The organism is Enterobacter sp. NFIX58, from assembly GCF_900110475.1.
Lineage (GTDB): Bacteria > Pseudomonadota > Gammaproteobacteria > Enterobacterales > Enterobacteriaceae > Enterobacter > Enterobacter quasiroggenkampii.
On record NZ_FODW01000003.1, the window covers coordinates 288,358 to 403,700 of the forward strand.

The window sequence follows — 115,343 nt, forward strand, 5'->3', positions numbered from 1 at the left end:
TCAGAATACCGAATACGCCGCGCGCGATTATCCGAAAGCCGACGAACTGGTCCTGCTGGCGCCGCTGAAAGCGGAACTGCCACCGCAGGTTTTCACCACCGTGTTTCAGCCGCCCGCATCGAAGGGTGATGGTTACGACCGCGACAACCTGCTGAAGGCCAGCAAGCTGCTGGATGAGGCGGGCTGGCACCTGAAAAATCAAAAACGTGTGGATGCCAAAACGGGCAAGCCGCTCAGCTTTGAGCTGCTGCTCTCGTCCGGAGGCAACGATCAGTGGGTGCTGCCGTTTAAGCACAACCTTGAGCGGCTGGGCGTGACCATGAACATTCGCCAGGTGGATAACGCGCAGATCACCAGCCGCATGCGCAGCCGTGATTACGACATGATGCAGCGCCTGTGGCCCGCCCAACCGTGGCCCAGCTCGGACCTGCAAATCTCCTGGGCCTCCAGCTACATCGACTCCTCGTACAATGCGCCGGGGGTAAAAAGCCCGGCGATTGATGCGCTGATTGCGAAAATCGTGGCGGCGCAGGGGGATAAAGACAAGCTTCTGCCGCTCGGGCGCGCCCTCGACAGGGTCTTAACCTGGAACTACTACATGCTGCCGATGTGGTATATGGGCGAAGATCGCCTTGCGCGCTGGGATAAGTTCTCCGTGCCAGCCGTGCGCCCTGTCTACTCCCTGGGCTTTGATACCTGGTGGTATGACGTTAACAAAGCCGCCAGACTTCCCGCTGAGCGGCGATAAGGAATTATCATGGGTGCCTATCTTCTCCGCCGTCTGCTGCTGGTCATCCCCACCCTGTGGGCCATCATCACGATTAACTTTTTTATCGTGCAAATCGCCCCCGGTGGGCCGGTCGATCAGGCCATTGCCGCCATTGAATTTGGCAACAGCGGCGGCATGCCCGGCGGCGGCGGTGAAGGGATGGGTGCCAGCCATGCGCGAACCGGCGTAGGGAATATCAGTGAAAGCCACTACCGCGGGGGACGCGGTCTGGATCCGGAAGTGATCGCCGAGATCACCCACCGCTACGGCTTTGACAAACCGATTCACGAGCGCTATTTCAAAATGCTCTGGGATTACATCCGCTTTGATTTTGGCGATAGCCTGTTTCGCAGTGCGTCAGTGCTGACGCTGATCAAGCAAAGCCTGCCGGTTTCGATCACGCTGGGGCTGTGGGGTACGCTTATCATCTATCTGGTCTCTATTCCGCTCGGGATCCGCAAAGCGGTGTACAACGGCAGCCGGTTCGATATCTGGAGCAGCACGTTCATCATTATCGGCTATGCCATCCCGGCGTTTCTGTTTGCCGTCCTGCTGATCGTCTTTTTTGCCGGGGGAAGCTATTTCGACCTCTTCCCGCTGCGAGGGCTCGTCTCCGCCGATTTCAGCTCCCTGCCCTGGTACCAGAAAATTACCGACTATCTCTGGCATATCACACTGCCGGTTCTGGCAACGGTCATTGGCGGGTTTGCGGCCCTGACCATGTTGACCAAAAACGCCTTTCTCGATGAAATTCGTAAACAGTACGTCGTCACGGCCCGCGCCAAAGGCGTGAGCGAGAAGCAGATCATGTGGAAACACGTGTTCCGCAACGCCATGCTGCTGGTGATCGCCGGGTTTCCGGCCACGTTCATCAGTATGTTTTTTACCGGCTCGCTGCTGATAGAGGTGATGTTCTCGCTCAACGGCCTGGGGCTGCTGGGCTATGAGGCCACCGTGTCGCGCGATTATCCGGTAATGTTTGGCACACTCTATATATTTACCCTGATTGGCCTGCTGCTGAATATCATCAGCGATATCAGCTATACGCTGGTCGATCCCCGAATCGATTTTGAGGGCCGATGATGCCGCGTTTAAGCCCCGTCAATCAGGCCCGCTGGGCCCGCTTTCGCCACAACCGCCGCGGCTACTGGTCGCTGTGGATTTTTGCCGTGCTGTTTGTCTTAAGCCTGTTTTCAGAACTGATCGCCAACGACAAACCGCTGCTGGTGCATTTTAACGATCGCTGGTACGTGCCGGTCATCGCCAATTACAGCGAAAGCGACTTTGGCGGCCCGTTTGCGACACCGGCGGAGTATCAGGATCCGTGGCTTCGCCAGCAGATTGAGCAGCACGGCTGGGCGCTCTGGGCGCCGGTACGTTTTGGCGCAAACAGCATTAACTTCGCCACCACGACCCCCTTCCCTTCCCCGCCCTCCGCGCAAAACTGGCTGGGAACAGATGCTAACGGCGGCGACGTGCTGGCACGCATCCTGTACGGTACACGAATCTCGCTTCTCTTTGGACTGATGCTGACGCTCTTCTCAAGCGTGATGGGCGTCGTGGCGGGCGCCGTTCAGGGTTACTACGGCGGGAAGATTGACCTGTGGTGTCAGCGGATTATTGAAGTCTGGTCAGGCATGCCGACGCTGTTTCTGATCATCCTGCTTTCCAGCGTCGTACAGCCCAACTTCTGGTGGCTATTAGGCATCACCGTCCTGTTCGGCTGGATGGCGCTGGTCGGTGTGGTAAGGGCCGAGTTTCTGCGCACCCGTAATTTCGACTATATTCGCGCCGCGCAGGCGCTTGGCGTGAGCGATCGCGGGATCATTTTCCGCCATATGTTGCCCAACGCCGTGGTGGCAACGCTCACCTTCCTGCCGTTTATTCTGTGTAGCTCCATCACCACCCTCACCTCACTGGATTTTCTCGGTTTCGGGTTACCGTTGGGTTCCCCATCGCTTGGCGAACTGCTGCTGCAGGGCAAGAACAACCTGCAGGCGCCGTGGTTAGGCATCGCCGCCTTTCTTTCCGTGGCCGTGCTGCTGTCGCTGCTGATTTTTATTGGCGAAGCCGTGCGCGATGCCTTTGATCCGAACAAGGCGGTATAAGATGACCCAGCCCCTGCTCAGTATTGATAACCTGTCGATTGCCTTTTCCAAACAGGACGAGACGCGCACCGTGGTCAGCGACCTGACGCTGCAGATCCAGCGCGGTGAAACGCTGGCCCTGGTAGGTGAATCGGGTTCAGGCAAGAGCGTTTCGGCGCTCTCCATCCTGCGGCTGCTGCCCTCTCCGCCGGTGAGCTACCCGCAAGGGGATATTCTCTTTCACGGCCGTTCGCTACTGCACGCCGACGAACAGACCCTGCGCGGCATTCGCGGCAACAAAATCGCGATGATTTTCCAGGAGCCGATGGTGTCGCTTAACCCGCTGCACAGACTGGAAAAACAGCTCTATGAAGTGCTCTCCCTGCACCGCGGGATGCGCAAAGAGGCCGCGCGGGGAGAAATTCTGGATTGTCTTGAACGCACAGGCATACGCAATGCGCCCAAACGACTGAATGATTTTCCGCATCAGCTCTCCGGCGGCGAACGCCAGCGCGTGATGATCGCCATGGCCCTGCTCACGCGCCCCGAACTGCTGATAGCCGACGAGCCCACAACGGCGCTGGACGTGACGGTACAGGCCCAAATACTGACGCTGCTGCGGGAACTGCGTGACGAGCTGAACATGAGCCTGCTGTTTATCACGCACAACCTGAGCATTGTCAGAAAGCTGGCCGACAGCGTGGCGGTGATGCAGAACGGGCGCTGTGTTGAACAGAATACGGCGTCAACGCTGCTGAGCGCACCGCAGCACCCCTATACGCAGCGGTTGCTCGACAGCGAACCCTCCGGCGACCCGGTTCCTCTCGATGCGGACAGCACGCCGCTGCTGCGCGTTGAGGATCTGTCCGTCTCGTTCCCGATCCGCAAAGGTATTCTGCGACGCATTGTCGATCGCAACCCGGTGCTGAAAAACCTCCGCTTCTCGCTGCGCCCGGGGGAATCCCTGGGGCTGGTGGGCGAATCCGGCTCGGGTAAAAGCACCACCGGTCTGGCGCTGCTGCGCTTAATTGCCTCCCAGGGCGAGATCCTGTTTGACGATATGCCGCTGCACCGCTGGAACCGCCGCCAGATGCTGCCCGTGCGTCCCCGCATGCAGGTGGTGTTTCAGGATCCCAACTCCTCGCTTAACCCACGGCTCAGCGTGTTACAGATTATCGAAGAGGGTCTGCGCGTCCATCAGCCCGGCCTGAGCGCTCAGCAACGCGAGCAGGAGGTCATGCGGGTCATGGCCGAAGTGGGTCTCGATCCCGAGACGCGCCACCGCTATCCGGCTGAATTCTCCGGTGGGCAGCGCCAGCGTATCGCCATTGCCCGCGCGCTGATCCTGAAACCGGAGCTGATTATTCTGGATGAACCCACGTCGTCGCTGGACAGGACCGTTCAGGCGCAGATCCTGGCGCTGCTGAAAGGGTTACAGGAAAAGCACCGGCTGGCCTATATCTTTATCAGCCATGATTTACAGGTGGTGCGGGCGCTATGCCATCAGGTGATTGTGTTGCGTCAGGGAGAGGTGGTCGAGCAGGGTGATTGCCAGCGCGTATTTAGCGCGCCAACGCAGCGCTACACGCGCCAGCTGTTATCGTCAGACTAGCGCTCAGAACGGGTACTGGCCGGAGAAAGGCTCGGCAATGGCAACGCCAAAATTTTTCAGACGGCAGGTGGCAGCAAACTCGTCCTGGCTTTTCACAAACAGGCACGGCTCACCTTCGCACTCCAGCACGGAGCTGTCCACTTCGATATCCGTCAGGGCCTGACTGAGACGCTCCATCACCCGCCAGGCATTTTCGTCACTCGGGCTTAACAGCTTGAGCGCCACCAGGCAGTTTTCACAGCCCGCGACGTTTTGCGGAATCGGTTCAACTTTCGAACCAGCAAAACCCGCCGACCAGCGATAGCTCTGGGGCAAGCGATGGACAATAGAAAGTTGTAATGTATTCACGTTCGTTCCCCGGAAGCAAAATTTACTTCACAATTTATTTACATTTATAGTAACACATCATCGTCAGCCTGCACTATTCAGCACTTTTTTATCGGTATTCAGGCTCGCGTCGGCGCTATATGTACCCGTTTCTGCGATCTAACTCAACCTTTTTGAATACAATGATGTGACTTTTTACACAAATAGATTTTACATAAAATAAACAAACACAGCATAAACGAACGGGGTTTGGTTGATATGCATCAACAAAAAAGGCCCTGCCGGGCCTTCTCTGTGTTTTAGTGGACCGCTTTTCGCGGTCGGCTGGCGTAAAGATAGAAGAGTATCGAGCTGGTTGCGCAAAAAGCCATCGCCCACAGCATGGGCCATGCCGTCGTAAAGGTGGCCATCGAAAGCAACGCGCCGACGATAGCGCCGATGCCGAAGCGGAATGTCCCGGCCAGGGAAGATGCGGTTCCTGCCATGTGCGGGAACTCATCCAGAATCACCGCCATCGCATTGGATGACACCATCGACACGCAGCCGACAAAGGCCGCCACGCCGACCACCAGCGCCCAGAAGCCCACACCCAGAAACGCGCTCACCACCAGCCAGATCGCCATCACAAACTGGATCCACAGCCCGGCGCGGAACATGTTCAGCGCCCCCACCCGTCGGACAAAGCGGCTGTTAATGATGGTCATAATGAACAGGAAGACGATGTTAAGCGCAAAGTAATAGCCGAAGTGCTGCGGCGAAACGTGGTTCAGCTCGATGTAGACAAACGGCCCGGCGCTCAGGAAGGAGAACATTCCGGCGAAGCTGAACCCGCTCGCCAGCATATAGCTGAGCACGCGCTTGTGGCGAAACAGCGAGGCAAAGTTACCAATTGTGGTTCGGATGTGAAACTTCTGGCGGCGCTCGACGGGAAGCGTTTCATCAATAAAGAAGAAGATCATTGCGGAGGCCAGCAGCGCGGCCAGGGCCAGGATCCAGAAAATCACATGCCAGCTGAACCACACCAGCACCGCACCACCGGCCATCGGGGCCACCAGCGGCGCAATCGTCGTCACCAGCATGACAAACGACATCATGCGGGAGAACTCTTCTTTCGGGTAGATATCGCGCATCAGGGCGTTAATCACCACGCTTGCCGCTGCCGCCGCCAGACCGTGGAAGAAACGCATGATAATCAGATGATCGATGGTCTGTGCCAGCGCGCAGGCAACCGCTGCGGCCGCAAAGACCAGCGTCCCGCCCAGAATGACCGGCTTGCGTCCAAGGCTGTCGGCCATCGGGCCATAAAACAGCTGGCCGAGGGCAAAGCCGAGAATATAGGTGCTGAGCGTCATCTGCGCGCTGCCCGCCGGAACGCCAAACTGCGCGGAAATGACCGGCAGCGCGGGCAGGTACATATCAATAGACAGCGGCATCAGCATGGCCAGCAGGCCAAGAATGAAGACGATTTTGAACGACGAGTGTGGCCTGGTGGTCACAGAGTTCTCCTGAAATTAGTGCGAAGGCAGACCGACGCTGGCGATCTCTTCTTCCGTTAACGGGCGATATTCGCCAGGCGCCAGGTCGGGATCGAGTTCAATCGCACCAATCCGTTCGCGATGCAGGCCAACAACGTGGTTCCCCACCGCGGCAAACATACGTTTCACCTGATGATAGCGCCCTTCGCTGATGGTCAGGCGGACCTCGGTCGGGGTGATGACTTCGAGCACCGCCGGTTTGGTCAGATCTTTTTCATTATGCAGCTGAACGCCTTTCGCGAAGTGCTCTGCCGTGTCATCCGACACCGGTGACTCCAGCGTCACGAGATAGGTTTTCTCGCAGTGGTGGCGTGGAGAGGTGATGCGGTGCGACCACTGACCGTCGTCGGTCATCAGCACCAGCCCGGTGGTGTCGATATCGAGTCGACCTGCGGCGTGCAGCTTGTGCGCCACCGGCTCGTCGAGGAAATAGAGCACCGTCGGGTGATCCGGATCGTCCGTTGAGCAGACGTAGCCTTCCGGCTTATTGAGCATGAAGTAGCGCGGACCGTGCTGCTGGGTCAGCGGATTGCCGTCATACTCCACCTGATGGTCAGGTTGCAGTTTGAACGCGCTGTCTCTCACAATGTCTCCATCCACGGTAACGCGGCTGGCGCGAATTTCGCGCCCGGCAATAGCGCGGCTTACGCCGAGTTGCTGAGCGATAAACTTATCAAGTCGCATGAAATCTTTTTAGCCTTAATGGTGCAGGAAGTCGGACAACAGGTCCGAAAAAAGAAGCAGTCTGGAACGGTTCAGTATAATGGTCTGGTTGCGCCACTCAAGGGAAAAAGTTTCGTGGCATACTATATGCGGAATAACGAAACCGAGACCCCATGACTTTTACACTTCGTCCCTATCAGCAGGAAGCCGTTGACGCCACCCTCGCCTGGTTCCGCAAACATCGCGAGCCGGCGGCGATTGTGCTCCCGACCGGTGCAGGCAAAAGCCTGGTCATTGCCGAACTGGCGCGTCTGGCCCGCGGCCGCGTGCTGGTGCTGGCGCACGTTAAAGAGCTCGTCGCGCAAAACCATGCCAAGTATTGTGCGCTTGGACTGGAAGCCGACATTTTCGCCGCCGGGCTAAAGCGTAAAGAGAGCCACGGCAAAGTGGTGTTTGGCAGCGTGCAGTCGGTGGCCCGCAATCTGGATCTGTTTCGCAGCGAATTTTCGCTGCTGATTGTCGACGAATGTCACCGCATCAGCGATGACGACGACAGCCAGTATCAGCAAATCCTGTCCCACCTGAAAGAGGTGAATCCTCACCTGCGCCTGCTGGGCCTGACGGCGACCCCGTTTCGTCTGGGGAAAGGCTGGATCTATCGCTACCATTATCACGGCATGGTGCGCGGCGATGACAAGGCCCTGTTTAGCGACTGCATCTACGAGCTTCCGCTGCGCTACATGATTAAACATGGCTACCTGACGCCGCCTGAACGGCTGGATATGCCGGTGGTGCAGTACGACTTCAGCCGCCTGCAGGCGCAGAGCAACGGGTTATTCAGCGAAGCGGATCTTAACCAGGAGCTGAAAAAGCAAAAGCGCATTACGCCGCATATCATCAGCCAGATTGAGGAGTTCGCCGCGACGCGCAAAGGGGTGATGATCTTTGCCGCCACCGTTGAGCACGCACGCGAAATCACCGGGTTACTGCCCCCCGGCGACGCGGCGCTCATCACCGGTGAGACGCCCGGCCCGGAGCGCGATCGCCTGATTGAGGCCTTTAAAGCCCAGCAGTTCCGCTATCTGGTTAACGTGTCGGTGTTGACCACCGGCTTTGACGCCCCGCACGTCGACCTGATCGCTATTTTGCGTCCGACCGAATCGGTCAGTCTGTATCAGCAAATTGTTGGCCGCGGCCTGCGCCTGGCGCCGGGGAAAACCGACTGCCTGATTCTGGATTATGCCGGTAACCCGCACGATCTCTATACGCCTGAGGTCGGCGCGCCAAAAGGGAAAAGTGACAACGTGCCCGTGCAGGTCTTTTGCCCTGCCTGCGGGTTTGCCAACACCTTCTGGGGCAAAACCACCGCCGACGGCACGCTGATCGAACATTTTGGCCGCCGCTGTCAGGGCTGGTTTGAAGATGATGATGGGCATCGCGAGCAGTGCGATTTTCGTTTCCGCTTTAAAAACTGCCCGCAGTGCAACGCCGAAAATGACATTGCCGCTCGCCGCTGTCGGGAGTGCGACACGGTGCTGGTTGACCCGGACGACATGCTGAAAGCGGCATTAAAGCTGAAAGATGCGCTGGTGCTGCGCTGTTCCGGCATGGCGTTGCAGCCCGGCGCCGATGAAAAAGGCGAATGGCTGAAAATCACCTATTACGATGAAGACGGGGCGGACGTCAGCGAGCGCTTCCGGCTTCAGACGCCTGCCCAGCGAACGGCCTTCGAACAGCTGTTTATCCGCCCGCACATCCGCACTCCGGGCGTGCCCCTGCGCTGGATCACCGTGGCCGATATCGTGCGCCAGCAGGTGCTATTGCGCCATCCGGATTTTGTGGTCGCCCGCAAAAAAGGCCAGTTCTGGCAGGTGCGCGAAAAACTCTTCGACTACGAAGGTCGCTTCCGTCGCGCCAACGAATTGCGCGGGTAGCGGGACTTTTCATTGATGTGAGGGGCATTTGAGTATAAAATGCCGCCCGCTTCACATCCGTGAGGCAGAACACTCACCTGCTGCTGGGTCGCCTGTAGTAGGGTTTTAAATACAGAGAGAAATCAATGTTTACTATCGAAGCAGAAGTACGTAACGTGCAGGGTAAGGGTGCGAGCCGCCGCCTGCGTACCGCTAACAAGTTCCCGGCTATCGTTTACGGTGGCGAAGCTGCTCCAGTTGCAATCGAACTGGATCACGACAAACTGTGGAACCTGCAGACCAAAGCTGAATTCTACAGCGAAGTTCTGACCATCGTTGTTGGCGGTAAAGAAGAAAAAGTGAAAGTTCAGGCTGTTCAGCGTCACGCGTTCAAGCCAAAACTGACTCACATCGACTTCGTTCGCGCGTAATCGCAAACCTGTCGAAAAAAACCCCGCTTCTGCGGGGTTTTTTGTGCCTGCTATTTACCGCCCGAGGTGCGGCGCTGAAGCTGATCGCGCAGATTCGGCGGCGTCCCCTTAATGGTCAGCGTATCGGTGGCCGGATCCCAGAAGATACGTTCTCCCAGCAGCATCGCATCAAAGTTGATGGTTAACCCGCCGCCGCTGCCGGCAAACTTGGTTAACTGACGCAGCGTGCTGCGATCCGCCGGGAAGCTCTCTTCAAGCTCATAGCCCTTCTCTGCGGTAAATTCCTGGAAGCTGACTTCGCTGACGCCCGCCAACTCTTTTGACAGCGACTCCAGCTCAATCTCTTCCCCAGCCTGCAGCTGTTCGTTGCAGTAGCTGTAAACCTGCTGGCGCACCGTCTGGCGCTCAGATTTATCAAGCTGCGCTTCGGCTGTGAAATCGTCAACCGCCTGGAGCAGCCCTTTGTTCTGCGCTTTGGCGTTAAGCCCTTCGCTGGCACCGAGGAAGTCCATGAAGAAATCCGCCACTTTGCGGCCCACGCGTCCCTTCAGGAAAGTCAGGTAGCGGGTCGATTCCGGGTTGGTTTCCCACTCGGTCAAATCAATACGCGCCACGATATCCGCATGGTTGATATCCAGATAATGCGTCGAGCTGATATCCAGCTGCTCGTTCACGCGCATGCTGCTTAAGTTATTCAGCACGGTAACCAGCAGATACTCGACCGCCAGGTAGCGGTAGTGGCAGAACAGCACAATCCCGCCGTCGGCGAACGGATATTTCGCCAGCTCGTCGCGCAGACGCCCGGTTGCCGCACGGCTAAACGCCAGGAAATCCTCTTCACCCTGGCGCTGCAGGCGCAGGCTATCGGCCAGTTCACTCTCTTCGCTGAACAGCCCATAGGCTTTATTTTTGGCGCTGTAGACGCGATGCAGCTCTGCCATCATCTCCACAACGGTCGCCGTAGGTTCCAGTAACGAATCGCGTAGCACCACCTCAAGGGTTTGCTCATCGCGCTTGATAAGCTGGTGCAAGGCAATCTGGTTGATTTCCAGACTCATGATAAACTCTCCTTTTAGACCGGGCGGTATTCAACCACCACCAGGACATGTGTGCAACAACAGATAAAAAAGGGGAAAAAAAGCTGTTGCTACGGTAATATGTTGCCCTTTCATCAACAAACTGATTTTGATTTATGCCACAACATTCCCGCTACAGTGATGAACACGTTGAACAACTGCTCAGTGAGCTGGTCAACGTACTGGAAAAACATAAAACGCCGACCGATCTCTCCCTGATGGTTTTGGGAAATATGGTCACCAACCTGATTAACACCAGCGTTGCTCCGGCTCAGCGTCAGGCGATCGCAAAATCTTTCGCCCAGGCTTTACAGTCGTCCGTCAGCAACGACCCGGCCCATTAAGGGATACGAACAACAGTTTATGGTGACGAATCGTCAGCGCTACCGTGAAAAAGTCTCCCAGATGGTCAGCTGGGGGCACTGGTTTGCCCTGTTCAACATTCTGTTGGCGACGGTCATTGGCTGTCGTTATCTGTTTGTCGCAGACTGGCCAACAACGCTCACCGGGCGTATCTACTCCTGGATAAGCGTTGTCGGTCACTTTAGCTTTTTGGTTTTCGCCACCTATCTGCTGATCCTGTTCCCCTTGACGTTTATCGTCATGTCGCAGCGTCTGATGCGATTCTTGTCCGCCATCCTTGCGACGGTGGGGATGACGCTGCTGCTTATCGACAGTGAAGTGTTCACCCGCTTCCACCTGCATCTCAACCCCATCGTCTGGGAACTGGTGATTAACCCCGACCAGAACGAAACGGCCCGTGACTGGCAGCTGATGTTTATCAGCGTCCCGGTGATCCTGTTGATTGAGATGCTGTTTGCCACCTGGAGCTGGCAAAAACTGCGCAGCCTGACCCGCCGACGCCACTACGCGAAGCCCGTCGCCGCGCTCTTCTTCGTCTCCTTTATCAGTTCGCACATCATGTATATCTGGGCGGATGCGAACTTCTATCGCCCTATTACCATGCAGCGGGCGAACCTGCCGCTCTCGTACCCGATGACGGCCCGTCGCTTCCTTGAGAAACACGGCCTGCTTGATGCGCAGGAGTACCAGCGACGTCTTATCGAGCAGGGTAACCCGGAAGCCGTCAGCGTGCAGTATCCGCTGAGCGACCTGCGCTATCGCGATATGGGCCGCGGGCAAAACGTCCTGCTGATCACCGTCGATGGCCTGAACTATTCCCGTTACGAGAAGCAGATGCCTGCACTGGCCGATTTCGCGAGTCAAAACGTTACGTTTACTCAGCATATGAGCTCCGGTAACACAACCGACGCGGGCATCTTTGGCCTCTTCTATGGCATTTCAGCCGGATACATGGACGGCGTTCTCTCTACCCGCACACCTGCGGCGCTGATCACCGGGCTGAATCAGCAGGGCTATCAGTTAGGGTTGTTCTCATCCGATGGCTTTAACAGCCCGCTCTACCGCCAGGCGCTACTGTCCGATTTTTCACTGCCAGCGGCACAAAATCAGTCCGATGCGCAGACCGCCAGCCAATGGATAAACTGGCTCCAGCGCTATGCCCAGGAAGATAACCGCTGGTTCTCATGGGTCTCCTTTAACGGCACTACGCTTGCTAATAGCAATAAGAGTGATTTCGCGCGCCGCTACGGCCGCGCGGCGGGTGATGTTGATGCGCAGATTGGCCGCGTGCTTGACGCGCTACGTGAGTCCGGCAAGCTGGATAACACCGTGGTGATCGTGACCGCAGGCCATGGCGTCCCGTTAGGTGGCGAGACGAAGAGCATGAGCTGGTCACGCCCGAACCTGCAGGTTCCGCTGGTCATCCACTGGCCGGGTACGCCGGCGCAGCGCATCAATATGCTTACCGAGCATAAAGATGTGATGACCACCCTGATGCAACGCCTGCTGCACGTCAGCACGCCAGCCAACGAGTATTCTCAGGGGCAGGATCTCTTCAGCGCCGCGCGCCGCCATAACTGGGTCACGGCTGCGGGGAATAATACGCTGGTGGTGACCACGCCGAAGCTGACGCTGGTGCTGAACAACAACGGGAATTATCAGACGTATAACCTGCAGGGTGAACGGCTTAAAGACCAGAAACCGCAGCTGAGCCTGCTGCTGCAGGTCCTGACGGATGAGAAGCGCTTCGTCGCTAACTGATTAATAATAAACCAGTTAGCGACGGATTCCCTTGCATTCGAAACGGAATCGAGTAGTATTCTTTCTATGCGTCGGCACGTAGCGCAGCCTGGTAGCGCACCGTCATGGGGTGTCGGGGGTCGGAGGTTCAAATCCTCTCGTGCCGACCAAAAATACATTGAAAACCAGCCTCTTATGGCTGGTTTTTTATTTCGCCTCGTCCGGCGTTTTGCGCAGGTACACCAGCGTAACCAGGCAAATCACCGCTCCGGCATAGAACGTATATTCCGCGCCAAACGTTTCCCAGATGACCCCGGCGCCCAGGCTGGCGACTAACAATCCCACGCCGCTGACCAGACTAAAAATGCCGTAGGCGGTACCGCGCAGATCCGCAGGCGCGGTTTTCGCAATCATTGCCGCCAGCAGCCCCTGCGTCATCCCCATATGCACTCCCCAGAGCGCAACGCCCAGAAGCATTCCAGCCCAGTGGGTGCTCAGCGCCAGCACAACATCTGCCCCAATCAGCATCACCAGCCCCCACTGCAGTAATCGGGTGTGGCTCATCCCGTCCGATAACTTGCCAAACGGATAGGCAGAGAGGAAATAGAGCAGATTCATGGCCACCATCACCAGCGGGATCAGCGCCAGCGGCACCCCCGACTGCTGTGCGCGCAGCACAAGAAAGGCTTCACTGAAACGTGCGAGCGTGAAGATGGCCCCCAGGCCAATAACCCACCAGCAGCCTTTCCCGAGACGCCTGAGGTTCTCTTTTTTGATGGGGTTCGTGCGTTTATGTTCGACGGGCGTTTTCGGCTCATGCAGGCCGAAGAAAAGCAGCGCCACGGCGAGCACGCCGGGGATCACCGCGATCCAGAAAATCGTGCGGAAATCATCGTTCCAAAGCAGCATTAATCCTACGGCCAGCAGCGGCCCGAGAAATGCGCCGACTGTGTCCATCGACTGACGCAGCCCAAAGGCCGCGCCGCGAAGTTCCGGCGGCGTAACATCAGCAACCAGCGCATCGCGCGGCGCTCCCCGTATCCCCTTCCCGACCCGGTCGATTAAGCGCGCCCCAAGGATCATGCCGGAAGAAGAGGCGATAGCGAACAACGGTTTACTCAATGCGCCAAGACCGTAGCCCAGAACCGCCAGTCCTTTACGCTTGCCCAGATAGTCACTGATGGCGCCGGAAAACACCTTGATAAACAGCGCCGTAGCTTCAGCCAGGCCTTCAATCAAACCAATGAAAATAACGCTGGCGCCCAGCGTCGTCACCATAAACAGCGGCAGCAGGCTGTGAATAATCTCCGAGGAGATATCCATTAACATACTGACGCCGCCCACCACCCAGACTCCTTTCGGGATCCGGCTGAGCGTTGCAAACCGGGATAACATTGCGCATCTCCTGCTTCATGTTGAACTGTCTTGTTCGAAACAGAATATCCTGGAAATGCGAATAAAAATTATTAGACATAAAAAAAGCCACCCCGCAGGATGGCTTCGATATCGCAAATCGGCGTCTAGTGTTTATCACGTTCGCCCAGGAAGAAAATGCCCAGCGGGATGGCCAGCAGAACGGTGAACACCAGGCTGTAGACAAAGATCATCGCCGATTGCAGGACATACATGCTGGTTGTCCAGGCAGAGAGAGGAATGTTGTACTGTTCGATGACGCCAACAATGGTGGCCCGCCCCACGCACGCGGCAGCAATCATAAACACAACCAGCAGCGCCAGGAGGAACTTGCGGCCTTCAGGCGTTTTCAGTTTTGCACGAACCATCTCTCTTCCCTTTTACAGATGAATAACATTATAGAGGGTCTAAAATAACACAAACGCCTGCCGGACTCCACGCCAGTACAAATCTCTACTTGAATGGCAAATATGTGGTTTATTACGCTATTCATATTGAAAATGTAAGTAAATAACACCAATCATTCATAGTTGATATGTTAACCTGTGCAGGATCGTTTTGACATAAAGGAATGACAATGAAAAACGCACCTAAATTTGCCATCGCACTCATCGCCGCCGCGTGTGTCAGCACCAGTGCTTTCGCCAGCGAAACACCTAAAGAGCAGCCGCTGGAAAAAGTCGCCCCGTATCCGAAAGCGGATAAAGGGATGAAGCGTCAGGTGATCCAGCTGCCGGCACAGCAGGATGAAGCGAATTTCAAAGTAGAGCTGTTAATTGGCAAGACGCTGGAAGTGGATTGCAACCAGCATCGCCTGGGTGGTCAGCTGGAAAGCAAAACGCTGGAAGGCTGGGGTTACGACTACTACGTCTTTGATAAAGTGACCTCGCCGGTCTCCACCATGATGGCCTGCCCGGATGGCAAGAAAGAGAAGAAATTTGTGACAGCGTATCTGGGCGACAATAGCCTGCTGCGCTACAACAGCAAGTTGCCGATCGTGGTTTATACGCCTGAAAACGTGGAAGTGAAGTATCGCGTGTGGAAGGCTGAAGAGAAGATTGAGCAGGCTGTCGTACGTTGAAATTAAGTCGGGTGGCGGCTTCGCCTTACCCGACCTACAAAACAACACCGAACATAGGCCGGGTAGGCGTCAGCGCCACCCGGCTTTTTTACCTTACAGCGCGATATCCGCAACCGGTTTGTTTTCCGGCTGAGGCTTCAGCTCCGCTTTTGGCGCAGCATCCGCAGCCTGCGGTTTGATGTACTGCAGCTGCAGTACGCGGCTGGTGTATTCCAGCTCCTGCTCCGTCGCGCTCACGTTACCGTTCAGCTTCGTGCCGTAGGATGGAATAATGGTCTTCAGCTTCGCCTGCCATTCCGGACTGGCGACTTTATCTTTAAACACTTTTTCCATCAGGTGCAGCATGATTGGCGCAGCGGTAGATGCACCCGGTGACGCACCCAGCAGCGCGGCGATGGTGCCGTCCTTATCGCTCACCACTTCGGTACCCAGACGCAGCACGCCGCCCTCTTTCGGATCGCGCTTGATGATCTGTACGCGCTGACCCGCCTGCCACAGGCGCCAGTCTTCTTTCTTCGCCTGCGGATAGTACTCTTTCAGCGCCTCGAAACGGTCGTCGTCAGAGAGCATCACCTGGCTAATCAGGTATTTCACCAGATCGAAGTTATCCAGCCCCACGTCCATCATCGGCTTGACGTTAGAGGTGGTGGTGGCGCTCAGCAGATCCCACAGGGAGCCGTTTTTCAGGAACTTCGTGGAGAAGGTCGCGAACGGTCCAAACAGCACCACGCGTTTGCCGTCAAGCATACGGGTGTCAATGTGCGGAACAGACATTGGCGGCGCGCCCACGGAAGCCTGACCGTACACTTTTGCCAGATGACGGTTCACCACTTCCGGGTTATCGGACACCAGGAACTGACCGCCGACCGGGAAGCCCGCGTAGTCGTCCGCTTCCGGAATACCGGACTCCTGCAGCAGCTTCAGCGCCGCGCCACCCGCACCGATAAAGACAAACTTCGCCTTGATGACGTGCTCGGCTTCATTGTTTTTCAGATCGGCAACGGTCACGCTCCAGCTGTTATCCGCGTTGCGCTTGAAACCGCGCACTTCGGTGCTGAGCTGCAGGTTGAAGTTCTCTTTTTTCTTCAGAGACGTCACCAGCTGACGGGTAATTTCACCGTAGTTGACGTCGGTACCAATTTCGGTACGGGTCGCCGCCACTTTCTGGTTCGGGTCACGACCTTCCATGACCAGCGGAGCCCACTCTTTAATCTGCGCGTGATCTTCAGAGTATTTCATCCCGCGGAACAGCGTGCTCTGCTGCAGTGCGGCGTAGCGCGCGCGCAGGAAGTTGACGTTCTGCTCGCCCCACACAAAGCTCATGTGCGGTACGGTATTGATAAAGGAGTGCGGGTCGTGCAGCACGCCGCTGTTGACCTGGTGAGACCAGAACTGACGAGAAACCTGGAACGCCTCGTTGATCTCTACCGCTTTCTCGATACTAATGGAACCGTCCTTTTTCTGCGGCGTATAGTTCAGTTCCATGAGTGCCGAATGGCCGGTACCGGCGTTGTTCCAGCCGTTCGAACTCTCCTGCGCCACGCCATCAAGGCGCTCGACCATGGTCATTGACCAGTCCGGCTGCAGTTCTTGCAGATAGGTTCCCAGCGTGGCGCTCATGATACCGCCACCGATTAAAAGGACGTCCGTTTCCTGCTCTTTTGGTGCGTCAGCTTTCGCCGCCATGGAGACGGTGTTAAGCCCCACGGCCAGAGAAAAGAGCATGGCAGTCATTTTTTTCATAATTTATGCCTTAGTGTAAAAGTGCTTGATGCGTGGAAATTGCAGGTGAAAAAAGCTGCGGGGGCACGGTAACAACTTTTAAATATTGTTTAAAGGTTACGAAATTATTGTAATTGTGAAATTTAATGATGGATTGTTTGTGAGGAATTCTCGAAGCGTCTGGTAAAGGGCGGTTTAACGGGCTAGTATGTTGCGTTTTGTGATCGCGCGCACGGAAGCCTGCCCTAACCAGCGAAACGTTATGTCCCTACCCCATTCTCCTTTATCTCCCGAAAACCGTGTCGCCAGCGTGCTGCGTTCCCCTAAGCAGCTGACGCGTGAAACGCTGGCGGGCGTGATTACCGCCCTGGCGCTGATCCCCGAGGTCATCTCATTTTCCGTGGTGGCGGGCGTTGACCCGAAGGTCAGCCTGATCGCTTCCGTGGTGCTCTGTCTTGCCCTGTCCGTACTGGGCGGTCGCCCGGCGATGGTCACGGCCGCGGCCGGTTCCGTGGCGCTGGTTATTGGGCCCATGGTGCATCAGCACGGCGTACAGTACATTCTTCCCGCCGTGCTCATGGCTGGCGTGATTCAGATTCTGTTTGGCGTGCTGGGCATGGCAAGGCTGATGCGCTTTATTCCCCAGTCGGTCATGACCGGGTTTGTTAACGCCCTCGGGATATTGATTTTCTTTGCGCAGGTTCCCCATTTCTGGAGCCGAAGCCCGCTGATTGTGGGCCTGTTCGTGCTGACGGTACTGATCGTGCTGTGGGTGCCGCGCTATATCAAAAGCATCCCTTCCCCACTGATTGCGATTGTGCTGTTAACCTTGTTTACCGTTTCAACCGGGCAAAGCCTGCCGACCGTGGGCGATGAAGGCGCCATGAGCGGCGGCTTGCCGGGTCTTAGTGAACTTCTGGTCCCTCTCAATCTCCAGACGCTGAGCATAATCTGGCCGTGCGCGTTGAGCATCGCGTTTGTCGGCCTGCTGGAATCCCTGCTGACCGCAAAGCTGGTGGATGAGCTGACCGCGACACCGTCAAGTAAACGCCGCGAAAGCATTGGATTAGGCGTCGGCAATATCCTGGCCGGATTTTACGGTGGTATTGCGGGCTGCGCGATGATCGGACAAACCATTGTTAACGTGGAGATGGGGAAAGGCCGAAGCCGCATTTCAACCTTCGCTGCGGGCATCGTGCTGCTGATCCTGGTGACGGCGCTCAGCGACGTGATGGCCAACATCCCGATGGCGGTGCTGGCGGGCATTATGGCGATTGTCGCCGTCAAAACCTTCAGCTGGCACAGCCTTCAGCCGGGCACGCTGAAAACGGCTCCGATTGCAGAAACGGTCGTCATGCTGGTGACCGTTGCCGCCACGGTATCAACCGGCAATCTGGCGATTGGCGTGCTGGGCGGGATTATCGTCATGGTGCTGCTTCCCGCCCGCATTAAGCGTCGGCTTAAAGCAGAAAAATCGTCGCCAGCCCAAGAAAAATAAAGAAACCGCCGGTATCGGTGATGGCGGTGATCATCACGCTCGACCCCACCGCGGGGTCGCGACCCAGTTTGGTCATGGTCAACGGGATAATAACGCCCATCATCGATGCCACCAGCAGATTCAGCACCATCGCCAGCATCATCACCCCACCCAGCGCCATATCGTCATACAACCACCAGGTGATGCCCCCCATAATCCCGCCCCAGACCAGGCCGTTGATCAACGCCACCCCCATCTCTCTGAAGATCAGAAAGGCGAAGTTGCCGGGCTGAATATTCTCCAGCGCCAGCGCGCGAACGATCATCGTGATAGTCTGATTGCCAGTATTACCGCCAATCCCGGCCACAATCGGCATCAGCGAGGCCAGCGCCACCAGCTGCGAAATGGTATGTTCAAAACCGTCAATCACGCGGGAGGCGATAAACGCGGTACACAGGTTAATGGCCAGCCACGCCCAGCGCGTTTTCACCGCCTTGCCGACGGAGGCATGGACGTCATCTCCCGCACTGATCCCCCCCAGCGCACGCAGGTCGTTGTCGGTTTCTTCATAAACGACGTCAACGATCTCGTCGATGGTCAGACGCCCCATCAGTTTGCCAACGGAGTCCACGACGGCGGCACTGACGAGGTCGTCACGTTCGAAGGTACGCGCCGCTTTCTCGGCATCGTCCTCCGGGGAGAAGACCATCGGCTCGTTTTCCATCACCTCGCTCACCTTCCGCTGGGTGCTGTTGAGCAGGATGGTTTTCAGCTCCAGCTCGCCGAGCAGGGTTTTATCCCGGGAGGTGACAAACAGCTTATCGGTGTTATCCGGCATTTTGCCCAGGCGACGCAGATAGCGCTGCACGGTGCCGAGCGTCACGTCCGGACGCACCGTGATAACGCCGAACTCCATGATCGCGCCGACGCTGTTTTTCTCGTAGTGCATCACCTGGCGCACGCGCGCGCGTTCATCGGCAGGCAGTGACGCCAGCAGACGGCCGGTCAGGTTTCGCGGCAGGTGCTGAACCAGGTAAATCTGCTCGTCGATATCCAGGGTTTGCAGAGCGTCGAGAATATCCCGGTCGCTCATCTCGTCGATCAGGTCGTCCCAGACGTTTTCTGAGGCCTCAAGCAGCACCTGTCCGCGCTCGTGATCCTGCACCAGCCGCCACAGGGCGTGACGTTCTTCCGAGGGAAGCGCTTCCAGGGTATCCGCCAGATCCGGCGGGGGTAAGTGAGCAACCAGCGCACCTACCTCAGCAATATCGTCGGCTAAAGTGCCGACATCATATTGCTCAGCCAGGGTCAGTTTGCCTAATAGCGTAGAGGTGACCGCTTTATCGGTCGTGAGAAGCCAGATCAGTCGCGCACGTTCCTGGTCACGCTGTCTGGCGCTGTTTTTCTTTAATACCGACATCAATCATAAATCCATGAAATAAGTTGGTATTAAGCATAGCGCGAGGATATGTAAATAAGAATAAACAACGGGGCGGGATGGAGAAAAAAGCAGCATTACGGCCACGATTATCCCCTCTCCCTGTGGGAGAGGGTTAGGGTGAGGGCATCAGGCCGTACGCGCCACCGCGTCACGCGAGGCTGCATCGCGCTCTTCACCGGTCAGCTCGCTCAGCCTGCCGTCGCGCATCTCCAGCAGACGGTCAGCATGAATAAAGTAATGATCGTCGTGGCTGATGGCGAAAATGGTTTTACCCATCTGCTGCATCAGCGGCAGCAGCACCTGATAAAACTCGCGGCGGAAGTGCGGGTCCTGATCCGCCGCCCACTCATCCAGCAGAATGATGTCACGCTCTTCCGCCAGCGCCAGCAGCAGCGCCACGCGCTTTTTCTGCCCTTTGGAAAGCTTCAGATTGAGAATTTTACCGTCCTGAAGTTCCAGCTTGTGGGACATCTGCAGCTGCGCCAGCCATTTTTCCACCAGCGCAGGATTGGCCTGCTGCCCTTCCGGACCCAGCAGTTGCTCAAACAGCCAGACGTCGGTGAACACCGCCGAGAATAGCTTGCGGTAATCTTCGGGCTTCTCCGCGCTCAGCGCTCTGCCATCCAGTAAAATCTCGCCCGACTGCGGCTGATAAAGCCCGGTGAGCAGCATCGCCAGCGTCGATTTACCGCTGCCGTTGCCGCCAATCAGGAACAGCAGCTCGCCGCGGCGGATCGTCAGGTTGACCGGCCCCACGGAGAAGGCGCTGTCCTGATAGCGGAACGTGACGTTACGCAGCTCCAGCGTCTGCCAGTCAGGGAAGGCTTGCGGGCGCGGGAATTCGGCTTTAAACGGCGCGAGATCGAATTTGTTGAGCTTATTAAAGGCCACCTGCGCACTCAGTAAGGTGGGCAACGCGCCGACCGCAGAGAGCAGCGGCGTGCGCAAAAACAGCAGCGTCAGCGAGTAGGTTGCCGCGACGTTGGTGTCCGCCCAGCCCAGGCTGTTCGCCATCCAGAATACCAGGCCAATGGCGCCCAGCATCATAATGTTTGACCAGTTCACCGCGCTCAGGTGGAAGGTATCAGCGCGAATGATGTGATGCCGGTACTCGCGTGCGTCCGGAATATAGAGATGGTTAAAGATATACTCGGCGCGCTCGCGGTTCAGGGTGAGTTCTTTGCGCCCTTCCAGTACCGTCTGGTAGTCGTTATAGAGCTTATCTTCGGTTTCGCGCAGCACCGCCATGTGTTTATAGACGCGTGACACCAGGACAAAACCGCCCCAGATGGTGATGGCGATCCACAGCGCAGTCACCGCCAGCATTTTGCTGGAGAGCCAGGCGAGATAGGCCGCCGAGCCAAAGGTCAGAATGATCCCCTGCACCAGCTCGGGCAGACGAACGAACGCGATGGTAATGGCGCGTACGTCGCTGGTCAGCCCCGCCAGCAGGGAGGCGCTGCCGAGCTGCTCAACGCGCTCGACCTGGGTGTCCAGGATCCGCTTGATAAACTCACTGCGCAAACGAAAAACGAAATGGTGGCCGAGCGCGGTCAGCGCCAACTGGGAGCCGAGCGTAACCGCCATCAGCAGCAGCAGCAGGCCAAGAAACTCCGGCAATACGGAGAGCGAGGTGTCGACCATTTCAATCAACCGCACGTTAATAAACGCGATCAGGCCAATACCCAGAGCGGCGCTGGCCAGGCTTAACGCCATAACGGCGATGAAGGGCCAGCGGTACTGACGCCAGACGAGGAGAAGTAGTTGCATGCAGGCAATCCGGACAATAAAAATCAGCGAGCAGTGTAAACTGCCCTGCGCGGACATCAAGAATAATTCTTATTTTAGTTTACGCATCCCCGCCTGACGGAAGGTCAGATTAAAGCGGTACTCGCCCGTGAGGGGGTGAACGCCGGGTTTCAGCGGCTGAATGCCGTGATAATAAAGCCGCGATTCCCTGCCCCACACCACCACATCGCCATGTTCCAGCATAATGCGTTTGAGCGGATCGTTGCGGCGTAATCCCCCAAACTGAAAGACGGCGGGCAGGCCTAACGATACCGATACGATAGGCGCGCGCAGATCGGGCTCATCCTTGTCCTGATGCAGCGAGAGCTTCGCACCGATGGCGTAGCGGTTAATCAGACAGGCATCAGGACGAAAATCCGGATAATCCGCCGCCACGGCAGCCTCGTGACAAAGTGCCTGAAAAACCGCAGGCATGGGAGGCCAGGGCCGGTCGGTCGTGGGATCGTTTGGAGCATACACATACCCACGTTCGTTTGTCGCCCAGCCCAGTTCGCCGCAGTTGGCCATGGCCACCGACATGGTGTAGCCGCCCGGCGTCACCATATGGCGAAACGGTGAAACCGCCGTGACCTCTTCAATACCGGCAAGCAACGCCTCCGCACGGGAGAGAGCAAAGCGGCGCAGGATCGCTGCCCCTGGCGCAAGCGGTTCCTGCCAGGGTTCAGCATCCGCAAAAAGATCGAGCATTATTCCTCCCGGCGTTTCGCCTCACGTTTCAGTAACAGCGCTTTTCGCGCCGTCCCCCAGCGATAGCCCGACAGCGCACCGTCGTTGCGAACCACCCGATGGCAGGGGATCACAATTGCCAGCGTGTTTGCGGCACAGGCGCCTGCTACGGCGCGTACCGCACTGGGTTGGCCAATCGCCTGCGCCACCTGCTGGTAGCTTGCCGTTTCGCCGCAGGGAATAGTGCGAAGGGCCTGCCAGACGCGCTGCTGGAACGCGGTACCGCGAATATCCAGCGGCAGCGCAAGCGGTACGTCGCGGTTATCAATACTGGCAATGACCTGGTGGATCCGCTGCACAAAGGCGTCGTCCAGCGGCGCGTGCGTAGCTTTTGGAAATTGCGTGGCAAGCTCTGCGGTGACTTCCGTATCGGTGTCACCCAGCAGAATCGCGCAGATCCCCCGCTCGCTTTCGGCAACCAGACAGCGTCCTAACGAACAGTCATCGATGGCATACCGCACAGCCACCTCTCCTTTACGGTACTGCTTCGCCGTCATGCCCAACGCATCGTTGGCTTTACGATAATAGCTGCTGCTGTCGGGAAATCCCGCCGCCAGCACGGCATCGGTAATTTTGTCTCCCTGCGCAAGCGCGGTGCGCAGACGCTGACCCCGCGCCGCCTGCTGCCAGGCTTTGGGCGTCATGCCGGTCACCGACTTAAACAGGCGGTGGAAATGGAAAGGACTCATGGCAACCTGCTCCGCCAGTCTCTCCAGGGTTAACGCGGGATCCTGCTCCAGAAGCCGGCAGGCATGTTCCACTTTTGCCAGCTTCTGCGCCTGCGGATCGCGTTTGTCCGGCATGCAGCGCTTGCACGGACGAAAGCCCGCCTGAGCGGCGTGCCGGGCATCAGGATAAAAGCGGACATTTTTACGCAGCGCGTGGCGGGCACGGCATGACGGGCGGCAGAAAATACCCGTCGTCTGCACGGCGAAGACAAACTGATCGTCAGCGAGCGGATCGCGGGCCAGCACGGCCTGCCAGCGATCCTCATCGGTCATTAAGGTTGGGTTTTTCATGATCGGCTCCTCGTATAAGCATACATAGAGCGTGCCTGAGCGCCACCGATAAAAAACCCGCAACCTTGCTTTTTAATTTTTGTCGCTGACCAGGAAACTGTTGAACTGCGGCGAGCTCCAGGTTTTGAACCCGTCGCCCTCTTTGGTGATCATATAAACTGCCAGCCCTTCCTGACGGACCACCTCTTTGGCTTTTTCCGGGCCGAGAACCATTAATCCGGTATCCCAGGCATCCGCTTCCAGCGCGGTGGGGGCAATGACCGTTACCGAGACCAGGTTATGCGTGATGGGGCGTCCGGTCTGCGGATCAATCACGTGCGAAATACGCTTCCCGTCAAGCTCGTAATAGTTGCGATAGCTTCCGGAGGTGCTGATGCCATGTCCGTTGATATCCACTATCGCCTGCACGGCATTTTGCCGATCGGTTGGTTTTTGAATCGCTACGCGCCACGGCTTATCGCTGGCGTTCATGCCCCGACTGACCAACGCGCCGCCCACCGAGACCAGATAACGGGAAATTCCTTCCTGCGCCATCAGTGCAGCAAGATGATCCGCCGCATAGCCTTCCCCGACCGTCGACAGATCGACAAACAGATCGGGGATATCTTTTTGCAGGTACTGCTGCCCGTACTGGTTGATCACGGTCAGATGCTGTAGACCTGTCCGGGCGCGGGCGTCATCAATGGCCGCCTGTTCGGGCGTCTTCACCGGCTGTTTATTGGGGCCAAATCCCCAGAGGTTCACCAGAGGACCGACGGTCACATCCATCGCCCCGTTGGTTTTATAACCCACGCGCATTGCCTCGGTCACGATATCGGCCATCGCCTCGCTCACCGGCCACAGAGAAGTGCTGGTCGAGAGGTTAAAGCGCATCAGCGCCGAGTCATTTTTATAGGTCGACAGCAGCTGATCGTCGGCGTCCAGCTGCGACTGGATTTTGCCGCGAAGTTCATCCGTGCGTGTTTTATCGAGGTTCATCACGCTGACGCGCCAGAAGGTGCCCATCGTTTTACCTTCGAGCACCGTCGCGGCAGGTGCATCGGTTTTCGCCACGGTCGCGGGATCGTTACACGCGGTCAGGAAAAAAAGCATAGCCAGAAAGCTGGCGCGTAAAAAAGTCATGTCCATTCATTATTATCCTCATGCCAGGGCGGCAAGAGTACACCAAAACAGGGGCGTTGTGAGAATCTGAGAAGCACAAAAAAGGGGGGCCATCAGCCCCCCTTACGTCACACGTTAACGCGATTAGAACTGGTAAACCAGGCCCAGCGCGACGATATCGTCAGTACCGATACCCGCCTGACGGGTGAAGTCATTTTCATCAACCAGGTTGATTTTGTAATCCACGTAGGTGGACATGTTTTTGTTGAAGTAGTAAGTCGCACCTACATCAACATATTTCAGCAGATCCTGATCGCCGTAACCTTCGATGTCTTTGCCTTTAGACTGCAGATAAGCCACGGATGGACGCAGGCCGAAGTCGAACTGGTACTGAGCAACCACTTCGAAGTTCTGCGCTTTGTTGGCCCAACCCAGATCGCCTGCGCGAGTCGCGTTGTAGGTCTGAGTATACTGAGCAGCCAGGTAGATGTTGTTCGCGTCGTATTTCAGACCGCCGGTATAGGTTTCAGCACGGTCGCCAGTACCGAAGCCCATGTCGTTCTGGGAACTGGTGCGCTTAGAGCTGGACACGGCAGTACCAATACCGAAGCCTTCGCCCAGGTTATAAGTGATAGAACCGCCAACGCCATCACCGTTCTGACGCAGTGCTTCACGACCGTTGTTGGTCTGGTCTTCACCGCTTACGCTACCGTTTTTACCTTGATACTGAACAGCGAAGTTCAGACCATCAACCAGGCCGAAGAAATCGCTGTTACGATAGGTCGCAAAGCCGTTACCACGCTGCTGCATGAAGTTGTCAGAACCGTAGGTGTCACCGCCGAATTCTGGCAGAACGTCGGTCCAGGAAGTTACATCGTAAACTACGCCGTAGTTACGACCGTAGTCGAAAGAACCCGCGTCACCAAATTTCAGACCGGCAAACGCCACACGGGTCCAGGCGTTGTTTTCATTCTCACCTGAGTTACCCTGAATCTGGTATTCCCACTGGCCGTAACCGGTCAGCTGATCGTTAACCTGGGTTTCGCCTTTGAAGCCAAGACGCATGTAGGTCTGGTCGCCATCAGCGCTGTCGTCATCGGAGAAATAGTGCAGACCATCAACTTTACCGTACAGATCTAATTTGTTGCCATCTTTGTTATAAATTTCGGCCGCATTTGCTGCGCCTGCCACCAGGAGTGCTGGTACCAGGAGGGACAGTACTTTAACTTTCATTTTATTAACCCTCTGTTATATGCCTTATAATTGCCACTGCTTACTGGTTAACCCTCATTAACCAGTCGGCAATTTCATTCTCCGCAAAATTACAGAATAATCCAACGCGAATATGATACGAAAACTTTGAAGATGTTTCATTTATCCATCAACATGTTTCAAAATGTAAATAACAAGGAACTTTTACAAAGCACAAATAGCTTAGAAATTTAGCACTTATAATCAAAAGGAAAAACATACCAATAATAATCAATAAGTTATAATAAAAATCGTTACAGCACTGAATGACAAAACAAGATCTCACCTAATCTCTAAAATATCTCTCGCTATCATCATTAACTTTATTTATTACCGTCATTCAGTTTTGAATGTCTGTTTATCCCTAATTGAGCCGGATGCTTCGCATTCGGTTTTTTTTTACCTTTCTTTACGTAACTTCTCGTTTTTTGTGCTACCGCACCGAAATTGTAACGACTATTAACTAAATTCTCATCGGCCGTCCTTCGCGAACACACAATTGATGTAAAACTTAATTTCTTGTTAATTCGTGCTATTTACTGGCTCAGCGCACGTATTATTTGTACGCGCCCGGCGTGTTTGTACATGTTTACTGCGCCGCCCGCCGCCGATATTGTCCGTTGAAAAAGTCGCCTTTTCCCGGACAGTGGCGCTGGAAATTCAGTTATTACCCTTTATACTGCCCTATCGCCACAGAGCATGACCATGACGGGTTAAAGATATCAATGAGTCAGACTGAAACCACCGCCCCGAGCAAATTCTCCCTCCTCCCCGGGAGCATCACCCGTTTCTTTCTTCTTTTGATCGTTGTGCTGTTAGTGACTATGGGGGTGATGGTACAGAGCGCGGTTAATGCCTGGCTGAAGGACAAGAGCTATCAGGTCGTCGATATCACCCACGCCGTGCATAAGCGCATCGATACCTGGCGCTACGCCACCTGGCAGATTTACGACAATATTGCAGCTGCACCGGCCTCCTCATCCGGAGATGGACTTCAGGAGACACGGCTTAAGCAGGATGTCTATTACCTCGAAAAACCGCAGCGTAAGACTGAGGCGCTTATTTTTGGCTCTCACGACAGCGCGACGCTTGAGATGACGCAGCGTATTTCGACCTATCTGGATACCCTCTGGGGTGCCGAAACGGTGCCATGGTCGATGTATTATCTGAACGGTCAGGACAACAGCATGATCCTGATCTCAACGCTGCCGTTAAAAGATCTCTCTTCCGGGTTTAAAGAGACCACCGTGGGCAGCATCGTCGATTCCCGCCGGGCAGAGATGCTGCAGCAGGCGAACGCCCTTGATGAACGTGAGAGCTTCTCTTCCCTGCGCCGCCTGGCCTGGCAAAACGGTCATTATTTTACTCTGCGCACCACCTTCAACCAGCCAGGACATCTGGCGACGGTGGTCGCCTTCGATTTACCCATTAATGATTTAATCCCGCCGGATATGCCGCTCGATAGCTTCCGTCTGGAGCCCGACAGCAGCACCCAGAACATGCGTGCGGCGTCTGACAAAGAGGCCGCAGAGAGCGTATCGATCTCCTTTAACGGTTCAAAAATCGAAATTGCCTCATCCCTGAACTCGACCGGTATGCGTCTGGTGTGGCAGGTGCCGTTTGGTACGCTGTTGCTCGACACGCTGCAAAATATCCTGCTGCCTCTGCTGCTGAATATCGGTCTGCTGGCGCTGGCGCTGTTTGGCTACAGCACCTTCCGCTTCCAGTCGGGACGTCAGAGCGACGCCGCGGCGGTCCCGGCCGGTACCAGCAATGAGCTGCGCGTATTACGCGCGCTGAATGAAGAGATTGTTTCCGTGCTGCCGCTTGGGGTCTTAGTTCACGATCAGGAAGCAAATCGTACGGTAATGAGCAATAAAATTGCCGACCATCTGCTGCCGCATCTTAACCTGCAGAACATCACCACCATGGCGGATCAGCACCAGGGGGTGATTCAGGCCACCATCAACAATGAACTGTACGAGATCCGCCAGTTCCGCAGCCAGGTGGCTTCACGTACGCAAATCTTCATCATCCGCGATCAGGATCGCGAAGTGCTGGTGAATAAAAAGCTCAAGCAGGCGCAAAGACTTTATGAGAAAAACCAGCAGGGGCGCGCCGCATTTATGCAGAACATTGGCGATGCCTTCAAGCAGCCGTTAAAAACGCTGGCTACCCAGGCGGCGGCGTTAAATACGTCAGAAAGCCACCAGCTTGCCTGTCAGGCCGACTCGCTGGTTAGAATGGTTGATGAGATCCAGCTGGCGAACATGCTGGAGAATGATTTCTGGAAGGGAACCCCCACCCTCTTCTCCATTCAGGATCTGATCGATGAAGTGGTTCCGGAAGTCCTGCCCGTGATTAAGCGCAAAGGGCTGCAGCTGCTGATCAATAACAATCTCCCGGCAAATGATGAACGCCACGGCGATCGTGAAGCGCTGCGCCGCATACTGTTGATGATTATTCAGTACGCGGTAACCACCACGCAGATCGGCAAGATCACCCTCGAAGTCAGTACGGAGGAGTCCGCAGAAGACCGCCTGACGTTCCGCATCCTGGACACCGGGGAAGGCGTCACCACGAGTGAAATTGATAATCTGCACTTCCCGTTCCTGAATGACACGCAAAGCGATCGCTACGGCAAGGCAAATGCCCTTACCTTCTGGCTGTGCGATCAGCTGGCGCGTAAGCTCGGCGGCCATCTCAATATCAAGGCCCGTGAATCTCTCGGCACCCGCTATTCTCTGCACGTGAAAATGGCGGCCAATCCGCAGGAAGAAGATGAAGAGCGTCTGCTGGATGATGTCGTGGTGATGGTCGATGTTACGTCGAACGAGATCCGCAATATTGTCGTTCGTCAGTTAGAAAACTGGGGTGCGGCCTGCATCACCCCGGATGAAAGACTTGCAAGTCAAGAATTTGATCTGTTTTTAACTGATAATCCGTCTAATCTTACTGCCTCCGGCTTGCTTTTAAGCGATGATGAGTCAGGCGTGCGGAAAATCGGCCCTGGCCAGCTGCGCGTCAACTTTAATATAAGCAATGCGATGCAGGAAGCTGTACTACAACTAATAGAAGAGCAGCTGGCGCAGGAAGAGATAGCGGAATCACCGTTAGGCGGTAATGAAAATGCCGAGCTTCACGCCAGCGGATACTATTCACTCTTTGTTGATACAGTACCAGATGATGTTAAGCGGTTGTATACTGAGTCCGCTGCGAATGATTTTGCAGCGCTGGCACAGACAGCACACCGGCTTAAAGGGGTGTTTGCCATGCTTAATCTGGTTCCCGGCAAGCAGTTATGTGAAACGCTGGAACATCTAATTCGTGAGAAAGATGCCTCTGGCATTGAAAAATACATCAGCGACATTGACGCCTACGTCAAAAGCTTGCTGTAGCAAGGTAGCCTTATACATGAACAATATGAACGTAATTATTGCCGATGACCATCCGATTGTACTGTTCGGTATTCGCAAATCACTTGAACAGATCGAGTGGGTGAATGTAGTCGGTGAATTTGAAGACTCTACAGCACTGATCAATAACCTCCCAAAGCTTGATGCACACGTGCTCATTACCGATCTCTCCATGCCTGGAGACAAATACGGTGATGGGATCACGCTCATCAAATATATTAAACGTCACTTCCCGGATATCTCGATCATTGTTCTGACCATGAACAATAACCCGGCGATCCTGAGCGCGGTACTGGATCTGGACATCGAAGGGATTGTGCTGAAACAAGGCGCACCGACCGATCTGCCTAAAGCGCTTGCGGCGCTGCAGAAAGGTAAGAAGTTCACGCCTGAAAGCGTTTCTCGTCTGCTGGAAAAAATCAGCGCGGGTGGCTACGGTGACAAACGCCTGTCGCCGAAAGAGAGTGAAGTTCTGCGCCTGTTCGCAGAAGGTTTCCTGGTGACCGAGATTGCCAAGAAGCTGAACCGCAGTATTAAAACCATCAGCAGCCAGAAGAAATCAGCGATGATGAAGCTGGGCGTGGATAACGATATAGCTCTGCTGAACTATCTCTCCTCCGTCACGCTGAGCGCAACCGACAAGGATTGATCTCCGCTGTTTATGCCGGGTGGCGCTGCGCTTACCCGGCCTACAGAACCCGCAGGCCCGCGCAAGCGCAGTGCCGCCGGGCAATTAAAAAAGGCCCTTCCGGGCCTTTTTTATATCCGCGTTTTTCTCACACGCTCCGCGTAAATCGACAATGTCTGCTTCAGCACGTCCAGCGTCACCGGTTTCGACAGACAGCTGTCCATGCCTGACTCCAGACAGCGCTGCTTCTCTTCCGCCAGCGCGTTCGCCGTTACGCCCACCACCGGCAGCGTCAGGCCAAGCTGTCGGATGCGCTGCGTCAGACGGTAGCCGTCCATGTTAGGCATGTTGACGTCGCTCAGCACGATATCAATATGATTCTTACTCAGCACGTTTAGCGCATCCACGCCGTCATTGGCGGTTTTGCACTGATAGCCCAGCGATCCAAGCTGGTCAGCCAGCAGGCGACGGTTAATCGGATGGTCATCCACCACCAGAATCATCATATCGTCATTCACCGACGCCAGAGACTCCGGTGACGGCAATCCACCCGCGCCGTCGCTCTCTTCCAGTTCCACTTTGTAGATGCGCGCCAGCAGACTCAACAGCTCGTGCGGGGTGGCGACACTGTGTACCCATTCCCCTGGTGCACGCTCAACCGGGATACCGATGTGGCGACGGCAGAAGAGCACTGCCCCTCTCCCCTGCCACGGCTGTTCCGGCATCTCATCGGCGATCAGCACATCGTCCACGTCCGGTGTTTGACCTTCATAGCGGCACACCCTCACGCCGCTGTGGGTAAGCAGCGCCGTCAGATAGTCATTCAGCGAGGCGTTATGCACCGCCAGCCAGCAGCGCTTATCGCTCAGCCCGTCTACCGTGGCTTTTGCCGGATACTGCGCCGAATAGAGCGGAATGCGGATGGTGAACTGGCTGCCCATGCCGGGCTCGGTATCCACGGAGATATCACCGTCCATCATGCTGACGAGCTTCTCACAAATCGCCAGCCCCAGTCCGGTACCCTGGAAGTTACGCTGCACGCCGGTCCCGACCTGGAAGAACGGGTCGAACAGGCGAACCACTTCCTTCGCCGGGATGCCGACGCCCGTGTCGCGCACGCGAATGCTCAGGTAATCCCCCGCCCGGCAGACGTGCAGCACAATACAGCCGGTATCGGTGAATTTAATGGCGTTGCTGAGCAGGTTAGAGATGACCTGCTGCAGGCGCATCGGATCGCCGTGCAGCGTCAGCGGCACGTCCGGTTCGATAAAGCAGTAGAGCCCCAGCTGTTTACGCACCACCAGCGGGAGATAGTTGGCGCTGATATGGTTCATCACCTCGCGCGGCGAAAACTCGCGCGGCTCGATTTTCAACTGCTCGGACTCGATTTTAGAGAAGTCGAGAATATCGCTGATGATCTTCAGCAACAGGCTGGAGGAGTTGTTCATCGCCGTCACCAGCCGGTCGACGCCTTTCGGCAGCTCTTTAGTCTGCAGCAGGTCGAGGTTACCGATGATCCCGTACAGTGGCGTACGCAGCTCATGGCTGACGGTGGCAAGGAACATGGACTTCGACTGGCTGGCCTGCTCTGCCGCCTGCGCCATCTCCTGCAACGACTCTTCCATCTTCACGCGCGCGGAGACATCCACCAGCACGCAAATCGCCACGTTTTCATTGCGATAGCGGGAATGCACAAAGCTGATCTGCAGGTTGGTGTGCGTACTGGTCAACACGTCGACAAAGTTAACCTGCTGACCGCAGATAATTTGCGTCAGCCTCTGCCGGTCTTCGTGCGTTAACATGTTCAGGTAGTTATGTGCCAGTTCGTTACTCAGGATATTGGTCCCGTCCTGGGTACGCAGGATACAAATCCCCACCGGCGCCGAGGCAACAATCTTGCGGTTAAACTGCTCGTGTTCCTCCAGTCGCTGGGCGTCGCTTTCGGCAGGAATAAAGATTTTCCGCTCATACATGCGCGCCAGCGTAAACAGCGCGCCCCCCGCCAGCAGGTTGAGCAGAATCGCATTCATGATAAGAATGCGTATCCGCTCAAGCACCATATCCACCGGCAGCGAATAGACGATACTGAGCGACGAAGGCGGCAGGCTCTTCTTCAGCACCAGCTCGCGGAAACCTGAGGTATAGCCAAACCACGACCGCTCCTGCATCCAGTGCGGTTCGACGTTTAGACGGTTATCAGGCCCGGCAAGTGAAATCAGCTGATGACCGTTTTCATCCAGAATGGTCACGCCCATGGGCAGGCTGCCCGGGGTGAAGAAGTTTTCCATGCGAATGGTCTGCTCAATCCCCAGCAGCGCCTGCAGGCGATTGCCCAGATAAACCGGCGTCAGGGCGTAGAAATAGCCCACGCCCGGACGCGGGCCCTGGCTCACCCAGAAGATGTTATTGCCGCGCTCGTCCTGCGGTGCATTGCGGTATTTGACAATACGTTCATGCAGGCTTTTCAGCGCATCGTCACGTTCAACGGGCACGTCGCGCAGGCCAAAGTCAGCCATGCAGAGATTCTCGCTGCCAATCAGGAAGACGCGGTTCAGGTCATAGGCGGCGGAGAAATTGTCGCGCCAGTAGCGCATAAACCAGGCGAGCGATTCCAGAGAGCCGCGCCAGGTATTGCTCATGGTGGAGCAATCGGAATCCGGGAACAGCGGCTGGAAGTCCGGGACTTCGGTTTTGTCATCACGCCCGCGAAGCGCAAGGATGCCGTTTTCCGCCGTCAGACGATTTTCGGCAATATACTTCAGCTCCTTCATCACGTCAGACGTTCGCTGAATGTAGCGCTGGGCCTGGTCGGAGCTTAAGTTAAACTCCTGGCGGATCTCCGCTTCTTTCTGGTGCAGGGCGTTAACGATGTAAAACACCGAGAACAGGGCCACCAGCAGCCAAAGCAGGAGCGCCAGCGCCCGAAACAGATAGCGAGAGACTTTCAGCGTAGTACGAAAGGAGACGAGGTATTTCAAGGGGGCGAGGCTCCGCCGTCGGGGTCAAAAGAATGTGGTTAAGGTAGCGGTAAACGCGCCAGGTCGCAACGTTGACTTATCTGCTTGTGCAAAAGAAAAGGGCCGGAATCCGGCCCTTTTTTGCATCAGGAGACATTACTCGTCAGCGTCATCCGCTACGTCATCGTCGGTGTCGGCTTCCGGCGCGATATCCTCATCGCCTTCCGCGACGCTACCATCGATGGAGTCGAGCTCTTCGTCATCCACCGGCTCAGCAACGCGCTGCAGACCCACCACGTTTTCATCTTCCGCTGTACGGATGAGGATCACGCCCTGGGTGTTACGACCCACCACGCTGATCTCAGACACGCGGGTACGCACCAGCGTACCGGCATCGGTGATCATCATGATCTGGTCCGCATCGTCCACCTGCACCGCGCCGACAACGGAACCGTTGCGCTCGGTCACCTTGATGGAGATTACGCCCTGCGTGCCGCGAGACTTGGTCGGGTATTCCCCTTCCGCCGTACGTTTACCGTAACCATTCTGCGTCACGGTCAGGATAGCCCCTTCACCGCGCGGAATAATCAGAGAAACAACGCTGTCTTCGCCTGCCAGCTTGATACCACGCACGCCCGTCGCGGTACGGCCCATTGCACGAACGGCGTCTTCTTTGAAGCGCACCACTTTACCGGCCGCAGAGAAGAGCATCACTTCATCGGAACCGGAGGTCAGATCCACGCCAATCAGCTCGTCGCCTTCGTTCAGGTTCACGGCGATAATACCGGCAGAACGCGGACGGCTGAATTCGGTTAGCGCGGTTTTCTTCACGGTACCGCTGGCGGTCGCCATAAAGACGTTCACGCCCTCTTCGTACTCGCGTACCGGCAGGATAGCGGTGATACGTTCGTTCGCTTCCAGCGGCAGCAGGTTAACGATTGGACGACCACGCGCGCCACGGCTTGCTTCCGGCAGCTGATAGACTTTCATCCAGTACAGACGACCGCGGCTGGAGAAGCAGAGGATCGTGTCATGGGTGTTCGCCACCAGCAGGCGGTCAATGAAGTCTTCTTCTTTAATACGTGCTGCAGACTTGCCTTTACCGCCACGACGCTGTGCTTCGTAATCAGTTAACGGCTGATACTTCACGTAGCCCTGGTGAGACAGGGTCACAACAACGTCTTCCTGGTTGATCAGGTCTTCGATGTTGATGTCCGCGCTGTTGGCGGTGATTTCGGTGCGGCGCTCGTCGCCGAACTGATCGCGGACCAGCTCCAGCTCTTCACGGATCACTTCCATCAGGCGCTCTGCGCTGCCCAGAATATGAAGCAGCTCAGCAATCTGTTCCAGCAGCTCTTTGTATTCGTCGAGCAGTTTTTCATGCTCAAGGCCGGTCAGTTTCTGCAGACGCAGATCCAGAATCGCCTGGGCCTGCTGTTCCGTCAGGTAGTACTGACCGTCACGCACGCCGAACTCAGGTTCCAGCCACTCAGGACGCGCTGCGTCATCACCCGCACGTTCCAGCATCGCGGCAACGTTGCCCAGATCCCACGGACGGGAAATCAGCGCAGTTTTCGCTTCCGCCGGGGTTGGTGCACGACGGATCAGTTCGATGATCGGGTCGATGTTGGCCAGCGCAACCGCCAGCGCTTCAAGGATGTGCGCACGGTCGCGCGCTTTGCGCAGTTCGAAGATAGTACGACGGGTCACCACTTCACGGCGGTGACGGACGAACGCGCTCAGGATCTCTTTCAGGTTCATGATCTTCGGCTGACCATGGTGCAGTGCAACCATGTTGATACCGAAGGAGACCTGAAGCTGCGTCTGGGAGTACAGGTTGTTCAGGACAACCTCACCCACCGCGTCGCGTTTGATCTCAATCACGATGCGCATGCCGTCTTTGTCAGACTCGTCACGCAGCGCGCTGATGCCTTCAACACGTTTTTCTTTTACCAGCTCGGCGATCTTTTCAATCAGACGCGCTTTGTTCACCTGATACGGGATCTCGTGAACAATGATGGTTTCACGGCCGGTTTTAGCGTCCGCTTCCACTTCGGCGCGGGCACGGATGTAGATCTTGCCGCGGCCGGTACGGTACGCTTCTTCAATACCGCGACGACCGTTGATGATCGCCGCCGTCGGGAAATCCGGACCCGGGATGTGTGCCATCAGCCCTTCAATGCTGATGTCTTCATCGTCGATATAGGCCAGACAGCCGTTAATCACCTCAGTGATATTGTGCGGCGGAATGTTGGTTGCCATACCGACCGCGATGCCGGACGAACCGTTCACTAACAGGTTCGGGATCTTGGTGGGCATCACATCTGGGATGCGCTCGGTGCCGTCGTAGTTATCGACGAAATCAACGGTCTCTTTTTCCAGGTCGGCCATCAGCTCATGAGCGATTTTCGACATACGGATTTCCGTATAACGCATCGCTGCAGCGGAGTCGCCGTCGACTGAACCAAAGTTACCCTGGCCATCTACCAGCATGTAGCGCAAGGAGAATGGCTGCGCCATACGAACGATGGTGTCATAAACGGCGGTATCACCATGCGGGTGATATTTACCGATGACGTCACCGACGACGCGGGCAGATTTTTTATAGGCTTTATTCCAGTCATTGCCCAATACGTTCATGGCGTATAGTACGCGACGGTGTACCGGCTTCAGGCCATCGCGGACGTCCGGCAGCGCACGGCCAACAATGACCGACATCGCATAGTCCAGATAGGAGCTCTTCAGCTCTTCCTCGATGTTAACCGGTGTAATTTCTCTCGCAAGGTCGCTCATCTAACCGCTATCCCTCTACTGTATCCCGGATTCAAAGGTCGCAAATTATAACACAGCCGAGGTGATTGAGGTAAACCTATACGCTTTATTCACAGGGATTGCCTGATATACTCATTCGTCTTGCTAAATAAGGAGTAAAAGCGCCCATGAATGCCGAAAAATCCCCGGTGGCTCACAATGTTGACCACGAAGAGATTGCCAAATTTGAAGCGGTGGCGTCCCGCTGGTGGGATCTCGAAGGTGAGTTCAAACCGCTGCACCGTATTAACCCGCTGCGTCTGGGCTATATTGCGGAGCGTTCCGGCGGTCTGTTCGGTAAAAAAGTGCTCGATGTCGGCTGCGGCGGCGGTATCCTGGCGGAAAGCATGGCGCGCGAAGGGGCGAACGTCACGGGCCTGGATATGGGTTTTGAACCGCTGCAGGTTGCCCGTCTTCACGCGCTGGAGTCTGGCATACAGGTAGACTACGTGCAGGAAACCGTGGAAGAACATGCGGCAAAACATGCCCATCAGTACGATGTGGTGACCTGCATGGAGATGCTGGAGCACGTTCCCGATCCGCAGTCCGTGGTGCACGCCTGTGCAAAACTGGTGAAACCGGGCGGCCAGGTCTTCTTCTCAACCCTCAACCGCAACGCTAAAGCCTGGCTGATGGCCGTCGTCGGCGCGGAGTATGTGCTGCGCATGGTGCCGAAAGGCACGCACGACGTGAAGAAATTCATCAAGCCGGCGGAGCTGTTAAGCTGGGTTGACCAGACGTGGCTTAAGGAGCAGCACATCACCGGCCTGCACTACAATCCGCTGACCAATAAATTCAAACTCGCACCGGGCGTTGATGTTAACTATATGTTGCACACAACCGCCAAAAACGACTAACGTCATTCGTTATTCTTATAAAGATTGCGCGACATCATGTTGCGCAATTCTGACCTCCCGTTGAAGAAATCAGCACTCGATCAAATTTTGAATTTTTTTTCTTAATTATTGACATGTCTTCCAGGCCTTACGGTACGAGGACTTAGCCTTTTTTACCCTTTCACAACCTCAATTTAACGTCAAAATCAACCCTTGTGCTGAAAAGATTCGATACTAGAATACTCACCATATAGCGTTTTTCTTATCGCAAACCCCCTATATGTAGTATTTATCCACAGAGTTAGTCACAAGACGGTTCTGTGGATAAGCGGGGGATATTTTTTATTTCACGGACAGGTAAAACCCACATGAATCAGAGTCTGCTGGTGACAAAGCGCGACGGTACTACCGAGCGTATCAATCTGGACAAAATCCATCGAGTTCTCGACTGGGCAGCAGAAGGACTGAACAACGTATCTATCTCCCAGGTTGAACTGCGTTCTCATATTCAGTTCTACGACGGCATCAAAACGTCTGATATCCACGAAACCATCATCAAAGCGGCGGCGGACCTGATCTCCCGCGAAGCACCGGATTATCAGTACCTGGCTGCACGTCTGGCGATTTTCCACCTGCGTAAAAAAGCCTACGGCCAGTTTGAGCCGCCGAAGCTTTACGATCACGTGGTGAAAATGGTTGAGCTGGGCAAATACGACACGCATCTGCTGGAAGACTATACGGAAGAAGAGTTCGAGCAGATGAACGGGTTTATCGATCACTGGCGCGACATGAACTTCTCCTACGCGGCGGTGAAGCAGCTCGAAGGCAAATACCTGGTTCAGAACCGTGTAACCGGTGAGATCTACGAAAGCGCCCAGTTCCTCTACATTCTGGTGGCCGCCTGTCTGTTCTCAAACTACCCACGTGATACCCGTCTGGATTACGTGAAGCGTTTCTACGATGCGGTATCGACGTTCAAGATTTCTCTGCCGACGCCAATCATGTCTGGCGTGCGCACCCCTACCCGCCAGTTCAGCTCCTGCGTGCTGATCGAGTGTGGTGACAGCCTGGATTCCATCAACGCCACCTCCAGCGCCATTGTGAAATACGTTTCCCAGCGCGCCGGTATCGGCATCAACGCCGGCCGCATTCGTGCGCTGGGCAGCCCGATTCGCGGCGGTGAAGCGTTCCACACCGGCTGTATCCCGTTCTATAAGCACTTCCAGACGGCAGTAAAATCCTGCTCTCAGGGCGGCGTGCGCGGCGGTGCTGCGACCCTGTTCTACCCAATGTGGCACCTGGAAGTGGAAAGCCTGCTGGTTCTGAAAAACAACCGTGGTGTCGAAGGCAACCGCGTGCGTCACATGGACTACGGCGTGCAGATCAACAAGCTGATGTACACCCGTCTGCTGAAGGGCGAAGACATTACCCTGTTCAGCCCGTCCGACGTCCCGGGCCTGTACGACGCGTTCTTCGCCGATCAGGACGAGTTCGAGCGTCTGTACACCAAATACGAAAAAGACGACAGCATCCGCAAGCAGCGCGTGAAGGCGGTCGATCTGTTCTCCCTGATGATGCAGGAACGTGCCTCTACCGGCCGTATCTACATCCAGAACGTTGACCACTGCAACACCCACAGCCCGTTCGATCCGGTCGTTGCGCCAGTGCGCCAGTCTAACCTGTGCCTGGAGATCGCCCTGCCGACCAAACCGCTGGAAGATGTGAACGACGAAAACGGTGAAATTGCACTGTGTACGCTGTCCGCATTCAACCTGGGCGCAATTAAGAGCCTGGACGAGCTGGAAGAGCTGGCCGTGCTGGCAGTTCGTGCCCTCGACGCTCTGCTGGACTACCAGGATTACCCAATCCCGGCAGCGAAACGCGGTGCGATGGGCCGTCGTACCCTGGGTATCGGCGTGATCAACTTCGCCTACTGGCTGGCGAAAAACGGCAAGCGTTACTCCGACGGCAGCGCTAACAACCTGACGCACCAGACGTTCGAAGCGATTCAGTACTACCTGATGAAAGCCTCTAACGAGCTGGCGAAAGAGCAAGGCGCGTGCCCGTGGTTCAACGAAACCACCTACGCGAAAGGCATTCTGCCGATCGACACCTACAAGAAAGACCTGGATGCGATTGTCAGCGAGCCGCTGCATCTCGACTGGGAAGGCCTGCGCGAGTCCATCAAAACGCACGGCCTGCGTAACTCCACGCTCTCTGCCCTGATGCCGTCTGAGACCTCTTCGCAGATCTCTAACGCCACCAACGGCATTGAGCCACCGCGCGGCCACGTCAGCATCAAAGCCTCGAAAGACGGCGTGCTGCGTCAGGTGGTGCCGGATTACGAGACGCTGGGTGACAACTACGAGCTGCTGTGGGAAATGCCAAACAACGACGGTTACCTGCAGCTGGTAGGGATCATGCAGAAGTTTATCGACCAGTCGATCTCTGCCAATACCAACTATGACCCGACGCGCTTCCCGTCAGGCAAGGTTCCGATGCAGCAACTGCTGAAAGACCTGCTCACCGCCTACAAATTTGGCGTGAAAACGCTGTACTATCACAACACCCGTGATGGTGCGGAAGACGCGCAGGACGACCTGGTTCCGTCAATTCAGGACGATGGCTGCGAAAGCGGCGCATGTAAGATCTAAGCACTTCGCCGGGTGGCGCTACGCTTACCCGGCCTACGGTTTTGTAGGCCCGGCAAACGCAGTGCCGCCGGGCAATAAAATCTCAACAGGACTCACCGCAATGGCATATACCACCTTTTCACAGACGAAAAACGACCAGCTCAAAGAGCCGATGTTCTTCGGCCAGCCGGTCAACGTGGCACGCTACGATCAGCAAAAATATGACATCTTCGAAAAGCTGATTGAAAAGCAACTCTCCTTCTTCTGGCGTCCGGAAGAAGTGGACGTCTCCCGCGACCGTATTGACTACCAGTCTCTGCCGGATCACGAAAAACATATCTTCATCAGCAACCTGAAGTACCAGACGCTGCTGGACTCCATTCAGGGCCGTAGCCCGAACGTGGCGCTGCTGCCGCTGATCTCGATTCCAGAGCTGGAAACCTGGGTGGAAACCTGGGCGTTCTCCGAGACGATCCACTCCCGCTCTTATACCCACATTATCCGCAACATCGTGAACGATCCGGCGGTGGTGTTTGACGATATCGTCACCAACGAGCAGATCCAGAAGCGCGCGGAAGGCATTGCCCATTACTACGACGAGCTGATCGAGATGACCAGCTACTGGCACCTGCTGGGCGAAGGCACCCACCACGTGGATGGCAAAACCATCACCGTAAACCTGCGTGCGCTGAAAAAGCAGCTGTATCTGTGCCTGATGAGCGTTAACGCGCTGGAAGCGATCCGCTTCTACGTGAGCTTCGCCTGCTCCTTCGCCTTTGCCGAGCGCAAGCTGATGGAAGGCAACGCCAAGATCATCCGTCTGATTGCCCGTGATGAAGCCCTGCACCTGACCGGTACCCAGCACATGCTGAACCTGCTGCGCAGCGGCACGGACGATCCTGAGATGGCGGCAATCGCCGAAGAGTGCAAGCAGGAGTGCTACGACCTGTTCGTGCTGGCGGCCCAGCAGGAGAAAGAGTGGGCAGACTATCTGTTCCGTGACGGCTCCATGATTGGCCTGAACAAAGACATCCTGTGCCAGTACGTGGAGTACATCACCAACATCCGCATGCAGGCTGTCGGTCTCGACCTGCCGTTCCAGACGCGCTCTAACCCTATCCCGTGGATCAACACCTGGCTGGTGTCCGATAACGTGCAGGTCGCGCCGCAGGAAGTGGAAGTGAGTTCTTATCTGGTCGGTCAGATTGATTCTGAAGTCAACACCGACGACCTGAGCGATTTCCAGCTCTGATGACGCGCGTCACGCTGAGCCTTTCGGGTACAGAAGTGCTGTGCCAGGAAGAGCACCCTTCCCTGCTGGTGGCGCTTGAAGCGCATCAGGTGGAGGTCGAGTACCAGTGTCGTGAAGGCTATTGCGGCTCGTGCCGCTGCCGTCTGGTCGCCGGCCAGGTGGACTGGCTGACCGAACCGCTGGCCTTTATCAATGAAGGGGAAATTTTGCCCTGCTGCTGCCGGGCAAAAGGCGATATCGAGATCGAGATGTGAATGTGTCGGGTGGCGCTTTGCTTACCCGACCTACAAAACCGCAGTTCGTAGGCCGGGTAAGGCGCAGCCGCCACTCGGCAATTTCAGCGTTAATCCTTCAAAAAGCTCACCGCTTTATCCGGGAAATCCGTAAACAGTCCGTCCACGCCCGCCTGCTTATACAACACCTCATAAAGCTGATTCACATCCGTGGCATACGGCGGCAGCTGGTCTGCACGCACGGTGTACGGATGCACTTGCATCTTGCTGGCATGCGCCTCTTTCACCATCGCCGTCAGCTTCACGTGGCCCGGCGTTGAGCCTTCCGCCACCAGCATATGGTAATCAGGCCCAATGCCGTCGGCGTACTGCGCAATCTGCTTCATCGCGCCCGGCTTAAACATCCAGTCGTAGTTGTAGTTCACCCACGTCCCGTCCGGCTGCTTCTCCTGGGTTTCATTCCAGTCAGTGTAGGCAATCAGCTGCACCAGGTTGAGGTTCATGCCCATCTTCGGCTCCAGCTCGGTTTTGATGCGCTTCAGCTCGGCGGCATCAAAACACTGCAGGTAGACCTTGTCCTTCTTGCTGGTGTAGCCGTACTGTTTCAGCACCTCCAGCGTCTTCGCGGCAATGTCCTTCCCTTCCTGATGGTGGAACCACGGCGCTTTGATTTCCGGATAGATGCCGATGTTTTTACCGGTTGAGTGGTTCAGCCCCTGAACAAACTCAATCTCTTCCTGGAAGGTATGGATCCGGAAGTCAGATTTGCCCATCGGGAAACGTCCCAGATAGACCTGCACCTTCTTGCCGTTTTCAATCTCGAAGCCTTCGGTAAACTTCAGAGAGCGGATCTCCGCCAGCGTGAAGTCAATGGCGTAGAAGCGGCCATCTTTGCGGGCGCGGTCCGGGAAGCGCTCCGCCACGTCCGTCACGCGGTCAAGATAGTGATCGTGCAGGACGACCAGCTGGTCGTCCTTCGTCATCACCAGATCCTGCTCCAGGTAATCAGCACCCTGCGCATAGGCCATCGCTTTCGCCGGCAGCGTATGCTCCGGCAGATAGCCGCTCGCGCCGCGGTGGGCAATAACGATTTTATCCGCCGCCAGCGCGGACCCGGTCATCAGGCCCGCCAGCAGCAGGCCTGTCGCTAACTGAGTTAATTTCATCGCAAAGCTCCTTATTGACGACGTGCCAGCACTTCAGCGTGGTGACGTTTTTCCCCGATCATCACAACAATCAGCAGCAGTACCGCCAGCACGCTACCGCCGATCATCACCATAAAGCCGCCGTCCCAGCCGAAGAAGTCAACGGTGTAGCCCACAATGGCGCTCGCCGCGACCGAACCGCCGAGGTAGCCGAACAGGCCGGTAAAGCCCGCCGCCGTGCCCGCCGCTTTTTTCGGCGCCAGCTCCAGGGCATGCAGACCGATCAGCATCACCGGACCGTAAATCAGGAAGCCGATGACGATCATGCAGGCCATATCTACTGATGGGTTACCCGGCGGGTTGAGCCAGTACACCACGGTCGCGATGGTCACCAGCGTCATAAAGAACACGCCCGTCGCACCGCGGTTACCTTTAAACACTTTGTCCGACATCCAGCCGCAAAGCAGCGTGCCTGGGATCCCGGCGTATTCATACAGGAAGTACGCCCAGGAGGATTTATCCAGCGCGAAGTGCTTCACCTCTTTCAGGTAGGTTGGCGACCAGTCGAGGATGCCGTAGCGCAGCAGGTAAACGAACACGTTCGCGACCGCGATGTACCACAGCAGCTTGTTCGGCAGCACGTACTTCATGAAGATCTGTTTTGCGGTCAGCTCTTCTTCATGTTCCTTGCTGTAATCATCCGGATAGTCGTTTTTGTACTCTTCAATCGGCGGCAGACCGCAGGACTGCGGCGTATCGCGCATCAGGGCGAAGGCAATAATCGCCACCAGAATGGCGCCAAAGGCAGGCATGTAGAGCGCCGCGTGCCAGTCGTTGAACCAGGCCATCCCCAGCAGGAACAGCAGAGGCGGAATACCGCCGCCCACGTTATGGGCGCAGTTCCACACCGACACGATGCCACCGCGCTCTTTCTGCGACCACCAGTGCACCATGGTACGCCCGCACGGTGGCCACCCCATCCCCTGGAACCAGCCGCAGAGGAACAGCAGCACGAACATGATGGCAATGCTGGAGGTTGCCCACGGCACAAAGCCCATGAACAGCATGACCGCGGCCGCCAGGATCAGACCGGCGGGCAGGAACACGCGCGGATTCGAGCGATCCGACACGGAGCCCATGATGAATTTGGAAAAACCGTAGGCGATAGAGATCCCCGACAGCGCGAACCCCAGATCGCCGCGGGAAAAGCCCTGCTCCACCAGATACGGCATAGCGAGCGCGAAGTTTTTACGTACAAGGTAGTACGCCGCGTACCCGAAGAAGATCCCCAGGAAGATTTGCCAACGCAGACGGCGATAGAGCGGATCTATTTCTGCCTCTGGCAGACGCGCCCTGTGGGGCGCAGGTTTGAAGATACTGAGCATAACAGCCTCCGTGGCCTTGAAATGAGTGAGCAGGTGGCTCGCACCTGAATTCCAGAGGCGGGGATGTTAAGAAATCACGGTGATTGTTACTGTGAATCAACGCACAGATTGTTACAGAAATATGACAGAATGCGCAAAAAAGCGCATGAAATCACGTTTCACTTTCGAATTCCGCGCGTTTATGTTCGAAATCAAACAAACCACAAAATTAATATGGCTAAATGATAAAAAACGAACATAGAGGGTAAACAATGACCAGTCACGATCCTCGTTATAGTGATGTGATAATCATTGGTGGTGGCGCAACCGGCGCCGGGATCGCGCGCGATTGCGCCCTTCGCGGCTTAAGCGTCACGCTTCTGGAACGCCATGATATCGCCACGGGCGCAACCGGGCGTAACCACGGCCTGCTACACAGCGGCGCCCGGTATGCGGTCACCGACGCGGAATCCGCACGCGAATGTATTGCTGAAAACCAGATCCTCAAGCGTATCGCCCGACACTGCATTGAGCCGACCGACGGCCTCTTTATTACCCTTCCTGAAGATGACCTCGCCTTTCAGGACACCTTTATTACCGCCTGCAGCGCCGCGGGCATTCAGGCTGAAACCATGGATCCGGCGCTGGCGCGGCGGCTGGAACCGTCGGTTAACCCGGCGCTTATCGGCGCGGTGAAAGTCCCTGACGGCACCGTCGATCCGTTCCGCCTGACCGCAGCCAACATGCTGGACGCCCGGGAGCATGGCGCACATATCCTCACCGGGCACGAAGTGACCGGCCTTATCCGCGAAGGCCACCGCATCTGCGGCGTGCGGCTTTTTAATGCGCAATACAATGAACACAGCGAGCTGTATGCCACCGTGGTGGTCAACGCGGCGGGGATCTGGGGGCAGCGGATTGCGGAATACGCTGACCTGTCGGTGCGCATGTTCCCGGCGAAAGGCTCGCTGCTGATCCTCGACCACCGCATCAATAACCACGTGATCAACCGCTGCCGCAAACCGTCTGATGCCGATATCCTCGTGCCGGGAGATACCATTTCGTTAATCGGGACGACCTCAACCCACGTGGACTACAGCGAAATTGACTACAACCGCGTCACCGCTGAAGAGGTGGATATCCTGCTGCGCGAAGGGGAAAAACTGGCGCCGGTGATGGCGCAGACGCGCATTCTGCGCGCCTACGCGGGCGTGCGTCCGCTGGTCGCCAGCGACAACGATCCGAGCGGACGTAACGTCAGCCGGGGCATCGTGCTGCTCGATCACGCCGCGCGCGACGGCATGGACGGGTTTATCACCATCACCGGCGGCAAGCTGATGACCTATCGCCTGATGGCCGAGTGGGCAACCGATGCCGTCTGCCGCAAGCTGGGGAATACCAGGCCGTGCGTCACGGCAGAACAGCCGCTGCCGGGATCGCGGCAGTCCACCGAAAAAACGCTGCAAAAAATCATCTCTCTGCCCGCGCCGCTGCGCGGGTCCGCGGTGTACCGCCACGGCGACAGAACGCCACCGTGGCTCGGTGAAGGACGAGTAAGCCGCAGTCTCGTGTGCGAGTGCGAAGCCGTCACCGCCGGTGAGGTGCAGTACGCGGTGGAGAACCTGACGGTCACCAGCCTGCTCGATCTGCGCCGACGCACCCGTGTCGGAATGGGCACCTGCCAGGGCGAGCTGTGCGCCTGTCGCGCCGCCGGGCTGTTGCAGCGTTTTCACACCACCACCGCTACCCAGTCGCTCGATCAGCTCAGCGCGTTTTTAAACGAGCGCTGGAAAGGTATTCAGCCTGTCGCCTGGGGCGATGCCCTGCGTGAAAGTGAATTTACCCGCTGGGTCTACCAGGGGCTTTGCGGTCTTGAGAAGGAGCAACACGATGAAATTTGATACCGTGATTGTCGGCGGCGGGCTGGCGGGCCTGCTCTGCGGCATTAAGCTCACGAAGCAGGGGCTGCGCTGCGCGATTATCACCCGGGGGCAGAGCGCCCTGCACTTCTCGTCGGGCTCGCTGGATCTGGTGGACGAAGCGTACCGCGATAAGCTGCCACCCGAGCATCCGTATCACCTGATTGGCGCGCAGCATATTGACCGCTTTGCGCTGGAGACCGAAGCGCTGCTGGCAGACTGCGGCGCACGTCTGCAGGGCAGCGCCCGGCTCAATCACCAGCGCGTCACGCCGCTCGGCACCCTGCGTTCCGCGTGGCTCAGCCCGGAGGAGGTGCCCGTTGCCCCCATTCGCGCGGAACGCGTGCGGGTGGTAGGGATTAGCGGCTTTCTGGATTTCCAGCCCCATCTCGCGGCGGCGTCGCTCTGTCGCCAGGGCGTTAACGCCGAAACGGCAGAGATAGAGCTGCCTGAGCTTGATGTCCTGCGCGATAACCCGAGCGAGTTTCGCGCGGTGAATATCGCCCGTTTTCTGGATAACGAAGAGAAATGGCCGTTGCTGTATGACGCCCTCAGGCCGCTTAGCAACAACTGTGACGCCCTGCTGATGCCCGCCTGCTTCGGTTTACGCGACAACCGGCTCTGGCGCTGGCTCTCGGATCGTCTGCCCTGCTCGCTCGGCCTGCTGCCCACGCTGCCCCCGTCCGTGCCCGGCATCCGCCTGCACACCCAGCTCCAGCGCCAGTTTGTTGCCCAGGGCGGCGTGTGGATGGCGGGGGATGAGGTGAAGAAAATTACCCTGGTGGACGGCGCGGTAAGCGAAATCTGGACGCGAAACCACGAGGATATTCCGCTTCGCGCCCGCTATACGGTGCTGGCAAGCGGCAGTTTCTTCAGCAACGGGCTGCTGAGCAGCCGGGAAGGCATTCGGGAAGCCATTATGGGGCTGGATGTTCGCCAGCGAGCCTCCCGCGCGGACTGGTATCAGAGTGATTTCTTCTCGCCGCAGCCCTGGCAGCAGTTCGGCGTGATTGTCGATAACCACCTGCATCCGCAGCTTTCCGGTAAGCCCGTCAGTACTCTTTTTGCCATCGGTTCGCTGCTGGGCGGATACGATCCCATCGCCCAGGGATGCGGTGGCGGCGTCTGCGCCGTCACGGCGCTGTATGTGGCAGAGCAGATTAGCCAGCGCATGGAGGCTGAACAATGAACGACACCCGTTTTGAAAGCTGCATCAAATGCACGGTGTGTACCACCGTCTGCCCAGTCAGCGGCGTGAACCCACGCTATCCCGGGCCTAAACAGGCCGGGCCGGACGGCGAGCGCCTGCGCCTGAAGGACGGCAAGCTGTACGATGAAGCCCTGAAATACTGCATCAACTGCAAACGCTGCGAAGTCGCCTGCCCGTCGGATGTGAAAATCGGCGATATTATCCAGCGCGCCCGGGCGCGCTACAGTACGCAAAAGCCGTCGCTGCGGGACGCGATTCTGAGCCACACCGATCTGATGGGCAGCGTCTCTACGCCGTTTGCCCCGCTGGTGAATGCCGCGACCTCTCTCAAACCGGTGCGCCAGCTGCTGGATGCCACGCTGAAAATAGACCATCACCGCAGCCTGCCGAAATATTCTCACGGCACCTTCCGCCGCTGGTATAAATCCGTGGCGGCGGAGCAGGCGCAGTACGCCGAGCAGGTGGCCTTTTTCCACGGCTGCTATGTGAATTACAACCATCCGCAGCTGGGTAAAGATCTGCTGAAGGTGCTGAACGCCATGGGAACCGGCGTACAGCTGCTTAGCAAGGAGAAGTGCTGCGGCGTGCCGCTGATTGCTAACGGGTTTACCGATAAAGCGCGCAGGCAGGCTCAAAGCAATGTCACCTCCCTGCGTGAAGCCATCGTCGACAAGGGTATACCGGTGCTGGCGACCTCGTCCACCTGTACCTTCACCCTGCGCGATGAGTATCCGCATCTGCTGGACGTGGACAACACCGGCCTGCGCGAGCACATCGAGCTGGCAACGCGCTTCCTGTGGCGCAAGCTGGACAGCGGGCAGACGTTGCCGCTGGGGAAATTGCCGCTGAAAGTGGTCTATCACACGCCGTGTCATATGGAGAAGATGGGCTGGTCGCTCTATACGCTGGAGCTGCTGCGGTTAATCCCGGGGCTGGAGCTGACGGTGCTGGACTCGTGCTGCTGCGGGATTGCGGGAACCTACGGCTTTAAGCGTGAAAACTACGAAACGTCGCAGGCGATCGGCGCTCCGCTGTTCCGTCAGATTGAGGAGAGCGGCGCGGATATCGTGGTAACGGACTGCGAAACCTGCAAGTGGCAGATTGAGATGTCCACCAGCAAGCGCTGCGAGCATCCGATTACGCTGCTGGCAAAGGCGCTCGGCTAAACATGGCCGGGGCGAAAGGCCCCGGCACAGGCGTTACTCCACGAACAGCGACTCAACCACGTTAATCCAGCCGTGCTCGCTGGCCACCTCTTTGCCATTCAGCCAGCGGCGCAGCATGTTCAGCGCCATCATAGCGCACACCTCCTGACGCACCGCCAGGCTGTGGCGGGTAATGCTCATTTTTACCCGCAGGGCGTGGGTGCCCTCGGGCGTCGCCAGCGCGAAGTTGAGATGTTCTTCATCCAGCCCGCCGACAAACAGCGCCAGACCGGCAAAATGCTTCACCCTTCGCTCGGACGCCCAGCGGGCGGTCTGCGCCAGGGTCTCCTGCTGGAACGGCACCACTTCGCTCGCCAGCAGCGGCGCGTTGACGCGCGACAACTGAAGTGCCAGCAGGCCACCGGTGAACTGCTCGCTTAAGGTCACGCTCAGCTGACGCGCCTGCAGCTGCTTCGCAATCTGCGCGGGCAACCCTTCCGTACCTTCAAAGATCAGGCTTTCGCCCGCCACGCGCTGCACCTCGGGCCACAACGCCAGCATCGCCTCTTTCTGTTCGGCCGGGCCTGTCAGCTTAAGTTCAATGATCGGCATGGAGGAGCGATAGCCCATGGACACGCCCGGCGGCAGCGGAAGGTGATCGAGGCTCTGGGCCAGATCGCTTTCCGAGCGACCAAAGGTGGTCAAACGCAGGCACAGCGGCGGTTCCGGCAGGGTAAAACGATCGCGAAGGCGCGGCAGGATCTGCTGCTCGACCATCACTTTAAATTCTGAGGGCACGCCCGGCGTGAAGAACATCAGACAGCGGTTCAGCTGCATGGCAAACCCACACGCGGTACCGACCGGGTTATCGACCAGTTCAGCACTGGCGGGAATTTCAGCCTGTTTGCGGTTGCTGGGGGCCATGACGCGGCCACGTTCGGAGAAAAAACGCGCCATCTGCGAGAGCCACGCCTCATGCAGCACCAGCCCTTCGCCTTTTGCGGTCGCGGCGGCCAGGGCACTGAGATCGTCACTGGTGGGGCCGAGCCCGCCGTTCACAATCAGCACGTCGCACTGTTCACTGCGCTCGCGCAGAACAGCGACCAGTGACTCAAGATTGTCGCCCACCGTATTGCGGCGCGTTAACGGTAATCCTTGCTCAAAGAAAAGATCGGCCAGCCAGGCAGCATTGGTATCAATAATTTGTCCATGCAGCACTTCGTCGCCGGTGGATAACATCTCCACGTTAATCATTGTGTTCTCCCGCTTATTTGGTCAAAACACTATAGCGCAAACGCGGGGTGGAGCAGAGAGAAACTGGCGCGACAGCATGCCGCGCCGGAGAGATTAGAAGCCTGCGCTGACGCCCACGTACGGGCCGTCGGCCAGCGCGTTATCGCGGTTGCCGTCTTTGCCGGCCAGGTTCAGGTAGCGATAGCCTGCTTCGATGGTGATTGGACGCATGATGGTCCAGCGTGCGCCAGCGTTGGCCTCTTCATAGCTGTCGATACCGCTTGAGAGGGAGTCTGGAGAGTAGTAGTACTCACCAAACAGCCCAAAGCTGTCGCCAATTTTCCACTGCAGACCGCCGCCCACTGCCGCCGCATACCCTTCATCACCGTCGTTTGGGTTGGTATAGATACCTTTACCGCCGACGGTCGCCAGGAACGGGCCAAGAGGAACGTTGAGACCCAGGCCGAGGCTGGCCGCGTCGCCGTCGTCATCGTTATGCGTCCAGCCGCCGGTCATCGCCAGACCGGATGTCTCGGTACCCATGCCAAAGCCCAGGTGGGTATAATCCTGACCCGCCGAGCCGTTAATGCTAATGGCGTTCGCCGCCGCAGATACAACCATCAGGCCGAAGCCCAGTAATGCCACTTTTTTCATTGTCGTGATCCCGCACAATTTTTATAGAGAAGTCCCAAAACCGCGAGATTTTAACCTGGGTCTTCCGGGGATCAAGCACTCTGCGTGCGGCCGGTCAGTAGATTGTAACTATTTGAAACGGCTATTATCCCTTCAGCGCTGCGTTAACCCACTCCTGCAGCGCGCGGCGCGAAACTTTAATGCCGCCATTTTTGAGTTCAGTCGGCAGCAGCAGCCAGCGGACGGGTTGCTCAAAACGCGCCACCTTGTCCCTGACCCAGTCGGGTAAGCAGGTGATATCCGTTCCCGGCTCACACTCCACTACCGCCACCGGGCGTTGCCCGAATTCAGCGTCGTCCAGCGGAACGACAAACACCTGGTTAACCTGCGGGTGCGTGGCGATAACGCGCTCCAGCGATTCCGGCTGGATCCCTTCTCCACCGCTAAAAAAGAGGTTGTCCATGCGGCCAAGGATCGTCAGACGGCCGTCATGCCATTCGCCGCGATCGCGTGTGGCGAACCAACCCTGCGCGTTGGTCAGCGAAATCAGTTCGCCATCCCGCCAGTAGCCTGAGGCCATGCTTTGCGCCCTGATCCAGACTTCACCGTTAACGACCTGCACCTCTCTGCCCGGCAGCGCACAGCCCACGTCCGGCTCGCCGTCCGCCTCTTTCGCACAGACGGTAGAGGCAAACTCGGTCAGACCGTAGCCGCAGAAGGTGCGTATATGCTGCTCTCGCGCCTGTTCGGTCAATTCAACAGGGATGGCCGCCCCACCCAGCAGCACCGCTTTCAGTGCGACAGGCTGGTGGGCATTCAGCAGACGCCAGAGCTGGGTTGGCACCAGCGAGGCGTGGGTGCAGCCGCACAGCGCCTGCTCCAGAGGCTGTTTCTCGCGTACGGTTAACCGCGCGCCGGCCTGCAGCCAGCGCCATAAAATCCCCTGGCCGGAAACGTGAAACAGCGGCAGCGAAAGCAGCCAGTCGTCGTCTTCACCGTAGGGCATCAGCGCCAAAACGCCGCGCGCGCTGGCAAGATGAGCCTCGCAGGTATGGACCGCCGCTTTCGGCAGCCCGGTGGATCCGGAGGTCAGCGTCATAGAGGCCAGCCGCGCCGGTTGCCACGCAGCGCAATACGCATCGGCGGTCTCGCGCATGCTCAGGGCAGGAAGGCCGTCGTAGCTGCCGTCCAGCACCAGCGCAAAGCGCAGCGTCATCTGCGGGAGCAGCACGTCCAGCAGCGGGCGCGGCAGTTGCGGATTAGCGGGAAGAATACGCGCCCCGCACTGGAGCAGCGCCAGCCACGCCAGCAGGGTTTGCGGATGATTATGGGCCTGCAGCAGCACGCCGCAGCCCTCCTCCACGCCCTGCTGGTGAAAGCCTGCCGCAAGGCTATCGATGCGCGCGCACAGCTGTTGCCAGCTGAGCACCTCGTCGTTCAGCCTCAGGGCCGGTTTATCGGCAAACAGCGCGCACCAGTGTCGCCACGGCCAGTCGGTAAAACTCATCGCAACGGCTCCAGCGCCGCGACGTCGAGGCACGGCAGCGCGCTGTCCGGCCACGGGCGGAGAAGCTGAGCCTGCATCAGGTTCAGCGTGTCGAGGCCAGGCACCGTATCCGGCGTTAGCCAGGCGGCCACGCGCGCCAGCTGGGTTAGCCCAAGGCTGGACTCAATCGACGAGCTGATCACCGCCGTCAGCCCTAGGGCATGCGCCGCCGCGACCTGCTCGCGCACTTTCGCCAGGCTGCCGGTCAGCGTCGGTTTAATCACCACTGCGCTGACGCCGGGCTCTGCGGCAAATTCAAAATCGGCCTCGCGCAGGCTTTCATCCCAGGCGATGGCAATCCCCGTTTCGCGGGCAAACGCGCGCGAATCCTCGCGGGTTTTGCACGGCTCTTCGAGGAAGGCAATGCGGCTCCGGTAGGCCGGGTTGACGTACTTCGCAAACTGCTGCGCCTTAAGCGGCGTCCAGGCGCGGTTGGCGTCCAGACGCAGATGCAGATCGGGGATCGCCTCCAGCAGCAGGTTGGCGACCATGCCGTCACGCACCGCCTCGTAGAGCCCAACTTTGATTTTCGCGACTTTCTCGCCCGGCATGGCGGAGAGCAGCGCGAACAGCTCGTCCGGATCGCCCGTGCAGAGCGGCGCCGCGCGGTAATTCCCCGCTTCCGGCAGGCTGCCGTCCAGTTCGGCCAGCGCGCAGCTGATACCAAAGGCCGCGGAAGGCACCTCCGGCAGCGCCGGATTTGCACCCTCGCACCACGCGTCCGCCCACGCCAGCAAGGCCGCCCGCGCGTCATCCAGCGACTCGAGGCTAAACCCCGGCAGAGGCGAAATCTCGCCCCAGCCTTCCCGCTCGCCCTGCTGCAGAAGCACGAAGAAGCCATCACGGGTTTTTAACCGCCGTTCACGCAGCACCACGCCCGCGTCCATCGGTATCTGCCAGCGGTAAACCTGCGCGCGACGCATTACGGGTTCCGTTTGTATTTGCTGAAGTCCGGCTGGCGTTTTTCGTTAAACGCGTTGCGCCCTTCCTGACCCTCTTCGGTCATGTAGAACAGCATGGTGGCGTTGCCCGCCAGCTCCTGCAGACCCGCCTGACCGTCGCAGTCGGCGTTGAGTGCAGCCTTCAGGCAGCGCAGCGCCATCGGGCTGTTTTGCAGCATTTCACGGCACCAGCGCACGGTCTCTTTTTCGAGCTCGGCAAGCGGCACCACGGTGTTCACCAGGCCCATATCCAGCGCTTCCTGCGCGTTGTACTGACGGCACAGGAACCATATTTCGCGGGCTTTTTTCTGACCGACGATGCGCGCCATGTAGGAGGCCCCCCAGCCGCCATCGAAAGATCCCACTTTCGGGCCCGTCTGGCCAAAGATGGCGTTCTCGGCGGCAATGGTCAGGTCGCACATCATGTGCAGCACGTGGCCACCGCCGATGGAATAGCCCGCCACCATCGCCACCACCGGTTTTGGACAGGTGCGGATCTGACGCTGGAAATCGAGGACGTTCAGGTGATGCGTACCCGCGTCGTCCTGGTATCCGCCGTAGTCACCGCGCACTTTCTGATCGCCACCGGAGCAGAACGCTTTCTCGCCTTCGCCGGTCAGGACAATCACGCCGATGTTGTCGTCGTAGCGCGCATCCGCCAGGGCCTGAATCATCTCTTTCACGGTCAGCGGACGGAAGGCGTTACGCACCTGCGGGCGGTTGATGGTGATTTTGGCAATGCCGTCGGTGGATTTGTGGTAACGAATGTCGGTGTAGCCTTCGGAGCAGTCCTGCCATTCAACCGGAGCGTAAAGCATGTGTTCATCAGGGTAGATCATAGAGTGTCCTTTATTCGAAGACGCAGTATCTGAGCCAGACTTGCCGCAACCGCATCGGGGTTTTCCCGGTGGGCGTTGTGTCCGGCGTTGGGAATTGCATGGCGAACAGCGTTCAGCTCCGCGGCAAGGGCCGCAAACTTCTCATCACGTTCGCCATAGAGATAATCAAAAGAGAAATCGCGCGCGCTCAGGGCAGCACGCAGGTCGGGCTGCACGGCCAGCGACGTCGCCTCGAGCATCATCGCCAGCGCCGCGCCGCGGTTCTGGCTGCGCAGGGTGATCAGCGTGTCGCGCTGGGCGTCCGTCAGGGAGGCAAACACGGGCTGTTGGTACCAGTCAGCGAACACCTTATCCAGCGGTTCGCTGCGAAAACGTGCTGCCCAGCGGCGGTCGGATGCCAGCCGCGCCTGTCGCGCATCGGCATCCTGCAGGCCCGGATGTCCCCCTTCTACCGTCAGGCCCAACAGCCCCTTTGGCTGCTGGCAGGCATGGAACATCGCAATGCGGCCGCCGAGGGAGTACCCGACGAGCCAGAATTTCAGTATGTTGTAACTAATCAGAGTTCGGGTGAGCAACGCGCTCATCTCGTCGAAGCCCTCGACGCCCAGGTGCCGGGATCCACCGTGACCCGGCAGATCCAGATACAGCCGGGGGTAGTCACGAAGTCGCTCCCCAACACCCTGCCACTCGCGGCAATCGCCGGAAAAACCGTGCAAAAAGACCAGCCAGGGATAGCCTGGTTTTCCGGCCTGCTGCACGCCCGAGAGGATCACAGCTGGCTCACCTGCGCCAGCAGGCTTTGCAGGGTCTGCGCACCGTCAGCCTCGTTCACCACCAGCTCAATCAGCGTCGCGCCGGGCTGTTTCCAGGCTGTACCGAGCGCGGCACCCAGCTGTTCCCAGCTTTCCGGGCGATGATATTTCAGGCTAAACATCGCCGCGGCGTGTTCGAACTGCACGTTCTGCGGCATCAGATAGAAGCGCTCGCGCTCGCTCTGCGGCGTAGGCAGCAGGGAGAAAATCTGCCCGCCGTTGTTGTTGACCACAATCAGCACGAACGGGGCTGACACCTGACGCAGCAGCGCCAGCGCGTTGAGATCGTAGAGCGCGGAGAGATCCCCCACGATGGCCAGCGTCGATTTCGCGCTGGCGCGCTGCACGCCTGCCGCCGTGGAGATCAGTCCGTCGATGCCGCTGGCGCCACGGTTGCTGTACACCGGGTAGCCTGCTGGCAGCTGCGAAAAGGCGTCTATCAGCCGCACGACCAGGCTGTTGCCGACAAACAGCTGCCCCTGCTCGGGCAGGTACTGGCGAATACGGTGCGCCAGCCCGGCCTCGCTGAACGCTTCACAGCGCGCATGGGTCAATTCCCACGCCTGCCGCGACAGGTCCGGGAGGGTAACCGCCCAGGGTTTGCGTTTTTCAGCCGGATGGAGCGCCAGCCAGGCGTCGATACGGCTGACCAGACGACGACCGCGATGGTGCACCGGGTCAAGACGCCCTTCCAGCGCGTCCACCAGCCAGTATTCGTCCGGTGTGCAGGTGGCCTGCCACTGCAGTAACCGTTTGCCGGTTAAACTCGATCCAAGCTGGACCACAATCTGCGCATGCGACAGCTCGGTGAGCGCTTTGGCATTACCCAGCCAGAGATCCGCGCACGGCAGCGGCTGCCCGGTCTGGGAAAGCACGTCGCCTATCAGCGGCCAGCCCAGGGTTTGCGCCCACTCGGCGACCAGCTTGCCTTCGGCGGCGCTCATGCGCCCGGCGATAACCACGCCACGCTTCTGCCGCCAGAAGAACCAGTCGCGCTGTTTCGCGCTCTCAAGGTGCGTCTGCTCGCGCAGCCACGGTTTCTCACTCTGCCACCAGTCGCCGAGGGTCTGCTGCCAGTCAAGACCCGTATCGTCCAGCTCGCCGTAGAGCGGCTCGGCAAACGGGCAGTTAATATGCAGCGCCCCGCTGCGCAGCGTCTCCATGGCATGATCGACGGTGGAGACCAGCCAGCTTGCCGGAATATCCTGGGTGGGACGGGGCAGCGAAATCGTCTGCGAAGGATGCGAAGAAAAGAGTCCCGGCTGACGGATGGCCTGATTGGCGCCGCAGTCGATAAGCTCAGGGGGACGATCGGCCGTCAGCAGAATCAGCTTTTCACCGGTTAACCCGGCTTCAATCAGAGCCGGATAGAGGTTCGCCACGGCAGTACCGGAAGTAACAATCACCGCCACGGGTTCTTTGCTGACCTTTGCCAGACCCAGCGCGAGATGCCCGAGGCCACGCTCATCAAAGTGGGTGTGGTGAATCAACGCCCGGTTTTCGGCGGCCGCCAGCGTCAGCGGCGTTGAGCGAGAACCCGGTGCAATACACACGTGCCTGACGCCGTGGCGCGTCAGGGCTTCAAGGATCACCGCCGCCCAGCGTCGGTTAAAAGAACTTACTGACATGAGATTGTCCGGTATCAAGAATGCGACACAGTATAAATAATAGAAAAAATTGGAATTTTGATATGAATCGGGATTGCGCGAATCAGTATTAATCCCTAAGGAGCAGAGAGCGCAATCCGGCCGCTTTGTTTTCGATCTCCTGCCACTCCTGTTCCGGGTCAGACCCGCTGACAATGCCGGCCCCGGCGTAGAGCCGCAGGGAGTCATCCTGGACGCGGGCGGAGCGCAACGCCACGCAAAATTCACTCTGGTCAGGCGATAAATACCCGGCAGAACCGGCGTACCACTCGCGGTTAAAGGGCTCAACCTTCTGAATAAATTCGCGCGCAGGCTGTCGCGGTAATCCGGCAACGGCCGCCGTCGGCTGTAGCATATGCAGGCACTGCTCGTCGTCGGCCTGTTTGAGTTCGGTCCAGATACAGCGGCGCAAATGCTGCACTTTACGCAGGCGCACCACCTGGGGGGGCAGTACCTCAAGCGTCTGCGTGTAGTGCTGAAGACGCTGGCAAATATCTTCCACGACCAGCATATTTTCGCGCTGGTTTTTATCGTCGTTCAGCAGCCACTCGCCGAGACGCTGCGCCTGGCCATCATCGGCATGGCTGGCGACGGTGCCCGCCAGCGCTTCGGTGCGCAGCAGCGTGCCGCGCCGCCGCCAGAGACGCTCGGGGGTCGAGCCAAGAAACGCGTTGCTGGCGTCGAAAATCATGCAGAAATGGTAGCAATGTAAATTCAGGGCGCGGCTGGCCGCCATCAGCGCGACAGGGTTAACCCGCTGTGTAAACCGGATATCGGTTGCCCGGGCGAGAACCACCTTTTCAAAATCACCGCGCGCGATGGTCTCCGTCGCTCTGCGGATAAGCGTCAGCCATTCGGCCTGTTGCGGCTGATGGGTTTCGTGCTCAACCTGAACGGACAGCGGACGGATAGATCTCGCAGGACGGAGTTGCTCTAAAAAATCCCGCGCGGCGAGGGCATCTTCCTGAAGTGAATAATCACTCCACAGCTGCAGACGCAGCGTAGCGGTGCCGGCGGTGCGTCGCCAGAGCAGTCGCGGTAAAAAGAGGCTGCCCTGCTCCGGAGTAAAGGCGTTCAGGCCACAGATACGGGTATCACCTGCCGCGTTTTGCTCACGCAAAAACTGCGTGGCTAACGCCAGAGAGGAAAAGGGGATCACCGCCCCCAGCGCAGCCAGCTCTTCATCGCCGTTACGCTGCTGCCAGTAAAACTGCGGATAGCACTGCTGCGCCCCAAGCCAGGCGAGAGGGTCGAAAGCGTCGTTTAACGGGAAAGAGACGTCGAAATGACGTATGCCGGGTGTTGCGGGTAACGCTTGCGAAAGCTGGGTACGCAATTGCTCCAGCGCGAGGAAAATCGAATTCACGCGAACCTCTCCCTGTTAAAACCTAGTATTATACGGGGTACTGGCAATAAATAGCAGTACCCACGTATAGGGAGTGGTTAAGCGGCCTAACGACGGGCTAAGAGCAGCCCCAGTACCAGCCCGACGGCAGCACCGACTCCAATACCCTGCCACGGTTTTTCATGCACGTAATCATCGGCACGGTACACCGCTTTTTTGGCGCGGTAGTAGTAGGTATCAGACGCATGGCTGACGCGGTTTTTCACTTCATGCAGCGCCTGCTCGGCGCGGGCTTTTAGCTCAATATATTTCTGATCGGCAGGGTCGCCCGAGGAACGTAACACCTCTTCAAGCGTTTCGCTCAGTAAGGCCAGGTCGTCGTCGATACGGGTATCCCAGGATTGAAATGACATATTTTTCTCCATGTTAGTACACCAGTCCGCTAACTATAGCCAACGACTCGTCATTACGCCTGCTTCGCTTCCCGCGCCATGCCGATGTGGGGAATGCCGTCTTCATCGTACACCTCGGTGACCGGCACGAAACCAAAGTGGCCGTAGAAGGACTGCAGGTGCGCCTGCGCGCCCAGGTATAACGCCTTGTTCGGCCACTGTTTCTGGCATGCCTCCAGCGTTTTCTCCATCAGCTGGTAGCCCAGTTTTTCACCGCGCGCTTTGCCGATGATGATGACGCGGCCAATGACGACAGGCTCAAAATCGTCTTCGCTTTTCAGAATCCTCGCATACGCCACCAGCTCGTTATTCCGCCAGCCGAGGATATGGCGGTTCTCGCCGACGAGATCGTCGCCGTCGATGTCCTGATACGGGCAGGTCTGTTCAACCACGAACACTTCGCAGCGCAGTTTCAGCAGGGCGTAAAGTGAATGAACGGTGAGGTCACTATGGTGTAAATCTTGCCACTGGATCATGTCAGTCTCCTTCCTGGGGTTCATCACGTTATACTAAACCCCTCCCCGTTCGGCAAAGGGCTGATTGCGTTATGGAACTGATTTTTCTGGGTACGTCCGCGGGCGTGCCAACCCGCTCACGAAATGTGACGGCGATACTGCTGGATCTTAAACACCCCACCCGCGGCGGGCTGTGGCTGTTTGACTGTGGTGAAGGGACGCAGCATCAGCTGTTACACACCGCTTATCACCCCGGCAAGCTGGATAAAATTTTTATCACCCATCTGCACGGCGACCATCTGTTTGGCCTTCCCGGCCTGCTGTGCAGCCGCTCGATGGCCGGTAACGCCAACCCGCTGACGATTTATGGGCCTGCGGGTATTCGTGAATTCGTTGAAACCACACTGCGCCTGAGCGGGTCGTGGACGGATTATCCGCTGGAGGTCGTTGAGATTAGCGAAGGCCTGATTTTCGATGACGGCGATTATAAGGTGAGCGCTCAGCCGCTCAATCACCCTGTCGAGTGCTATGGCTATCGCATTGATGCGCATGACAAACCCGGCGCGCTGGACGCCGCCGCGCTGATGGCCGATGGCGTAAAACCCGGACCGCTGTTCCAGCGCCTGAAGCACGGTGAGACCGTCACGCTGGAGGACGGGCGCGTCATCAACGGTCAGGATTATCTCGCCGCACCGCAGCCCGGCAAGAAGCTGGCTATTTTTGGCGACACGGCCCCGTGCCGGGCGGCGCTCACGCTGGCCCAGGGCGTGGACGTGATGGTACATGAAGCGACCCTTGAAACGGCGATGGAAGAGAAAGCCAACGGCCGGGGTCATAGCTCGACGCGACAGGCGGCGCAGCTTGCCCGTGACGCGGGCGTCGGGAGGCTCATCGTCACCCACGTCAGCTCGCGCTACGACGCGCGGGGCTGTGAAAAGCTGCTGGCTGAGTGTCGCGCGCTGTTCCCGGAATGTGAGCTGGCCGAAGATTTCGCTCAGGTCAGCGTTTAGTCCTTCATTTTTCCCTCAGGATGCCGATAACGATTAAAAGGTCAGCATTTCTCTCGAGGGTAGAATGGATAATTTCCAGAAAGATATTGATGACAGGGCGAATCTGACCCTGTCGAACCGTTTTGAACTGTTGCTGTTCCGTCTTGGCACCTCTCTTAACGAAAATAAATCTGAGCTGTTTGGCATTAACGTCTTTAAGCTGCGTGAAATTGTGCCGATGCCGGAGTTCACGAAACCCGCCGGGATGAAATCACCGCTGATGGGAATGGTGAATATTCGCGATCAGGTGATCCCGGTGATCGACCTGGCCGCCGTGGCGGGCTGTAAGCCTACCACCGGGCTGAATATCCTGCTGATCACCGAATACGCGCGCAGCGTGCAGGCGTTTGCCGTGGAGTCGGTTGAGAACATCATGCGTCTGGACTGGAAGCAGGTGCACGCGGCGGAAACCGCCGTCAGCGGTCGCTACATCACCAGCATTGCGTGTCTTGATGAGAAGAGCGATACCAACGATCTGGCGATGGTGCTGGACGTTGAGCAGATCCTGTATGACATCACTCCGGCCAATCACGATCTGCACGCCACCAATCTGAAAACCACCAAATTCCATATCAAGCCGGGCGCGGTCGCCATCGTCGCGGAAGACTCCAAAGTGGCGCGCTCGATGCTGGAGAAAGGCCTGCAGGCGATGGAGATCCCGGCGCAGCTGCATATCACCGGCAAAGAGGCGTGGGAGAAAATTGGGGTTCTGGCCGCACAGGCGCAGGCTGAGGGTGTTCCCATCACCGATAAGATCGCGCTGGTGTTGACCGACCTCGAAATGCCGGAGATGGACGGTTTTACGCTGACGCGCAAAATCAAAACCGATCCGGTATTGAAAGATATTCCGGTCGTGATCCACTCTTCCCTTTCCGGCAACGCCAACGAAGACCATATTCGTAAGGTGAAAGCGGATGGCTACGTCGCGAAGTTTGAGCTGAACGAGCTGTCGTCAGTGATTGAGGAAGTGCTGGACCGCTCGATGAAGAAGATTGACGGGCCGTTGATTAGCCGTAAACAGCTGGCTTAAGCATGGTGCGGGCTGGTGCCCTCACCCCGGCCCTCTCCCAGAGGGAGAGGGAGAAAACCATAAAAAAACCCGCCGAGGCGGGTTTTTTGTTTTTACATTAATGGCATCGCTCGCTGCACGATATCAATCAGCGGCTGCGGATAGATACCGAAGATCAGCACCAGCAGCGCGGAGATGAGAACCACAATACCGCCAGCGCTGTACTGCCAGTTGGTTGGGGCATCACGGTTGAGCTGCTGAGGCGCGCTCAGGTACAGGCTCACGGCCACGCGCAGGTAGTAGTAGAGACCAATCGCAGAGCCGATCACCACGCCCGCAGTCAGCCACCACAGGTGCGCCTGCACACCGACGGCCAGCACGTAGAACTTACCGATAAAGCCGAGCGTCATCGGAATACCTGCCAGAGAGAGCATCATCACCGTCATCACCGCGGACAGGATCGGACGGTGCCAGAACAGACCACGGTAGGAGAACAGTGAATCGGCATCCGGACCACGGTACGGGCTGGACATCAGGCTCACCACGCCGAAGGCGCCGAGGCTGCTGAACAGGTAACCGGCCAGATAGACGCCCACGGCTTCCATTGACATCTCACCGCTCTGCAGCGCAATCAGCGCCACCATCAGGTAGCCCAGATGAGAGATAGACGAGTAGCCCAGCAGACGTTTGATATTGGTCTGGCTCAGCGCCATCAGGTTACCGAAGATGATGGAGACGAACGCAATAATGCCCAGCACTACGCGAACCGCTTCGCTGTCACCCACCGGTGCGTACAGGAACAGACGCATAACCACCCCGAAGATGGCGATTTTGCTCGCCGTCGCCAGGAAGGTCGACACCGGCGCTGGCGCGCCCTGGTATACGTCTGGCGTCCACAGGTGGAACGGCACCAGAGAGAGTTTGAAGCCAAGGCCAACAATCATCATACCCAGCCCCGCCAGCAGCAGCGGCTCATGCAGCATGCCGTCACCGAGGCTCTTGCCGAGCGCCATAAAGGAGAGGTTACCGGATTGTGCGTACACCAGCGCAATACCAAACAGCAGGAACGAGGACGCCGCCGCAGACAGGATGGTGTACTTGATGCTTGCTTCCAGCGAGCGCTTCTGGCGGAAGGCGTAACCAATCAGACCGAACAGCGGCAGAGAGATCAGCTCAATGCCGAGGAACAGCGCGGCCAGGTGGTTCGCATTCGCCAGCAGAATGCCGCCCAGCGCGGCAATCAGAACCAGCAGGTAAAACTCTTCTTTGTTGTCGTTGTAGCCTTCGAGCCACGGGTACGCAAAGGTACAGGTTGCCAGGCTCGCCAGCAGCACCAGACCGGTATACAGCATGGCGTAACCGTCAACGCGCATCAGCGGAGTGACGTCCATCGCCCCACCCTGGCCAACAAACCAGAGAGAGACTAACGCGGCGTTCAGGCCGATGACCGACAGCGTGGCATTCAGGAAGTGATTGCGTCGCCACGCAATGGAGAGCATCACAACCACCACCGTCAATCCGACGATCAGCAGCGGTAGCAGCGCGATCAGTTGTTGTGGAGTTATTGTCATGGCGAATTACGGCCTTGTAGTAGAAACAGAATTAACAAACCACTGCTGGATATTGCCCATCGCGCTGTGCGAGGTATCCAGAATCGGCTGCGGGAAGAAGCCCAGCAGCACCAGCAGTACGACCAGCAGCAGGATGATGAACAGCTCACGCAGCGACATCCCCGGCAGTTCTTGTGCAGCAATTTCGCTCTTCGCTTTACCGAAGTAAGCGCGGTGCAGCATCGCCAGCGAGTAGACGGAAGCGAACACCAGACCAAAGGTGGAGATCACGGTAATCACCGGTACCACTTTGAAGCTGCCGAACAGAATCATAAATTCGCCGACGAAGTTACCGGTGCCCGGCATCCCCAGAGTCGCCACCGCGAAGAACATGGAGAGCGCTGGCAGCCACTTAATTTTGCTCCACAGGCCGCCCATCATACGCATGTCGCGGGTGTGCAGACGTTCGTACAGCTGACCGCACAGGATGAAGAGACCGGCTGCGGACAGACCGTGCGCAATCATCTGGATCACCGCCCCCTGGTACGCCAGCTGGCTGCCGGTGTAGATAGCAATCAGCACGAAGCCCATGTGGGAAACGGAGGTATAAGCAATCAGACGCTTGATGTCGTACTGGGTGAAGGCCATCCAGGCACCGTAGAAGATACCGATGACACCCAGCCACATGGCAATCGGTGCGAATTCTGCGGAGGCATTCGGGAACAGCGGCAGAGCGAAACGCAGCAGACCGTAGGCAGCCGTTTTCAGCAAGATGCCCGCCAGGTCAACGGAACCCGCCGTTGGCGCCTGAGAGTGCGCGTCTGGCAGCCAGCCGTGCAGCGGAACCACCGGCATTTTCACCGCGAAGGCGATGAAGAAGCCCAGCATCAGCAGATATTCCACGCCGTGAGACATTGGGGTCTTCAGCAGGTCTTCGTAGTTGAAGGTCCAGGTGCCGGTCGCGTTGTGGTGAACAAACACCAGCGCCAGAATGGCAATCAACATCACCAGACCACTCGCCTGGGTATAGATGAAGAACTTGGTTGCCGCCGTGATACGCGTTTTACCGTCGGATGCCTTGTGGCCCCACAGCGCGATCAGGAAGTACATCGGAACCAGCATCATCTCCCAGAAGAAGAAGAACAGGAACATGTCGATGGCAAGGAACACGCCGATTACGCCGCCCAGGATCCACATCAGGTTCAGGTGGAAGAAGCCCTGGTATTTTTCGATTTCACGCCAGGAGCAGAGTACCGCCAGAACGCCGAGCAGACCGGTCAACACCACCATCAGCAGTGAGAGACCGTCAATCGCCAGGTGGATCGTAATGCCGAAACGTGGGATCCACGGCAGGATGAACTCAGACTGCCACTGCGGAATGCCCGCAGACTGGGTCAGTGAGTAACCGCCCTGCAACCACAGTTGCAGGCCAAGCGCGAGCGTCAATCCCATGGTGATCAGCGCGATCCAGCGCGGCATCTTCACGCCAAAGCGTTCAGTCTGCCAGCACAGGAAGCCGCCGATGAAGGGAATTAATATTAGCCAGGGTAGTAACATGGCGATTTACATTCCTTTTTAAGGCCCCCAGCAGGGGCCTGATTTTCAACGAATTCGAATAAAATTCACTTAACGATCAACGCAACACCATCAGCAGCGCCAGCACGACAACCGCACCGATGCTCATGGACGCCACATACCAGCGCAGGTAACCGTTCTCGCTGTACAGCAGGCCTTTGCCTGCAAAGCGGGAAAGGATCGCCGGGATATTCATCAGGCTGTTCAGCGGGTCGCGCTTCAGCAGCCACGCGATGCCCAGGAACGGCTTAACGAAGATCATGTCGTACAGCCAGTCGAAGCCCCACGCGTTGTACCACCAGGTGCCCAGCAGGCGGCCCGGCGCACTGTTGGCCACGGCAGTGACCAGCGTACGTTTACCCAGCCATAGCCATGCGGCAATCAGGATGCCCGCGATAGCGACCACACCGGAGGTGATTTCAAGCGTCAGAACGCGACCGTGCTCAAGCTCGGTGGTGTCTGGCAGCACGCCCTGCAGCGGAGGCACAATCATCGCGCCAACGAAGGTGGACAGTACCAGCAGCACAATCAGCGGCAGGTGATGGGTAATCCCCTTCCCTGCGTGAGCGTGAATTTGTTCTTTACCGTGGAATACGATGAAAATCATACGGAAGGTATACAGGGAGGTCATGAACGCACCGACCAGACCCGCAACCATAAGATTGATATGACCATTCGCCATGGCACCCGCAAGGATTTCGTCCTTACTGAAGAAGCCCGCGGTGATCAACGGCAGTGCCGCCAGCGCCGCGCCGCCCACCAGGAAGCAGACATAGACCAGCGGGATGGACTTACGCAGTCCGCCCATTTTGAAGATGTTCTGCTCGTGATGGCAGGCCAGAATCACCGAACCGGATGAGAGGAACAGCAGCGCTTTAAAGAACGCGTGCGTCATCAGGTGGAAAATGGCCGCGTCCCACGCCTGAACGCCCAGCGCGAGGAACATGTAACCAATCTGGCTCATGGTTGAGTACGCGAGAACGCGCTTGATGTCGGTCTGCACCAGCGCGGCAAAGCCTGCCAGCACCAGCGTGACCGCACCGACGATACCCACCAGATGCAGAATTTCCGGGGTCATCAGGAACAGCCCATGGGTACGCGCAATCAGGTAGACACCGGCGGTAACCATGGTCGCAGCGTGGATCAGCGCGGAGACAGGGGTTGGACCCGCCATCGCGTCGGCCAGCCATGTCTGCAACGGCAGCTGTGCGGATTTACCCACGGCACCACCCAGCAGCATCAGCGTTGCCCACCACAGCATGTTGTTGCCTGCGGCGAAGTGCGCTGGCGCCAGTTCCACCATTTCGCGGAAGTTCAGCGTGCCCAGTTCGTTGTAAAGAATGAACAGCGCGAAAGCGAGGAAGACATCACCCACGCGGGTCACGACGAACGCTTTCATGGCCGCTGCGCCATTCTTCGGATCGGTATAGTAGAAACCGATCAGCAGGTAAGAACACAGACCCACGCCTTCCCAGCCCAGATACATCAGCAGCAGGTTATCGGCCAGGACCAGAACCACCATGCTGGCGATAAACAGGTTGGTGTAGGCGAAGAAGCGGGAGTAACCCTCTTCACCGCGCATATACCAGGAGGCGAACATGTGGATCAGGAAGCCGACGCCGGTGACCACGGAGAGCATGGTCAGGGAGAGACCATCCAGCACCAGGTTGAAACCGATGTTGAAATCACCGACGGACATCCAGGTCCACAGCGGCACGCTGAAAGGCTGACGCCCGTTGTTAAAGAAGTCGATACCCGCATACGCTGTCACCAGCGCGGCCAGGCCAACAGAGCCCATGCCGACGGTTGCAGACAGATTCTCAGACCAGCGGCCGCGAGAAAACGCCAGCAGCACGAAGCCAATCAGCGGAAAAATAATGGTTAAGGCAAGCATGTTCATCCACGCAACTCACTTACTGAATCGATGTTCAGATTCTGGCGGCGACGATGGAGCTGCAGCAACAGCGCCAGGCCAATACTCGCTTCGGCAGCCGCGAGGCTGATGGCGAGAATGTACATCACCTGACCATCGGTCTGGCCCCAGTAGCTTCCGGCGACCACGAAGGCCAGCGCGGAGGCGTTAATCATGATTTCCAGCCCGATCAGCATAAACAGCAGATTGCGGCGGATAACCAGACCGGTCAGACCCAGAACGAATAAAATCGCAGCGAGGATCAGTCCATGTGTTAAGGGGATCATGCGCGCTCCTCCGTTTTTCTTTTCGCGCGGTCGTCAGTGCGGTTGCTCAGCACCTCGCCAGCACGCTCTTCGCGGCCAACGTGGAAAGCCACAACCAGACCTGCCAGCAGCAGCATTGAGGCCAGTTCCACTGCCAGAACGTATGGGCCAAAGAGCGTGATACCCACCTCTTTCGCGCCAATCGGCGTGCCGTCGATGCCCTGATCGTTAACACCCAGAATGGCGTAAACGATCACCACCAGCATGATGGCCGACAAAATTGCCGGGCCGATCCACACCTGCGGTTTTAACCACTGACGTTCCTGCTCAATTTCAGAGCCGCCCAGGTTCAGCATCATCACCACGAACACGAACAGCACCATGATGGCCCCGGCGTAGACGATGATTTCCAGCGCACCGGCGAAGTGCGCGCCCAGTGCGAAGAACACCCCGGAAATGGCCAGCAACGAGATGATTAAGTACAGCAGCGCATGCACCGGATTGGTGTGCGTGATCACTCGCAGCGTAGCCAGGATGGCGATAAGGCCACAGATATAAAAAGCGAATTCCATTGCCCTCTCCTTACGGTAACAGGCTCTTGACGTCGATAGGCTTAGCTTCGTTCTCTGCTTCGCCCTTATCTTTGCCGTCGATTGCCATACCCGCCATCCGGTAGAAGTTATATTCCGGGTATTTGCCCGGACCGGAAATCAGCAGATCCTCTTTCTCGTACACCAGGTCCTGACGCTTGTACTCACCCAGCTCGAAGTCTGGAGTGAGCTGAATCGCCGTGGTTGGGCACGCTTCTTCACACAGACCGCAGAAGATGCAGCGTGAGAAGTTGATGCGGAAGAACTCAGGGTACCAGCGGCCGTCTACCGTCTCGGCTTTTTGCAGAGAGATACAGCCGACCGGGCACGCTACCGCACACAGGTTACAGGCAACGCAGCGCTCGGAACCGTCCGGGTCGCGCGTCAGCACGATACGGCCACGGTAGCGCGGCGGCAGATATACCGGCTCTTCCGGGTACATCCGGGTTTCGCGTTTGGCAAACGCATGCAGGCCGATCATCCAGATACTGCGTACCTGGGTACCGAAGCCTACCAGTAATTCTTTTAAGGTCATGGTCTATTGCCCCTTATGGCTGCTGCCAGAGAATGACAGCGGCCGTTACCAACAAGTTGACGAGCGTCAGCGGCAGGCACACTTTCCAGCCGAAGGACATTACCTGGTCATAACGCGGACGCGGTAACGCTGCGCGAATCAAAATGAACATCATCATGAAGAACGCGGTTTTCAGCGCGAACCAGATGAACGGCGGTAAGAACGGGCCATGCCAGCCACCGAAGAACAGCGTTACCATCAACGCGGAAATGGTGACAATACCGATGTACTCGCCCACGAAGAACAGACCGAATTTCATACCGGAATATTCGATGTGGTAACCGTCGGCCAGTTCCTGTTCGGCTTCTGGCTGGTCAAACGGGTGACGGTGACACACTGCCACGCCCGCGATGGCAAAGGTAATAAACCCAAAGAACTGCGGAATAACGTTCCAGATGTCGGCCTGGTTGTTGACGATGTCGGTCATGTTGAATGAACCGGCCTGCGCCACCACGCCCATCAGGGAGAGCCCCAGGAACACTTCGTAGCTCAGGGTCTGCGCGGAAGCACGCATCGCACCCAGCAGCGAGTATTTGTTGTTACTGGACCAGCCTGCGAACAGGACCGCGTAAACCGCGAGGCCTGCCATCATCAGGAAGAACAGAATGCCGATGTTCAGGTCAGCGACCACCCAGGTCGGGCTCACCGGCACGATAGCAAACGCCAGCAGCAGCGAGGTGAAGGCGATCATCGGTGCCAGAGTAAAGATCACGCGATCCGAGAAGCGCGGGATCCAGTCCTCTTTAAAGAACATCTTGATCATATCCGCGACCAGCTGGAGTGAACCACCCCAGCCCACGCGGTTCGGTCCGTAACGGTTCTGGAACAGACCGAGCAGACGACGTTCACCAAAGCTCATGAACGCGCCGCAGGTGACCACCACCAGCAGGATAACAATCGCTTTCAGAATGCTCAGCAGGATGTCGATAAGATCCGGCGTTAACCAACTCATGCTTTTGCCTCCTGCAGATTATCAAGACGCGCACCCGCCAGAACCGGCGCGATGCCAGGCATACCCATCGGCAGACCGACCTGCCCTGCTGTCAGACTTTCAGAAATAATCAGCGGCAGGCTGATGGTCTGGCCGTCATAGCTAAAGGCGATGTTCGCACCCGCGTTAACGCCAAGCTTCGCGGCATCCGCCGGGTTAAGCTTGATGTACGGCTGCGGCATACGGGTCTGGAAGACCGGTGAACGCTGGGACAGCTCGTCGCTACCGAACAGGTGGTAGTACGGCGCAATACGCCAGCTACCGTCCTGCGGCTGGAAGCTCGCCGGTACGGTGGTGAAGAAGTCCAGACCGGTTTCGGAAGCTTCAATCAGACGCACGCCCGGATCGCCGTGGCGCAGGGAGCCGCCCACTTCAGCCTGGAACTTGTTCCATGCCTGCGGGGAGTTCCAGCCCGGTGCCCATGCGAACGGGATTTGCGAACGCGGCGCAGACGGCTGGTTGTTCCCTTCCATGGAGAAGGCGAACATGGTGTCTTTATCCTGCGGCTGGCGCGGTTCGTGCACGCTGATATTGGCGCGCATTGCGGTACGGCCGCTGTAACGGTGCGGTTCACGCGCCAGTTTCTGGCCGCGAATGCGGAAGCTCGCTTCAGGCGCGGCATCTTTAATGCCTGCCAGCTGAGGCAGTTTTTCCACCACCGCGTCGATAACGTGGTCGAGCTGCGTCCAGTCCACTTCACGGCTCTGCACGGTGCTGTGCAGGGAGTGCAGCCAGCGCCAGCTTTCCAGCATCACGGTGTTGCTGTCGTAGTAAGACGGGTCATAAACCTGGAAGAAACGCTGCGCGCGGCCTTCGTTGTTGATAACGGTACCGTCGCTTTCTGCGAAGCTTGCCGCAGAGAGCACCAGGTGCGCTTTGTCCATAATCGCGGTGCGCTGATGGTCAATCACCATCACCAGCGGCGCTTTGGAGAGCGCGGCGTCAACGCGAGCGGCAGAAGCATGACGATGCAGGTCGTTTTCCAGCACCACCACGGCGTCAGCGGCACCGGATTCCAGTTCGCTTAACGCAGCTTCCAGCGAGCCGCCACCAATCATGCCCAGACCAATGCTGTTCACCGCACGGGCAATCATGGTCACACCGACGTCAGCACCGCGGCCTTTCAGGGCTTTGGCCACGTTGGCTGCGGCCTGAATGATCTCTGCGCTACCGGCGTTGGTACCGGAAATAATCAGCGGTTTCTTCGCACCGGCCAGGGCCTGAACAATCACGTCAACCTTGTTTTGCAGGTCGCGATCCAGCTCAACGGCCGGTGAGTTGTTGTCCAGCGCGTGGGCAATGGCAAAGCCAAGACGCGCCTGATCTTCAACCGGTGCGCAGTAGGTCCACGCCGCGATATCGTCCAGACGGGTATTGTCGACGTTGGTCACAAACAGAGGATGCTTCGCGCGCTGACCGATGTTCAGGATCGCCGCAATCTGCCAGTCAGCCACTTTTTGCGCCGCTGCCATTTCACGTGCTTTACCCTTCACCGCCTGACGAACCGCCAGAGCTGCGCGGGCGCCTGTCTGGGTCAGGTCTTCACCCAGCACCAGGACCGCATCATAGGATTCGATTTCGCGCAGCGCAGGGGTATGGATACCGCCTTCACGCAGCACTTTCAGTACCAGCTGCAGACGTTCCTGCTCGCCCTGAGCGATGCCGGTATAGAAGTTTTCCGCCCCGACCAGCTCGCGCAGCGCGAAGTTGCTTTCGATGCTGGCACGCGGGGAGCCGATACCGATCACTTTCTTCGACTGGCGCAGAATATCTGCCGCGCCCTGCATCGCCTGTTCTGCGTTCAGGGTAATGAAATCGTCGCCACGGCGCTGAACCGGCTGACGCGGACGGTCTTTCAGGTTCACATAGCCATAGCCGAAACGACCGCGGTCGCACAGGAAGTAGTGGTTAACGGTACCGTTGTAGCGGTTTTCAATACGACGCAGTTCGCCGTAGCGCTCACCCGGGCTGGTGTTACAGCCGAGGGAACACTGCTGGCAGATGCTTGGTGCAAACTGCATGTCCCATTTACGGTTGTAACGCTCGGAGTGAGTTTTATCCGTGAAGACGCCGGTCGGGCAGATTTCTACCAGGTTACCGGAGAATTCGCTCTCCAGCACGCCGTCTTCCGGACGACCGAAGTAGACGTTGTCATGCGCGCCATACACGCCCAGATCCTGACCGTCTGCATAGTCTTTGTAGTAACGCACGCAGCGATAGCAGGCGATGCAGCGGTTCATTTCGTGAGAGATGAACGGCCCCAGATCCTGGTTACGGTGGGTACGCTTGGTAAAGCGATAGCGACGGAAGCTGTGACCGGTCATCACGGTCATATCCTGAAGGTGGCAGTTACCGCCCTCTTCACAAACCGGACAGTCGTGCGGGTGGTTGGTCATTAACCACTCCACCACGCTTTCGCGGAACTGTTTGGCTTCTTCGTCATCAATCGAAATAAAGGTGCCTTCGGTGGCTGGCGTCATACAGGACATCACCAGGCGACCACGCGTGTCTTCCGCGTTTTGATATTGCTTCACCGCACACTGGCGGCAAGCACCGACGCTGCCCAGCGCCGGATGCCAGCAAAAGTACGGAATATCGAGGCCAAGAGACAGACAAGCTTCCAGCAGGTTGTCCGCCCCGTTGACTTCGTATTCTTTGCCGTCTACATGAATCGTAGCCATTAGCATGCTTCCAGTTGGCTCGGTCGAAACCGAGCGTTAATCAAAATTCTTGTCGTTACCAGCGCGCTTTAAGCAGGTTCGGCTGAATCCCATTGATCGCATGGGTATTGCTGAACGGCTGCTTGATGCCTGCTTCGAACTCGTCGCGGAAATATTTGATCGCGCTCTGCAGAGGTTCGACGGCACCCGGTGCGTGGGCACAGAAGGTTTTACCCGGGCCTAAGAATCGACACAGTTGCTCAAGTGTTTCGATATCGCCAGGCTGGCCTTCGCCACGTTCGATTGCACGCAGGATTTTCACGCTCCACGGCAGACCATCACGGCACGGTGTACACCAGCCGCAGGACTCACGGGCGAAGAACTCTTCCAGGTTACGCACCAGCGACACCATGCCGATCTCGTGGTCGACGGCCATCGCCAGCGCCGTACCCAGACGGCTGCCTGCTTTACCAATGCTTTCGAATTCCATCGGCAGGTCAAGGTGGGCTTCAGTCAGGAAGTCTGTCCCTGCCCCACCCGGCTGCCAGGCTTTGAATTTCAGGCCATCGCGCATGCCGCCGGCGTAGTCTTCAAGAATTTCGCGCGCGGTGGTACCGAACGGCAGTTCCCAGACGCCAGGATTTTTCACGCGACCGGAGAAGCCCATCAGCTTGGTACCGGCATCTTTGCTTGAGGAGATGCCCTGATACCACTCCACGCCGTTCGCGAGGATAGCCGGAACGTTACACAGGGTTTCGACGTTGTTTACGCAGGTCGGTTTCCCCCACACGCCGGAGCTGGCCGGGAACGGTGGCTTGGAACGCGGGTTCGCGCGGCGGCCTTCAAGGGAGTTAATCAGCGCAGTCTCTTCACCGCAGATGTAACGCCCGGCACCGGTGTGCACGAACAGTTCGAAGTCAAACCCGGTACCCAGGATGTTTTTGCCCAGCAGCCCCGCTTCGGTGGCTTCGGCAATCGCGCGACGCAGGTTTTCCGCTGCTTCGATGTACTCACCGCGCAGGAAGATGTAACCACGGTACGCTTTCAGCGCAAACGCGGAGATCAGCATGCCTTCCACCAGCAGGTGCGGTAGCTGCTCCATCAGCAGGCGGTCTTTATAGGTGCCCGGCTCCATTTCATCGGCGTTACACAGCAGGTAACGGATGTTCATGGATTCGTCTTTTGGCATCAGACTCCACTTCAGACCGGTGGAGAAGCCCGCGCCGCCGCGGCCTTTCAGGCCAGACTCTTTTACCGCGTTAACGATGTCGTCCGGCGCCATGCCGCCAAGGGCTTTACGCGCACCGGCATAGCCGTTTTTGCTCTGATATTCGTCGAGCCATACCGGCTGTTTGTCATCACGCAGACGCCAGGTCAGCGGATGCGTCTCAGCAGTACGAATTACAGTTTTCATTTGTACTGCTCCAGCAGGTCAGGAATCGCTTCCGGCGTCAGATGACTGTGAGTGTCCTCATCAATCATCATGGTCGGCCCCTTGTCGCAGTTACCCAGGCAGCAGGTTGGCAGCAGAGTAAAGCGACCATCGAACGTGGTCTGGCCCGGCTTGATATTGAGCTTCTTCTCAATCGCAGCCTGAATGCCCTGATAACCGGTGATGTGGCAGACCACGCTGTCACAGTAGCGGATCACATGGCGGCCTACCGGCTGACGGAAGATCTGGCTGTAGAACGTGGCTACGCCTTCTACGTCACTTGCCGGAATACCCAGCACTTTCGCGATCGCATAGATCGCCCCATCCGGCACCCAACCACGCTGTTTCTGTACGATTTTCAGCGCTTCAATGGACGCCGCACGCGGGTCTTCGTAGTGGTGCATCTCGTGCTCAATGGCGGCACGTTCTGCTTCACTCAGCTCAAAAGCCTCGGTTTGTGGTTGTTGATTCTCGTGCATAATTAGCGGTCCACATCTGACATAACAAAATCGATACTACCCAGATACACAATCAGGTCGGAGACCAGACTGCCGCGGATGGCGGACGGGATCTGCTGCAGGTGCGCAAAGCTCGGCGTACGCACGCGGGTACGGTAGCTCATGGTGCTGCCGTCACTGGTCAGGTAGTAACTGTTAATACCCTTGGTCGCTTCAATCATCTGGAAGGATTCTTGCGCCGGCATGACCGGACCCCAGGAAACCTGCAGGAAGTGGGTGATCAGGGTTTCGATATGTTGCAGCGTGCGCTCTTTCGGTGGCGGCGTCGTCAGCGGGTGATCCGCCTTGAACGGGCCTTCCGGCATGTTGTTGAGGCACTGCTCAAGGATGCGCAGACTCTGGCGCAGCTCTTCCACTTTCAGCATCACGCGGGTGTAGCAGTCGGACACGCCGCCGCCCACCGGGACTTCAAAGTCGAAGTTCTCGTAGCCAGAGTAAGGACGGGCTTTACGCACGTCGAAATCAATACCGGTCGCACGCAGACCTGCCCCTGTCGTCCCCCACTCCAGCGCCTCTTTCGCGCCGTAGGCAGCAACGCCCTGGGAACGGCCTTTCAGGATGGTGTTGCGCAGCGCGGCTTTCTCGTAAGACGCCAGACGTTTCGGCATCCAGTCGAGGAATTCACGCAGCAGACGGTCCCAGCCGCGCGGCAGATCGTGTGCCACACCGCCGATACGGAACCAGGCCGGGTGCATACGGAAACCGGTAATGGCTTCTACCAGATCGTAGATTTTCTGACGGTCGGTAAAGGCGAAGAAGACCGGGGTCATCGCGCCGACGTCCTGAATGAACGTGGAGATGTATAGCAGGTGGCTGTTGATACGGAACAGTTCTGACAGCATGACGCGAATCACGTTAACGCGATCCGGCGTAACAATACCTGCCAGTTTCTCAACGGCCAGCACGTATGGCATTTCGTTGACGCAGCCGCCGAGGTACTCGATACGGTCGGTATACGGAATGTAGCTGTGCCAGGACTGACGCTCGCCCATCTTCTCAGCACCACGGTGGTGGTAACCGATGTCAGGCACGCAGTCGACAATCTCTTCACCGTCGAGCTGAAGAATAATACGGAATGCACCGTGCGCAGACGGGTGGTTTGGACCGAGGTTGAGGAACATGAAGTCCTCGTTGTCGGTACCGCGCTTCATGCCCCAGTCTTCCGGTTTGAAGGTCAGCGCTTCCATCTCCAGATCCTGCTTGGCTTTGGTCAGCTCAAACGGATCGAATTCGGTAGCACGTGCCGGGTAGTCTTTACGCAGCGGGTGGCCGGTCCAGGTCTGCGGCATCATGATGCGCGTCAGGTGCGGGTGGCCGTCAAAGGTCATGCCGAACATTTCCCAGGTTTCACGCTCGTACCAGTTGGCGTTCGGGAAAAGTTTGGTGATCGTCGGCAGATGCATGTCGTTTTCAGACAATGCCACCTTGAGCATGATATCCGTATTACGGTCTATTGAGATCAGGTGGTAGAAAACGGAAAAATCCGCAGCAGGGAGACCCTGGCGGTGCGTTCTGAGACGTTCATCCATGCCGTGTAAGTCAAACAGCATGACGTACGGTTTTGGCAATTTCTTGAGGAAATCGACAACTTCCAGCAATTGTTCACGCTTCACCCAAACAACGGGTACCCCGGTGCGGGTAGCCTGAACAGTAAAGGCATCCGGCCCAAAACGGTTGCGCAGTTCGCCAATGACTGGGTCATCCAGATGATCCCGGGTCTGCCAGGCGGCTTCTTGCGCGGTTAAGTCGGTCATATTGTTCACCATTGCAAATGGTCCGTGGTGACTGTTGAGCCTGGCTTCGCGCTATTTGAGTAGTGATATGCGAAGGTGTTCTCCAGGCCTACAGGCGCAAATTAAATTTCGTCAGGCGTACGCAGATTGGTGACGGCAATACGTTCACCACGTTTACGCTCGCGCTCAGACTGCATGTTCGCGCGATACACACCCTGATCGCCAACGACCCACGACAGTGGGCGACGTTCTTTACCGATAGACTCCTGCAGCAGCATCAGCGCCTGCATGTAGGCTTCCGGACGAGGCGGACAACCCGGGATATACACATCCACTGGGATAAATTTATCTACGCCCTGTACGACGGAATAGATGTCGTACATACCGCCAGAGTTAGCACATGCGCCCATGGAGATAACCCATTTTGGCTCCAGCATCTGGTCATAAAGACGCTGAATAACAGGTGCCATCTTGGTAAAGCAGGTACCGGCTACCACCATCAGGTCAGCCTGACGTGGGGAAGCACGCAGTACCTCTGCCCCAAAACGCGCAACGTCATGCACCGCAGTGAATGACGTCACCATTTCAACGTAGCAGCAAGAAAGGCCAAAGTTGTAAGGCCAGATGGAGTTCTTACGACCCCAGTTGACCATATCGTGCATGGCATGTTCGAGTTTGCCCATGTACACGCTTTTATTGACTTCTTGCTCCAGGGGGTCGGTTACGATCTCCTGTTTTTGCAGGGGGTAACGGTCATTCTCACCGTTAGGATCTATGCGGGTGAGCGTATAATCCATCTTATTGCCTCGCTGTTACTGCTGACGATTAGAGATACTGTTTTCCGGGTTGATGTGTTCACGACGTGAACGCGCAGGCGTCCAGTCAAGCGCGCCAATACGCACCAGATAAACCAGACCGGCCAGTAGCACTAAAATGAAAATTGCGGCCTCGACAAAGCCCACCCAACCACTTTCGCGAATGGAGGTCGACCATGCGAAAAGGTAAAGCGCTTCCACGTCGAAGATGACGAAGAACATGGCTACCAGGTAAAACTTGGCAGACAGGCGTAAGCGAGCGGTACCTACTGAATCAATACCTGATTCGAAAGGTGTGTTTTTGTGCCTTGCACGGGCGCGACCGCCCAGGAACCAGCCGCCGACTAACATCAGGCAGCACAGGCCAATGGCTACAATAAGAAAGATTGCGAATGCCCAGTGATGAGCGATGACTTCTGTGGATGTTGACATACTCATTGCTTACTCATCAAAAGTGATACCAACGACACTGCTCTTGCTGGCAGATGGGCATCACATCGATTCATGGGGAGGAACAAATAACCTTACACTAACTGTCAGAAATGAGACGTAGACAGCAAAATGATGGGGTTTTTTACTCCTTTCTATAACCTATTGTCAACTTTAACAAAGGTTTCTTCACATTAAATTACATCGAGCGATTCTCATTAACATTTGGTGCCCTTTAACCCTGGTGGGTACATGACTTTCCGTCAAATGTATGTTGTTGAATCGTGTCCGTTTCGGAAGTAAAAAAAATAACCCTCCTATTTTGACAGGATTTGCCAACGATTCCTCCCCCCAAATAGGAGTATTTTCTTGATCTGCGACACGCTTTTGTTAATTCAACCTGGAAAACGGCAACATATTTCCTGTTTTTTTAACATAGGAGGGATGTGGATGAAGTTAGAACGGAAAACGGACAAGTTTTAGACAAAACCATTTAGTTCATTGATAAATATAGAATATCCTGAAAACCCACGCGTCATAAGCGGGTATTTTTGCTAAAAAAAAGCCACTGCATGTGAAAATCACACGAGTGGCTTTTTTTTACACTTACATTTTGTTACCAGAATTCTGAGCTGGCGATCACTCAAAATCCCCTTCAACGATCAGGGAGTCATCCCCCCCTTCGGAGGTAACGCGCTCGAACTGCCATGGGTTATGGTAGTTTTCCATCGCCTCGAACACCACCTTCGCCAGTTCGTTATGACTGGACGAATTGTGGCAGAGCAGATACTCCGTATCCGGCAGTGCAGGCAGGCCATCGGATTTGCCCAGAACGCGCAGATCGGGGCTCATCATTTCTACCGGACGGGCGGTGACACCCAGACCGGCTTTCACGGCGGCACGCACCGCTGGCAGCGTGGATGCCACATACGCCAGACGCCACGGAATATTGGCCTCATTCAGCGCCGTCAGTACCATATCTCGGAACGGGCTCGGGTCATCCAGCAACACCAGCGGCACCGGCTCCCCTTTTTGCAGCACGTATTCGGCCGCGCAATACCAGTGCGTAGGCGATGTACGCAGCGTCAGGCAGTCAAACTGCCCGGGACGATGCGTGGTGACCACCAGGTCGACTTTATTCTCATTTAACATCTCAACCATAAAAGCATTGCGCTTTACGCTCACGTCCAGCGCAAGCTTCGGATAAACCGAACTAATACGATTGAGAAGAAACGGCAATATAGTATCCGCCGACTCATCAGATGCACCTAACGTTAGCACGCCCTGAAGGTTGCTAAACATTAATGACATACATGCTTCATCATTAAAGCGAAGAATTTTCCTGGCATAACCCAGAAGCTGAATACCGTGTTCCGTTAAGAGCTTATTACGCCCGTGACGGGCAAAAAGCTCTTTACCAACCAGTTGCTCCAGCCGCTGCATTTGCTGGCTGACGGCGGACTGAGTTCGGCAAACGGCGGCAGCAGCTGCTGCAAAAGTGTTGAGATCGGCGACCGCAACAAACGTTCTCAGCAGATCGAGGTCGAGATTCATTATCGGACGATTTGCATTTATCATATCTATTCACTTTCAGGTTGCTCGTGCGGAGCTGCCCGGGTTGAAGCTGTGTGTGTACAGTTAAGCAATTCCCTCTGAAGATTTTCCCTCGCATCCCGGCCCGGCAGACTGCCTGACAGATAGTTATTGTGCTGCTTTATATCAACAGTCAGAAAGCACGTTTCATGACGATATTTTTATTCTCTTAAACGTTCAGGATATTTAGATGTTCGCAGGTTTATGTAAATTACATTAAAGGTATAACACCTTTTCTGCCATCTGTATCGCAGCGCTGTCAACGTAGCAGGAGATGTGCGACACATTCCAGCCAGAGATAACTCTAACAATAACAATCAATTAATTCGGAAAACCAGGGTCAGATATACAAAAAACGTGCATCTACCCTCTGCTTTCCTGGAAGACATCTTAACCCAAATCCACTTTATTTATAAGTCTTATTGCAATATTAAGGATTAAAGAAGAATGTTAAGCTTCTAAACTAATTTTATTAAAATTAACTAAAGTTGCATTTTATAGGTTAATAATAAATAAATTTTAATTTAGATTAAGACCATTCATTAATGGCACTTAACATTAATTTCACATGGGTAACTTTTATCCACAGTATGCTATTACAGAAACAGGTATCAAGCATTCAGGTTTTACGAAAAGTCACTCAGGGTGACTGCCACCGCTGTCCAGCTCATCACTTATTTTTAACAGCACATTATACAGTATTTTGGTAAATGAATAGCACATTTAACCTAAGCTCTCGCTATGCGCACAACTTTAAGACAGTGAAAAAGCGTACCCACAGCGAAAAAGATTCATCAAAAATTTGCACGCCGCACAAAATCTTCTACTGCACACCCTTCAAAACGAAGCGAGGGGGGAGTACATTATTCCGTGCTGACTTCCACGGCAGGGAGCGGCAATAATAGCGAAAAGGTTAAAGGTTCATGTCCCCTATCGAAAAATCCAGCAAGCTAGATAACGTCTGTTATGACATCCGCGGCCCGGTTCTGAAAGAGGCAAAACGCCTTGAAGAAGAGGGCAACAAGGTTCTGAAACTCAACATTGGTAACCCTGCGCCATTTGGTTTTGAAGCGCCGGATGAAATTCTGGTTGATGTGATCCGCAACCTTCCCACTGCACAAGGCTATTGCGATTCAAAAGGACTTTACTCCGCACGTAAAGCCATCATGCAGCACTACCAGGCACGTGGTATGCGCGATGTTACCGTTGAAGATATCTATATCGGCAACGGCGTCTCCGAACTGATTGTGCAAGCCATGCAGGCCCTGCTGAACAGCGGGGACGAAATGCTGGTCCCTGCGCCGGACTATCCGCTGTGGACGGCTGCCGTGTCGCTGTCCAGCGGTAAAGCGGTGCACTATCTGTGCGACGAATCCTCTGACTGGTTCCCGGACCTGGACGATATTCGCGCAAAAATTACGCCCCGCACGCGCGGTATCGTCATTATTAACCCGAACAACCCGACGGGCGCGGTCTACTCAAAAGAACTGCTGATGGAGATCGTCGAGCTAGCGCGTCAGCACAACCTGATCATCTTCGCCGACGAAATCTACGACAAGATCCTGTATGACGCGGCACAGCACCACTCAATCGCTGCGCTGGCCCCGGATCTGCTGACCGTCACCTTTAACGGCCTGTCCAAAACCTACCGCGTGGCCGGTTTCCGTCAGGGCTGGATGGTGTTAAACGGTCCGAAAAAACACGCCAAAGGCTATATTGAAGGGCTGGAGATGCTGGCCTCCATGCGTTTATGCGCCAACGTTCCGGCACAGCACGCGATCCAGACCGCGCTCGGCGGCTATCAGAGCATTAGCGAGTTTATCGTGCCCGGTGGTCGCCTTTACGAACAGCGTAACCGCGCGTGGGAACTGATTAACGATATCCCGGGCGTCTCCTGCGTGAAGCCGAACGGGGCGCTCTATATGTTCCCGAAAATTGACGCGAAGCGCTTCAATATTCACGACGACCAGAAAATGGTGCTTGATTTCCTGCTGCAGGAAAAAGTGCTGCTGGTTCAGGGGACGGCGTTTAACTGGCCGTGGCCGGATCACGTGCGTATCGTGACGCTGCCGCGCGAAGATGACCTCGAAATGGCCATCAGCCGCTTCGGGCGCTTCCTCTCCGGATACCATCAGTAACGTTGCCTTTCTGCCGGGTGGCGCTTCGCTTACCCGGCCTACAAAATCCGCAAATTTGCATCTTGCCTCCCCTCCCCGCACAATGAACGCCTGTCGCAGTGAAGACAAAAGGTAACCTATGAGTCAGAGTCATTTCTTTGCCCACCTCTCCCGCCTGAAACTCATCAACCGCTGGCCGCTGATGCGCAATGTCCGCACGGAAAATGTGTCAGAGCACAGCCTGCAGGTTGCGATGGTCGCTCACGCGCTGGCCGCCATTAAAAACCGCAAATTCAACGGTCAGGTCAATCCAGAACGCATCGCCCTGCTGGCGATGTACCACGATGCGTCAGAAGTGCTGACTGGGGATCTGCCGACGCCGGTGAAATATTTCAACTCGCAAATTGCGCAGGAATATAAGGCCATTGAGAAAATTGCCCAGCAGAAGCTGATTGAGATGGTGCCCGAAGAACTGCGTGATATCTTCGAGCCGCTTATCAACGAGCATCAGTATACGGAAGATGAAAAGTCGCTGGTCAAACAGGCCGACGCGCTGTGTGCCTATCTGAAGTGTCTCGAAGAGTTGTCCGCAGGGAATAACGAATTCTTGCTGGCGAAAACGCGCCTGGAAAAAACGCTGGAATCCCGCCGCAGCGAAGAGATGGATTACTTTATGCAGGTGTTTGTACCGAGCTTCCATTTATCGCTGGATGAGATCAGCCAGGATTCGCCACTCTGATTTTCGCCCAGCGGCGCTGCGCTTGCAGGGCCTACGGGGTTGTAGGCCGGGTAAGGCGTAGCCGCCACCCGGCAAAATACTCAGAACGGAAACAGGACCGGTATCAGTACCACGCACACCACCATCACCAGCACGGTAAACGGCACGCCCAGCTTCACGAAATCGCTGAATCGATAGTTCCCCGGTCCCAGTACCAGCGTGTTCACCGGTGAAGAGACTGGCGTCATAAATGCCGCGGAAGCGGCCATCGCCACCATCATCGCAAACGGATACGGCGACACGCCCATGGACTTCGCCATCGCCAGCGCGATAGGCGCCATCAGTACCGCCGTCGCGGTGTTCGAGATAAACAGGCCGATGGTGGCGCACATGATAAACAGGCAGACCATCATCATGTACGGCCCATACCCGCCGCCCACGTCCATTAAGCCTTTAACGATCAGATCCACCCCGCCGGTTTTTTGCAGCGCCAGGGCGAAGGGCATCATCCCAACAATGAGAATGATGCTCGGCCAGTGAATGGCTTTATAGGCGCTTTCGGCGTCAATGCAGCGGAATTTGCCCATCAACAGGCAGGCGATGATTGCGGCGACCGGATTGGGGATCTCATCGGTCAGCATCAGCGCCACCATCAGCACCAGACAAAAAATCGCGTGTGGCGCCTGGCTGTGCGCTGGCGATGCGTCGCTCTCCTCGACAGGCATGTTGAGCACCACAAAATCGCGCCCTTTTTGTCCGAGCTGGCTAATGAGCTTCCAGTTACCGACAACGAGAAAGATATCGCCCAGCAGGATCGGCTCATCCACCACCGCCCCTTCCATCGCTACGCCATCGCGCTTCAGCCCCACGACGTTCAGGCCATAGCGGGTACGGAACCCCATCTCCCGCACGGTTTTACCTAACAGTTCCGACTCCGGGATCAGAGACACCTCGGCCATGCCGACATCCAGCGCCTGATCGGAGAAATACTCCCCGCGCAGCACCATCGGCTCCAGCAGCTGTTCGCTGCAAAACTCGCGCAGGTCCACATCCGCGGTGGACATATCAATCAGCAGGACGTCACGCGCGCGGAATTCAGACACCCCGTTGACGTTGACGATCACCCGACGAAACCGCCGCCAGCGCTCTACGCCGATCACGTTCGCGCCATAGCGCTCACGCAGCTTCAGGTCATCCAGCCGCTGTCCCACCATCGGCGAGCCGGGGCGAATAGCCAGACGGCGCGCGCGCCCGGTAAGGCGGTACTCTTTAATCAAATCGCGGAAGGTGCGTCGCTTCCATCCTTCTTTGTTTTTGTCCTGTTTTTCACCCTTCAGGGCGAACCGGGTCAGCAGCATGTAGACCACGCCCATGACCAGAATGACCAGCCCAAGCGGGGTGACGCTGAAAAAGCTGAAGCCCTCAAATCCTTCCCGGATCAGTTCGCTGTTAACGACCAGGTTCGGCGGCGTTGCCACCAGCGTCATCATCCCGCTGATCAAACCGGCAAAACTCAGGGGCATCATCAGGCGCGACGGCGAGCTCTGCATCCGCATGGAAACGCTCAGCACCACCGGGATAAAGATGGCGACCACGCCCGTGGAGCTCATAAACGCCCCCAGTCCGGCGACAGTCACCATCAGGTAGATCAACATCTTGGTTTCGCTGCTGCCCGCCACCTTCACCAGCCACGACCCCATGATGGTCGCCACGCCGGTGCGCACCAGCCCATCCCCGATGATAAACAGGGCAGCAATCAGGATAACGTTGGGATCGCTAAATCCGGAGAAGGCTTCCGGCAGCGTCAGCGTTCCGCTCAGCACAAACGCGACGATGACAAACAGGGCGACGGCGTCCATGCGTACCTTGCCCGTGGCAAAAAGAATGATGGCGATTAAAAGCAGGCTCAGGACCCAAATCAGTTCACCGTTCACAACCTATCCTTGTCAGTGGAAGATGAGGAATTTTGCCATAAAAAAGCCCCAGCAATGTGGGGCCATATCATGGGATTACACTTTTAGCGAGACGGTTACAACTCCGTCAGAGGCTTTTGAAACAGACAGTGCCGTCAGGGAATCCAGCACCAAATCTGCCTCCTCCAGGCGGGGAGAACCGGCCGGAACGTTAACGGCGATGACGTGGCTTCCTGCGTTCAACCCGGCCAGTACGCCAGCCGCCGCATCTTCCACCACCACGCACTCTGCAGGATCGAGGCCCAGCAGTTCAGCGCCCAGTAAAAATGCGTCAGGCTCCGGTTTACCCCGCTTCACGCGCTCCGCCGTGATAAACACGTCCGGCGTCGGCAACCCTGCCGCCTTGTGTCGGGCGTGTGCAACCGGCACGGAACCGGAGGTGACGATAGCCCACGGTATCTGCGCCTCGTTCAGATGTTCAAGCAGTTCGCGCGCGCCCGGTAACGCGGTGATGCCGTCCGTATCGGTGGCTTCAATGTGTTCCAGGTATTTGAACTCCGCCTGAATGTCGTCCTCAGAGCGTCCGGCCAGGAAGTGCCGTAGCGAGGTGATGGCCTGTTTGCCATGGATAAAATTCAGCACGTCCTGATGGTCGATGCCATGTCTGTCAGCCCAATGGCACCAGGAACGTTCCACAACCGGCAGCGAATCCACCAGCGTACCGTCCAGATCAAACAGAAAACCTCTACACTGCACACGCACCTCCGTCAGGCATTAATGATTTGTTGAATTTCGTTGCTGCTTAAATGGTACTGACGCGGGCAGGCATGCCACGCGCTCAGCATGCGCTGATATTTATCCCACATCGGGGTCTGCGCGTTGAAGCCGTGGGTACCCGCGTCAAAGTGGGTATAACGCCCTTCCGTATTCACCATAAAGCGAACATAGCTCAGATAACGCGCTTCCGTTGCGGCATCAAAGCCTAAGAAGGTGACGCGGCGCTCGTCAATGGACTGTTGATCTTTGAGATTCGTCCAGGAGACGTGCAGGGCGTGATACATCTCCATAATGTCGATCACGATGCGACAGGTTTCTTCTTTCAGCTCGCCAAACTCGCGGTCCAGTTCGCGCATTTGCAGACCAAAGCCGCGTTCGACGATGGTTTGCAGGCGGCTGTAGCGCGCAGCGTTATCGGGATCAAGCATAGTCATCATCTTGTACTGGTTGGACAAAATCAGACGTTGAGCATGGGTCATTTCCATCTTTCGACTCCTGTAGCGCATTGCACTTAAAAAAAAGACACGGTAACTGATTGTTACTGTGCCCTCTTTTCGTCGTCGTTTCGATGATCAATCACAAATCATCGAGGAATGTTTTATCCAGTTGCTTAAAAGCACGCTTTAACGTGTCCGCCAGCGCCTGGTAATCCGGCTTGCCTTCCACCGGGGCGAGCGCCTGACCGGCCTCTTCCAGCTTACCGCGCACTTCATAAAACCAGTGTAAAATAGAAGGAGGAAGTGGCGTGATGGACCGTTTACCTAACCACCACAGGCCCTGCATCGGCAGGCTTAATGCGAAGAGCGCCGTGGCAACGGCAGGTCCAAGCTGCCCACCCAGCGCAATCTGCCAGCACAGCGTAAAGATAGCGACAGGCGGCATAAAGCGAATCGCATAGCGCGTGGCGCGGATGGTGCGATTCTCAATAAACATCGGCGCAAGGCGCTTTTCCATTGGCCACGTCTTTGCGTAATGCTGTCCCCGACGAAACAGACTGAAGAAATTTACGGACGGGTTCTCTGGTGTCGACATGGCTGTACCTCAACTTCACATATAAAAATTAAAATTTTCGTGCAAAACCACAACAAGCTATGACAACGTTCAAAATATTTTGTCATCTCTACCCCGTATCGGGTATCCTGTGCCAGCCTGATAGGGCCATAGACGAGAATCATTAGCTCGTCAAATTATTGCATATTATGCCATTGGCTGAAAATTGTGCAAAATGGCATAAAATCATAGTTATTTCTTCCATCATGCCACAATGTTCGTTTGGCATGATGTTAATCATAAATGTCCGAGTCATCATGCGTTACGCTGTTAGACTCACTGACGTTTTTTTAGCCACGTATCAATAATAGGTACTTCCATGTCGAGTAAGTTAGTACTGGTTCTGAACTGCGGTAGCTCCTCACTGAAATTCGCCATCATCGATGCGCTCAACGGTGACGAATACCTCTCTGGTTTGGCCGAATGTTTCCATCTGCCTGAAGCACGTATCAAGTGGAAGATGGACGGCAGCAAACAAGAAGCGGCTTTAGGTGCAGGCGCCGCTCACAGTGAAGCGCTGAACTTTATCGTTAACACTATTCTGGCACAAAAACCAGAACTGTCTGCTCAGCTGACTGCGATTGGTCACCGTATCGTCCACGGCGGCGAAAAATACACCAGCTCCGTCGTGATCGACGACTCTGTGATCCAGGGCATCAAAGACTCTGCCTCTTTCGCACCGTTGCACAACCCGGCTCACCTGATCGGTATCGCTGAAGCGCTGAAATCCTTCCCGAATCTGAAAGACAAAAACGTGGCCGTATTCGACACCGCGTTCCATCAGACCATGCCGGAAGAGTCTTACCTCTATGCCCTGCCATACAGCCTGTACAAAGAGCACGGCGTACGTCGTTACGGCGCGCACGGCACCAGCCACTTCTATGTGACTCAGGAAGCGGCAAAAGTGCTGAACAAGCCGGTTGAAGAACTGAACATCATCACCTGCCACCTGGGCAACGGTGGTTCTGTTTCGGCTATCCGCAACGGTAAATGTGTTGATACGTCCATGGGTCTGACCCCGCTGGAAGGTCTGGTGATGGGTACCCGTTCCGGTGACATCGACCCGGCGATCATCTTCCACCTGCACGACACCCTGGGCATGAGCGTTGACCAGATCAACAAAATGCTGACCAAAGAGTCTGGCCTGCTGGGTCTGACCGAAGTCACCAGCGACTGCCGTTACGTTGAAGACAACTACGCAGAGAAAGAAGACGCTAAACGTGCAATGGACGTTTACTGCCACCGTCTGGCGAAATACATCGGCTCTTACACTGCGCTGATGGAAGGCCGTCTGGACGCGGTTATCTTCACCGGTGGTATCGGTGAGAACGCGGCAATGGTTCGTGAACTGTCCCTGGGCAAACTGGGCGTTCTGGGCTTCGAAGTTGATCACGAGCGTAACCTGGCTGCCCGCTTCGGCAAGTCTGGCTTCATCAACAAAGAAGGCACCCGCCCTGCTCTCGTTATCCCAACTAACGAAGAGCTGGTCATCGCGCAAGACGCGCACCGCCTGACTGCCTGATTCCACACCGCCAGCAATGCTGGCGGTGCTGTTTTGTAACCCGCCCCATTTGGGCGGTAACGAAAGAGGATAAACCGTGTCCCGTACTATTATGCTGATCCCTACCGGAACCAGCGTCGGCCTGACCAGCGTCAGCCTTGGCGTGATCCGTGCTATGGAACGCAAAGGCGTTCGTCTGAGCGTCTTTAAGCCAATCGCCCAGCCACGTGCCGGTGGCGATGCGCCAGACCAGACCACCACCATCGTTCGCAAGAACTCCAATCTGCCGGCGGCCGAACCGCTGAAGATGAGCCACGTTGAATCTCTGCTGTCCAGCAACCAGAAAGACGTGCTGATGGAAGAGATCATCGCCAACTACCATGCTAACGCGCAAGACGCGGAAGTGGTGCTGGTTGAAGGTCTGGTGCCAACCCGCAAACACCAGTTTGCCCAGTCTCTGAACTTCGAAATCGCGAAAACCCTGAACGCAGAGATCGTTTTCGTGATGTCTCAGGGCACTGATACCCCAGAGCAGCTGAACGAGCGTATCGAACTGACGCGCAGCAGCTTCGGCGGCGCGAAAAATACCAACATCACCGGCGTGATCGTCAACAAGCTGAACGCGCCAGTGGATGAGCAGGGCCGTACTCGCCCTGACCTGTCCGAGATCTTCGACGACTCGTCCAAAGCGAAAGTCATCAAAGTTGACCCGGCTAAGCTGCAGGAATCCAGCCCGCTTCCGGTTCTGGGCGCGGTGCCATGGAGCTTCGATCTGATTGCCACCCGTGCAATCGACATGGCGCGTCACCTGAACGCGACCGTGATTAACGAAGGCGACATCAACACCCGTCGTGTGAAGTCCGTGACCTTCTGTGCGCGTAGCATTCCGCACATGCTGGAACACTTCCGCGCAGGTTCCCTGCTGGTGACTTCCGCAGACCGTCCTGACGTTCTGGTTGCAGCCTGTCTGGCCGCAATGAACGGCGTGGAAATCGGTGCGATCTTGCTGACCGGTGCCTACGAGATGGACCCACGCGTCAGCAAGCTGTGCGAACGCGCGTTCGCTACCGGCCTGCCGGTCTTCATGGTGAACACCAACACATGGCAGACCTCCCTGAGCCTGCAGAGCTTCAACCTGGAAGTGCCGGTTGATGACCACGAGCGTATCGAGAAAGTTCAGGAATACGTTGCAGGCTACATCAACGCAGACTGGATCGAATCCCTGACCGCGACCTCCGAGCGCAGCCGCCGTCTGTCTCCTCCAGCATTCCGTTACCAGCTGACCGAGCTGGCGCGCAAAGCGGGCAAACGCGTTGTTCTGCCAGAAGGCGACGAACCACGTACCGTTAAAGCGGCTGCTATCTGTGCAGAGCGCGGCATCGCGACCTGTGTGCTGCTGGGTAACCCGGATGAGATCAACCGCGTAGCGGCCTCTCAGGGCGTTGAGCTGGGCGCAGGCATCGAAATCGTTGACCCTGAAGTGGTTCGCGAAAGCTACGTTGCCCGTCTGGTTGAGCTGCGTAAGAGCAAAGGCATGACCGAAGCCGTTGCGCGTGAGCAGCTGGAAGACAACGTGGTGCTGGGCACGCTGATGCTGGAGCAGGACGAAGTTGACGGTCTGGTTTCCGGTGCGGTTCACACCACGGCGAACACCATCCGTCCACCGCTGCAGCTGATCAAAACCGCGCCAGGCAGCTCTCTGGTGTCTTCCGTGTTCTTCATGCTGCTGCCTGAACAGGTTTACGTTTACGGCGACTGCGCGATCAACCCGGATCCAACTGCAGAACAGCTGGCTGAGATCGCTATCCAGTCCGCAGACTCCGCGACCGCTTTCGGTATCGAGCCGCGCGTGGCGATGCTCTCCTACTCCACCGGCACCTCAGGTGCAGGTAGCGACGTAGAGAAAGTGCGTGAAGCGACCCGTATTGCGCAGGAAAAACGTCCTGATCTGATGATCGACGGCCCGCTGCAGTACGACGCCGCGGTCATGGCTGACGTTGCGAAATCCAAAGCGCCGAACTCACCGGTTGCTGGTCGCGCTACCGTGTTCATCTTCCCGGATCTGAACACCGGTAACACCACCTACAAAGCGGTACAGCGTTCTGCCGACCTGATCTCCATCGGGCCAATGCTGCAGGGCATGCGCAAACCTGTGAACGACCTGTCTCGTGGCGCACTGGTAGACGATATCGTTTACACCATCGCGCTGACGGCGATCCAGTCTTCGCAGCAGCAGTAATTGTAAGGTCTTGCCGGATGGCGCTTCGCTTATCCGGCCTACAGGACCGTAGGCCCGGTAAGCGCGAGCGCCACCGGGCAACAAAAAGGCGACCACTCAACCGGTCGCCTTTTTTATTTACAGCAGCTCGCGCGCCGCCGATACAATGTCATGTGCCGTCAGGCCATACTCTTTTTGCAGGAAATCCTGCGTCCCCACCTGGCCGTAACGCTCCTTGACACCCACCCGCCGCATCGGCACTGGGCAGGTTTCCACCAGCACTTCCGCCACCGCCGACCCCAGCCCGTTGTGAATGCTGTGGTTTTCACAGGTCACGATGCGCCCGGTTTTCTCGGCGTAGTTTTTCACCAGCATCCGGTCGATGGGTTTCAGGGTAAACATGTCGATGACCGCCGCGCTAACGCCCTCCTGCTCAAGCTGGCGCGCGGCTTCCAGCGCTTCCGACACCATGATGCCGTTGGCAATCAGAGTGATATCACTCCCCTCGCGCAGCACGTTGCCTTTTCCGATGGTGAAGGTGGAGCCCGGGGCATACACGCTCGGCGCCTGCTTACGGATGGTCCGCACCCAGTAGAAGCCGTCGAGATCGATAAGCTGGCGCAGCACGTCCTCAAACATCACCGCATCAGTGACTTCCAGCACCACCGAGTGCGCCAGACCGCGTACGATGCCCATATCCTCAAACGACATATGCGTTCCGCCGTTGTGGCAAGCCGTCACGCCCGCATCCGACGCTATCACCTTCACGTTGTTGCGCTGATAGTCCAGGGACATAAACAGCTGGTCAAAACAGCGGCGGCTGGCAAAGGCGGTGAAGGTGTGAACGAACGGCTTACGTCCGGTAAGCGACAGCCCGGCTGCCGTGCCGATGACGTTGGCCTCCATAATGCCGCAGTTAATCACGTGCTGCGGATAATCACGCGCCACGCCGTCCATCGCCATCGAGCTCATCAGGTCTGCTTCGAGCGCAATGATGTCACTTCCGGCCTCAATCTGTTTTGCCACGAAGCCAGCGTAAACTTTACGCATCTCAACGGCGTCTTTCTGTCCTGCCGGTGCAACCTTAATCATGTGAAGCCTCCAGTTGGCGAATCGTCTCGTTGAGGGCCGCTTTGCTCTCTGCGGTCAATCGCAGATGGTGCGAGTTGCTAAGCTGCTCCAGATACGGCACCCCCTGGCCTTTGATGCTGTCGAGGATGACGACTAACGGACGCGCATCGGCTGCCGGGATGCGCGATGTCACTGCCAGCAGACCCGGAATGTCGTCCCCCTTCACCGTCGCCACGTCAAAGCCAAAGGCGCGGAATTTTCCCTCCAGGTCAAACGCGCTGATGATCTCGTCCAGCTCGCCGTCGAGCTGCTGTTTGTTCCAGTCGACAAATACCGTCAGGTTGTTCAGTCGATGGTGGGCAATAAACTGGAACGCTTCCCAGCACTGCCCCTCGTTCAGCTCGCCGTCACCGACGATGCAGAAGACCCGATTCGGCCGCCCGGCCAGCCTGTGGGACAGCGCCATGCCGCCCGCGATGGAAATCCCCTGTCCCAGCGAACCGGTGGTGGCGTCCACGCCGCGCGTTTTCAGGCGGTCCGGGTGGCTCGGCAGGCGCGTGCCGTTCTGGTTTAGCGTGCTCAGCTCTTCTGTCGGGAAGTAGCCCTTGATCGCCAGGGTACTGTAGAGCGCCGGGCCCGCATGGCCTTTCGACAGGACAAAGTAGTCTCGCTCCGGCCAGTCCGGATCCGCCGGGTCGATTTTCATCACCGCGCCGTACAGCACGGCCAGGGTTTCTACCACCGACATGCTGCCCCCGTAGTGGCCAAAGCCCAGCTGCGTCAGGGATTTCAGCGTCTCAAGACGAATCTGACGCGCGAGTTCGGTTATCTCTTTCTCATTCATGATTTGGCTCCGGTGTTTTCCTGCGCGTTACCGCCCGCAGGTTTGTTTTTCGCGAAGACGTTGTACGCCACCAGCAGCGCGAACAGCGCCACGACCAGCCCGGTGATGGCCAGCGGCGACAGGAAGCGCGCCAGGTTGCCGAGGACAATCCCGACCGCGCCGAAGTCGGCGTCAGAGAAGGTGGTGTTCGCAAAACCAATGGCGCCGAGTACCGGCAGCAGCAGGACCGGCAGGAAGGTAATCAGCAGGCCGTTGGCAAAGGCGCCAATCATTGCACCACGACGTCCGCCGGTGGCGTTACCGAACACGCCCGCCGTTGCGCCGGTGAAGAAGTGCGGCACCACGCCCGGGAGGATCAGCACCCAGCTAAACTGACCGCAGATGAACAACCCCACAATCCCGCCGAGGAAGCTGAACAGGAAGCCAATCAGCACCGCGTTAGGCGCATAGGGATAGACCACCGGGCAGTCCAGCGCAGGACGCGCGTTCGGCACCAGTTTTTCCGAGAATCCGGTAAAGGCCGGGACGATTTCCGCCAGAATCAGGCGTACGCCCTGAAGGATGATGAACACGCCCGCCGCGAAGGTGATCGCCATGATGATGGCGTAGACGAGGTAGTTCTGCCCGGCGCTGAAGGTGGCCTCGACGTACTCGCGCCCGGCGCTCACCGCCATGATCAGGTAGATAATCATCATGGTCAGGGAGATGGAGATCGAGCTGTCGCGCAGGAAGCTCAGGTTCTTCGGCAGGTTCATCTCTTCCGTTGAGCGGGATCCTTTGCCGACCTTGCTGCCAATCCAGCCGGACAGCACGTAGCCCAGCGTGCCAAAGTGGCCGAAGGCAATCTCATCGTTGCCGGTAATGCGCTTCATGTAGCGCTGCGCAATCGCCGGGAAGAAAGCCATAATCAGGCCAAGGATCAGCGACCCGGTAAAGACCAGCCCCACGCCCTCAAAGCCCGCCACCGTCAGGATCACGCCAATCATGCACGCCATATAAAACGTGTGGTGTCCGGTCAGGAAGATATACTTCAGGCGGGTAAAGCGGGCGACGATAATATTCGCCACCATCCCGAAGGCCATAATCAGCGCGGTCGCTGCACCGTATTTTTCGAGCGCAATGGACACGATCGCTTCATTGTTTGGAATAATCCCCTGGATAGTAAAGGCGTGTTCAAACATACCGCCTAAGGGATTTAATGACCCGACCAGCACCGTGGCGCCGCCGCCCAGTACAATAAAGCCCAGGATGGTTTTAATGGTCCCTTTCACCACGTCGGAAAACGCTTTTTTCTGCGCAACCAGACCGATTAACGCAATTAAACCCACCAGCACCGAAGGGACTTTTAAAATATCAACAACGAAATTCAGCGTTTCAAGGATAAACATATCCACCTCGCCTTATCAGGGTTATTGTCTTTCGAACCAGCCGCGCAGCTGCGCTTCAAGTTCGTTGATGTCGATGATGTTGTTGATCACCACCAGCTGGCTTTCCGGCACGCTGGCGCTGGCGGCAATGTCTTTTGCCATCACGAACAGATCGGCCGCGCCTGGCGTGGCTGAGGAGAGATCGGAGTGTTCAACCTCAGCTTCAATCTCCAGCTTTTTGAGCACCTTTTTAATATTCATTTCGACCATAAAACTACTGCCTAGGCCAGAACCGCAAATAGCCATGATTTTCATTGTTGTCCCCTTATTTTGAGTAGAGTACGCCCCATCACGCTGACGCGTAATGTTGTGAAAAACCGGATTAAAGAATTAAATCAGAAGCGGTTAATAATCGTTTTAATTTCCTCCAGGGTATTCACCTGATGCAGTTCGGCCATATCGGTATCGCTGGAAAATAACTCCGCCAGCGACGAGATCATCTCGATATGGCTATTTTTGTCGGGTGCCGCGAGCATAATAATGACGTCGACAGGGTCAAACTCACCGGCACCAAACGAGACGCCCTGTTTTAGTTTTAATAACGACAACCCCAGTCCTTTGGCGCCTTCCTCCGGCCGCGCATGCGGCATCGCCAGCCCTGGTGCCAGCACATAATAAGGTCCTAACGTGTGGTGCTGCTGGATGATGGCCGTGACGTATTCAGGCTCAATCACCTGCAAATCCAGCAGCGGCTTCGCGCACAGCTCCAGCGCCTGCGGCCAGTCTTCCACGCTCTCCTGCAGCGTAATGGTTGTATCATATATCCATTTTTTGAGCACTTTTCACTCCCGCGACACGCTTAAGATGAGCAAACTTTATTCAACGCATCACTGATTGACTGCGATCACGATCACAAAGATAGCGCTACCAATGGTTATCATGCAGAAATGTGATAGCGCTATCAAATTGCAATCACGTTGCTAAATCACAGCAAAAAAAGGGATTTAAGGCGTATACTGCCTGTCACGTGAAACGAAGGAAAATAAGAACGCGTCTGGTCAGCAGGAAGGTGTATGTCTCTAACCCGAAAACGGCGCAGTACTGGTAAAGTGACACTCGCCGATGTCGCACAGCTTGCCGGTGTGGGCACGATGACCGTGTCCCGTGCGCTTCGCACGCCCGAGCAGGTTTCCGATAAACTACGAGAAAAAATTGAAGCTGCCGTGCAGGAGCTGGGTTATATGCCTAATCTTGCCGCCAGTGCCCTGGCCTCGGCATCGTCATGGACGATCGCCATGGTGGTGCCCAACCTCTCCGAAGCAGGCTGCTCGGAGATGTTCGCCGGGCTACAGCAGGTGCTGCAACCTGCCGGGTATCAGATCATGCTGGCTGAGTCCCAGCATCGTCTTGAGCAGGAGGAGAAACTGCTGGAGACGCTGCTGGCGTCGAACATTGCCGCCGCTATCCTGCTCAGCGTTGAACATACCGACACCGTTCGCCACTGGCTGAAAAACGCCTCAATTCCGGTGATGGAGATGGGCGCCATGCGCGCCGATCCGATTGATATGAATATCGGGATTGATAACGTGGCGGCCATGTATGAGCTCACGGAGATGGTCATTAAGCGCGGCTATCAGAATATTGGCCTGCTGTGTGCCAACCAGGAGCAGTGGATTTTCCAGCAGCATCTGCAGGGCTGGTACAAAGCCATGCTTCGCCACCATATGTCGCCGAACCGGGTCATTAACGCGGCGATGCCGCCGAGCTTCTCGACCGGCGCGGCGCAGCTGCCCGAGTTCCTGCTGGCCTGGCCGGAGCTGGATGCGCTGGTGTGCGTCTCTGACGAGCTGGCCTGTGGCGCGCTGTACGAGTGCCAGCGCAGGCGAATCAAAGTGCCGGACGATCTGGCGGTGGTAGGCTTTGGCGATAGCGACGTGAGCCGCGTCTGTCAGCCGCCGCTGACGACCATGGCGGTGCCGCATCGTAAGATTGGAATTGAAGCCGGGAAAGCGTTACTGGAGCGCCTGAATGGCGGAGACTGGCGCGATCAAAAGCCCATCGCGTCCAGTCTGTGTCTGAGAGAGAGTTGCTGAAGCTTACTCAGCCTCTTCCTCTTTCTCTGATTTGGTCGATTCGTTATTGGCGTTGCGGCTCATCCAGAGCGCCAGCGCTTTTAACGAATCCGGCGTGAACTCGTCGCAGCGCGCGGTGATTTCCTCCGGCGTCATCCAGTTCACTTCGCTGACTTCTTCTTCCTGCAGGGCGAACGGACCGTGAGAGACGCAGCTAAACAGCCCGCCCCAGACGCGACAGTGTTCATCCTCGAAGTAGAACTGCCCGTGCTCGGCAAACGGCACACCGGCAATGCCTAACTCTTCTTCCGCTTCACGACGCGCGGAATCCAGCAGCACTTCATCCGCCTGGACGACGCCACCTGCAGTCGCATCCAGCATACCCGGGAGAAAATCTTTCGTGTCCGTGCGGCGCTGAACCAGAATTTTACCCATACCGTCATGCACAACGATATATGTCGCACGGTGACGCAGGCGCTCCGCACGCATTTGCTCGCGGCTGGCCTGCGCGATCACTTCATTCTCTTCGTTGACAATGTCAACCCACTCTGTACTTGCCAAATGACTCTGCTCCACCATCGGGAAACCTTCTCTTCTAAGCGCTCTTTCGGCGCGTTTGCAGTTGAGGTGTAACTTACGGATTAATCGCTACCTGCGCAATAACTTGCTGATCATTAAGTGCGATAACGCTCAGGGTATTTCCTTCCAGCATGCCGTAGCTCGCAGGATACCCGCCTTTTGGGATGCTGACCGAGCCCGGATTAAAGTGATAAATCTCACCGCGTTTTTCCGCAACCGGAATATGAGTATGACCGTAAACCAGGACATCGCCAGCCGCGAGGGCCGGAAGATTATCCGGGCTGAAAAGATGCCCGTGGGTCAGGAACAGGCGGTGTTGTTCAAGCAGCACCTGTTGCCACGGTGCGGTAAGGGGGAAATGAAGCAGCATCTGGTCCACTTCGCTGTCGCAGTTGCCGCGAACGGCAATGATGCGCGAGGCGAACTGGTTGAGTTTTTCCACGACCTGCGCAGGGGCATAGCCCTCCGGCAGCGCGTTGCGCGGGCCGTGATTCAACACGTCGCCCAAAATAATCAGCCACTGCGCACCGCTTTGTGCAAACAGGGAAAGGACACGCTCGGTAGCGGGCAGCGATCCATGGATATCCGACGCAAACATCAGTTTCATCAGTCACTCCTCGGGAAAACAGACTGCCCCCATGATACCTGAAGCGGCAGGGCTTATCAGCCCGCGCGCTTAGCCGAGAGTGCCACATAGCGCTGCACGGAGGCACGCTGCCACTGGAACGCGGCATAATCCACCAGCAGTTGCGGCACCTCATCACCGTTGAGGATCAGGCGGTTTAACATCAACGCCAGATCGGCATCGGCAATGCACCACTCGCCAAACAGGTTTGGGTTGCCATGGGCGAGCAGCGAGGTGGCGGTTTCAATCAGCTTCTGCGCGCTTTCTGCACCTTCTGCGCTGAGGGCTGGCTTTTTCACCCCGGCAAACACAACGTCCGTGGAGCGTTCGACGCGAATCGGCACCAGATCGCTTCGCAGCCACGCCTGGATCTGCCGCGCCCGGGCGCGCTTTTGCAGATCGTGGGGATAGATACGTTCCCACTCCGGGGGGGCGAACCGATCTTCCAGATACTCATCGATCGCCGACGATTCGCTCAGGGCAAATCCATCAATCTCCAGCACCGGCACGCGTCGGGTCAGATCGTAGCCCTGCCACTGCGGTTTAAGATGCTCACCACCGTCAAGATCAACGGTCTTCAGCGTAAAGGTGAGCCCTTTTTCGGCCAGCGCAACGTATACGCTCATAACATAGGGGGAAAAGAAGTTCGCATCGGACCACAACGTGATGACGGGCTGGTTCATAACATCCTCATAGGCTGATCGGTTTTTACTCAACATATAATCTCTTTGCCTCGCTGTCACTTGATGAAAACTCACGATTTACAACAACCACCTATACTCATTTGTCATGGCACCACTCTTCGCATGGACAGGAGTTGAGAATGATCGACCTTTATTACGCCCCTACCCCAAACGGCCATAAGATCACCCTCTTTCTTGAAGAAGCCGAGCTGGATTACAGGATCATTCGCGTGGATATCAGCAAAGGCGAACAGTTCAGCCCTCTTTTTCTGGCTATCTCGCCGAACAATAAAATCCCGGCCATTATTGATAACCAGCCGGCGGACGGGGGCAGACCGTTGAGCCTGTTTGAATCCGGTGAAATTTTGCTCTATCTGGCAGAGAAAACCGGCAAGCTGCTGAGCGGCGAGCTGCGTGAGCGTCACCATACCCTGCAGTGGCTTTTCTGGCAGGCGAGCGGGCTGGGCCCCATGCTGGGTCAAAATCATCACTTTACCGCTTACGCCCCGCAGCCCATTCCTTACGCGATAGAACGTTATCAGGTCGAGACGCAGCGGCTCTATGACGTTCTGAACCGTCGGCTGAAGAAAACGCCGTGGCTCGGGGGCGATCATTACAGTATTGCCGATATCGCCTGCTGGCCATGGGTGAATACGCATGAAAAACACCGAATTGACCTGGCCTCTTACCCGGCGGTAAACAACTGGTTCGAGCGCATCCGGACCCGCCCGGCGACCGAGCGGGCGATGCAAAAAATCCAGCAAATTTAACCCGGTATGAGGCTGGGTGCCTGTGAGGCACTCATGTATTATGGGCAGGAAATACTGACACGGAGAAGACCTGCAATGTCACAGCCAGACGCCATTATTCGTATAAAAAATTTACGCCTGCGTACCTTTATCGGTATCAAAGAGGAAGAGATCGCCAACCGTCAGGATATTGTCATTAACGTGGTGATTCACTATCCCGCAGACAAAGCGCGCGCCAGCGAAGATATCAATGACGCGCTGAACTACCGCACAATCACCAAAAACATTATCCAGTTTGTGGAGAATAACCGCTTCTCTCTGCTGGAAAAATTAACTCAGGATGTGCTCGATATCGCACGCGAACATCACTGGGTCACTTATGCTGAAGTTGAGATCGATAAACTTCACGCCCTGCGCTACGCCGATTCCGTCTCCATGACGTTAAGCTGGCGGCGCCAGGCGTAAACCTGGAGGTTGTATGAAGATTTTGCTGACCGGCGGTACAGGCCTGATTGGTCGTCACCTCATTGCGCGTCTGCAGGCCTTGCATCACGACATTACCGTGGTCACGCGCAGCCCGGAGAAAGCGCGTCAGGTGCTGGGGGCGGGTGTCGATATCTGGAAAAATCTGGCCGATCAGCAAAATCTGGACGGCTTCGACGCCGTCATTAACCTCGCGGGTGAACCCATCGCCGATAAGCGCTGGACGGAAGAGCAAAAACAGCTGTTATGCAGCAGCCGGTGGAACATCACCGAAAAGCTGGTCGAGCTGATCCGCAACAGCCACACGCCGCCTTCCGTGCTGATTTCGGGTTCCGCCGTGGGCTACTACGGCGATCTTGGCGAGGTGGTGGTGACCGAGGAAGAGCCGCCCCATAACGAGTTTACCCACAAACTCTGCGCCCAGTGGGAGCGTATCGCCAGTGCGGCGCAAAGCGATAGAACCCGCGTCTGCCTGCTGCGGACCGGTGTCGTTCTGGCGCCGAAAGGCGGCATTTTGGCGAAGATGCTTCCCCCTTTCAGGCTCGGACTTGGGGGCCCCATTGGTAATGGCCGTCAGTATATGGCCTGGATCCATATCGACGATATGGTTAACGGGATTCTCTGGCTGCTGGACAACGATCTGCGCGGACCGTTCAATATGGTTGCGCCGTATCCGGTGCGTAATGAACAGTTTGCCCACGCGCTGGGGCATGCCCTGCACCGTCCGGCAATTTTGCGCGTGCCTGCCACGGTCATTCGTCTGCTGATGGGTGAAGCGTCTGTTCTGGTATTAGGCGGACAGAGAGCGCTGCCAAAACGACTGGAAGCGGCCGGGTTTGCGTTCCGCTGGTATGAATTAGAAGAGGCGCTGGGGGATGTGGTGCGGTGAATATGGTACAGTGACAGGCCATTTTCAGAAGATATGGCGTAACAATGGCAACCATCACCACACCCCGGCTTCACCTCACCCCTTTCGAACCCACTGACTGGGCCTTCTTCCGCTCGCTACGTGAAGATCGCCGCATCATGCGCTATATGGCCGCCATCGCCCCGGAAAAAGAGACCCGACGCGTGTTTGCCGCGCGACTCGCTGCTGCTCATGTGTTTGTCATTCGCGCCCGGGATGATGATACGCCGCTGGGCGATATCGGCCTGCAAATCAGCGCAGAGAATCGTGAAGAGGCGGATATCGGTTATACGGTTGTGCCTGCCGCGCAAGGGAAAGGTATCGCCAGCGAGGCACTGCGCGCGGTGTGTGATTACGCGTTCAACCAGACCGGCGTGAAGGCGATTAACGCGTACGTGCTGGCGGACAACGGCGGGTCGGTGCGGGTGCTGGAGAAAGCCGGGTTTGTGCGTATGCAGGTGCTGGAAAAGGCGTATGATATTGACGGCGTGCGCTATGACGACTGGGTGTACCGGCTGGAGTGTAGTGCGGCCTGAATGCCGGGCGGCACTGCGTTTGCCCGGCCTACGGTTTTGTAGGCCCGGTAAGCGAAGCGCCACCGGGCAACTGTGCTGCACTGCGGTCTGATGCCCTCTTACTTCAGGGAGCCTTTAAGGAACTGCTGCAAACGCGGGCTTTGCGGGTTCGCCAGCACCTCGTCCGGATGCCCCTGCTCTTCAATTTTCCCCTGGTGCAGGAAAATCACGTGGTTCGAGACGTTACGGGCAAAGCCCATCTCGTGCGTCACCACCACCATCGTTTTGCCCTCTTCAGCCAGCTTCTGCATGATGCGCAACACTTCGCCAACGAGTTCCGGGTCGAGCGCGGAGGTCGGTTCGTCGAACAGCAGCACCTCGGGCTCCATCGCCAGCGCGCGCGCGATGGAGACACGCTGCTGCTGACCGCCGGAGAGATGCACCGGGTATTTCATCTGCTGGCGCTCGTCGATGCCCACTTTTGCCAGGTATTTCACCGCGCGCTCGCGGGCTTCATGTTTGCTCAGGCCAAGCACCTGAACCGGCGCTTCCATCACGTTCTCCAGCACCGTCATGTGGCTCCAGAGGTTAAAATGCTGGAACACCATCGTCAGACGCGTACGCAGCAGACGCAGCTGGTGCTTATCGGCCACCTTCAGCTGGCCGTCTTTGTCACGCACCAGATTGATGTTCTGCCCACTCACCACAATCGAGCCTTCGCTCGGCTTTTCCAGGAAGTTAATGCAGCGCAGGAAGGTACTTTTACCCGAGCCGGATGAGCCGATGATACTGATCACGTCGCCCGCGTTAGCCTGCAGCGACACCCCTTTCAGCACTTCATGTTCGCCGTAGCGTTTGTGCAAATCAATAACGTTTAATTTGTTCTCAGCCATCATCTTTCTCAGTGCGTCGAAGAAGGTTTTATATGCTGCAACCAGCGTTTTTCAGCCTTACGGAACAGGCTAATCAGAACATAAGAGATAATTAAATAGAGCACCGCCGCAATGCCAAATGCGGTAAACGGCTGATAGGTCGCGGAGTTAATATCGCGCGCGATTTTAAGCAGATCCGGCACCGTCGCGGTAAAGGCAAGCGCGGTCGAGTGCAGCATCAAAATCACTTCGTTACTGTACGCCGGTAACGCGATACGCAAGGCCGACGGCAGAATGATGCAGCGGTAGAGTTTCACCGACGAGAAGCCGTAGGCCCGCGCGGCTTCAATCTCACCGTAAGGGACAGAGCGAATTGCCCCCGCGAAAATCTCGGTGGTGTAGGCGCAGGTGTTGAGCGTCAACGCCAGCACCGTACAGTTCAGACCGCTGCGGAAGAACGCATTCAGCATCTCAGTGCCTTTTACGATCTCAAGCGTGTACATCCCCGAGTAGAACACCAGCAACTGCACGTACAGCGGCGTACCGCGAAACACGTAGGTGAAGAGCCAGATCGGGAACTGGATGAATTTATTGTTCGACACGCGGCCAATGGCGAGAAACACCGCCAGAATGCCGCCCATCACTACGGAGGAGATCAGCAGCCAGAGCGTAATCGCCACGCCGGTAAAGCGGTAGCCATCCGTCCACAGCAGCGATTTCCAGTATTCCTGAATAATCTCAATCACAGGTCAGCCCTCTTCACACCCACGGAGTAGCGACGCTCGAGCAGAAGCAGCACACCATTGGAGACGGTCGTAAAGACCAGATAAATCACGCCACAGACCACCGCAAAGTAGAACGGCTCCCAGGTACTCTTGCCCGCCAGTTGAGTCGCTTTCACGACGTCTTCCAGACCGAGCAGCGAGACCAGCGCTGTCGCTTTGAGGATAACCTGCCAGTTGTTGCCGATGCCCGGTAGCGCATAACGCATCATGGCCGGGAACATAATCCGACGAAACGTTTGTGATGAGGTAAAACCAAATGCGGTTGCCGCCTCAATGTGACCTTTCGGCACGGCCATGTAAGCACCGCGGAAGGTTTCGGTGAAGTAGGCGCCGTAGATAAAACCGAGGGTAATAATACCGGCCACCATTGGGTCGATATCAATTTGTCCCATGCCCATCGCGTCCGTCACGCTGTTCAGCGCAATCTGCAGACCGTAAAAGATAAGCAGCATCAGCACCAGATCGGGAACGCCGCGAATAAGCGTGGTGTAGCCTTCAAAGATTAGCGCCAGCGGTTTGTTAGCCGAAAGCTTCGCCCCTGCGCCTGCCAGACCTATCAGCACCGCCAGCACCACGGAGCTGATAGCCAGCTCAAGGGTGACAAGCGCGCCCTGTAAAATAACGCCAGAAAATCCGTACAGCATACCGCGAGCCCTGTCGTATCGTGAGTGGTGGAACCGTGTCTTTTCCCCTCCCGCCGTGGGAGGGGCCGCACGTTATATGACGGGGCGATTAGCCGCCGTAAACATTAAAATCAAAGTACTTTTTCGCCAGCTTGTCGTAGGTGCCGTCAGCGCGCATTTCAGCAAAGGCTTTGTTCAGCGCCTCACGCAGTTCGTTGTCTTCTTTGCGCAGGCCCATACCGGTGCCCACACCAAACAGCTTAACGTCCTTAATGGACGGGCCACCAAACTTGTAATCTTTACCGACCGGCGTTTTCAGGAAGCCTTCGCTGGCCGCGACTTCATCCTGGAATGCGGCATCAATTCGGCCTGCCGTCAGGTCAGCGTAGATATTTTCCTGGCCCTGATAGGAGACAATTTCAATCCCCTTCGGTGCCCAGTGTTCGTTACCGTAGGTTTCCTGGGTAGTGCCCTGCAGCACGCCCACGCGTTTACCCTTCAGCGACTCCAGCGTTGGCTGAATATCAGACGATTTCGCCACCACCAGACGTGAATCGGCCGCGTAGAGTTTGTCGGTGAAGGCAATCTCCTGCTGGCGTTTTTCGGTGATGGAGAGGGAGGACATGATCACGTCGATTTTTTTCGCTTTCAGGGAAGGGATCAGCGCATCCAGCGGGTTCTCAACGTAGGTACACTGTGCTTTGATGCGTTTGCACAGCTCATTTGCCAGATCGATGTCAAAACCGACCAGTTCACCCTTTGAATTCTTCGATTCGAACGGCGCATAGGTAGGGTCGGTACCAATTCGAATTTTCTGCGGAATAGCTGCGAATGCCGCGGTGGCGCTGGAAAAGGCCAGTACCAGTGATAATGACAACACGAGTTTTTTCATATTTGTCCTCAACAAACTGTCTTCATACGGGATTTTTACGACGACGGGGTGGTGCTAATGTGCCATTAATCCCCTCAGTCAGGCAAAGATTAATGCCTTTCAGGCGGGAATTTTTGCATTATAAATGCGTAAGTATGCACAAAGCGATCCAATACGGTGCAACACATGCACCGTATTGGGTCAACCACTTCCGTAACGCACCGTTACGGTGCGTTACCGCCAGGTGTTATTCACCGTATACGTTGAAGTCGAAGTATTTCTTCGCCAGTTTGTCGTAAGTACCGTCTTTACGCAGCTCCGCAAAGGCTTTGTCAAAGGCGGCTTTCAGCTCGGTATCATCCTTACGCAGGCCAATCCCGGTGCCGTCACCAAAGTACTTTTTGTCTTTCACCGACGGGCCTGCAAACGCGAATTCTTTGCCCGCAGGCTGCTTCAGGAAGCCTTCGCTCGCGGCGACTTCATCCTGGAATGCCGCATCCAGACGGCCTGCCGCCAGGTCAGAGTAAATCAGATCCTGGTTCTGATAAGCCACCACGTCTACGCCCTTCTCACGCCAGTTAGCATTGGCATAGCCTTCCTGCGTCGAGCCCTGAAGCACGCCGACGTGTTTGCCTTTCAGCGAGTCGATGGTGGGCTTAATCGGGGAGCCTTTAGGCGCAATCAGGCGAGAATCCGCGGCGTAGAGCTTGTCAGAGAAGGCAATCTCCTGCTGGCGTTTTTCGGTGATGGAGAGAGAAGAGATAATGGCGTCGATTTTCTTGGCTTTCAGCGACGGGATTAACGCGTCAAAGTCGCTGCCCACCCATGTGCATTTCACCGCAATACGCTTGCACATTTCATTACCCAGATCGATATCAAACCCCACGAAATCGCCTTTCGCATCCTTGGAAGAGAATGGCGCGTAGGTTGCGTCTGTACCGATACGTACTGTCTGTGGAAGCGCTGCGTAGCTACCTGCTGCCGCACTTAACCCCACGAGTAAAGACAGAGCCAGAACCGTCTTCTTCATACATTTACCCTCAAGTACCGTGATTTTATTATGTATTGTGTTGTGTGTTGTGTTGCAGGCTTCATCTTGCAGGTCTTATGCCACATTGCCGTCTGGTCAAAACTTCGACGTTAAATATGTTAATAAAACGTTGCGATATTGCCTTAATGGTGAAAGATAGCAGGTCTGCCGAACGAACCGGAGAGAGAAAAAGGGAAAAAACGAATTAAATGTCGAGGATATGATCGCCGTTGCATAATTGCCCTGAAACAGGGCAACTTGTCTTTTCATGCACCAGGTTTGTGCACAGATTCAGGCACCCTGCCAGCGGGTGAAGAGATCGTCGGGCAGGTCGATGTCAAACTGATCGAGCACCCGGTTAACCGTCTGATTGATGACGTCGTCCAGCGTTTGCGGGCGATGGTAGAACGCGGGTACCGGCGGCATGATGACCGCGCCCAGCTCCGCAGCCTGCGTCATTAAGCGCAGATGGCCCAGGTGCAGCGGCGTTTCCCGCACGCACAGCACCAGAGGACGCCGCTCCTTCAGCACCACATCCGCCGCGCGCGTCACCAGGGTGTCCGTATAGCTATTCACAATGCCGGAGAGCGTTTTAATTGAACAGGGCAGGATAACCATGCCGGCTGTTTTAAACGAGCCTGAGGAGATGCTGGCAGCGATATCACGGGCATCGTGAACGACATCCGCCAGCGCCTGAACATCGCGCAGGGAGAGATCGGTTTCCAGAGAGAGGGTCTGCCGCGCCGCCTGGCTCATCACCAGATGGGTTTCGACGTCCACCACGTTACGCAGAACCTGTAACAAACGTACGCCGTAAATCGCGCCGCTGGCGCCGCTGAGCCCAACTATGAGTCGTTTCATGATTTTCGCCCTTACTGATTTCAGGGCAGACTGTGCAGGATTTTCCGGGGAGTTGCAAGTGAGGGCATACGCCCTCACTTGCCAGAGCATCAACCTTCGTTGTGCATCTCTAAGCTTTCAAGATCGTTCTGCAGCTGGACGGCTTTGGCGTCGTCGTTGCGCAGTGAATCAAGATAGTCGAGGTACTGCTGGTCAACGTCTTTGGTCACGTAAATACCGTTGAACACGGAGCATTCAAACTGCTGAATTTCCGGATTCTCGGCACGTACCGCGTCGATGAGATCGTTCAGGTCCTGGAAAATCAGGCCATCAGCGCCGATGATCTGGCGAATTTCATCCACTTCACGGCCATGAGCGATCAGCTCGTTGGCGGTTGGCATATCAATACCGTACACGTTCGGGAAGCGAATCTCCGGCGCAGCAGAGGCCAGATAGACTTTCTTCGCACCCGCTTCGCGCGCCATCTCGATAATCTGCTCAGAGGTGGTGCCACGAACAATGGAGTCATCCACCAGCAGAACGTTCTTATCGCGGAATTCCGCGCGGTTGGCGTTCAGCTTGCGGCGCACGGACTTACGACGCAGATGCTGCCCCGGCATGATAAACGTGCGGCCAACGTAGCGGTTCTTCACGAAGCCCTGACGGTATGGCTTATCCAGAATGCGGGCAATCTCCAGCGCAATATCGCAGGAAGTTTCAGGGATAGGAATCACCACGTCGATGTCCAGATCGTCCCACTCGCGGGCAATCTTCTCGCCGAGCTTCGTGCCCATATTGACGCGCGCGCTGTAGACGGAAATCTTGTCGATGAACGAATCCGGACGGGCAAAGTAAACGTATTCAAACAGGCACGGGTTGCTGACCGGGTTGTCGGCACACTGGCGGGTAAACAGCTGGCCCTTCTCGGTGATGTAGACCGCTTCGCCCGGCGCCACGTCGCGCAGGAATTCAAAGCCCAGGGTGTCCAGCGCCACGCTCTCAGAGGCAACCATATATTCGGTACGGCCATCGCCGAGGTCGCGCTTGCCGAGCACCAGCGGACGAATGCCGTTTGGATCGCGGAAGGCCACCATACCGTGACCGATGATCATCGCCACGCAGGCGTACGCGCCGCGGATCTGACGGTTTGTCGCGGCAATCGCGGCAAAAATGTTGTCTGCTTCCAGCGGATAGTGACGGAAGTTATCCAACTCGCTGGCGAACACATTGAGCAGGATTTCAGAATCAGAGGTGGTGTTAATGTGGCGACGTTTCTCTTCGAACAGCTTTTTACGCAGTTCATGCGCGTTGGTCAGGTTGCCGTTATGAGCAAGGGTGATGCCATACGGTGAGTTGACGTAGAAAGGCTGTGCCTCAGAGGCGCTGGAACTGCCAGCAGTAGGATAACGAACGTGACCGATCCCCATATTACCTTGCAGACGCTGCATATGGCGGGCTTCAAACACATCGTTTACCAGGCCATTCGCCTTGCGTAAACGGAAGCAGTTGTTTGCATCAATGGTGATGATACCCGCAGCATCCTGCCCACGGTGCTGAAGCACCGTTAACGCGTCATAAATCGACTGGTTTACCGGCATGAAACCGGCGATACCGACAATACCGCACATTCGTCTTTTCCTCGTTAAGCCACATCTCAGGGTTTATGCCCTGGGCAAAAAACTCGACGAGCTTTGCAGATAGTCAAAGAACCATCTGATGATGAAGCTGAACTCTGGAATGAGCTGCGATTTCTGCCAGTCTTCACTTTTGGAGAACCCGGTGAAGGTATCCAGGAAGAACAGGATCGCGGCCACAATCAGCACGCCTCGTAATGCCCCGAAACAGATCCCGAGCACCCTGTCCGTTCCTGACAGACCGGTTTTCTCGACCAGCTGACCTATCACGTAATTCACGATAGCGCCGACAATCAGCGTTGCGATAAACAGCACCGCGATAGCGATTCCATTTCGGACCAGTTCATCTTCAAAGCCCGTGAACCAGACAGACAGGTAAGTGTAGTAATGACTGGCGACAAAGAAAGCACAACCCCAGGTCACCAGCGATAACGCTTCACGAACAAAGCCACGGATCAGGCTAACCAGACAGGAAAAACCAATCACCGCAATGATGGCGTAATCAATCCAGACCATATGTGTCCCACGATTTAACGCCCTGTCATCCAGTTCGGGGCGAATTCTAACAGAAAAAGAAAACGTTTGCGTAGGGATTTCCTTCCCGCGCGTAAATAAAAAAGGCGCTGAAAAAATGTTCAACGCCGTGGCTTATCGCCTCTCTCTTAAAGGAGCAGGTCGTACTTAGTTTGCGCTGTAGCCCATCACCACACCGCTCAGGCCGGAGATCTGCTTCAGCTCACCCAGCGACCCTTTCAGTTTGTCTTTAGACGCTTCTGGCCCCACGAGGATACGCGTAATTTTACCCTGCACCGGCGTGGAAGGTGAAGTGTAAACACGATATCCCGCACTGCGCAGTTTGCTTACGACCTCGTTGACTTTATCGGCATTTTTCAGCGCACCGAGCTGCACCACGTAGGCTTTACCCGTTGGGGCAGCAGCGTCCTGCTGCGTCGGTTTTGCTGGCGGAGGCGTCTCTGACGCCGCGGCGAGCTGTTCTGCCGCTTTATCACGCTGCGGTTTCGGCTGCGGCTTCTCAACCGGCTTCGGTTTTTCAACCGGCTTAGGCTGCTCGACCGGCACAGGATCGATATCGCTGTTGCTCGTGGCCGCCAGGCGAGACGGGTCGAGCGACGGTGCGGCGGCATCACCCGCGCGCACCTCTTCCGCCGCGCCTTCCGGTGGCTGAGCAGGCAGCGCCTGCGTCGCCGCAGGCAGCATATCCGGCTCATCGCGGTCACCCGGTTTCGGCACCAGCGGAATCGCGGCAAACTCATCCTGATAATGCTTTTTCTGCCCGTCGAGCAGCCCGGGAAGAATAATCACCCCGAGCGCGACCAGCACAATGGTTCCTGTTAAACGGTTCTGAAACTTACTCGCCACCGGTTCTCCCCGCGTCCATCACTTCCATGACATGTGCCACCGTGTGGAATGAACCACACACCAGCACGGTATCTTCTGGTTTAGCATCCGCCATCGCGGCATGCCAGGCCTGCGCCACGCTACTGTAGATTGCGCCTTTGCCGAGATGTTCCATCAGCTGCTCAGCCGTCGCGCCGCGAGGCCCCTCCAGAGGAGCACAATACCAGCTATCGACCACACTCTCCATGCAGGCCAGCGTCCCGCCGATATCTTTATCATGAAGCATACCGATAACCGCCAGCACGCGCCCGGTTTTTGGTAACGATTTGAGACGTCCCGCGAGATACGCCGCAGCATGGGGGTTGTGCGCCACATCCAGAATCAGGCGCGGTGACTCGCTGACTAACTGAAAACGTCCGGGCAGAATCGCGTTTTGTATGCCCTCGCGGATCGCCTTTTCGCTGACCACGAGGCCGCTGGCGCGCAGCGCCGCCAGTGCGGTAGCTGCGTTCGGCTGCGGCACCTGGGGCAGCGGCAGGTTGTCGAGCGCCCCCTGCGCATCGCTAAAGCGCCAGCCGTTGTCCTGAACCTCATACTGCCAGTCAACACCGCGGCGCAGCAGCTGCGCGCCCTTCTCGTTCGCCACGTCAGCAATGGTATACGGCATATCCGGCTCGCCAACCACCGCGGGCTTATTTGCCCGGAAAATACCGGCCTTCTCGCGGCCGATGCTTTCACGATCGGGCCCCAGCCAGTCGACATGATCCAGCGCGATGGAAGTCACCACCGCCACGTCCGCATCCACGATATTGGTCGCATCAAGACGTCCGCCGAGACCGACCTCAAGGATCACCACATCCAGCTGCGCCTGCTTAAACAGCCACAGGGCCGACAGGGTACCGTATTCAAAATAGGTTAATGAGATCTCACCGCGCGCGGCTTCAATTTCAGCAAACGACGCCGTATGCGCGGATTCCGGCAGCTCGTGGTTCTGTACGCGAACCCGCTCGGTGTAGCGTACCAGATGTGGAGAGCTGTAAACGCCAACCCTGTAACCCGCCGCCATCAGGACGGATTCCAGCGTACGGCAGGTCGTGCCTTTACCGTTGGTTCCCGCGACGGTGAACACGAAAGGCGCCGGTTTGAGCACGTCAAGACGCGCCGCAACCTGGCTTACGCGTTCAAGCCCCATATCGATGGTTTTACTGTGCAGGTTTTCCAGATAAGAAAGCCACGCGGCCAGGGGCGACGTGGCTTGGGGAATGCTTTTATTTTCCATAATGCCCGGTTGTCATTAACAGATTAGAAAGCAAAAGGGCAGCGCCAACCGGCCCTGCCCTTTTCAGTTATCAGGCCTCGGGTTCCTGATCCGGTACCACCACGCCTTCGCGCGGTTCATCCGGGTTCGGCGCTGGCAGATTCATCAGCTTCGCCAGGATGCTCGCCAGCTTCAGGCGCATTTCCGGACGGCGGACAATCATGTCGATGGCGCCTTTCTCGATGAGGAACTCACTGCGCTGGAAGCCCGGCGGCAGTTTTTCACGAACGGTCTGCTCGATAACGCGAGGACCCGCAAAGCCGATCAGCGCTTTTGGCTCAGCGATGTTCAGATCGCCCAGCATCGCGAAGCTCGCGGAGACGCCGCCCATGGTTGGGTCGGTCAGCACGGAGATATACGGCAGACCGCGCTCCTGCATCTTCGCCAGCGCTGCAGAGGTTTTTGCCATCTGCATCAGCGACATCAGCGCTTCCTGCATGCGCGCACCGCCGGAGGCAGAGAAGCAGATCAGCGGACAGTTGTCTTCCAGCGCCTGCTCAACGGCACGCACGAAGCGCGCACCGACTACGGAGCCCATTGAGCCGCCCATAAAGGAGAACTCAAACGCAGCGGCAACAGCCGGCATCCCGTGCAGGGTGCCTTTCATGACGACCAGCGCGTCTTTCTCGCCGGTCTCTTTCTGTGCAGAGGCCAGACGATCTTTATATTTTTTGGAATCGCGGAACTTCAGCACGTCTTTTGGCTCAAGCTCGCTGCCCAGTTCTACCAGAGAACCTTCGTCCAGCAGGCTATGCAGGCGGTTGCGCGCCGACATACGCATATGGTGGTCACACTTCGGACACACCTCAAGGTTGCGCTCCAGCTCTGCGCGATACAGAACCTGGCCGCAGCTATCACACTTCGTCCATACCCCTTCAGGAATGCTCGCTTTACGCGTTGGGGTAATGTTGCTTTTAATTCGTTCAATCCAGCTCATTGATAACCTTTCTGCCTGAACCTGGTCGTATGCCAGTTTTGCTATAAGAGGCGAATAATGCCATTTTTGCCTCCAACAGACCATGAATGTTGCACATTAAAACATAACAGCCCGAAACTTTGGATAAAAAAGTGGTCGAACCGCCAGTGTGCATTTACTTCGCTTGCTTTGCCGCCGCACGTTTATGACGAATGATTTCGATAACGCCCGGCAGTACGGAAAGCACAATAATCGCTACAATCAGTAACTTAAGATTTTCCTGAACCACCGGGAGATCGCCAAACAGGTAGCCTGCATAGGTAAACAGCAGCACCCACAACAGCGCCCCCACGACGTTATACATGGCAAAATGACGATAGGACATATGCCCCATTCCCGCCACAAACGGTGCAAATGTGCGCACAATAGGCACAAAGCGCGCAAGGATAATGGTTTTTCCGCCATGGCGTTCATAAAACGCATGGGTTTTGTCTAAATAGCTGCGACGGAAAATTTTTGAATCCGGATTACTGAACAGCCGCTCACCGAATACGCGTCCAATCGTGTAGTTGACCGCATCACCGACGATGGCGGCAATCACCATCAGCACCACCATAAGATGCACGTTCAGATCGTTGGTGGGCAGCGCCGATAACGCCCCGGCAACGAAAAGCAGGGAATCCCCCGGCAGGAACGGGGTTACAACCAGCCCGGTTTCACAGAACAGAATGAGGAACAAAATAGCGTAAACCCAGACGCCATACTGCGCGACCAGCTCCGCCAGGTGAACATCAATATGCAGGATGAAATCAATTAAAAAACGAATTACGTCCATATTGTCTAAGCCCTAATTGCACCTTTGTTTAGTCCGCTAAAAACAGCGGACCCATTGGCGGTTTCGGCAGGTCAAACCGATCCGGATAGTCTACCGAGACCAGATACAACCCTTCCGCTTTCGCCGTGGCTGCCGCAAGCGTTCTGTCCTTCGCTGCCAGCAGGTCTGCAATCCAGCTCTCCGGCTGGTGTCCGGCACCCACTTCCATCAGGCTGCCCACAATATTCCGCACCATATGATGTACAAAGGCATTGGCTTTGATATCCACCACCACATACGCGCCAAAACGGCTGACGTTGATGTGCATGACGTTACGCCACGGCGTGCGGGACTGACACTGCACCGCACGAAACGAGGTAAAGTCATTCTCCCCAATCAGACACTGCGCCGCGCGATGCATACGTTCAGCATCAAGCGGTTCATAAAAATGCGTCACGCCCTGGCTTAACACCGCCGGACGCAGACGCTGATTGTAGATGACGTAGCGGTAACGGCGCGCCGTGGCGCTGAAACGCGCGTGAAAATCATCCGGCACAGCTTTCACCCAGCGCACCGCAATGTCACCAGGCAAATTCGCATTTACCCCCAGCGTCCAGGCGGCATCCTTACGCACGGCGGTGGTTTCAAAGTGAACCACCTGCCCCGTGCCGTGAACGCCTGCATCCGTACGGCCTGCGCACAGGACGTTAATCGGCTCGTTTGCCACCTGAGAGAGCGCTTTCTCCAGCTTCTCCTGGACGCTGCGCACTTCATTCTGACGCTGCCAGCCATAATATTTACTGCCATCGTACTCAATACCGAGGGCAATTTTATGAACCGGCTTTTGTTCCACGTCTGACATCAGTACAGGTACTCCTGCACCAGTTTTTCAGCGATCTTGACCGCCATCAGCGCGCCGCCGAAACGAACGTTGTCGGCAACGGACCAGAACTGGACCTGCTCCGGCATACCGTAGTCGTTACGCACGCAGCCAACGGAAAGATGCGCGCTGCCGGTGGCATCGCCCACCTGGGTCGGGAACTCGCTCTCTTCAGAGAGGACGATGTCTTCCCCGCGGCCAAACGCATCGCGCGCCTCTTCTGCCGCCAGCGGACGCAGCGCTTCAAAGCCGACCATCTGCGCGTGGCCGTAGAAGACCGGGGACTGCACGACGCTTGCGGAGATCATCAGGCCATCGTCCTGCAGAATTTTACGCACTTCATCGACGATACGACGCTCTTCGCGCACGGAGCCCTCGCGGTCCGGCAGCAGCGGCAGCATGTTGAACGCCAGCTGGCGGCCAAAGAAATCATCTTCGTCAATCGGAATGCCGTTCAGCAGCTTCGCGCTCTGCCCGGCCAGCGCGTCAACGGCCTTTTTGCCGTTTGCGGACGCGGACAGCAGGCTGGTGACGGTAATGCGCGACAGGCCGCCGTCGTCGATCAGCGGTTTCAGGGCGGTCAGCAGCTGGCTGGTCAGGCTGTTCGGTACCGCAATGACGTTACGGTTGCGGTAATCAGCCAGCACAAACGGGTTCACGTCCGGCACCACCAGCGGCACATCCGGCTCCATGGAGAACAGGCCGCTCAGGTCGATGACCAGGCAGCCTGCGTTGGTCGCCTCTTCAACGTACGCCGCAGTGGCTTCAGCGCCTGCGGCGAAAAACGCCAGCTGCGCCTGCGTCCAGTCGAACGCCGCCGCATCCTGAACCATGACGGATTTACTGTTAAAACGCAGATGCTCACCCGCGCTATCGGTACGCGCCAGCGCATAAATATCGCCCACCGGGAACTGACGCTCAGCAAGCGTTTCGAGCAGGGCTTCGCCCACGGCACCCGTGGCACCTAAAATGGCAATGTTCCAGCCTTCAGACATGGTGGTTTACTCCAGAAATAAAAAAGCGTCCCTGTCGGAGTATCCGACAGGGAGCATTAAGAAGACATTAATGCGCCGGATGATGAACGGCGTTAAACCCCAGCTTATGCAGCAGCGTCGCCGCCGAGGCGTCGTCGCACATCACATACAGGGAAGACCACTCGCGGCGCTCAACGTAGTGCTTGCGCAGCTTATCAAACTCACCCGGGATCCCCGCCACTTTACGCAGCAGCGCATCATCGCGGCGCACATCATACACCAAATGCACCAGCCTTTTCAGCGTTGCCTGATCGAGCGGGCCGTGAAGGGTAATGCGGCCAAATTCAGGCGCGGGGAGTAAGGTATCCAGCGCCACCTGCTGCGGATGACCGATAAAGGCGCTGTAGGCCTCGAAGACCTGTGTCGTGCCGCGGGCTTTCCCTTCGAGGGTATAACCGGCGATATGTGCGGTGCCCACGTCCACCTTGTTAAGCAGCTCAACGTTGAGGTCCGGCTCCGGCTCCCAGACGTCCAGCACCACGCTGAGATCTTGTCCTTCGTTCAGACACCTCAGCAGCGCGGCGTTATCGACTACCGGACCACGACAGGCATTTATCAGAATAGTGCCAGCCTTCAGACGGCGAATGAGCGCCTCATCGGCAAGATGCAGCGACTTATACGGCCCCTCTTTAAACAGCGGCGTGTGGAACGTCAGTACGTCACACTGTTCAACCAGCTCGTCCAGCGAGCGGAAATCCCCGTCATCGCCATTGTCTTTGCGCGGCGGATCGCACAGCAGCGTACGGATCCCTAACGCTTCCAGGCGCTTTTGCAGGCGCCCGCCGACGTTACCCACGCCGACAATCCCCACGGTGCGGTCTTTCAGCGCAAACCCGTCGCGCTCGGCCAGCATCAGCAGCGAGGAGAAAACGTATTCCACGACGGCAATCGCGTTACAGCCCGGCGCGGCGGAGAAACCGATTCCGGCCTGCTTCAGCCATTTATCATCCACATGATCGGTCCCTGCCGTTGCGGTCCCAACGAACTTAATCGCCTTACCGGCGAGCAACGCCTCATTTACTTTGGTCACCGAGCGCACCATCAGGGCGTCGGCGTCGTCCAGTTCGTTGACCGGGATCGGGCGACCAGGAACAGCCTTAACGTTACCCAGGCGGCTAAACAGCTCACGGGCGTAAGGCATATTTTCATCAACGAGGATTTTCACGTCTGAGTACCTGTTTGAGAGGAAGAAAACCTGCCAAGTGTGCCATAATCTGGCCGCCAGGCATATACGTCTGCCAGGTTTACGCTGAGTTTTGACTTTAAGGATTTTTGACGATGCAGCCCATTTCAGGTACGCCGCCACGCCCTCCGGGTGAAAGCCCTGTCACGCCAAACGTTGCCGGTGAACAACCGCTATCCACGCAACAGCGCACCGTGCTGGAGCGACTGATCACGCGCCTGATTGCGCTGACTTCGCAGCAAAACGCGGAAGTCTGGGCCGGGGTGAAGCATGATTTAGGCGTGAGGAACGACGCACCGCTGCAGTCGCGCCATTTCCCCGCTGCCGAGCAAAATCTGAACCAGCGTATTACGACCGCGCAGCAGAACCACACCACGCGCCAGATTGTTTCTCAGCTGACGGAGCTGCTGGGCCAGGGAAATAACCGCCAGGCGGTGAGTGATTTTATTCGCCAGCAGTATGGTCAGACCGCGCTGGGCCAGCTGACGCCCGATCAGCTCAAAACCGTGCTGACGCTGCTGCAGAACAATGAGCTGTCGATTCCGCAGCCGCAGGTACGTCCGGCGACCGAGCGTCCGCTGCTGCCCGCCGAGCACAATACGCTCAAGCAGATGGTGACCAAGCTGGCCGCGGCCACCGGCGAGCCGACGAAGCTCATCTGGCAATCCATGCTGGAGCTGTCCGGCGTGAAGGCGGGCGAGCTGATCCCGGCCAAACAGTTTACCCATCTGGTGACCTGGCTCCAGGCACGCCAGACGCTCAGCACCCAGAGCGCCCCGACTCTGCATACTGTCCAGGCCGCGCTGAAACAGCCGCTTGAACCGCACGAGTTCGAGGTGATTCGGGATTATGCCCAGCAAAACTGGCAGGCCACGCCGCAGACGGTACTGACTACCGCGCAGGTGCAGGACCTGCTCAACCAGATCTTCGTTCGCCGCGCCGAGCGCGAAGGCGGCGTGCCGGAGGTGAGAAATGTTCAGCCGATTTACAGCCCGCTGTTTGCGCCGGTCGTGGAGACCTTCAGAACCCTCTCTGCGCGTCCGGGATTGATGTTTATTGCACTGCTGATTGCGCTGGCGATTTTCTGGCTGGTTGCTTGATATTTTGCCCGGTGGCGCTGCGCTTACCGGGCCTACAACGGCTCGAACCGTAGGCCGGGTAAGGCGCAGCCGCCACCCGGCAACAAAGACTCACGTTCTGCGAAACGCCACCAGCGTCACCACGATCCCCACCACCGCGGAAACCGCACCGGCCAGGAAGACGGACGGATAGCCAAACGAGGTCGCTAACAGCCCGGCCAGCGGCCCGGTAACGCCGTATGAGATATCCTGAAACGCCGCATAGCCGCCGAGCGCCGTCCCGCGCACCTGCGGGGCCACGCGCTTCACCACTTCAACGCCCAGCGCCGGGAAGATCAGAGAACAGCCGCAGCCGGTCAGCGCCGCACCCAGCAGCGCCACGGATGCCACGGGTGCATTCCACAACAGCAGAAGACCGATGGTTTCAATGACCAGCGACGCCACCGCCACCTTCACGCCGCCGAAGCGATCCGGCATCCAGCCAAAAAGCACGCGCATCAGAACAAACGCGCCGCCAAACGCGGTAAGCGTAAAACCGGCCATCGCCCAGCCGCGGCTCATAAAATAGAGCGAGACGAACGTCCCTATTACCGCAAAACCCACGCCCTGCAGCGCCAGGCCCAGGCCCGGCTGCCAGATTTGGCCGACCACACTCCACAGGGAAGGACGTTCGCCTTTGTGCGCGGGCACCTTACGCACCGAGCCGTTAAACGCCCATGCCACCAGCGGCAGCGCCATGGTGGTGGCAGCCAGCGCCGCAAAACCAAACTGGCTGTTGATCAGCAGGCCAAGCGGTGCACCGGCGGCCAGCGCGCCGTAGATGGCCATGCCGTTCCAGGACATCACCTTGCCGGAACGTGCTGGCCCCACCAGTCCCATTCCCCAGGTCAGGGTGCCGGTCAGCAGCTGGCTTTCACCAAAGCCCAGGATTAAACGGCCCAGCACCAGCAGCGCAAATTTATACGCCGCGTCGACCGGCAGAAGTGCCGCCAGCAGCCAGGCGCCGCCCGCCAGCCCGCAGGCAAACATCCCCTGCAGCGCCGAGCGTTTTGCACCGTGCTGATCCGCCAGTCGTCCGGCATATCCGCGGGTTAATACCGTGGCTAAAAACTGAATGCCCACGGCAATGCCGACCATGGTGTTGCCATAGCCCAGCTCCTGATGAACGAACAGCGGGATCACCGGCAGCGGCAGACCAACGGTCATATAGGTCAGGAATACCGCAAAGGCGATACGGAACAGCGAGACGTTCGCTGAAGGGGTTGTTTCTGTTTGAGTTACTGCAGTCATGCTTTACTCCGAGATGAAGAGTAAGGCGGGGAAATGCCACGCCCCCTCTACCTGATTATCAGGATTAAGGTGCGTTGGTTGACGTTAAACGCTTACGCATTATCGTGAGGATAATGTTGAGTTGTGAAGTTTGCCTGTGAGATCAGCTGCTTGTCAATGCATAAAAAAAGGGAGCCTTATGGCTCCCCTTCTGAATCAAACATAAAACTTATGCTTTCAGCTTACGCATGACCAGCGTGGCGTTGGTGCCGCCGAAACCGAAGCTGTTAGACATGACGGTAGTCAGCGTCGCTTCCGTTGGTTTGGTCACGATGTTCAGGCCAGCAGCCTGCTCGTCCATCTCTTCGATATTGATGCTTGGGGCGATAAAGCCGTTTTCCAGCATCAGCAAAGAGTAGATCGCTTCCTGAACGCCAGCCGCACCCAGAGAGTGACCGGTCATGGCTTTGGTCGCAGAGATCGCCGGGCTGTTGTCGCCGAAGACTTCGCGGATCGCACCCAGCTCTTTCACATCGCCTACCGGCGTAGAGGTACCGTGAGAGTTCAGGTAGTCGATTGGGGTGTCAACGCCGTGCATCGCCATCTTCATGCAGCGCACCGCGCCTTCGCCGGATGGCGCAACCATGTCGGCGCCGTCAGACGTTGCACCGTAGCCCACGATCTCAGCATAGATGTGCGCACCACGTGCCAGGGCGTGCTCCAGCTCTTCAACCACAACCATACCGCCGCCGCCCGCGATGACGAAACCGTCACGGTGCGCATCGTAGGTACGGGAAGCTTTGTCCGGAGTCTCATTGTACTTGGTGGACAGTGCGCCCATCGCGTCGAATTCGCAGGCCATTTCCCAGCCCAGCTCTTCGCCGCCGCCAGCAAATACGATGTCCTGTTTACCCAGCTGGATCTGCTCAACAGCATTACCGATGCAGTGCGCGGAAGTCGCACACGCAGAGCTGATGGAGTAGTTCACACCGTGGATTTTGAACGGGGTCGCCAGGCATGCGGAAACCGCAGAACCCATGGCTTTAGTCACCACGTACGGACCTACCGCTTTCAGACCACGCGGGCTACGCATTGCGTCAGCACCAAATACCTGCGCTTTAGATGAGCCGCCGGAACCAGCGATCAAACCCACGCGCGGGTTGTTCTGATAAACCTCTTCGCTCAGGCCAGAATCTTTGATCGCTTCCTGCATGGAGAGATAAGCATAAATAGAGGCATCGTTCATGAAACGAACCACTTTGCGGTCAATCAAACCGGTGGTGTCCAGTTTGACGTTACCCCATACGTGGCTACGCATACCTGAATCTTTAAACTCTTCAGAGAAAGTGATCCCGGAGCGTCCTTCACGCAGAGATGCCAGGACTTCCTGCTGGTTATTACCGATGCTGGAAACAATGCCCAGGCCAGTAATCACTGCACGTTTCATTCAATACCTCTGTAAGTCGCACTATAGTAAGTTTCGAGTCGCACAATAGCGTACACTTGTACGCCGAACAAGTCCGATCAGACATTTTCTGCGGAAATTTGCACCGATGGACTCACATCGTTAAGATCGTGCCACTGCCTGTCAGACGAGTAACTTACGTGAAACAAAACGCTATACAACCCGCCAACCTCGAATTCAACGCTGAGGGTACACCTGTTTCCCGAGATTTTGATGATGTCTATTTTTCTAATGATAACGGACTCGAAGAAACTCGCTATGTTTTCCTCGACGGAAACCAGCTCAGCACCCGCTTCCCGGCGCACCCGCGGAGCCTGTTTGTGGTCGCGGAAAGTGGTTTCGGCACCGGGCTGAATTTTTTAACCCTCTGGCAGGCGTTTAACCAGTTCCACGCTGCTCACCCCGAGGCTACGCTACAAAGATTACATTTCATCAGTTTCGAAAAATTCCCGCTCACCGCGCACGATCTGCGGCTTGCCCACCAGCGCTGGCCGGAGCTTGCGCCCTGGGCGGAGCAGCTTCAGGCGCAGTGGCCGCCCCACATCGGCGGCTGTCATCGTCTGATGCTGGACGGCGGACGCGTCACGCTGGACTTATGGCTCGGCGACATCAACGACCTGACCGACAGGCTCGATGATTCGATGAATCAGAAGGTCGACGCGTGGTTCCTGGACGGTTTTGCCCCTGCCAAAAACCCGGACATGTGGAGCCAGCATCTGTTTAACGCGATGGCGCGGCTGGCTCGCCCTGGCGCAACGCTTGCCACCTTCACCTCGGCGGGCTTTGTCCGCCGTGGGCTGCAGGAGGCGGGCTTTACCATGCAGAAGACCAAAGGCTTTGGCCGCAAGCGCGACATGCTGGTCGGCAGGATGGAGCAGACGCTGGACATCCCCGCTCAGACGCCCTGGTTTGCGCGCCGCGCGAGCGCATCGCGCGACGTGGCGATCGTTGGCGGCGGGATCGCCAGCGCCCTGCTTTCGCTCGCGCTTCTCCAGCGCGGCTGGCAGGTCACGCTCTACTGTGCTGACGACGCGCCCGCCAGCGGCGCGTCCGGCAACCGTCAGGGGGCGCTCTATCCGCTTTTAAGCGCGCACGACCCGGCCCTGTTCCAGTTTTTCCCGGCAGCGTTTACCTTCGCCCGTCGCCTGTATGACGCGCTTCCGGTGGCGTTCGACCATGACTGGTGCGGCGTCACGCAGCTTGGCTGGGATGAAAAGAGCCAGCAGAAGATCGCGCAGATGCTCTCTCTGGGCCTGCCCGAAGAGATTGCCCGCGCGGTGAGCGCGCAAGAGGTTAAAGACACCGCTGGCGTGGAAACCGGGTGCGGGGGCATTCAGTATCCGCTCGGCGGCTGGCTGTGCCCGGCTGAACTGACCGCGGCGGTCATTGCCCTGGCGCAGTCGCGAGGGCTGACGGTGCAGTATGGCCACAAGGTGGAATCGCTCACCCGGACAGAACACTGGGATCTGCGTTTCGCTG

102 protein-coding genes and 1 tRNA gene (2 of these 103 only partly in view) are annotated in these 115,343 nt (G+C 56.9%); 33 read left to right on the top strand and 70 right to left on the bottom strand.

Going from position 1 to position 115,343, the window contains the following annotated elements; all coding sequences use genetic code 11:
- The 4 genes in view from BMW97_RS14700 to yejF are tightly spaced (at most 9 nt apart) and all read left to right on the top strand, a layout consistent with a single transcriptional unit that may run on beyond the window.
- Positions 1-748 carry the 3' portion of an extracellular solute-binding protein gene (locus BMW97_RS14700; RefSeq protein WP_045908697.1) on the top strand. The gene continues 1,058 nt to the left of window position 1, outside the view, so only the last 748 of its 1,806 coding nucleotides appear in the window; its start codon lies off the left edge, out of view; it ends in the stop codon at positions 746-748.
- Between the two features lie 9 nt (positions 749-757).
- Positions 758-1,852: a microcin C ABC transporter permease YejB gene (locus BMW97_RS14705; RefSeq protein ID WP_008500949.1), complete on the top strand. Its 1,095-nt coding sequence runs from the start codon at positions 758-760 to the stop codon at positions 1,850-1,852.
- On the top strand, positions 1,852-2,877 hold the full coding sequence (locus tag BMW97_RS14710) for an ABC transporter permease (RefSeq protein WP_039266764.1): 1,026 nt from the start codon (positions 1,852-1,854) through the stop codon (positions 2,875-2,877). The genes BMW97_RS14705 and BMW97_RS14710 overlap by 1 nt, the downstream gene beginning before the upstream one ends.
- 1 nt (position 2,878) lies before the next feature.
- Positions 2,879-4,468: a microcin C ABC transporter ATP-binding protein YejF gene (gene yejF, locus BMW97_RS14715; RefSeq protein ID WP_045908698.1), complete on the top strand. Its 1,590-nt coding sequence runs from the start codon at positions 2,879-2,881 to the stop codon at positions 4,466-4,468.
- A gap of 3 nt (positions 4,469-4,471) precedes the next feature.
- Here the strand turns inward: yejF and BMW97_RS14720 are convergent, their stop codons facing one another.
- The 3 genes from BMW97_RS14720 to rsuA form a co-directional block, all read right to left on the bottom strand.
- Complete coding sequence (locus tag BMW97_RS14720; RefSeq protein ID WP_008500952.1) at positions 4,472-4,816, bottom strand: YejG family protein; 345 nt, start codon at positions 4,814-4,816, stop codon at positions 4,472-4,474.
- Positions 4,817-5,094: 278 nt separating this feature from the next.
- Complete coding sequence (locus tag BMW97_RS14730) at positions 5,095-6,291, bottom strand: Bcr/CflA family multidrug efflux MFS transporter (protein ID WP_045334334.1); 1,197 nt, start codon at positions 6,289-6,291, stop codon at positions 5,095-5,097.
- A gap of 15 nt (positions 6,292-6,306) precedes the next feature.
- Positions 6,307-7,014, bottom strand: coding sequence for a 16S rRNA pseudouridine(516) synthase RsuA (gene rsuA, locus BMW97_RS14735; protein WP_021241522.1), 708 nt, complete (start codon positions 7,012-7,014; stop codon positions 6,307-6,309).
- Positions 7,015-7,166: 152 nt separating this feature from the next.
- Here rsuA and BMW97_RS14740 point away from each other — a divergent pair, with 152 nt between their 5' ends.
- Both BMW97_RS14740 and rplY read left to right on the top strand, forming a co-directional pair.
- Entirely contained in the window at positions 7,167-8,927 is a 1,761-nt protein-coding gene (locus BMW97_RS14740; RefSeq protein WP_045908699.1) for a DNA repair helicase RadD, read from the top strand.
- A 125-nt stretch (positions 8,928-9,052) separates the two neighbouring features.
- The gene (gene rplY, locus BMW97_RS14745; RefSeq protein WP_008500956.1) at positions 9,053-9,337 is read left to right on the top strand and encodes a 50S ribosomal protein L25; all 285 of its coding nucleotides are present in this window, start codon (positions 9,053-9,055) and stop codon (positions 9,335-9,337) included.
- A gap of 50 nt (positions 9,338-9,387) precedes the next feature.
- Here rplY and yejK read toward each other — a convergent pair whose 3' ends face one another.
- On the bottom strand, positions 9,388-10,395 hold the full coding sequence (gene yejK, locus BMW97_RS14750; protein ID WP_008500957.1) for a nucleoid-associated protein YejK: 1,008 nt from the start codon (positions 10,393-10,395) through the stop codon (positions 9,388-9,390).
- A gap of 134 nt (positions 10,396-10,529) precedes the next feature.
- On the opposite strand from yejK, the gene BMW97_RS14755 reads away from it, so the two are divergent.
- The 3 genes from BMW97_RS14755 to BMW97_RS14765 all read left to right on the top strand — a co-directional run bounded on the left by BMW97_RS14755 (position 10,530) and on the right by BMW97_RS14765 (position 12,686).
- Positions 10,530-10,757 carry a YejL family protein gene (locus BMW97_RS14755; protein ID WP_008500958.1) on the top strand — a complete coding sequence of 76 codons (228 nt, stop codon included), beginning with the start codon at positions 10,530-10,532 and terminating at the stop codon, positions 10,755-10,757.
- 19 nt (positions 10,758-10,776) lie between these two features.
- Complete coding sequence (gene yejM / locus BMW97_RS14760) at positions 10,777-12,537, top strand: LPS biosynthesis-modulating metalloenzyme YejM (protein WP_045908700.1); 1,761 nt, start codon at positions 10,777-10,779, stop codon at positions 12,535-12,537.
- A 72-nt stretch (positions 12,538-12,609) separates the two neighbouring features.
- Positions 12,610-12,686 (top strand) — tRNA-Pro (locus BMW97_RS14765).
- Between the two features lie 37 nt (positions 12,687-12,723).
- Here BMW97_RS14765 and BMW97_RS14770 read toward each other — a convergent pair.
- Together BMW97_RS14770 and BMW97_RS14775 are read right to left on the bottom strand one after the other, a co-directional pair.
- Positions 12,724-13,911 carry an MFS transporter gene (locus tag BMW97_RS14770; protein ID WP_045908701.1) on the bottom strand — a complete coding sequence of 396 codons (1,188 nt, stop codon included), beginning with the start codon at positions 13,909-13,911 and terminating at the stop codon, positions 12,724-12,726.
- A 125-nt stretch (positions 13,912-14,036) separates the two neighbouring features.
- Positions 14,037-14,297, bottom strand: a complete 261-nt coding sequence (locus BMW97_RS14775; protein ID WP_045908702.1) for a DUF2534 family protein — start codon at positions 14,295-14,297, stop codon at positions 14,037-14,039.
- A gap of 209 nt (positions 14,298-14,506) precedes the next feature.
- On the opposite strand from BMW97_RS14775, the gene eco reads away from it, so the two are divergent.
- Positions 14,507-15,010, top strand: coding sequence for a serine protease inhibitor ecotin (gene eco / locus BMW97_RS14780; protein ID WP_045351839.1), 504 nt, complete (start codon positions 14,507-14,509; stop codon positions 15,008-15,010).
- A 93-nt stretch (positions 15,011-15,103) separates the two neighbouring features.
- On the opposite strand, the gene mqo is transcribed toward eco, so the two are convergent.
- Positions 15,104-16,753, bottom strand: coding sequence for a malate dehydrogenase (quinone) (gene mqo, locus BMW97_RS14785; protein WP_023344564.1), 1,650 nt, complete (start codon positions 16,751-16,753; stop codon positions 15,104-15,106).
- Positions 16,754-16,940: 187 nt separating this feature from the next.
- On the opposite strand from mqo, the gene BMW97_RS14790 reads away from it, so the two are divergent.
- Positions 16,941-18,230 carry a SulP family inorganic anion transporter gene (locus tag BMW97_RS14790; RefSeq protein WP_052714364.1) on the top strand — a complete coding sequence of 430 codons (1,290 nt, stop codon included), beginning with the start codon at positions 16,941-16,943 and terminating at the stop codon, positions 18,228-18,230.
- Here the strand turns inward: BMW97_RS14790 and mgtE are convergent.
- The 6 genes from mgtE to BMW97_RS14820 form a co-directional block, all read right to left on the bottom strand.
- Positions 18,193-19,629 carry a magnesium transporter gene (mgtE, locus tag BMW97_RS14795; protein WP_045414667.1) on the bottom strand — a complete coding sequence of 479 codons (1,437 nt, stop codon included), beginning with the start codon at positions 19,627-19,629 and terminating at the stop codon, positions 18,193-18,195. The genes BMW97_RS14790 and mgtE overlap by 38 nt on opposite strands.
- 147 nt (positions 19,630-19,776) lie before the next feature.
- Entirely contained in the window at positions 19,777-21,420 is a 1,644-nt protein-coding gene (locus BMW97_RS14800; RefSeq protein WP_045908765.1) for a multidrug ABC transporter permease/ATP-binding protein, read from the bottom strand.
- A gap of 69 nt (positions 21,421-21,489) precedes the next feature.
- Positions 21,490-22,146 carry a DNA oxidative demethylase AlkB gene (alkB, locus tag BMW97_RS14805; protein ID WP_045908703.1) on the bottom strand — a complete coding sequence of 219 codons (657 nt, stop codon included), beginning with the start codon at positions 22,144-22,146 and terminating at the stop codon, positions 21,490-21,492.
- The gene (gene ada, locus BMW97_RS14810) at positions 22,146-23,204 is read right to left on the bottom strand and encodes a bifunctional DNA-binding transcriptional regulator/O6-methylguanine-DNA methyltransferase Ada (RefSeq protein ID WP_045908704.1); all 1,059 of its coding nucleotides are present in this window, start codon (positions 23,202-23,204) and stop codon (positions 22,146-22,148) included. Before ada ends, alkB begins: the two co-directional genes overlap by 1 nt.
- Before the next feature lie 72 nt (positions 23,205-23,276).
- On the bottom strand, positions 23,277-24,332 hold the full coding sequence (gene apbE, locus BMW97_RS14815) for an FAD:protein FMN transferase ApbE (protein WP_045908705.1): 1,056 nt from the start codon (positions 24,330-24,332) through the stop codon (positions 23,277-23,279).
- Positions 24,333-24,449: 117 nt separating this feature from the next.
- On the bottom strand, positions 24,450-25,538 hold the full coding sequence (locus BMW97_RS14820; protein WP_032663173.1) for a porin OmpC: 1,089 nt from the start codon (positions 25,536-25,538) through the stop codon (positions 24,450-24,452).
- Positions 25,539-26,281: 743 nt separating this feature from the next.
- On the opposite strand from BMW97_RS14820, the gene rcsD reads away from it, so the two are divergent.
- Together rcsD and rcsB are read left to right on the top strand one after the other, a co-directional pair.
- A complete protein-coding gene (gene rcsD, locus BMW97_RS14825; RefSeq protein WP_045908706.1) occupies positions 26,282-28,954 on the top strand; it encodes a phosphotransferase RcsD in 2,673 nt (890 codons plus the stop codon).
- Between the two features lie 16 nt (positions 28,955-28,970).
- Positions 28,971-29,621, top strand: a complete 651-nt coding sequence (gene rcsB / locus BMW97_RS14830) for a response regulator transcription factor RcsB (protein ID WP_003859405.1) — start codon at positions 28,971-28,973, stop codon at positions 29,619-29,621.
- A 110-nt stretch (positions 29,622-29,731) separates the two neighbouring features.
- Here rcsB and rcsC read toward each other — a convergent pair whose 3' ends face one another.
- Both rcsC and gyrA read right to left on the bottom strand, forming a co-directional pair.
- Positions 29,732-32,578 (bottom strand): two-component system sensor histidine kinase RcsC, encoded by a 2,847-nt coding sequence (gene rcsC / locus BMW97_RS14835; protein ID WP_045908707.1) that lies wholly within the window; start codon positions 32,576-32,578, stop codon positions 29,732-29,734.
- A 135-nt stretch (positions 32,579-32,713) separates the two neighbouring features.
- Positions 32,714-35,350: a DNA topoisomerase (ATP-hydrolyzing) subunit A gene (gene gyrA / locus BMW97_RS14840; RefSeq protein WP_045908708.1), complete on the bottom strand. Its 2,637-nt coding sequence runs from the start codon at positions 35,348-35,350 to the stop codon at positions 32,714-32,716.
- Positions 35,351-35,496: 146 nt separating this feature from the next.
- Between gyrA and ubiG the strand changes: the two genes are divergently transcribed.
- From ubiG to yfaE, 4 genes are all read left to right on the top strand, one after another.
- Positions 35,497-36,225 carry a bifunctional 2-polyprenyl-6-hydroxyphenol methylase/3-demethylubiquinol 3-O-methyltransferase UbiG gene (gene ubiG / locus BMW97_RS14845; RefSeq protein WP_045908709.1) on the top strand — a complete coding sequence of 243 codons (729 nt, stop codon included), beginning with the start codon at positions 35,497-35,499 and terminating at the stop codon, positions 36,223-36,225.
- A 347-nt stretch (positions 36,226-36,572) separates the two neighbouring features.
- Positions 36,573-38,858 carry a class 1a ribonucleoside-diphosphate reductase subunit alpha gene (gene nrdA, locus BMW97_RS14850; protein ID WP_045908710.1) on the top strand — a complete coding sequence of 762 codons (2,286 nt, stop codon included), beginning with the start codon at positions 36,573-36,575 and terminating at the stop codon, positions 38,856-38,858.
- Between the two features lie 100 nt (positions 38,859-38,958).
- Entirely contained in the window at positions 38,959-40,089 is a 1,131-nt protein-coding gene (gene nrdB, locus BMW97_RS14855) for a class Ia ribonucleoside-diphosphate reductase subunit beta (protein ID WP_045908711.1), read from the top strand.
- Positions 40,089-40,343, top strand: a complete 255-nt coding sequence (yfaE, locus tag BMW97_RS14860) for a class I ribonucleotide reductase maintenance protein YfaE (protein ID WP_025757202.1) — start codon at positions 40,089-40,091, stop codon at positions 40,341-40,343. Before nrdB ends, yfaE begins: the two co-directional genes overlap by 1 nt.
- 89 nt (positions 40,344-40,432) lie before the next feature.
- Here yfaE and glpQ read toward each other — a convergent pair whose 3' ends face one another.
- Both glpQ and glpT read right to left on the bottom strand, forming a co-directional pair.
- Positions 40,433-41,488 (bottom strand): glycerophosphodiester phosphodiesterase, encoded by a 1,056-nt coding sequence (glpQ, locus tag BMW97_RS14865; protein ID WP_045908712.1) that lies wholly within the window; start codon positions 41,486-41,488, stop codon positions 40,433-40,435.
- Between the two features lie 11 nt (positions 41,489-41,499).
- On the bottom strand, positions 41,500-42,852 hold the full coding sequence (glpT, locus tag BMW97_RS14870) for a glycerol-3-phosphate transporter (protein WP_045354273.1): 1,353 nt from the start codon (positions 42,850-42,852) through the stop codon (positions 41,500-41,502).
- A 251-nt stretch (positions 42,853-43,103) separates the two neighbouring features.
- On the opposite strand from glpT, the gene glpA reads away from it, so the two are divergent.
- Genes glpA through glpC form a run of 3 tightly spaced genes read left to right on the top strand, consistent with a single transcriptional unit; the run spans position 43,104 to position 47,126 of the window.
- On the top strand, positions 43,104-44,732 hold the full coding sequence (gene glpA, locus BMW97_RS14875) for an anaerobic glycerol-3-phosphate dehydrogenase subunit A (protein ID WP_090392971.1): 1,629 nt from the start codon (positions 43,104-43,106) through the stop codon (positions 44,730-44,732).
- Positions 44,722-45,939: a glycerol-3-phosphate dehydrogenase subunit GlpB gene (gene glpB / locus BMW97_RS14880; RefSeq protein ID WP_045908714.1), complete on the top strand. Its 1,218-nt coding sequence runs from the start codon at positions 44,722-44,724 to the stop codon at positions 45,937-45,939. Before glpA ends, glpB begins: the two co-directional genes overlap by 11 nt.
- Positions 45,936-47,126, top strand: coding sequence for an anaerobic glycerol-3-phosphate dehydrogenase subunit GlpC (glpC, locus tag BMW97_RS14885; RefSeq protein ID WP_045908715.1), 1,191 nt, complete (start codon positions 45,936-45,938; stop codon positions 47,124-47,126). Before glpB ends, glpC begins: the two co-directional genes overlap by 4 nt.
- Before the next feature lie 33 nt (positions 47,127-47,159).
- Here the strand turns inward: glpC and BMW97_RS14890 are convergent, their stop codons facing one another.
- The 10 genes from BMW97_RS14890 to BMW97_RS14935 all read right to left on the bottom strand — a co-directional run bounded on the left by BMW97_RS14890 (position 47,160) and on the right by BMW97_RS14935 (position 57,028).
- The gene (locus BMW97_RS14890) at positions 47,160-48,359 is read right to left on the bottom strand and encodes a nicotinamide mononucleotide deamidase-related protein YfaY (RefSeq protein WP_045908716.1); all 1,200 of its coding nucleotides are present in this window, start codon (positions 48,357-48,359) and stop codon (positions 47,160-47,162) included.
- Positions 48,360-48,452: 93 nt separating this feature from the next.
- Positions 48,453-48,992 carry a YfaZ family outer membrane protein gene (locus tag BMW97_RS14895; RefSeq protein ID WP_023616384.1) on the bottom strand — a complete coding sequence of 180 codons (540 nt, stop codon included), beginning with the start codon at positions 48,990-48,992 and terminating at the stop codon, positions 48,453-48,455.
- 124 nt (positions 48,993-49,116) lie between these two features.
- Positions 49,117-50,478 (bottom strand): o-succinylbenzoate--CoA ligase, encoded by a 1,362-nt coding sequence (menE, locus tag BMW97_RS14900; RefSeq protein ID WP_045908717.1) that lies wholly within the window; start codon positions 50,476-50,478, stop codon positions 49,117-49,119.
- Complete coding sequence (gene menC, locus BMW97_RS14905) at positions 50,475-51,440, bottom strand: o-succinylbenzoate synthase (protein WP_045908718.1); 966 nt, start codon at positions 51,438-51,440, stop codon at positions 50,475-50,477. Before menC ends, menE begins: the two co-directional genes overlap by 4 nt.
- Complete coding sequence (menB, locus tag BMW97_RS14910; protein WP_039023994.1) at positions 51,440-52,297, bottom strand: 1,4-dihydroxy-2-naphthoyl-CoA synthase; 858 nt, start codon at positions 52,295-52,297, stop codon at positions 51,440-51,442. Before menB ends, menC begins: the two co-directional genes overlap by 1 nt.
- The gene (menH, locus tag BMW97_RS14915) at positions 52,294-53,070 is read right to left on the bottom strand and encodes a 2-succinyl-6-hydroxy-2,4-cyclohexadiene-1-carboxylate synthase (RefSeq protein ID WP_045908719.1); all 777 of its coding nucleotides are present in this window, start codon (positions 53,068-53,070) and stop codon (positions 52,294-52,296) included. Before menH ends, menB begins: the two co-directional genes overlap by 4 nt.
- Positions 53,067-54,737: a 2-succinyl-5-enolpyruvyl-6-hydroxy-3-cyclohexene-1-carboxylic-acid synthase gene (menD, locus tag BMW97_RS14920; RefSeq protein ID WP_045908720.1), complete on the bottom strand. Its 1,671-nt coding sequence runs from the start codon at positions 54,735-54,737 to the stop codon at positions 53,067-53,069. The genes menH and menD overlap by 4 nt, the downstream gene beginning before the upstream one ends.
- A gap of 88 nt (positions 54,738-54,825) precedes the next feature.
- A complete protein-coding gene (menF, locus tag BMW97_RS14925) occupies positions 54,826-56,121 on the bottom strand; it encodes an isochorismate synthase MenF (RefSeq protein WP_045908721.1) in 1,296 nt (431 codons plus the stop codon).
- Between the two features lie 86 nt (positions 56,122-56,207).
- On the bottom strand, positions 56,208-56,513 hold the full coding sequence (elaB, locus tag BMW97_RS14930; protein ID WP_008500219.1) for a stress response protein ElaB: 306 nt from the start codon (positions 56,511-56,513) through the stop codon (positions 56,208-56,210).
- 53 nt (positions 56,514-56,566) lie between these two features.
- Positions 56,567-57,028: a GNAT family N-acetyltransferase gene (locus tag BMW97_RS14935; protein WP_045908722.1), complete on the bottom strand. Its 462-nt coding sequence runs from the start codon at positions 57,026-57,028 to the stop codon at positions 56,567-56,569.
- A gap of 71 nt (positions 57,029-57,099) precedes the next feature.
- Here BMW97_RS14935 and rbn point away from each other — a divergent pair, with 71 nt between their 5' ends.
- Complete coding sequence (rbn, locus tag BMW97_RS14940) at positions 57,100-58,017, top strand: ribonuclease BN (protein ID WP_045908723.1); 918 nt, start codon at positions 57,100-57,102, stop codon at positions 58,015-58,017.
- Positions 58,018-58,081: 64 nt separating this feature from the next.
- Positions 58,082-59,086 carry a chemotaxis protein gene (locus BMW97_RS14945; protein WP_032652809.1) on the top strand — a complete coding sequence of 335 codons (1,005 nt, stop codon included), beginning with the start codon at positions 58,082-58,084 and terminating at the stop codon, positions 59,084-59,086.
- Positions 59,087-59,178: 92 nt separating this feature from the next.
- Here the strand turns inward: BMW97_RS14945 and nuoN are convergent, their stop codons facing one another.
- The 14 genes from nuoN to lrhA all read right to left on the bottom strand — a co-directional run bounded on the left by nuoN (position 59,179) and on the right by lrhA (position 75,688).
- Positions 59,179-60,636, bottom strand: a complete 1,458-nt coding sequence (gene nuoN / locus BMW97_RS14950) for an NADH-quinone oxidoreductase subunit NuoN (protein ID WP_024908971.1) — start codon at positions 60,634-60,636, stop codon at positions 59,179-59,181.
- 6 nt (positions 60,637-60,642) lie between these two features.
- Positions 60,643-62,172 carry an NADH-quinone oxidoreductase subunit M gene (nuoM, locus tag BMW97_RS14955; protein WP_008500214.1) on the bottom strand — a complete coding sequence of 510 codons (1,530 nt, stop codon included), beginning with the start codon at positions 62,170-62,172 and terminating at the stop codon, positions 60,643-60,645.
- Positions 62,173-62,248: 76 nt separating this feature from the next.
- Positions 62,249-64,090: an NADH-quinone oxidoreductase subunit L gene (gene nuoL, locus BMW97_RS14960; protein WP_023325763.1), complete on the bottom strand. Its 1,842-nt coding sequence runs from the start codon at positions 64,088-64,090 to the stop codon at positions 62,249-62,251.
- The gene (nuoK, locus tag BMW97_RS14965) at positions 64,087-64,389 is read right to left on the bottom strand and encodes an NADH-quinone oxidoreductase subunit NuoK (RefSeq protein WP_003861496.1); all 303 of its coding nucleotides are present in this window, start codon (positions 64,387-64,389) and stop codon (positions 64,087-64,089) included. Before nuoK ends, nuoL begins: the two co-directional genes overlap by 4 nt.
- Positions 64,386-64,940, bottom strand: a complete 555-nt coding sequence (nuoJ, locus tag BMW97_RS14970) for an NADH-quinone oxidoreductase subunit J (RefSeq protein ID WP_008500212.1) — start codon at positions 64,938-64,940, stop codon at positions 64,386-64,388. The genes nuoK and nuoJ overlap by 4 nt, the downstream gene beginning before the upstream one ends.
- A gap of 10 nt (positions 64,941-64,950) precedes the next feature.
- A complete protein-coding gene (nuoI, locus tag BMW97_RS14975) occupies positions 64,951-65,493 on the bottom strand; it encodes an NADH-quinone oxidoreductase subunit NuoI (RefSeq protein WP_003861491.1) in 543 nt (180 codons plus the stop codon).
- A gap of 13 nt (positions 65,494-65,506) precedes the next feature.
- Positions 65,507-66,484 carry an NADH-quinone oxidoreductase subunit NuoH gene (nuoH, locus tag BMW97_RS14980; RefSeq protein WP_008500211.1) on the bottom strand — a complete coding sequence of 326 codons (978 nt, stop codon included), beginning with the start codon at positions 66,482-66,484 and terminating at the stop codon, positions 65,507-65,509.
- The gene (gene nuoG, locus BMW97_RS14985) at positions 66,481-69,204 is read right to left on the bottom strand and encodes an NADH-quinone oxidoreductase subunit NuoG (RefSeq protein ID WP_045908724.1); all 2,724 of its coding nucleotides are present in this window, start codon (positions 69,202-69,204) and stop codon (positions 66,481-66,483) included. Before nuoG ends, nuoH begins: the two co-directional genes overlap by 4 nt.
- A 55-nt stretch (positions 69,205-69,259) precedes the next feature.
- On the bottom strand, positions 69,260-70,597 hold the full coding sequence (gene nuoF, locus BMW97_RS14990) for an NADH-quinone oxidoreductase subunit NuoF (RefSeq protein ID WP_008500209.1): 1,338 nt from the start codon (positions 70,595-70,597) through the stop codon (positions 69,260-69,262).
- Complete coding sequence (gene nuoE, locus BMW97_RS14995) at positions 70,594-71,094, bottom strand: NADH-quinone oxidoreductase subunit NuoE (RefSeq protein WP_008500208.1); 501 nt, start codon at positions 71,092-71,094, stop codon at positions 70,594-70,596. The genes nuoF and nuoE overlap by 4 nt, the downstream gene beginning before the upstream one ends.
- A gap of 2 nt (positions 71,095-71,096) precedes the next feature.
- Entirely contained in the window at positions 71,097-72,899 is a 1,803-nt protein-coding gene (gene nuoC, locus BMW97_RS15000) for an NADH-quinone oxidoreductase subunit C/D (protein WP_023312537.1), read from the bottom strand.
- A gap of 89 nt (positions 72,900-72,988) precedes the next feature.
- Positions 72,989-73,663: an NADH-quinone oxidoreductase subunit NuoB gene (nuoB, locus tag BMW97_RS15005; RefSeq protein ID WP_003861482.1), complete on the bottom strand. Its 675-nt coding sequence runs from the start codon at positions 73,661-73,663 to the stop codon at positions 72,989-72,991.
- 15 nt (positions 73,664-73,678) lie between these two features.
- A complete protein-coding gene (gene nuoA / locus BMW97_RS15010; RefSeq protein ID WP_006176516.1) occupies positions 73,679-74,119 on the bottom strand; it encodes an NADH-quinone oxidoreductase subunit NuoA in 441 nt (146 codons plus the stop codon).
- Between the two features lie 630 nt (positions 74,120-74,749).
- Positions 74,750-75,688, bottom strand: a complete 939-nt coding sequence (gene lrhA / locus BMW97_RS15015; protein ID WP_021241557.1) for a transcriptional regulator LrhA — start codon at positions 75,686-75,688, stop codon at positions 74,750-74,752.
- A gap of 938 nt (positions 75,689-76,626) precedes the next feature.
- Here lrhA and alaA point away from each other — a divergent pair.
- The gene (gene alaA / locus BMW97_RS15020; RefSeq protein ID WP_008500204.1) at positions 76,627-77,841 is read left to right on the top strand and encodes an alanine transaminase AlaA; all 1,215 of its coding nucleotides are present in this window, start codon (positions 76,627-76,629) and stop codon (positions 77,839-77,841) included.
- Positions 77,842-77,959: 118 nt separating this feature from the next.
- Complete coding sequence (gene yfbR / locus BMW97_RS15025; protein WP_008503531.1) at positions 77,960-78,559, top strand: 5'-deoxynucleotidase; 600 nt, start codon at positions 77,960-77,962, stop codon at positions 78,557-78,559.
- Positions 78,560-78,639: 80 nt separating this feature from the next.
- On the opposite strand, the gene BMW97_RS15030 is transcribed toward yfbR, so the two are convergent.
- From BMW97_RS15030 to yfbV, 4 genes are all read right to left on the bottom strand, one after another.
- Positions 78,640-80,472, bottom strand: a complete 1,833-nt coding sequence (locus BMW97_RS15030) for an SLC13 family permease (RefSeq protein ID WP_023344589.1) — start codon at positions 80,470-80,472, stop codon at positions 78,640-78,642.
- A 75-nt stretch (positions 80,473-80,547) separates the two neighbouring features.
- Complete coding sequence (locus BMW97_RS15035; protein WP_045908726.1) at positions 80,548-81,207, bottom strand: sugar phosphatase; 660 nt, start codon at positions 81,205-81,207, stop codon at positions 80,548-80,550.
- An 11-nt stretch (positions 81,208-81,218) separates the two neighbouring features.
- The gene (locus BMW97_RS15040; RefSeq protein WP_008502874.1) at positions 81,219-81,713 is read right to left on the bottom strand and encodes a YfbU family protein; all 495 of its coding nucleotides are present in this window, start codon (positions 81,711-81,713) and stop codon (positions 81,219-81,221) included.
- 91 nt (positions 81,714-81,804) lie between these two features.
- Positions 81,805-82,260, bottom strand: coding sequence for a terminus macrodomain insulation protein YfbV (gene yfbV / locus BMW97_RS15045; protein ID WP_008502875.1), 456 nt, complete (start codon positions 82,258-82,260; stop codon positions 81,805-81,807).
- 337 nt (positions 82,261-82,597) lie between these two features.
- Between yfbV and ackA the strand changes: the two genes are divergently transcribed.
- Entirely contained in the window at positions 82,598-83,800 is a 1,203-nt protein-coding gene (gene ackA / locus BMW97_RS15050) for an acetate kinase (RefSeq protein ID WP_045334289.1), read from the top strand.
- A 76-nt stretch (positions 83,801-83,876) separates the two neighbouring features.
- Entirely contained in the window at positions 83,877-86,018 is a 2,142-nt protein-coding gene (gene pta / locus BMW97_RS15055) for a phosphate acetyltransferase (protein ID WP_008502877.1), read from the top strand.
- A gap of 117 nt (positions 86,019-86,135) precedes the next feature.
- Here the strand turns inward: pta and BMW97_RS15060 are convergent, their stop codons facing one another.
- The 5 genes from BMW97_RS15060 to BMW97_RS15080 form a co-directional block, all read right to left on the bottom strand.
- Entirely contained in the window at positions 86,136-87,089 is a 954-nt protein-coding gene (locus tag BMW97_RS15060; protein WP_045908729.1) for a transketolase family protein, read from the bottom strand.
- Positions 87,082-87,912, bottom strand: a complete 831-nt coding sequence (locus BMW97_RS15065; protein WP_045908730.1) for a transketolase — start codon at positions 87,910-87,912, stop codon at positions 87,082-87,084. The genes BMW97_RS15060 and BMW97_RS15065 overlap by 8 nt, the downstream gene beginning before the upstream one ends.
- A complete protein-coding gene (locus tag BMW97_RS15070) occupies positions 87,909-89,300 on the bottom strand; it encodes a PTS ascorbate transporter subunit IIC (protein ID WP_023617386.1) in 1,392 nt (463 codons plus the stop codon). Before BMW97_RS15070 ends, BMW97_RS15065 begins: the two co-directional genes overlap by 4 nt.
- Before the next feature lie 21 nt (positions 89,301-89,321).
- Positions 89,322-89,594, bottom strand: coding sequence for a PTS sugar transporter subunit IIB (locus BMW97_RS15075; RefSeq protein WP_024908960.1), 273 nt, complete (start codon positions 89,592-89,594; stop codon positions 89,322-89,324).
- An 80-nt stretch (positions 89,595-89,674) separates the two neighbouring features.
- Complete coding sequence (locus tag BMW97_RS15080) at positions 89,675-90,118, bottom strand: PTS sugar transporter subunit IIA (RefSeq protein ID WP_048029678.1); 444 nt, start codon at positions 90,116-90,118, stop codon at positions 89,675-89,677.
- Between the two features lie 234 nt (positions 90,119-90,352).
- On the opposite strand from BMW97_RS15080, the gene BMW97_RS15085 reads away from it, so the two are divergent.
- On the top strand, positions 90,353-91,372 hold the full coding sequence (locus tag BMW97_RS15085) for a LacI family DNA-binding transcriptional regulator (RefSeq protein ID WP_024908958.1): 1,020 nt from the start codon (positions 90,353-90,355) through the stop codon (positions 91,370-91,372).
- Between the two features lie 3 nt (positions 91,373-91,375).
- Here the strand turns inward: BMW97_RS15085 and yfcD are convergent, their stop codons facing one another.
- Genes yfcD through yfcF form a run of 3 tightly spaced genes read right to left on the bottom strand, consistent with a single transcriptional unit; the run spans position 91,376 to position 93,238 of the window.
- Positions 91,376-91,930, bottom strand: a complete 555-nt coding sequence (gene yfcD / locus BMW97_RS15090) for an NUDIX hydrolase YfcD (RefSeq protein ID WP_025757169.1) — start codon at positions 91,928-91,930, stop codon at positions 91,376-91,378.
- A 55-nt stretch (positions 91,931-91,985) separates the two neighbouring features.
- Positions 91,986-92,537: a phosphodiesterase gene (gene yfcE / locus BMW97_RS15095; RefSeq protein ID WP_045908732.1), complete on the bottom strand. Its 552-nt coding sequence runs from the start codon at positions 92,535-92,537 to the stop codon at positions 91,986-91,988.
- Positions 92,538-92,593: 56 nt separating this feature from the next.
- Positions 92,594-93,238, bottom strand: a complete 645-nt coding sequence (yfcF, locus tag BMW97_RS15100; RefSeq protein WP_032646620.1) for a glutathione transferase — start codon at positions 93,236-93,238, stop codon at positions 92,594-92,596.
- Positions 93,239-93,378: 140 nt separating this feature from the next.
- Here yfcF and yfcG point away from each other — a divergent pair, with 140 nt between their 5' ends.
- The 4 genes from yfcG to BMW97_RS15120 all read left to right on the top strand — a co-directional run bounded on the left by yfcG (position 93,379) and on the right by BMW97_RS15120 (position 95,913).
- On the top strand, positions 93,379-94,008 hold the full coding sequence (yfcG, locus tag BMW97_RS15105) for a GSH-dependent disulfide bond oxidoreductase (protein ID WP_032646621.1): 630 nt from the start codon (positions 93,379-93,381) through the stop codon (positions 94,006-94,008).
- A 75-nt stretch (positions 94,009-94,083) separates the two neighbouring features.
- Positions 94,084-94,452: a dihydroneopterin triphosphate 2'-epimerase gene (gene folX / locus BMW97_RS15110; protein ID WP_023616057.1), complete on the top strand. Its 369-nt coding sequence runs from the start codon at positions 94,084-94,086 to the stop codon at positions 94,450-94,452.
- A gap of 13 nt (positions 94,453-94,465) precedes the next feature.
- Positions 94,466-95,359, top strand: a complete 894-nt coding sequence (locus BMW97_RS15115; protein ID WP_045908733.1) for a TIGR01777 family oxidoreductase — start codon at positions 94,466-94,468, stop codon at positions 95,357-95,359.
- Positions 95,360-95,403: 44 nt separating this feature from the next.
- On the top strand, positions 95,404-95,913 hold the full coding sequence (locus tag BMW97_RS15120; protein ID WP_045908734.1) for a GNAT family N-acetyltransferase: 510 nt from the start codon (positions 95,404-95,406) through the stop codon (positions 95,911-95,913).
- Between the two features lie 98 nt (positions 95,914-96,011).
- Here BMW97_RS15120 and hisP read toward each other — a convergent pair whose 3' ends face one another.
- The 15 genes from hisP to pdxB all read right to left on the bottom strand — a co-directional run bounded on the left by hisP (position 96,012) and on the right by pdxB (position 110,033).
- Entirely contained in the window at positions 96,012-96,785 is a 774-nt protein-coding gene (hisP, locus tag BMW97_RS15125) for a histidine ABC transporter ATP-binding protein HisP (protein WP_045908735.1), read from the bottom strand.
- An 8-nt stretch (positions 96,786-96,793) separates the two neighbouring features.
- Entirely contained in the window at positions 96,794-97,510 is a 717-nt protein-coding gene (locus BMW97_RS15130; RefSeq protein WP_008502590.1) for an ABC transporter permease, read from the bottom strand.
- A complete protein-coding gene (locus BMW97_RS15135; protein ID WP_014832782.1) occupies positions 97,507-98,193 on the bottom strand; it encodes a histidine ABC transporter permease HisQ in 687 nt (228 codons plus the stop codon). The genes BMW97_RS15130 and BMW97_RS15135 overlap by 4 nt, the downstream gene beginning before the upstream one ends.
- Before the next feature lie 88 nt (positions 98,194-98,281).
- A complete protein-coding gene (hisJ, locus tag BMW97_RS15140; RefSeq protein WP_008502592.1) occupies positions 98,282-99,064 on the bottom strand; it encodes a histidine ABC transporter substrate-binding protein HisJ in 783 nt (260 codons plus the stop codon).
- Positions 99,065-99,290: 226 nt separating this feature from the next.
- Positions 99,291-100,073, bottom strand: coding sequence for a lysine/arginine/ornithine ABC transporter substrate-binding protein ArgT (argT, locus tag BMW97_RS15145; RefSeq protein WP_023616063.1), 783 nt, complete (start codon positions 100,071-100,073; stop codon positions 99,291-99,293).
- A 291-nt stretch (positions 100,074-100,364) separates the two neighbouring features.
- Positions 100,365-100,934 (bottom strand): UbiX family flavin prenyltransferase, encoded by a 570-nt coding sequence (locus BMW97_RS15150; RefSeq protein ID WP_045908736.1) that lies wholly within the window; start codon positions 100,932-100,934, stop codon positions 100,365-100,367.
- Positions 100,935-101,023: 89 nt separating this feature from the next.
- The gene (gene purF, locus BMW97_RS15155; protein ID WP_021241570.1) at positions 101,024-102,541 is read right to left on the bottom strand and encodes an amidophosphoribosyltransferase; all 1,518 of its coding nucleotides are present in this window, start codon (positions 102,539-102,541) and stop codon (positions 101,024-101,026) included.
- 33 nt (positions 102,542-102,574) lie between these two features.
- Complete coding sequence (gene cvpA / locus BMW97_RS15160) at positions 102,575-103,063, bottom strand: colicin V production protein (protein ID WP_000262116.1); 489 nt, start codon at positions 103,061-103,063, stop codon at positions 102,575-102,577.
- A gap of 165 nt (positions 103,064-103,228) precedes the next feature.
- Positions 103,229-103,927 (bottom strand): cell division protein DedD, encoded by a 699-nt coding sequence (gene dedD, locus BMW97_RS15165; protein ID WP_045908737.1) that lies wholly within the window; start codon positions 103,925-103,927, stop codon positions 103,229-103,231.
- Positions 103,917-105,185: a bifunctional tetrahydrofolate synthase/dihydrofolate synthase gene (folC, locus tag BMW97_RS15170; RefSeq protein WP_045908738.1), complete on the bottom strand. Its 1,269-nt coding sequence runs from the start codon at positions 105,183-105,185 to the stop codon at positions 103,917-103,919. Before folC ends, dedD begins: the two co-directional genes overlap by 11 nt.
- A gap of 70 nt (positions 105,186-105,255) precedes the next feature.
- A complete protein-coding gene (gene accD, locus BMW97_RS15175; protein ID WP_023312564.1) occupies positions 105,256-106,161 on the bottom strand; it encodes an acetyl-CoA carboxylase, carboxyltransferase subunit beta in 906 nt (301 codons plus the stop codon).
- A gap of 154 nt (positions 106,162-106,315) precedes the next feature.
- Complete coding sequence (locus tag BMW97_RS15180; RefSeq protein ID WP_008502599.1) at positions 106,316-106,975, bottom strand: DedA family protein; 660 nt, start codon at positions 106,973-106,975, stop codon at positions 106,316-106,318.
- Between the two features lie 28 nt (positions 106,976-107,003).
- Complete coding sequence (truA, locus tag BMW97_RS15185; RefSeq protein ID WP_008502600.1) at positions 107,004-107,816, bottom strand: tRNA pseudouridine(38-40) synthase TruA; 813 nt, start codon at positions 107,814-107,816, stop codon at positions 107,004-107,006.
- Positions 107,816-108,829 carry an aspartate-semialdehyde dehydrogenase gene (locus BMW97_RS15190; protein WP_032646629.1) on the bottom strand — a complete coding sequence of 338 codons (1,014 nt, stop codon included), beginning with the start codon at positions 108,827-108,829 and terminating at the stop codon, positions 107,816-107,818. The genes truA and BMW97_RS15190 overlap by 1 nt, the downstream gene beginning before the upstream one ends.
- 67 nt (positions 108,830-108,896) lie before the next feature.
- Positions 108,897-110,033 (bottom strand): 4-phosphoerythronate dehydrogenase PdxB, encoded by a 1,137-nt coding sequence (gene pdxB / locus BMW97_RS15195; protein ID WP_045908739.1) that lies wholly within the window; start codon positions 110,031-110,033, stop codon positions 108,897-108,899.
- Positions 110,034-110,146: 113 nt separating this feature from the next.
- Between pdxB and flk the strand changes: the two genes are divergently transcribed.
- Complete coding sequence (flk, locus tag BMW97_RS15200; RefSeq protein WP_045908740.1) at positions 110,147-111,151, top strand: flagella biosynthesis regulator Flk; 1,005 nt, start codon at positions 110,147-110,149, stop codon at positions 111,149-111,151.
- Between the two features lie 90 nt (positions 111,152-111,241).
- On the opposite strand, the gene BMW97_RS15205 is transcribed toward flk, so the two are convergent.
- Together BMW97_RS15205 and fabB are read right to left on the bottom strand one after the other, a co-directional pair.
- Positions 111,242-112,420 (bottom strand): MFS transporter, encoded by a 1,179-nt coding sequence (locus tag BMW97_RS15205; protein WP_039023974.1) that lies wholly within the window; start codon positions 112,418-112,420, stop codon positions 111,242-111,244.
- 208 nt (positions 112,421-112,628) lie between these two features.
- Positions 112,629-113,846 carry a beta-ketoacyl-ACP synthase I gene (gene fabB, locus BMW97_RS15210; protein ID WP_014832795.1) on the bottom strand — a complete coding sequence of 406 codons (1,218 nt, stop codon included), beginning with the start codon at positions 113,844-113,846 and terminating at the stop codon, positions 112,629-112,631.
- Positions 113,847-114,004: 158 nt separating this feature from the next.
- Here fabB and mnmC point away from each other — a divergent pair, with 158 nt between their 5' ends.
- Positions 114,005-115,343 carry the 5' portion of a bifunctional tRNA (5-methylaminomethyl-2-thiouridine)(34)-methyltransferase MnmC2/FAD-dependent 5-carboxymethylaminomethyl-2-thiouridine(34) oxidoreductase MnmC1 gene (gene mnmC, locus BMW97_RS15215; RefSeq protein ID WP_045908742.1) on the top strand. Its footprint extends 659 nt past the window's final position, so 1,339 of the gene's 1,998 nt are visible here — the first part of the coding sequence; its start codon is at positions 114,005-114,007; the stop codon falls past the right edge of the window.

Excerpts from the sequence above, each read along its gene's own strand:
- apbE (WP_045908705.1), bottom strand. The coding sequence starts at position 24,332 with ATGGACATGACTTTTTTACGCGCCAGCTTTCTGGCTATGCTTTTTTTC.
- glpB (WP_045908714.1), top strand. The coding sequence starts at position 44,722 with ATGAAATTTGATACCGTGATTGTCGGCGGCGGGCTGGCGGGCCTGCTC.
- yfcF (WP_032646620.1), bottom strand. The coding sequence starts at position 93,238 with ATGAACCAGCCCGTCATCACGTTGTGGTCCGATGCGAACTTCTTTTCC.
- menB (WP_039023994.1), bottom strand. The coding sequence starts at position 52,297 with ATGATCTACCCTGATGAACACATGCTTTACGCTCCGGTTGAATGGCAG.
- nuoN (WP_024908971.1), bottom strand. The coding sequence starts at position 60,636 with ATGACAATAACTCCACAACAACTGATCGCGCTGCTACCGCTGCTGATC.
- folC (WP_045908738.1), bottom strand. The coding sequence starts at position 105,185 with ATGGAAAATAAAAGCATTCCCCAAGCCACGTCGCCCCTGGCCGCGTGG.
- yejM (WP_045908700.1), top strand. The coding sequence starts at position 10,777 with ATGGTGACGAATCGTCAGCGCTACCGTGAAAAAGTCTCCCAGATGGTC.
- rcsD (WP_045908706.1), top strand. The coding sequence starts at position 26,282 with ATGAGTCAGACTGAAACCACCGCCCCGAGCAAATTCTCCCTCCTCCCC.
- gyrA (WP_045908708.1), bottom strand. The coding sequence starts at position 35,350 with ATGAGCGACCTTGCGAGAGAAATTACACCGGTTAACATCGAGGAAGAG.
- yfbV (WP_008502875.1), bottom strand. The coding sequence starts at position 82,260 with ATGTCGACACCAGAGAACCCGTCCGTAAATTTCTTCAGTCTGTTTCGT.
- nrdB (WP_045908711.1), top strand. The coding sequence starts at position 38,959 with ATGGCATATACCACCTTTTCACAGACGAAAAACGACCAGCTCAAAGAG.
- nuoM (WP_008500214.1), bottom strand. The coding sequence starts at position 62,172 with ATGTTACTACCCTGGCTAATATTAATTCCCTTCATCGGCGGCTTCCTG.
- BMW97_RS15075 (WP_024908960.1), bottom strand. The coding sequence starts at position 89,594 with ATGAAAATCATGGCTATTTGCGGTTCTGGCCTAGGCAGTAGTTTTATG.
- purF (WP_021241570.1), bottom strand. The coding sequence starts at position 102,541 with ATGTGCGGTATTGTCGGTATCGCCGGTTTCATGCCGGTAAACCAGTCG.
- accD (WP_023312564.1), bottom strand. The coding sequence starts at position 106,161 with ATGAGCTGGATTGAACGAATTAAAAGCAACATTACCCCAACGCGTAAA.
- argT (WP_023616063.1), bottom strand. The coding sequence starts at position 100,073 with ATGAAGAAGACGGTTCTGGCTCTGTCTTTACTCGTGGGGTTAAGTGCG.
- BMW97_RS15060 (WP_045908729.1), bottom strand. The coding sequence starts at position 87,089 with ATGATTAAGGTTGCACCGGCAGGACAGAAAGACGCCGTTGAGATGCGT.
- nuoJ (WP_008500212.1), bottom strand. The coding sequence starts at position 64,940 with ATGGAATTCGCTTTTTATATCTGTGGCCTTATCGCCATCCTGGCTACG.
- BMW97_RS14890 (WP_045908716.1), bottom strand. The coding sequence starts at position 48,359 with ATGATTAACGTGGAGATGTTATCCACCGGCGACGAAGTGCTGCATGGA.
- BMW97_RS14820 (WP_032663173.1), bottom strand. The coding sequence starts at position 25,538 with ATGAAAGTTAAAGTACTGTCCCTCCTGGTACCAGCACTCCTGGTGGCA.
- yfcG (WP_032646621.1), top strand. The coding sequence starts at position 93,379 with ATGATCGACCTTTATTACGCCCCTACCCCAAACGGCCATAAGATCACC.
- nuoE (WP_008500208.1), bottom strand. The coding sequence starts at position 71,094 with ATGCACGAGAATCAACAACCACAAACCGAGGCTTTTGAGCTGAGTGAA.
- BMW97_RS14895 (WP_023616384.1), bottom strand. The coding sequence starts at position 48,992 with ATGAAAAAAGTGGCATTACTGGGCTTCGGCCTGATGGTTGTATCTGCG.
- BMW97_RS15120 (WP_045908734.1), top strand. The coding sequence starts at position 95,404 with ATGGCAACCATCACCACACCCCGGCTTCACCTCACCCCTTTCGAACCC.
- ada (WP_045908704.1), bottom strand. The coding sequence starts at position 23,204 with ATGAAAAACCCAACCTTAATGACCGATGAGGATCGCTGGCAGGCCGTG.
- glpT (WP_045354273.1), bottom strand. The coding sequence starts at position 42,852 with ATGCTCAGTATCTTCAAACCTGCGCCCCACAGGGCGCGTCTGCCAGAG.
- BMW97_RS14740 (WP_045908699.1), top strand. The coding sequence starts at position 7,167 with ATGACTTTTACACTTCGTCCCTATCAGCAGGAAGCCGTTGACGCCACC.
- yfaE (WP_025757202.1), top strand. The coding sequence starts at position 40,089 with ATGACGCGCGTCACGCTGAGCCTTTCGGGTACAGAAGTGCTGTGCCAG.
- nrdA (WP_045908710.1), top strand. The coding sequence starts at position 36,573 with ATGAATCAGAGTCTGCTGGTGACAAAGCGCGACGGTACTACCGAGCGT.
- nuoI (WP_003861491.1), bottom strand. The coding sequence starts at position 65,493 with ATGACCTTAAAAGAATTACTGGTAGGCTTCGGTACCCAGGTACGCAGT.
- menE (WP_045908717.1), bottom strand. The coding sequence starts at position 50,478 with ATGAGTTTTACCGACTGGCCGTGGCGACACTGGTGCGCGCTGTTTGCC.
- mgtE (WP_045414667.1), bottom strand. The coding sequence starts at position 19,629 with ATGTCGGTATTAAAGAAAAACAGCGCCAGACAGCGTGACCAGGAACGT.
- fabB (WP_014832795.1), bottom strand. The coding sequence starts at position 113,846 with ATGAAACGTGCAGTGATTACTGGCCTGGGCATTGTTTCCAGCATCGGT.
- yejK (WP_008500957.1), bottom strand. The coding sequence starts at position 10,395 with ATGAGTCTGGAAATCAACCAGATTGCCTTGCACCAGCTTATCAAGCGC.
- nuoB (WP_003861482.1), bottom strand. The coding sequence starts at position 73,663 with ATGGATTATACGCTCACCCGCATAGATCCTAACGGTGAGAATGACCGT.
- rsuA (WP_021241522.1), bottom strand. The coding sequence starts at position 7,014 with ATGCGACTTGATAAGTTTATCGCTCAGCAACTCGGCGTAAGCCGCGCT.
- glpA (WP_090392971.1), top strand. The coding sequence starts at position 43,104 with ATGACCAGTCACGATCCTCGTTATAGTGATGTGATAATCATTGGTGGT.
- BMW97_RS15190 (WP_032646629.1), bottom strand. The coding sequence starts at position 108,829 with ATGTCTGAAGGCTGGAACATTGCCATTTTAGGTGCCACGGGTGCCGTG.
- nuoF (WP_008500209.1), bottom strand. The coding sequence starts at position 70,597 with ATGAAAACTGTAATTCGTACTGCTGAGACGCATCCGCTGACCTGGCGT.
- cvpA (WP_000262116.1), bottom strand. The coding sequence starts at position 103,063 with ATGGTCTGGATTGATTACGCCATCATTGCGGTGATTGGTTTTTCCTGT.
- lrhA (WP_021241557.1), bottom strand. The coding sequence starts at position 75,688 with ATGATAAATGCAAATCGTCCGATAATGAATCTCGACCTCGATCTGCTG.
- yfbR (WP_008503531.1), top strand. The coding sequence starts at position 77,960 with ATGAGTCAGAGTCATTTCTTTGCCCACCTCTCCCGCCTGAAACTCATC.
- rplY (WP_008500956.1), top strand. The coding sequence starts at position 9,053 with ATGTTTACTATCGAAGCAGAAGTACGTAACGTGCAGGGTAAGGGTGCG.
- yfcD (WP_025757169.1), bottom strand. The coding sequence starts at position 91,930 with ATGGTGGAGCAGAGTCATTTGGCAAGTACAGAGTGGGTTGACATTGTC.
- BMW97_RS14770 (WP_045908701.1), bottom strand. The coding sequence starts at position 13,911 with ATGTTATCCCGGTTTGCAACGCTCAGCCGGATCCCGAAAGGAGTCTGG.
- BMW97_RS15180 (WP_008502599.1), bottom strand. The coding sequence starts at position 106,975 with ATGGACGTAATTCGTTTTTTAATTGATTTCATCCTGCATATTGATGTT.
- BMW97_RS14710 (WP_039266764.1), top strand. The coding sequence starts at position 1,852 with ATGCCGCGTTTAAGCCCCGTCAATCAGGCCCGCTGGGCCCGCTTTCGC.
- ackA (WP_045334289.1), top strand. The coding sequence starts at position 82,598 with ATGTCGAGTAAGTTAGTACTGGTTCTGAACTGCGGTAGCTCCTCACTG.
- glpC (WP_045908715.1), top strand. The coding sequence starts at position 45,936 with ATGAACGACACCCGTTTTGAAAGCTGCATCAAATGCACGGTGTGTACC.
- flk (WP_045908740.1), top strand. The coding sequence starts at position 110,147 with ATGCAGCCCATTTCAGGTACGCCGCCACGCCCTCCGGGTGAAAGCCCT.
- hisJ (WP_008502592.1), bottom strand. The coding sequence starts at position 99,064 with ATGAAAAAACTCGTGTTGTCATTATCACTGGTACTGGCCTTTTCCAGC.
- BMW97_RS14800 (WP_045908765.1), bottom strand. The coding sequence starts at position 21,420 with ATGCAACTACTTCTCCTCGTCTGGCGTCAGTACCGCTGGCCCTTCATC.
- BMW97_RS14755 (WP_008500958.1), top strand. The coding sequence starts at position 10,530 with ATGCCACAACATTCCCGCTACAGTGATGAACACGTTGAACAACTGCTC.
- yfcE (WP_045908732.1), bottom strand. The coding sequence starts at position 92,537 with ATGAAACTGATGTTTGCGTCGGATATCCATGGATCGCTGCCCGCTACC.
- alkB (WP_045908703.1), bottom strand. The coding sequence starts at position 22,146 with ATGCTCGATCTTTTTGCGGATGCTGAACCCTGGCAGGAACCGCTTGCG.
- truA (WP_008502600.1), bottom strand. The coding sequence starts at position 107,816 with ATGTCAGACGTGGAACAAAAGCCGGTTCATAAAATTGCCCTCGGTATT.
- elaB (WP_008500219.1), bottom strand. The coding sequence starts at position 56,513 with ATGTCATTTCAATCCTGGGATACCCGTATCGACGACGACCTGGCCTTA.
- nuoC (WP_023312537.1), bottom strand. The coding sequence starts at position 72,899 with ATGGTGAACAATATGACCGACTTAACCGCGCAAGAAGCCGCCTGGCAG.
- nuoH (WP_008500211.1), bottom strand. The coding sequence starts at position 66,484 with ATGAGTTGGTTAACGCCGGATCTTATCGACATCCTGCTGAGCATTCTG.
- BMW97_RS15205 (WP_039023974.1), bottom strand. The coding sequence starts at position 112,420 with ATGACTGCAGTAACTCAAACAGAAACAACCCCTTCAGCGAACGTCTCG.
- ubiG (WP_045908709.1), top strand. The coding sequence starts at position 35,497 with ATGAATGCCGAAAAATCCCCGGTGGCTCACAATGTTGACCACGAAGAG.
- rbn (WP_045908723.1), top strand. The coding sequence starts at position 57,100 with ATGGAACTGATTTTTCTGGGTACGTCCGCGGGCGTGCCAACCCGCTCA.
- mqo (WP_023344564.1), bottom strand. The coding sequence starts at position 16,753 with ATGAAAAAAATGACTGCCATGCTCTTTTCTCTGGCCGTGGGGCTTAAC.
- BMW97_RS15150 (WP_045908736.1), bottom strand. The coding sequence starts at position 100,934 with ATGAAACGACTCATAGTTGGGCTCAGCGGCGCCAGCGGCGCGATTTAC.
- rcsB (WP_003859405.1), top strand. The coding sequence starts at position 28,971 with ATGAACAATATGAACGTAATTATTGCCGATGACCATCCGATTGTACTG.
- BMW97_RS14705 (WP_008500949.1), top strand. The coding sequence starts at position 758 with ATGGGTGCCTATCTTCTCCGCCGTCTGCTGCTGGTCATCCCCACCCTG.
- nuoL (WP_023325763.1), bottom strand. The coding sequence starts at position 64,090 with ATGAACATGCTTGCCTTAACCATTATTTTTCCGCTGATTGGCTTCGTG.
- folX (WP_023616057.1), top strand. The coding sequence starts at position 94,084 with ATGTCACAGCCAGACGCCATTATTCGTATAAAAAATTTACGCCTGCGT.
- menD (WP_045908720.1), bottom strand. The coding sequence starts at position 54,737 with ATGTCAGTAAGTTCTTTTAACCGACGCTGGGCGGCGGTGATCCTTGAA.
- BMW97_RS15085 (WP_024908958.1), top strand. The coding sequence starts at position 90,353 with ATGTCTCTAACCCGAAAACGGCGCAGTACTGGTAAAGTGACACTCGCC.
- nuoK (WP_003861496.1), bottom strand. The coding sequence starts at position 64,389 with ATGATCCCCTTAACACATGGACTGATCCTCGCTGCGATTTTATTCGTT.
- menC (WP_045908718.1), bottom strand. The coding sequence starts at position 51,440 with ATGCGTCGCGCGCAGGTTTACCGCTGGCAGATACCGATGGACGCGGGC.
- BMW97_RS15065 (WP_045908730.1), bottom strand. The coding sequence starts at position 87,912 with ATGAATGAGAAAGAGATAACCGAACTCGCGCGTCAGATTCGTCTTGAG.
- BMW97_RS15070 (WP_023617386.1), bottom strand. The coding sequence starts at position 89,300 with ATGTTTATCCTTGAAACGCTGAATTTCGTTGTTGATATTTTAAAAGTC.
- glpQ (WP_045908712.1), bottom strand. The coding sequence starts at position 41,488 with ATGAAATTAACTCAGTTAGCGACAGGCCTGCTGCTGGCGGGCCTGATG.
- BMW97_RS15135 (WP_014832782.1), bottom strand. The coding sequence starts at position 98,193 with ATGCTGTACGGATTTTCTGGCGTTATTTTACAGGGCGCGCTTGTCACC.
- BMW97_RS14775 (WP_045908702.1), bottom strand. The coding sequence starts at position 14,297 with ATGGTTCGTGCAAAACTGAAAACGCCTGAAGGCCGCAAGTTCCTCCTG.
- nuoG (WP_045908724.1), bottom strand. The coding sequence starts at position 69,204 with ATGGCTACGATTCATGTAGACGGCAAAGAATACGAAGTCAACGGGGCG.
- BMW97_RS14790 (WP_052714364.1), top strand. The coding sequence starts at position 16,941 with ATGTTGCGTTTTGTGATCGCGCGCACGGAAGCCTGCCCTAACCAGCGA.
- eco (WP_045351839.1), top strand. The coding sequence starts at position 14,507 with ATGAAAAACGCACCTAAATTTGCCATCGCACTCATCGCCGCCGCGTGT.
- BMW97_RS14945 (WP_032652809.1), top strand. The coding sequence starts at position 58,082 with ATGGATAATTTCCAGAAAGATATTGATGACAGGGCGAATCTGACCCTG.
- nuoA (WP_006176516.1), bottom strand. The coding sequence starts at position 74,119 with ATGAGTATGTCAACATCCACAGAAGTCATCGCTCATCACTGGGCATTC.
- yejF (WP_045908698.1), top strand. The coding sequence starts at position 2,879 with ATGACCCAGCCCCTGCTCAGTATTGATAACCTGTCGATTGCCTTTTCC.
- BMW97_RS15040 (WP_008502874.1), bottom strand. The coding sequence starts at position 81,713 with ATGGAAATGACCCATGCTCAACGTCTGATTTTGTCCAACCAGTACAAG.
- BMW97_RS14935 (WP_045908722.1), bottom strand. The coding sequence starts at position 57,028 with ATGATCCAGTGGCAAGATTTACACCATAGTGACCTCACCGTTCATTCA.
- alaA (WP_008500204.1), top strand. The coding sequence starts at position 76,627 with ATGTCCCCTATCGAAAAATCCAGCAAGCTAGATAACGTCTGTTATGAC.
- hisP (WP_045908735.1), bottom strand. The coding sequence starts at position 96,785 with ATGGCTGAGAACAAATTAAACGTTATTGATTTGCACAAACGCTACGGC.
- BMW97_RS15115 (WP_045908733.1), top strand. The coding sequence starts at position 94,466 with ATGAAGATTTTGCTGACCGGCGGTACAGGCCTGATTGGTCGTCACCTC.